We start from the raw sequence: 113,688 nt of genomic DNA on the forward strand, positions 1-113,688 counted from the left end.
ACCCCGCGGCGCTGTTAAAGCGGGGGGGGCCGGGGCCCCGGGCGGGCCCCCCCGGGGGTTTACCCCCCCCCCCCCGGCCCCCGCCCGGGCCCGGGCCGCCCCACGGCGACAGGCTCCCGGCGGGGTGGCCGGATGCCCGCACGGGCGGCCCATTGATCGACGGGGCGACGATGTCGATTGCGCCGACGGCGTCGAGGGCGCCCCGTTGCCCCAGGGGCCGGTACGGCGGCCCTCCGGTTCCGGTCTCCCGCCCCGCTCACCCCTGCGTTCAGCCGGGTACGTCCATGCGCTGTGTGCCGATCACCGACAACAGCCGTAGTGCCTCTTCCGCGGGGGAGCCGGGCTCGGCCGTGTAGATCACGACGCGCTGGTCCCGGTCGGTCAGGTCCAGGATGTCGCAGTTGACGGTGATGGGACCGATCACACGGTGGTGGAAGGTCTTGACCAGCATGGGCTCGGCCGACACCTCGTGCGCGGCCCACAGCCGGGCGAATTCCGCACTGCCGGCCAGCAGGTCCCGCACCAGTGCGGCCGTCGCACCGTCTTCGGGGTAGCGGGCGGAGGCGGCCCGCAGGTGCTGGACCGCGGCGCGCCCGAACGGCTCACGGTCGATGAGGCCGTACCACTGCCGCTCCTGCGGCGGTGGCGGGGCGTCACCGTCCGACCGCTCCACGAGGAAGGCGCGGCGGATGAGGTTGCGCTCGCGCCGGGGCAGGACGGAGAAGTCCTCCAGGAGGGCGGCCGCCAGGTGGTTGTGGGCGAGCACCTCGTAGGTCGCGGAGAGCACGAGCGCCGCCGCGTGCGGCAGCCGGTGCAACAGGTCCTGGATACTCGGCCGTACCTCGCGCGAGGGGCCCGGTGGCGGAGCGGGTGGGGCGCCGGCCAGGTGGTGGAGGTGGTTGCGCTCGGCGTCCGACAGACGCAGGGCGCGGGCCAGCCCGGACAGGACCTCGTGCGAGGGGCGCGGGGCGCGGGCCTGTTCCAGCCGCGCGTAGTACTCGGTCGAGATGAACGCCAGCTGTGCCACTTCCTCGCGGCGCAGCCCCGGGGTGCGGCGGCGCGGCCCGGCGGGAAGCCCCACGGCGGCAGGGGTGATCCGTTCGCGCCTGCTACGCAGGAACCCGGCCAGTTCTTGTCTGTCCATTCCTCCAGTGTGCGTTCGGCCGTCGTGCTGATCCAGGTACCGCCAGTGCCTGGATCAGCACGATGGCCGGACGCAGGCTGACTGCCATGAACGACTCACCCACCACCGACGTCCCCACGTCTGCCGCTGCGGGCCTGCTGGCCGGCAAGGTCGTCTTCGTCAGCGGTGCCGGTCGCGGCATCGGCGCCGCGGCGGCGCGGCTGTTCGCCCGCGAAGGCGCGAAGGTGCTGCTCGCGGCCCGCACGGAGACCCAGCTGAAGACGGTGACCCAGGAGATCCGGGCGGCGGGCGGCACCGCGGAGTACGTGGTGTGCGACCTGGCCGATCCGGCGAGCGTTCGCGCCGGCGTGAAACGCGCCCTGGAGGTGTACGGCCGACTCGACGCCGCTTTCAACAACGCGGGAGCAGGCCACCAGCCCGGCCCCTTGGACCGGACACCGGAGGCGGACTTCGATCATGTCTACCGGGTGAACCTCAAGGGCGTCTGGCTGGCCATGGCCGCCCAGGTCACCGCGATCCGGACCACCGCCGGCACGGGCGCCATCGTCAACACCTCCTCGGTCGGCAGCCTCGCGGGTAACCCCGCCCTGCCCGCCTACGGTGCGATGAAGCGGGCCGTCAACAGCCTCACCGAGTCCGCCGCCGTCACCTACGGACCCGAGGGCATCCGCGTCAACGCCATCGCCCCTGGCACCACCCTCACCGAGATGATCCAGGACTGGGAAGCACAGACCCCGGGCGTGATCGACCAGCTCACCGCGCACACCCCGCTGCGTCGCGCGGCCGAGCCCGGTGAGATCGCCGAGGCCGCCGCCTGGCTGCTGAGCGGCCGCGCCTCCTACGTCACCGGGGTGGTCCTCTCCGTCGACGGCGGCATGCAAGCCGCCTGAGCCGGCCCCGACCACCCCCCCGGACGGACGCCGGCCGACCCAGCACGCCTCCGGCCCAGGCGTCCACCGGGGCTCCATTTGTACGCACCTAAAACTCATACGCACCTAAAACTCGTACGCGCCTAAAACGTGCATATGCCTAGCTAGGCGAAGGGCCCTCATGAAGCGCACCATTGTGATGACCGGCGCGAGCCGCGGGATCGGCCGCGTCGCCGCGGAGCAGATCCTGCGCCGGTCATCGGACCTCCACCTCCTCGTCGTCGCCCGCGCGTCCTCCGGCGCACGGCTCGCCGCGGAACTCGCCACGGGCGGGCACACCGTCTCGCACGTCCCGGCGGACCTCGGCTCGCTGGACAGCGTGCGCCAGGCCGCCACCGAGATCCGCGACCGGCTCGACCGCGGTGTCCTGCCGCCACTGGGCGGCTTCGTGGGCAACGCCGGTATCCAGTACACCAACGCGCTCACCGAGGGGCCCGACGGGCTGGAAGCCACCTTCACGGTCAACGTGCTCGCCAACCACGTGTTCGTGCGCCTGCTCCAGGACCGCTTCGCCGCCCCCGCGCGGATCGTCATCACTGTCAGCGACACCCACTTCGGCGACTTCAAGCACAACATGGGCATGGTGCCCGGCCCGGCCTGGAAGTCCCCGGAGGTCCTCGCCCGCACGGGCGCCTTCCCCAAGCCGGGCACCACCGCCGCCGGGCGCACCGCGTACTCGACGAGCAAGCTGGCCGCCATCTACCTGGTCCACGAGTACGCGCGCCGCCTGCCGACCGGGATCGACGTCGTCGCCTACAACCCGGGCTTCGTCCCCGGCACCGGCCTCGCCCGAAACGCCGACCCCGTTTCCCGGTTCGCGATGCGGCGCATCATGCCGATGGTGGCCCTCACCCCCTTCGCCACCAGCCGCAACGCCGCAGGCCGCTACCTCGCCGACGTCGTCCTCGGCACGACCCAGGCACCGAGCGGCTCCTACGTCGACCGCAGCCATGTGGACCGTTCATCGGACGAGTCCTACGACCCGCAGCGCGAAAACGAACTCTGGGAGGCCGCCGAACGGCTCACCGCACGTGCACTCCACTCGTAGCCGCCCGTCATGGCTGCGAGGTGAAGCCTGAGGCAGCCGGAACCGAGGGTTGCCGTGAAGTCCTCGGTCCGGTCGAAGGCCCTGCGACCCTGCCGGGCTATTCGGCGGCGGCGAGGAGCCGAAGGCGGGCCAGAGTCTCGCGGACGACGTCCCGCAGGTCGCGGTCCTCAGTGGCGTCGACCCATTGGCTGAAGGCGACGCGGAACACGGCGCTGCCGGTCTCGGCGGCCAGGCCGGCTTCGATGGTGCCGACACCTCGCTGCCGCAGGGCGTCGGTCAGCGCGGCTGTCAGGGCCGCCTGCTTGATCAGCTCGCGTTCGCGGAGATCGGTGTTGGCCGCGATGACTGCCTGGCGTGCCCGTGCGCGATCACGGTCGTCGCCCGCGAGCCGGGCGACCGCGTCGAGCACGGCAGCCACGACGTCCAGCGCCGATGCCGTGGGCGGCGTCGTTTCCACGACGTCCTGTACCTGCTTCGCCAGGTCGGCCGAACCGTCGAAAAGCACCTCGCGTTTGTCGGCGAAGTACCGGAAGAAGGTGCGGGCGGTGACGCCGGCGCGCTGGGCGATGTCGACCACCATCGCCTGCTCGAAGCCGCGTTCCATGAACAGTTCCAGCGCGGCCTCACGAAGTCGCTCTCTGGCCCCAGGTTCCCACCGTCCCATGCCCCGAGTGTAGGTGAGGTCATCTGGTGACATGCCTCCGCCCGCCTGATGTCACTAGGTGACATCAGGGGTGCTAGGGTGATGTCACGAGATGACATCACTTGGGGAGGCAGTTGTGAAACGGATCCAGTACCACCAGTACGGCGGTCCCGACGTCATGCGGCTGGAGGAGTTCGAGCCCGCCCGGCCCGGCAGCGGTCAAGTCCTGGTCCGCGTGCGGGCCGCGGCAGCCAATCCGATGGACTGGGGGCTCCGCAACGGCGCCTTGAAGATGGCGACCGGGCGGACCTTCCCCCGCGGGCTGGGCCATGACTTCGCGGGCGTCGTCGAGGCGGTGGGACCGGGCGTCACCCGGCTCCGTGTCGGTGACGAAGTGCTCGGCGGAGCGTCGATCAAGGCGTCGGGGGCCTTCGGCGAGATGGTCGTCGCCGATGAGAAGGCGGTCGTCAAGAAGCCTGCGCGTCTCTCCTTCGAGGAGGCCGCCGCCCTTCCGACCGTCGGGCTCACCGCTTTCCAGGCCCTGACAAAGAAAGGCAAGCTACAGCCCGGGCAAACCGTGTTCATCAACGGCTGCCTCGGCGGAGTCGGCCGAGCCGCAGCTCAGATCGCCTTGGCACGCGGAGCCTCGGTGGGAGGCAGCTGCCGCGCCACCGCCGCGCAGGACGCCCGCAACCTCGGCATCGACCCGCTCGTCGAGTTCGGCTTCGACCCGGGGGCGCTCAGCGGCCGGTTCGACATCGTCCTCGACACCGCCCACACGCTGTCCGACAAAGGGGCGAAGCAGCTGCTCAAGCCGGGCGGGCGCATCGTCGGCCTCCGCCCCACGCCCGCAACGTTCGTGAAGGCCGCTCTGCCGGGCCCCTTCCGCGTCCTGGTCGCCCAGGCCGCGCCGGAGGATCTCGAGGAGGTCGCGCGCGCCGCCGGACAGGGCACCCTGCGGGTGCCGATCGCTCGCACGGTGCCGCTCACGCAGGCCATCGAGGCGCTCACCGAACTCGAGCGCGACGGCACACCCAAGGGCGGCAAGCTCATCATCACGACCGCCTGACGCTCACCGCCGGCCGACCTGGCGAACGATGTCCCGGCGCTCTCCGCTGCATTCGAGATGCACGACGCGGCCACCCGGGCGCGTCACACGCCGGCGGCCGGCCACCGGCTGAACGCACGGACGGCCCGACCGCCCGAACCGGGCCCCGGGTCATGCCAGGCCGGCCGCGATGGCGCGGCGGACGGCGTCGGCGCGGTCCAGGATGCCGGCTTTGGCGAACAGGTTGTTGATGTGGGTCTTGACCGTGGCCTCGCTGATGAAGAGTTTCTCGGCGATGGCCCGGTTGGGAAGGCCCTGGCCGATCAGGGTGAGCACCTCGCGTTCGCGGCGGGTGAGGTCCGCAGGGAGCGGCTGCGCGCCGGCCGTCGGGCGCGCGCGGACGGTGGCCAGGAGGCGGTTCTGCACCTCGTGGTCGAGTACGGACTGTCCCGCGGCGGCGGCCCGGATCGCGCGGAGGATGTCCTGGCGCCCCGCGTTCTTCGTCAGATAGCCGCGGGCGCCGGCGCTCAGGGCGGCCAGGATCGAGTCGTCGTCAGCGAATGTGGTCAGCACGACCACGGCCGTCCCCGGGTGTTCCTCGCTCAGCCGGCGGGTGGCCTCGGTACCGTCCATCACCGGCATGCGCAGGTCCATCAGGACGACGTCGACCGGTGCGGCGGCCACGGCGGCGAGCACCTCGGCACCGTCCGCGGCGGCGGCCACGACGTCGATGTCCTCGGCCATGTCGAGTACCGCGGCCAGGGGCTCGCGAACGGCGGCCTGGTCGTCGGCGACGATCACCTTCAGCGGGCGCTCGGTCGGCGGGTCCTGCGGGTTGCTTTGCTCCCGGGCCGGTTCGTTCGTCGTCATCCTCATCCTCGGATCACTGCCTCCACCTGCCAGCCGCCCCGGTCCGGTCCCTCGGTGAGCGGACCCGCGGTGAGGGTGCCGCCCAGCAGGGCGACGCGTTCGCGCATTCCTATCAGTCCCATGCCGCTGCCGACACCCGCGGTCGCCTCACCGGGCGCGGGCCCGTTGCGGACGGCAAGGCTGGTCGAGGCGGCGTCGAACGTCAGCTCCACCGCGATCTCGGCCCCGGGAGCGTGCCGGGCCGCGTTGGTCAGCGCCTCCTGCGCGATGCGCAGCACATTCTGGGTGACCTGTGCCGGCAGCTCTCGGGCGGCCCCGGTGACGGTGAGCACCTCGCGGTGGCCGGACGACTCGATCATGGCGGTCAGGCTTTCGAGCAGCGGAAGGGAGTCCTCGCGCAGCGCGTGCACGGTCCACTGGGCCTGCTTCAGGCTCTCCCTGACAAGGCTCTGCGCCTTGTTGTGCGTCGCGCGGACCTTTTCCAGGTCTCCGGTGTCCATCAGGGCGTCCGCCAGCTCCAAATGCATGTTGATCCCGGCCAGCGAGTGCGCCAGCACATCGTGGACGTCGCGGGCGATGCGGCCGCGTTCGGTGAGCACGGCCGTGCGCGCCTCGGCCCGTGCGGCCCGCTCGGCGGACTCGGCGGCCTGGAGCCTCGCCTCCACAGCCTGTTGCCTGTTGCGGCCCAGGATTCCGGCCACTACCGGGGTGCCGGTGCTGAGGCCGAAGGTCCAGGTGAGCACCTGGTGATCGGGGCCGACATAGAAGTAGAAGACAGCGCCGCACAGGAGGCTGGACAGGGCCGCGACCGCCAGGGCCGATCTGAGGGGGAGGCGGTAGCCGGCGTGGCCGACGAGGAAGTAGGCGAAGAGGTAGCCGGAGCCGCTGTCGCTCGCCTCGAGCAGGACGGCCGCCGCTACGACGCCGGCGGTCAGCCAGACCAGCGCGGCCCGGCGTGGGACGTCGGGCGGCAGGTGTCTGGCCAGCAGGGCGAGGGAGTTGACCACCAGCAGGGCGACCACAGCCAGGCCGCGGCCGCTGACGCCCACCGGCCGGACGGTGCTGACCGCGATGGCGATGATCAGCAGGGTGACGGCCCACTGGAGAGGGGCGTCGTGCCGGAGCACGCCCCGGGGGCCGGGTTCCCGCAAGGGGGCGCGCCCGGGGCCGGGGGGATTGTCGGAGACGGACACGGCGCGACGATAGCCCGTGTTCAGACGGTCCGGTCCGCGGCGACCGCCGCGCGCCGTGCGTCCACGGCCGGCTGCCGCTGTTCCCGGGTGGCCATGCGGCCGCGGAGGAATATGGTGCCCAGCCGTGTCACCACCTCGGTGAGTGCCATCAGCACGAACGCGGCCACCCACGCGTCCTGCGTGGTGATCTGGTGGGCCAGGCTGAAGCGGGCCACGTCGTCGACGCCGCCGTGGTCGACCCACAGCTGGAAGCCCATCCGCGCCCCCATGCCCAGCACCCACAGGGTCGCGGAGACCACACCCGCCTTGATGAAGAGATGCGTGCCGGCCCTGCGTATGCGGGTGTAGACGCCACCCGCGACGCCGAGAGCCGCGCCGACGGCGACGAGCACGCCGATCAGCACCAGGTCGTTGCCGGCCGTGGGCACGGTGTTCAGGTAGCTGTGCGCAACGAAGGCCACGATCCCCAGGGGGATCACGTACGACTTCGCGTCGAGGCGGCCCTCCCGCAACTGCCGGAAGACGACAAGGAGGAGAGCGATATCGGTGATCCAGTCAGTCGTTGTCATGCCTCAAGCCTGCTGACACGGGCCCGTACGCGCCTGGACCCAAGGGTGGAACTACGGGTGGAACTACGGGTGGAGTCCGGTCAGCCGGTGATCTCCCGGACTCACGAGAGCAGCAGTCGTTCCAGCAGGACGATGAGCGGCGGGAGCAGCCTGCTCATGGTGCCGGGAAAGTCCTACCGGCCCGCGGTCGGAGTCTCGGCGAATCGTTTCTTGTACGCCTTGACGAAGTGGCTGCTGTCGGTGAAGTGCCAGCGAGCGGCGATCTCGGACACCGTCAGGCGGGTCGAGATCAACTCCGCCCTGGCGCGTTCGAGGCGGCGTTCGCGCACGTACCCCATGACCGGCGACGTGCCCTCTTGCCCGAATGCGCGGTAGAGGGTGCGGACGGACACGTTCAGGGCCGCCGCGATCCCCCGGGGGTTGAGGTCGGGGTCGGCGAGCAGCCGGGTCTCGATGTGATCCATCGCCGCCCTGAGGAGCGCGGGTGCGAACTCCGCGTCGTCGATGACCTGGTCGTACATCAGTCCTCGGAACAGCTCCAGGGTCGCGTTGCGGGCGGCTCCCGCGGCGGCGGCACCGAGTCCGTCCGCCAGTTCCGCCCACAGACGTAGCTGGGCGAGCAGAAGAGCCGCGGCCGGGGAAGCCTGTTCTGCGGTGACCGCCCGCCTGTTCACCGGGAAGCGGATCTCGCTCGCGGGAAGGACCAGCGTGACCGCCCGGGTGCCCGGGGCGACCTCGAAGTCCCACGGCTCCTCGTTCCTTCGTATGCACAGCATTCCGGCCGCCGCGGTGGCTCGCCGGCCCCCCGTGGCGAAGCGCCACTCGCCGCTGAGCGTCACGCTCGTCACGATCCGGTCCTCCAGGTGCCCGCCCGGGCCCCCGGTGTTCCCCGCGACCGCGTCGCTGTACTGGTCCTCGAGGAAGAAGTCGAGCAGGTTCTGTTTCCAGATGCGAGCGCGGTACGTCCCCGTGTTGTGCCGCGGCAGCCGGATGGGCGGGGCCGGCACCTGCTCGCCGCCCTGGCGCCGCCACTCCCTGAGCAGCACCTGGTTCCGGTTCTCGTTCGCATACGGAACGGTGATGTCAAGCACGGGTGTGGAGGGGTCCCCGACCCGCCACGGGGACGCGCTGGCTTCGGTGCTCATCCAGATCAAGGTACTCCGCCCGGGGCACCACCCCCGGGCCAGGCCCGTGCGGCCAGGGGAGGCACGGAAGTACAACGCACGGGGCCAGCCGGTACAAGTCGCCGGCCGCCGGGCCCTGTGAGCATGAGTGGGCGACTCCCGCCTTCCCCGGGGAAGGCGGGTTGCGCCGGACCTTCGGGTCCTGGTTCCGACTGCCTGGGCGCCGATCCGTCCGTCCAGGTCCGTTCCACTCACCGACTGGAGTTTTCGGTGTCCGAATCCGTGGTGACTCTCTTCGAGAGTCTTGTCGGCGCTGAGCCGCCGCACGACGCACCCGTCCTGTTCGACACTGCGTGCGTGATGGGCGGGAGCATCGCGGGGCTCCTCGCGGCACGGGTGCTTTCCGACCGCGCGCGCGAGGTCGTCATCGTCGAACCCGACGACACGTCGGCGCAGGCCCAGTCGCGCTCCGGGGTGCCCCAGGACCAGCAGGTGCACACCCTGCTGCCGGCCGGCCGGCTGTGGATCGAGCGGTGGCTTCCCGGCGTCTCCCAGGAGGCGCAGGAGCGGGGCGCGTCGCTCGTGGGACCCGACAAGCAGTTCGTCGGCTACGACGACGTCCGGCAGGTGCCGGACGGTGTGGACCACCGTTTCCTCGCAGTCGGGCGTCCTCTCCTGGAGACTCTCGTCCGGGACCGGGTCACCGCGCTGCCCAACGTGTCGGTCCTGCGGGCGCGGGCGACGGGGTTGCGCTACGGCGACGGCGTCGTCACCGGCGTGCGCTTCGCCAAGGGCGAGACAGGCGACCAGGGAGAGCAGGCGGAGGGGATCCTCGCGGCGGACTTCGTCGTGGACGCGATGGGGCGCTCCAGCAGGCTGTCGAACTGGCTCAAGCAGGACGGTTACGACCAGCCCCGGCTCGAACGGCTGGAAGCCCCGGTCAACTACGCGACCGCCCTGTTCGAGCGCCCGGCGAAGTTCCCGGAGCTGGAAGTGGCGACCGTGCTGCAACTGTTCACCCCGCAGTACCCGTCGGGCGGAGTGTCCGTCGCGGCGGCGACCGCGATCGAAGGGCAGCAGTGGCTCGTCATGCTGATGGGCTACGGCGACAACCGGCCCGGCAGGACGATCGACGAGTTCCGCGCGCACTGCGCCGAACTGCCCCCGATCTTCAGCGACATCACCAGCGGAGACGTCACCCGAGATGTGGTGACGTACCACCAGGCGGAGAGCAGACGGCGCCTCTTCACCGAGGCCGGCCGCCTGCCGGCGCGCCTGGTCAGCATGGGCGACGCCGTGGCGTCCTTCAACCCGGTCTACGGCCAGGGCATGAGTTCCGCTGCTCTGCACGCCTCCTGCCTGGCCTCCTACCTCGACAGCGGCCCTGACCTCGACGAGGCGGCCACGGAGTTCTTCCGTCTGCAGCAGGTGGTCGTCGACGCGGCCTGGGCCGTGTCTGCGGGAGGTGACGCCGCCCGCATCGACGCCGAGAACGGTACCGAGGTGCCAGAGGAAGTGCGGCAGCAGCGCCGGGCCATGGAACAGATCGTCGGTGCCGCCCTCGTCGACGCGGATGTGTCAGGAGCATTCAACAATGTGTCCTACATGCTGCGTCACCCCATCACGCTGTTCGACCCGGCAATCCTGGAAAAGGCGGCAGCCGCCACCCGAGGAGCTGCGGCCCGGACGACCGTCACGGCGATCGACCGGTACATCGGTCTGTCGGACCGGGCGGTGCACGACGACTCGGCGATCGAGGAAATGCTGACGTTGTTCGCCCCCGACGCGACCGTGCGGTTCGGCCCGGAACCGGTCCGCGGCCGTGACGCCGTCGCCGCCTTCTACCGTGCCCACTTCGCCGCCTTCGCCGACTCCCGGCACTACTGGAACACCACGGTGCTCGACGACGGGACGCTGCGGGCCGAGTGGGCAGCCGCAGCCCGGACCAAGGACGGCAGACTCATGACCGTGGCCGGCGTGGAGCACGCGCGGGTCGACGACAACGGCCTCATCACCGACCTGCGCAACGAGTTCACCCGACTTCCCGGCTGAGATCCTGGGCACGCGTGGGGGCCGGAGCCGGCGACCAGGCCAACCGGCACCCGCGGAGTCGGCACGGCATCGCGAGAGGGCCCGCCGCTGCCCCATCCCGGCTCGTCGGGTCCAGGCGGGTCGGTGTGCCGCGCCGTGCCGGGGTGGGTCCGCCGCCGACGACGCCCACCCCGGCACGGCCTCGCCCCTCCGTGTCCGGTTGGAACCCGGCCGTGCGGTGCACGCCCGCGGCGCGGAGGCAAACGACCGCGCAGGGCCGTAACACCCACATTCCTTCCTTCTTTTCGGAGACCTGAATGCCATACGTGACAACCGGAGACGGCGTTCGTATCAACGTCGTCGAGAAAGGCCGACCGGACGGACGCCCCATCATCTTCGTCCACGGGCTCGGCAGTTCGTGCCAGGCGTGGGAAGGGGTGATGGCCGCCCCCGGACTCGCCGACCGTTACCGCTTGATAGCGTTCGATCTACGCGGCCATGGCCGCTCCGACACCGCTCTCGAACCTGAACTGCTCACGGCGGACACGCCGGCTGCCGGTGCGGAACTCTGGTCGCGCGACCTGGACGCGGTGATGGCCGGGACCGTCTCGCCGATCCTGGTCGGCTGGTCCTTCGGTGCCGGCGTCATCCAGTCCTGGCTCCAGACCCATGGCGGGCTCGGGCACACGGAAGCTGCCGTCCTCGCCTGCGCGCCCAACGTCATAGGTCCGGTACCGCTTGATGATCCGGCCGCAGGGCTCATCACACTCGAAGCGGTCCAAGCCCTTTCCGGAGCCGCACACGACGGCACGACCTTCGCCCGCCGCATCCTGGCAAACCACGCCGATGACACCTCCGCCGACACGGAGGCGATTGAGTGTGTCGCCGCCATCGCCGAGGCCACGCCGGCCGAATCGGTGGCCGCGGTACTGCGGTACGTCATCGACTTCCGGCCCTTCCTGTCCACGCTCAGCGCAACGGCACGCACGCGTATCACTTCCGTCATCGCTGACGGCGACCAGATCTTCAGCGAAACCGCCAGCCAAGCGGTCTGGGAACAGGTGGGGGTCCGTACCGTTCACGTTCCCGGCTCCGGCCACGCACTGCCCATCCGCGAGCCTGACCGCTTCGCGCAACTCCTGCTCGACATCCTCGAAACAGGCCACTGACGGCTCCAGCTGTGCTGTCCGGCCCAGCAGAAGGAGGAAGCGGTCCGGCGCGTGGAACTGTCCTCGTCCGAAACGGGCGAGGACGCCTGGGTCCAGGCGGTCGGGGTCCCCGTCGGCCCGTTGACGAAGGGCTGGTGGTGTCACCGCTCTTGTTGACGGAACCTTGGCGAACGTGCCGGAAGTTCAAGGGCGGTTGGGGTAGGAGCGTCAACGCCTCGTCGGCTGCGCGTCAGGGGTTCGTCAGGGAGGGTGAACGAGCTTGCCCCGGGCGTCCGGGCAGGTTTTGATGGGACGCATGCACCGCTCGACACGCCATCACGACCGCCCGCCGCATAGTCGGCCGCGGATCGTCGCTGTCGCGGTCGCCACCGCCGTCCGGTAGGACCGAGCTCCTTCCCGCCGGTCGTCGGCCGAACGCACGGGCCCGGTTCCGTTCACCGTCGTCCGTGTCGATTGTCCCTGCCCGTCCCCTGCCGTACTCGGCTCCGAGCGTGGGGGATGGGCGGTTCATCGCTTCACACCCTTGCCGCACCGGCGGCCCCGGAACGCCTGGCCTCGCGCCGTGTCGTCGCCGCACCCCGCGGGTGCCCTTCCACCCTGGATGAGTCATGCCCGAATCCGTCCTGTCCGCCCGTACCGCCCTCGTCACCGGCGCCTCCTCCGGCATCGGCTGGGAGACCGCCCGGTTGCTCGCCGGGCTGGGCGCCACCGTGCTCGTCCATGCGCGCACCACCGCCGAGGCGCAGGCCGCCGTCGAGCGCCTGGTTGACGCGGGTGCCCGTCGGGACCAACTCGTGGAGCTGGCGGCCGACTTCACCAAGCTGTCCGAGGTCGCGGTGCTGGCCGGCACGGTGGTCAAGCACTACCCGGCGCTGGACCTGCTGGTGAACAACGCCGCCGTGATGGCGCCCGAGCGCTGCACCCTCACCGACGACGGCAACGAAGTCTCCCTGCAGGTCAACTTCCTGGCCGCGCACCTGCTGGCGAAGCTGCTGCGCGCCCCGCTCTCGGCGGCGGGAGAAGCCCGGATCGTCAACGTCTCCTCCTCGCTGCACCGCACCGCCTCGATGAACTGGTCGGACCCTCACCGGGTGAAGAAGTACTCGCGGGTCGCCGCGTACGCGCAGTCGCAGCTCGCGCTCACCATGGCGACCGCCGAGATGGCCCCGGCCGGCTCCGGCATCACCGCCGTCAGCCTCAACCCGGGCCTGTGTGACACCGCGCTGTTGCCCCTGTACGGGCGGGTCGGCGCCCCGGCGGCGGAGGGCGCGGCGGCCGTCGTCCGGCTCTGCCTGCCCGGGACGGTCGTCGCCAACGGCGCTTACTTCGACGGCGGCGTCATCGCCCCGACCGCGCCGGCCGCCCAGGAGGAGCGATCGCTGAAGCGCCTGGCCAAGCTCGCCGATCAGCTGGTCGGCCAGGCCGTCTGAACCCCACCGATCCGACGATCACGAGAAAGAGCACGATGTCCAAGCGCGCCCGCAAGAAGAAGGCCCGGCGGAAGAAGAAGGCGAACCACGGCCGCAAGGCCGGGCAGAGCTGACCCCGTAGACCCACCCGGTGCCGCGTGCCACCGGCACCGGGTGAACTCGGAACATTTCGGGCCCTGTCTGGACCACCACCGGGCCGACTGCGCTCGCAGTCGGTCCGCAGGTGTCGTTGGTCGCGCAGTGCGCGGGTCGTGCGGTCGTCTCGCTGATACTGCTGGAACGGGCTCAGGGCCGGCTCGGTACCTGACATGGGACTCAGGCAGGTGGCCAACCGACCTCGCGTCGCTGCACGGTGCCGACACCGCGTCGCTGACGCCGTGTCGGCCGGCCCGGTTACACCTCGATGTGCGAGCCCATGATGACCGTGCGGTCGCGGGGGAGGCCGAAGTACTCGGCGGCGTCGGCGGTGATGTAGGAGGTGGCGACGAACAGCCGCTTGCGCCAGGGCGCCATGGTCGGTGCCTTCCCACGCCGGATTTCGATCTTCGACAGGAAGTAGGAGGTCTGGTCGAACCGGAGCCGGCCCTCGGTTTCGGCCGGGTCGAGTGTCGCCAGCGTGCTGGGCACGTCCGGTGTCTCCATGTAGCCGTACCGGGCGGTGACGTGGATGATCCCGTCCTCCGCGTACCCGAGGTCGTCGACCACGGTCCGCTGGTCCGCCGGGACCCGCGGCACGGGCTCGGTCTCGATGGACAGGATCACCACGTGGTCGTGCCGGACGTGGTTGTGCTCGACGTTGGCACGCATGGCCAGTGGGGTGGTCCGCTTGCCCCGGTTGAGGAAGACAGCGGTGCCGGGGACCCGGATCGCCGGCACCTGACCGCTGTGGAGCTGGTCGACGAACTCGCGCAGCGGGCCTTCGTGCCGCTCGCGCTCCGCGGTGACGATCCCGCGGCCGCGCTCCCAGGTGGTCATGACGGTGAACGCGGTGAGGCCGATCAGCAACGGCAGCCAAGCGCCGTGCAGGAGCTTGGTCGCGTTGGCCGCCACGAACAGCAGGTCCACCGTGAGCAGCACGGTCGCCCCGAGGGCGACCATCCACACCGGTGTGTGCCAGCGGGCCCGGGCGACGTAGAAGAACAGCAGGGTGGAGATGGTGATGGTTCCGGTGACCGCCATGCCGAACGCGAAGGCCAGGGCGGTGGAGCTGCGGAAGGCGAAGACCAGGGTGAGGACCGAGACCATCAGCAGCCAGTTGATCCAGGGGACGTAGATCTGCCCGATGGTGGACTCGGAGGTGTGGGCGATCCGCATCCGCGGCAGGTAGCCGAGCTGGGCGGCCTGGGAGGTGACGGAGTACGCGCCGGTGATCACCGCCTGGGAGGCGATCACGGTCGCCGCCGTGGCGAGCAGGACCATCGGCCACCGTCCCCACCCGGGCACGAGCAGGAAGAACGGGCTGCTGATGTTGGCCGGATCGGCGAGGATCAGCGCGCCCTGGCCGAGGTAGCTGAGGACGCAGGTGGGGAAGACGAGGAACAGCCAGCCGCGGGTGATCGACCGGCGGCCGAAGTGGCCCATGTCGGCGTAGAGCGCCTCGGCGCCGGTGACCGCGAGGACGACCGCGGCCAGGGCGAAGAAGGCGGTGCCGAAGTGGCCGGTCAGGAAGGTCAGGGCGTAACTCGGCGAGAGCGCCCGGAGGATCTGCGGGTGGTCGGCGATGCCGGATGCTCCGGATGCGCCGATGGCGAGGAACCAGGCGATCATCACGGGTCCGAACACCTGGCCCACTGCCGCGGTGCCTCGGCGTTGCAGCAGGAACAGCACCACGATGATCGTCGCGGTGAGCGGCACGACCGCGCTCTCCAGGGACGGCTCGACGACCTTGAGTCCCTCGATCGCGGACAGCACCGAGATCGCCGGGGTGATCATGCTGTCGCCGAAGAACAGTGACGCGCCGAAGATGCCGAGCGCGGCCAGCACGGCGGTGGTCCGGCGGCTCCGCTGTGCGGCGGACTGTCGCAGGAGGGTGATCAGCGCCATGATGCCGCCCTCGCCGTCGTTGTCGGCGCGCATCGCCAGCAGCACGTAGGTGACCAGGACGATGATCACCACTGACCAGAACACGAGCGATACCACCCCGTACACGTTCTGTGTGGTGACCGGGACGGGGTGCGGGTCGGCGGGGTTGAACACGGTCTGGAGGGTGTAGATCGGGCTGGTTCCGATGTCGCCGAAGACCACGCCGAGGGCCCCGACCACGAGTGCGAGGCCCGCCGTCCCCTGCGCGACCGGACGGTGTGCCTGCGGCGGCCGCGATGTGGAGCCGCGATCGGCCATGGTGGTCCTCCTCCGTGCGGGCTTTTCTACGCGGCCCTGCTGCGTTGGGGCGCACGATACCCATCCCGCACCCCGACCGGTCGAAGGTGTGCGCCGTTTCGTCTCATCGAGAACACGGCGGCTGATGGGAGGTCCGATTCCAAGCACCGTCGTCTACTGCCTCCCACGGGCCTCTCACGGATTGGGTGTTCGAGCCATGTCGTGGGGCGATTCCACGCGAGCGGACCTGTTGGTGAACCGGCGGCGCCGGACCACGGTTGGCGAATCTCCATGTCGTCACGGGAAGGGGCGGCGGCCTTGGCAGAGCTGCTCGGCGGCGATGTGAGGACGGGGCGGTCCGGGACTGAGTTGATTACACGCCGGGATCGCTTCGCGATCACACTCGACGGGCCGCAGTCCCTGGACTTCAGGATGGTCACAAGGGGGCGGCCAGCGGAGCACGTTTGTGTTGCGCGTCGCGTACTCGTCGGCGCCCACCACCCGCGAGGTCTGCGGCTGCGGATCGGGAAGCTCCTCGACCAGCCGCAGCACCGTGCTCCCGCTGACCGGCCCGGCTTGGGCACCAGCGCGTGCACCGGTGAGTGCGCGAACCTCTGGCCGCCGTACAAGGCAAGCGCGACCGACAGCCCGAACGGCCCCTACATGCTCGCCCGGCGCGACGACGGCACCATGCAGTGGTGCTACAACGGCAAGCCGCTGTACTTCTGCTCCAGCGATACCAACCCGGGGGACACCAAGGGCGACAACTACGGCGGGAAGTGGCACCTGGCCACACCGTAGCCGTGGCTGTGCCGGGCGGGGCCGCGCCTGAGGCAAAGGCCGCGGGAATTTGCCAGGGCCGTGGTGTCGAACCGGCAGGCCAGGGCTGGGAATCGGGGATCGACACCGGGGTGGCGGTGGGCCCGGCGGGCGACTCGCCGTTCGAGGGCTGGCAGCTCACCTCGCACGACTTCGTCCTCGCCGGACCGGAGGCATGACGCGAGAACCACCCACCAGGCCGACCGGCCGCAGACGCGAAAGGGCGGCTGGAGCACCAAGCTCTGGCGGTTCGACAGGTTGCCCCGGTTGTCATCTTGCCTGCCGCTTCTGCCGCCTGGGGGCAGGTCATCGGAGAGGGTGCACGGCTGGGGCGTGGTATGGCGGTCGGTCGCCGCGGATGCCGATTGTTCAGCACCCGCAGGGGGAGGCTGGTTGGGCCGGGGCCTGGTGATCGTCGGATGTCAGTGCGGTGGCGGGTCGGTCCCGAGGGCTTCGGCGAATGGGTCGTCGGACAGGTGCCAGTGGTCCATGCCGAGGGCGAGTTCGGAGTCGGTGAGCAGGCAGCTGTTCAGCCGGTCGTGGAGCGAGGGGGCATCGAGGTCGATGCCGGTGAAGGTCAGTTCGCAGCGGCGCTCGCCGTAGTAGGGGTGCCAGAGCAGCGCGGCGAGTGTGCGCCGTTCGGGCGACGCAGCGTGCCATGGCTTGCCGTCCTCTTCGGGCAGCCAGGTACCTGTGGTCTGGATGGCCAGGTGTTCGCCGGCCGACTCCCACCGGTGGATGGAGTGGGGCCGGTTGGCGATCCACAGGTGCCCGTGTCCGCGGATGACGCCTGGGCAGATATGTGCCAGTGCGTCGTGCAGGCGTTGTGCGTGCATGGGTCGGCGGGATGACCAGTGCGTGGTGCGGACGCCGAACTCCGGTGCGCGCGGCTGTCGGGGGGCGGGCAGCGGGCCGTGCCTGTTTCGTACGTCGTTGGGGTCGAAGTGGTTCTGGCCGATCAGTGCCGAGAGGTTGGGCGCCCAGAGGTCGCCGGTCAGCGGGTCGTGGCAGATGTGGGCCATGGAGTGGCACTCGGAGAGGTGGCGAACCAGGGCAACGGCGCGTGCGGAGGCGGCGGGATCAGTGTCGTGTGCGTTCGAGGTCACCACGGTCTTGGCACTCTCGAGGTGCCGGGCGGCGGTCTCGGCGACCGTGCGTCGGTCTGCGGGGCCGATGGCCAGTCCCCGGTCCAGGAGGCGCTCGCCGCAGCCGAGATCGTCCTCGAGCCGCGACAGGTCGACACCGGCCGCGATGGTGTCGATGCGCAGGTGGTCGGCGAGTGCCTGTCCCTGGATGTGGCCTTCCGCCACATCCAGGGCGACCAGGTCCGGCGCCATGCCCGGTGGCAGGGTGAGCAGCAGGTGTCGGTAGCGGGCGGTTCGCGCCAGTCGCAGCAGGACGGCGTGCAGAGCCGGCGGCAGCGCGCCGGGGGAGCACGGCCGCGCCGGCGTCAGCGTGCCGCCGCCGACCGGTCCGCAGCGCTCGTACACCTGCCAGGAGGCCGTACGGCCGTCGGAGCCGACCCGCACGGTGAGCACCGCGAGTCCCGGGATCTCGATGCGTGCCAGGTCGGCGGCGCAGTCCCGGACGCCGGTGGCGAGGCCGCCGAGCACGGTGACGGGCAGCGGGCGGGGCTCGCCCTGCGGGGCCAAACTCATTCCTCCTCGGTGCACCGGTCGAGTCGGTGTGTCAGCTCGTCGTGGCGGGCTTGGAGCCGGTGAGGCCGTAGCGGCGCTGGAAGCGCTCGACGCGGCCGGCGGTGTCCAGGACGCGGGCGTTGCCGGTGTAGAAGGGGTGGCTGGCGGAGGAGGTCTCGACGTCGATGACGGGGTAGGTGTTGCCGTCCTCCCACTCGATCGTGTTGGTACTGGTGGCGGTGGAGCGGGTGAGGAATGCGAGATCGCCGGCCTTGTCGCGGAAGACGACGGGGCGGTACTCGGGGTGGATGCCGGGCTTCATGGGGGGTCTTCTTTCTGGGGGTGGAGGGGGGGCGGCTGGGGTGTGGGTCAGCGCTCTTCGCGGAAGTCGACGTGCCGGCGGGCGATGGGGTCGTACTTGCGCAGGACCAGCCGGTCGGGGTCGTTGCGGCGGTTCTTGCGGGTCACGTAGGTGTAGCCGGTTCCTTCGGTGGAGCGGAGCTTGATGATCGGGCGCAGCTCGTTGCGGGCCATGGGTGTCCTTCCCGGAGTGTCGATGCGGGGGAGTCTCGCCCGCCACCATAGCGTAATGGTTTTCGTTTTCATCTGGTGCTAGTGTCGGCTCAACAACCGCGGCAGCGGCGGCATTCCCATGGGCCGGTCCCGTCTGCGGTCGCTGTCCTCATCGGCACGGAGTCGCCTTGTCCGCCCACTGCCAGCTCACCGGTCGCGAGCCCGGTTTCGGCAACGCCATCTCCCATTCGCACCGGCGCACCCGGCGCCGCTTCGACCCGAACATCCAGACCAAGCGCTCCTGGCTGCCGAGCGAGGGCCGGTTCGTCCGCCTGACGCTGAGTGCCAAGGGCATCAAGACCGTCGACAAGCTCGGCATCGAGAAGGCCGTCGCCGTCGTGCGCGCCCGCGGCGGGCGGGTCTGATGGCCAAGCGCAGCAAGATCGCCAAGAACGAACAGCGCCGGCTGGTCGTTGCCCGGTACGCCGAGCGCCGGGCCGAGCTCAAGCGCCTGATCGCCGCGCCCGCGGCCTCGCCCGAGGAACGACTCGCCGCGCAGGCCGAGTTGCAGCGCCAGCCGCGCGACGCCAGCGCCACCCGGGTCCGCAACCGCGATGCCATCGACGGCCGTCCGCGCGGCTACCTGCGGGCCTTCGGGCTCTCCCGCATCGGGGTGCGCAACCAGGCCCATGCCGGATTCCTGCCCGGCGTGCGCAAGGCCAGCTGGTAGCGCACCTCATGAACCGGTCGCGCCCCGTGCCGCGCGGACTCTCCCGGACTGCGCGGCCCGGGGCGCGACCCCCGACCTTCCCCCAGCCTTCGGCCGGGGGGGTGCCCCCAGCACCGGCCAACGCCGGTGCGGTGCCTGAGAAAGGAAGACCCGTGTCCCAACAGAGCCTGCTGCCCGTGGTGGTGGTCGCCGGCCTGCACGAGGCCGAGCGCCGTCAGGCCGTCCTGGAGCTGCTCGCCTCCTGCGAAGGTGCGGTGGTCCTGCACCACGACCTGACCGCGGCCGGCGAGGGCAGGGTGGACCGCAAGGCCTGGGACGCGTCCGGCCCGCTGGGCGAGGCCTGCGTGCCGCTGACCAACAACTGTCCGTGCTGCGCGCTGCAGGAGGACCTGCTGCCCGAGCTGCTGAAGATCGCCGACGCCGGGAGGCACCGCCTGGCGGTGGTGGAGCTGTGGGGTGGCAGCGACCCGCACCCGCTGGTCGAGGTGATAGCGGGCGGCGAGGCCGGCGACCGGTGCATGCACGAGGTGGTGGACGTGGTCGGCGTGGTCACGGCCGTCGACCCGCTGCGGGTCGTTGCGGAACTGTCGGTCTCGGACCAGCTCTTGGAGCATCGTCTGCACACCTGTGGCGACGACGACCGCACGGTGGCGGAGGCGCTCGCCCACCAGATCGAGTATGCCGACGTGCTGGCCCTCTCCCACGCCGAGCAGGCCGCCGGGACGGCGGAGTTGCACGCGGGTATCGCGATGCTGCGCCAGCTCCACCCGACCGCCCGTGCCGCGCTGCTGGGAACCGGAACGCTGGTTCGTGCGGCGCTCGGGGGATTCGACGTGGCGGCCGCTCGTGACCGGGTCAACCCGGCGCTGGCCCTGCTGCCGCAGGCTGCCGACGAGGCAGGCGTGGCCACGCTCGTGTGGGAGCGCCGCCGGCCACTGCACCCGGAACGGCTCTACGACGCGCTCGACCAGCTGGTCCCGGCCGCCCAGCGCAGCCGGGGGCGGTTCTGGCTCGCCAACCGGCCCGACCTGATGCTCGCGTGGGAGGCGGCGGGGGCCAACCTGGCGGTGGAGGAGTTCGGTCCGTGGCTGGCCACCCTGCCGGACGCGGCCTGGGAGCTCTACCCGCCCGCGCGGCGTGCCGCCGCGGCGCTCGACTGGGACGCCGTGCACGGCGACCGCGTGCAGCAACTGAGTTTCACCGCCGAAGGCTTGGACGTGGACGGGATCACCGAGCTGCTCGACCACTGTCTGCTCACCGACGCCGAACTCGCGGCCGGCGAGTCAGGTTGGAAGGCCCTGCCGGACGCCTTCGAGGAACTGCTCGATCCCCTCGTCGTCTGACGCGTAGGCAACTCTCACCAGAATCAGGGAAAGCTGTGATCAAGATCGCCCCCGCCCGCCGGCACCGCCGGGCACGCCCCAATCCTCCCCCAGCCTCCGGCAGGGGGTGCCCCCATCACGAAGCGCGGATCACGTACATCGACTACAAGGACACCGATCTCCTGCGGAAGTTCATCTCCGACCGCGGCAAGATCCGAAGCCGCAGGGTCACCCGGCTGACCGTGCAGCAGCAGCACGCCCGCGCCCGCGCCATCAAGAACGCCCGCGAGATGGCCCTGCTGCCGTACGTCTCCGGTGCCCCGACCGCCGTGAAGGCGGGCCGGTGAGCGGCCGCCTCCCGGTCACCGTGCTGTCCGGCTTCCTCGGCGCGGGCAAGACCACGCTGCTCAACCATCTGTTGAACAACCGCGAGGGCCTGCGGGTCGCGGTCATCGTCAACGACATGAGCGAGATCAACATCGACGCCGCCCTGGTCCGCGAGGGAGGCGGAGCGCTCTCCCGGACCGAGGAACGCCTGGTCGAGATGACCAACGGCTGCATCTGCTGCACCCTGCGCGACGACTTGCTGGAGGAGGTCGACCGCCTTGCCCGTGCCGGTCGCTTCGACTATCTGCTGATCGAGTCCAGCGGCATCTCCGAGCCGATGCCCGTCGCGGCCACCTTCGCGTTCGCCCGCGACGACGGCGCCACCCTCGGCGACGTGGCCCGCCTGGACACCATGGTCACCGTGGTGGACGCCGCGAACTTCCTGCCCGAGCTGCGCGGCGGCGACGAGCTGACCGCGCGCGGCCTCGACCAGTACGAGGACGACGAACGCACCGTCAGCGACCTGCTGATGGACCAGGTCGAATTCGCCGACGTGCTGGTCCTGAACAAGACCGACCTGGTCACGGCCGAGGAAGCCGACCGGCTCGCCGCCACGCTCGGCCGCCTCAACCCCGCCGCCCGGATCGTCCGAGCGAGGGCCGGCCGGGTCCCGCCCGCCGAACTCCTCGGCACCGGGCTCTTCGACCTGACGAAGGCCCAGGAGGCTCCGGGCTGGGTCGCCGAGCTCAACGGCGACCACGTGCCGGAGACCGAGGAGTACGGCATCACCAGTCTGGTCTTCCGCGCCCAACGACCCTTCCACCCCGGCCGGCTCTGGGAGTTGGTGAGCCGCCGGCTCGACGCGGGGGAGTTCGGCACCGTACTTCGCTCGAAGGGCTTCTTCTGGCTGGCCTCCCGACCGACCGTCACCGGCCTGTGGTCCCAAGCGGGCTCGGTCGCCCGCTTCGAGCCCTCCGGCATGCGCGCCACCGCGGGCCCGGTGACGAATCTGGCTGGGGTCACCGATGCCACGGCGCTGACCGGTCTCGGCGACGAACAGGTGCAGAGCGGCCAGGAGCTGGTCTTCATCGGCACCGGCCTGCGCACGGACGAGCTGCGCCTCGCACTCACCCGCTGCCTGCTGGACGGCGCCGAGCACGCGGCCGGGCCGCACGCCTGGACGGCATTCGACGACCCGTTCCCCGCGTGGGACGAGTACGAGCTCCAGCAGGACCACGAACACTCCCACGCGTAACCACCACCAACCGAGGAGGAACCCGCCATGGCCGTCCCCAAGCGCAAGATGTCCCGCAGCAACACCCGCCACCGTCGAGCCAACTGGAAGGCGACCACGCCCCAGCTGGTGCCGATCACCATCGACGGCCGCGAGCAGCTGGTGCCGCGCAACCTGGTCCGCGCCTACGAGCGTGGCCTGCTGACCCCCGAGCGCTGAGACGTCATGCCCAGGCCAGCACCCCCGCGCCAGGCAGCCCAGCTGACCGCGCTCAAGAACCACACCCGCCACCTCCTCGCCCTGAGTGACGAGGACATCGTCCTGATCAGGCAGCTCGACTGCACCGAGCCCGGCTGCCCGCCCGTCGAGACCGTCGTCGCCGTGCTCCCGCCCTCCGGCGGTACCCGGCGCTGGACGCTCCACCACCCCGTCGACGAGATCACGCCCGACCTGCTCGCAGCCGCCCTGGCGCAGCCCCCCACGACCTCCGAAGGAGAAGAGAAGTGACGGCCCCAGCCACCATCGCGGACACCGAGAACAGCGCGGACGAACCCCAGGACACCCGCGTCCCCGTCACCGTCCTGACCGGCTTCCTCGGCTCCGGCAAGACCACCCTGCTCAACCGGATCCTCACCGAGCAGCACGGGCTGCGGATCGCCGTGATCGAGAACGAGTTCGGCGAGGTCGGCGTCGACGACGCCCTCGTCCTCGACGCCGAAGAAGAGATCTTCGAGATGAACAACGGCTGCATCTGCTGCACCGTCCGCGGCGACCTGATCCGCATCCTCGCCGCGCTGATGCGCCGCCGCGACACGTTCGACCGCATCATCATCGAGACCACCGGCCTCGCCGACCCGGCCCCCGTCGCGCAGACCTTCTTCATGGACGACGAGATCGCCTCGCAGCTGCGCCTGGACGCCATCGTCACCCTGGTCGACGCCGCACACGTCCTGGACCACCTCGACGAGGTCAAACCCGAAGGGGTCGAGAACGAGGCCATCGAGCAGGTCGCCTTCGCCGACAAGATCATCCTCAACAAGACCGACCTGGTCAGCGAAGAACACCTGACCGAGGTCGCCGCCCGGATCCGCGCGATCAACACCCCGGTCGAGATCATCCGCGCCCAGCACGCCAAGATCGAGCTGGAGAAGGTCCTGGACGTCCACGCCTTCGACCTCGACCGGGTCCTGGAAGGCGACCCGGCCTTCCTCACCGAGACCGAGCACCAGCACGACACCACCGTCACCTCGGTCGGCATCGACCTGCCCGGTGACCTCGACCAGGAGCGCCTCAACCGCTGGCTCGGCCAACTGCTGCGCACCAAGGGCGCCGACATCTTCCGCTCCAAGGGCATCCTCGCCATCGCCGGATCCGAGCAGCAGTACGTCTTCCAGGGCGTCCACATGCTGCTGGAAGGCGAGAACGGCCGCCCGTGGCGGGACGGCGAGAGGCGCCGCAACCGCCTGGTCTTCATCGGCCGCAACCTCGACCGCGCCGCCCTCAACGAGGGCTTCGCCAACTGCCTCGCGACCAACTCCCTTGCAGCAGGCCGCGCATGACAACCACCATCACCGCCCCCACCTGGACCACCGTGGTCGACGACGCGCCGATCGCCGTCGCCACCGCCGCCGACCTGGTGGCGATCGCCGGCGCGGGCGGCACCGCCTGGATCCTGGAGGCCGCCACCGCAACCCCGGTCGGAACCGTCACACTGCCCGGCGGACTGCTCGCCGCCGCCTTCTCCCCGGACGCCGCCCACCTCGCACTGTCCGGTCCCGCCGGCCACGCGCTCTGGCGCCGCGCCGACGGGCGCGTCCTCGCCGAGCAGACGGGAGCCTGGTCCAGCGCCGTGCGGTGGGCCGGCCCCGACCGCGTGGCCGTCGCCTCCGGGCGCCGAGCCCTCGTCCTGGACACCGACGGCCGCCGGCAGTGGGCCACCGATCCCGCACCCAGCACCGTCACCGACCTCGCCTGGCTGCGCGAGGGCCGACGCCTCGCCAGCTCCGCCTACGGCGGCGTGCGCTGCCACGAACGGCACACCGACAAGCCGGTCGCCGAGTACAAGTACCTCGGCTCGCACCTCGCCATCGCGCTCAACCCCAACGGGCGCTGGATCTGCACCGGCAACCAGGACGCCAGCATCCACATCTGGCGCACCAGGGACGGCGACGACCTCACCATGCAGGGCTACCCCGAGAAGATCACCCGCCTCGCCTTCGACGACACCGGCCGCTGGCTCGCCTCCGACGGCGCCCCCGACATCACCGTCTGGGACTTCTCCGGCAAGGGCCCCGCGGGCACCAGCCCGCGCTCGCTGCGCGCCCACGAGACCATCACCGCCCTCGCCTGGCGCCCCGGCGGCTCAGCCGTCCTCGCCAGCGCGGGCGCCGAGGGCACCGTTGCCTTCTGGCACGCCGACTCCGGCCGCCCCGGCACCGGACAGCAGCCCGCATGGATGCGGGAACTGCCCGAACCGGTCACCGCGCTGGCCTGGGCCGACCCCCGCACCCTGGTGATCGCCGACTACGAGGGTCGGGTCGAGGCGTGGCCACTGCCGGACGGCCTGGCCCGATGACGAGGCGACCCGGCGGACGGCCCTGCACACTGGTCGTCTGCCGGGGCTGCTGCTGCGGCAGCCCCACCAAGCACCCCGACACCGACCACTGCGCTCAACTCGCCCGCCTGCAGACAGCCGCCGCCACCTCGCACGGCGGGCTGCTCGTGCGCACCACGGACTGCCTGGACGCCTGTGCGCAGTCGAACGTCATCGTGGTCCAGCCCTCCACCCGCGGCCGCGCCCAAGGCGGCCGACCGCTCTGGCTCGGCTGGGCACTCGACGACGACAGCCTCGACCTGATCACCGCGTACGCACTCGCCGGCGGCCCCGGTATCGCCGAACTCCCCGCCACCCTGGACCTCCAGCGCATCGCGCCGTCCCGCGCCGCCGGCCCGGCCCGCACCCGCCGGTGACGGCTGCCGGTTGCCCACCACCCGTCCGATCAGGCGGGCAACCCACCACTGCGCACGGAAGGAGGTGCCATGGGGCACGCACCCGACACCTTGGTCAGCGTTTAGTGAGGTGATTCCGCGGCCGCCTCCAAGTACCCGGTCCAGTGTGGCAAGCTCGCAACGCAGCATCGGAGCATCAAAAGAACTGATGGTGATCGTCTCCAGCGGGATTTCCCCAGATTTCCAGGACAATCCCTCCACTGCAACAGCCAATGGGATCCTTGTGGAGATCATCAGAATTCTAGCGCCTTGAACCAAGAGACTTGCCCATTCCTCGCCGGCGTCACGGTCCCAGTCGACTGCAGCCACCAATGACCGGGCTGCATCGCGAGAAACTCTCGCGACATCCTCCTCGGACCAAGAGATTTGATCGACTGCGAGTCGACCAATAATTGCCGTAATGTCGATCAAGACGCACCACCCGGACTGCCGTGAACTGCGTTTCTATTGTTTCGATATACATTAATCCAGCTCGTCGTCTCCCCGGTCCTCCCCACTACTCCAGCTGGCCCATTCTCGACGTACACCTTTGCCTTGTTCTCTACCCAAAGGTTGTGGGCGTCAGCAAAGGCCGCAGCGTCGAGAACGGCCTTCTCCGCGTCAACGCCAGTCAAGAAGACGCTCTTCCCAGGGCCCCCTGTAACGGGCAGATGTTTCGCCATCGCTTTCCATGCTCAGCTTGTCCCGCGAGGCCACCGGCTCGTTAGGATGCCGGGGTGTCCACTCGGCATCGGGCCAGGATCCGGGAACACCCGCGGCGCCGACGAATAGCCGACGCCGCTGCTGGACTTCCTAGCTGATCGCTACTTGTGCCGCTTCCACCACTCCCGCCACCAAGTGAGGCGGTGCGCAGACTGCTTGGGCAGTACAGCGCCGGCCACGATGCGGATGGCCACGGCGAGCGCAATGACGACGACAACCACCCCGGCGAGCCATGGCGGCGTGCTGTCGGGCAGGTTGATCTGAGGCATGAAGGTTCCCCGAGGAAGGGGGCATCTCGGCTAGGCGGCCAGGCTCCAGCCGGATCGGCGCCCCGGCTGACTGGCGGCCGGCAGGGGACTCGACCCCGGTCCTCGGGGGATCACGGGGGACCGGGTGCGTCGGCGCGTCGCGACGGATGCTGGCAGGACACAGAGCGAAACCTGCACTGCCTACGGCTCACAGTGAGCTGCTCTCAGCTGCTGCCCGAGGGAGTGCCGCAGGATCGGTTGGCTGCTCGTCGGTCAGGGCTCCGGTCGGGTCTCAGACCTCGCCGAGGGGGATGTCCGGGTTCGCCAGGCGGTCGGTGTCCACCACGCGCTGGGAGACGATCAGTTCGCGGATCGGGTCGGTGACGTCCCAGACGTTGACGTTCATCCCCGCGAGGACCCGGCCGCCGGAGAGCCAGAAGGCGATGAACTCGCGGGTGGCCGGGTCGCCGCGGAACACCACCTGCTCGTAGCCGCCCGGCTCGACGTAGCCGAGGTACTCCATCCCGAGGTCGTACTGGTCCGTGAAGAAGTACGGGACCCGGTCGTACACCGCGTCCGGGTGCCCGAGCATCGCGCGCGCGGCGGTCTGCGGCTGGTTGAGGGCGTTGGCCCAGTGCTCGACCCGGAGGTGGCGGTCGAACAGCGGGTGGTAGGCGTTGGCGACGTCACCGGCCGCGTACACGTTCGGGGCGGAGGTGCGCAGGTGCTGGTCGGTCTTGATGCCGTTGTCGACCTCCAGCCCGGCGGCCTCGGCCAGGCCGGTGGCGGGGGAGATGCCGATGCCGACCACCACCGCGTCGGCCGCCACCTCGCTGCCGTCGCCGAGCCGCACGCCGCTCACCGTGCCGTCGGCGCCGGTGAGTTCGGTCACCTGCACGCCGAAGCGCAGGTCCACGCCGTGGTCGCGGTGCAGGTCGGCGAAGACCTGGGCGACCTCCCGGCCGAGCACCCGCAGCAGCGGCAGCTCCAACGACTCCAGCACGGTGACCTCGGCGCCCGCCGTACGGGCCGCGGCGGCCACCTCCAGGCCGATCCAGCCGGCGCCGATCACCGCGATCCGGGCGCCCGGGCGCAGCGCGGCCTTGATCCGGTCGCTGTCCTCCACCCGGCGCAGGTAGAGCACGCCCTCCTGGTCCGCGCCGGGCACCGGCAGCCGGCGCGGCACCGAGCCGGTGGTCAGCAGCAGCTTGTCGTAGGCCACCTCGCCGTTGTCCGTGAGGGTGACGGTGCGGGCGGCCGGGTCGATCGCGGCCACCGCGGTGCCGAGGCGCAGGGTGATGTCGTGGTCGGCGTACCACTGCGGCGGGTGGACGTAGATCTTCTCCCGGCTGTCCTTGCCCAGCAGGTAGCCCTTGGACAGCGGCGGCCGCTCGTACGGGCGTTCGTGCTCCTCGCCGAGCAGGACGATGCCGCCCCGGTGTCCGGCCTCCCGCAGGGCCTCGGCGGCCTTGGCGCCGCCCAGGGAAGCTCCGACGATCACGATCGGCCGCTCGCTGCCCGCCATGCCCGACTCCTTGCGCTCCGTTGAATTGCGCTCCGTTGCAGATCCGTGGCCAGCCTGCCGCCGTCCGGGTGGTCTGTCGAGACCGCGCCGGGCGCGCCGCGCCGCGCTGACCCGTTCGAGTGAACGGCGCGGTCGGGGGCCCGGCTCAGTCGGTCATCGCATCCCTGACCAGCGCGGTGTCGGTGAACTGCTCGAAACGCACGATCCGGCCGCCGCGCACCGTGAAGTGGTGGGCCGTCCGGACCGAGAGCGGCTTTCCGGTGGCCTTGTGCACGGCCGTGTAGCGGGCCAGCACCACCACGTTCTCGCCGTCCACCACGTAGGTGTCGTCGTGCGCCGTCCAGTGGTCCCAGTCGGCGGCCAGGCGCTCCATGACGTTGGCGGTGACGCCCTTCGGGGTGCGGTAGGTGCCGGCCAGCGGGAAGCCCGCCATCTCGGTCCACTCGACGTCCTCGGCGAGGGTGCTGCGCAGCGCGGCCAGGTCGCCGCGGGCCGAGGCCAGGTACTGGCGGCGCACCACGTCGGCGGGGGCGGGGGACTCGGCGAAGCCGGCCACGTCCCTGGGGATCTCGATCACCGGGTGCTCACCCCCATGCCATCTCGCCCTTGGCGACCTTGGTGCCGATGTCGACCGCGATCCGCAGTCCCAGCCCGGGGAAGCGCCGCTCCAGCGCCTCCTTCGCGCCGGCCGCGTCGGTGTTGCGGCCCAGTTCGGTCTCGAAGGCGCGCAGGTAGGCGCGGGTGTGATCGATGGCGTTCAGGTCGGTGGGGGCGTCGGCGACCCGGTGGCCGGCCGCCACCCAGGTCGGGTGGAGCGCCTCCATGCCGTCCAACAGGTCGATCCAGGCGGCCCGTTGGGCGGCGGTCGGAGTGTCCGCCGTCCACACGTGCAGGCCCTCGAAAAGCAGCACCCCGCCGAGCACCGCGCGGTGGTGGTGCTGCCACAGGTAGTGCCGGTCGGGCAGGTGGAAGTCGGCGCCGCGCAGCTCGAACCGGTGCCCTTCGAAGACGACCTCGTCCCCGGGCAGCACCTCGGGCCGGACCAGCCGGGTCGGCAGCTCGGGACCCAGGTGCGCCCAGGCGCGCAGCTTCTCCTCGAAGGTCTCCTGGATGTGCTCCACGGTCGAGGCGGTGGCCAGGAAGCGGGCCCGGGGGAAGGCGTCCTGGACCTCCTGGGCGCCGAAGTAGAAGTCCGGGTCGCCGTGGCTGACGAACACGGTGGTCAGCCGCTTGCCCGTGGCCCGCACCCGCTCGACCAGCCGGCGCCCGTCGGAACGGGTGAACCCGGCGTCCACCAGCATGGCGTCGTTCGGGCCGGTGACCAGGACGGCGGTCTTGTTGAGCGAGCTGTCGGGGGAGTCGATGATCTCGAAGTCGAGAGCGCTCATGCTGGACATTCCTTCCTCGGGCCGGGCACGCCTCGTCGCCAGCATCGGCGGTGGGGGCCCGGTCCGCATCCGGAGTTCCGGCCCCGGCCCGTTGCGGACCGGCGGGTGCGGCCGACGGGGTGCTCGCCGCCGCGGGCTGTGACGGCACGCCGTTCGCGGATGGCCCCGCTCGCCGCCGCGGGCTGTGACGGCACGCCGTTCGCGGATGGCCCCGCTCGCCGCCGCGGGCTGTGTCGGCACGCCGTTCGCGGATGGCCCCGCGCGTGAGCGCCTGCACCGGTGAAGTGGCCGGAGGAGCCGACGACGGCGTCTCCGGCCACCGGTGTCGAGCGGCGTCAGTGCCGGGTCCAGAGGGTGAGGTCGCTGCTGGTGGCGACGGCGAGGGTGCGGCCGGTGGGGGAGAAGCCGGCGGCGCGGAACTCGGACCAGCAGGAGTGGAAGACGTGGTGCCAGGCCTCGCCGTGCTCGCCGGCCCAGGGGCCGGAGGTGAGCAGGACGCGGTGCTTCGGCCACTCCGGGGAGATCACCTCGATGCCCCAGCCGCCGTCGGCGCCGGTGTGGAGGCCGCCGCCCCACAGTCCGGCCACCCGGATCCGGACGTCGGCGACCGGGCCGATGCCGGGGCAGCAGAGGTCCGGGCCGTCCGGGTCCTCCTCCGGGTCGTAGTCGCGCTCCAGCTTCTCGCCCGTCACCGCGTCGAACAGGCCGTGCCCGGTGCTGGAGACGGTCAGCACCAGGTCGTGCCCGGTCTCCGGGTGGACGGCGAAGCCGATGCCTATCAGCCCGCCGACCGCGATCATGCCCCCGTCGACCGGCCGCCAGGGCGCCGGCGGGGCGATCACCTCGGTGGCGGAGACGACTCGGTCGTGGAGCTGTTGCTGGTACGGAGTCAGGGCCATGCGGATGATCATCCCATCCGGTGCGCACTACCCGGTCGGCCCCAGCCGCAGCACCGTCAGCGCCCCGGCCGCGGTGGTCACCGCGAGCGCCCCCCACAGCAGCCCGGGGCCGGAGGCCAGCAGTGCGGTCAGCACCGCCGGCGCCGCCGCGCGGCCGACTCCGGAGGACAGCTCCCAGCGGGCCAGCGCCCGCCCGAGCAGGTGCGGCGGGGCGGAGGCCGTGACCAGGGCCGTGCCCGAGCCGGTGTAGAGGATCTCGCCCAGCGTGTACGGCACGGCCACCGCGGCGACGCCCGCCGCCCCCGAGCCGCCGCCCAGCGAACCGGCCGCCCAGAAGCCCAGGTACGAGACGCTCAGCACCGCCCCGGCGGCCGCCAGTACGGCCCGTCGTGAGCGCTTCGCCAGCCGGAGCACGACGGCCAGCTGCAGCGCGATCACCAGCAGGGTGTTGCCCACGAACACGCCCGAGGACCAGGCCGCCGAGGTGTGCAGGTGGAGCACCAGCAGCGCGGGCAGCGCCACCTCCAGCACGTCGAAGCAGAACGCGTACGGCAGGTTGGCCAGGCTCAGCAGGGTGATCCGGCGCAGCGGCTCGCCCGTCGCCCCGGCGGCCGCGGCCTGTTCGACGGCCTTCTGCGGCGCCCGTACCCGCAGCGAGCCGACCAGCGCGGCGGCGACCAGGCAGGCCACGCCCGTCACCCCGGCCAGCAGCCGGATCCAGTCCGTCCCGCCGGCCACCGCGACGGTGGCCAGCAGCGCGCCCGCGCCCAGGCCCGCGTTGCGCACCGACTTGCCCGCCGCGAGCGCGGCGTCCCGCAGCCGGCCCTCGGTCAGGGTGCTCACCACGGCGGCGTGGGTGGTCGGCCAGGACTGGCTGCCGATGCCGAAGAGCACCGCCGCCGCGGTGAACAGCGGCAGCCCGTCGGCCGTCAGGAGGGTGAGCGCGCCGGCCGACCGGAGCACCAGGGTGACGGCGGCGGGCAGGGTACGGGCGCCGCTGTCGATCCAACGGCCGGTCAGCGGCACCACCAGCAGGCCCGCGACCATCCCGGCGGACAGCGCCAGGCCGACGGACCCGGCGTGCAGGTGCAGCACCCCGACGCCGTACAGCAACAGGAACGGGCGCAGCATGCCGCCGCCGACCGCGTCCACGGCGAGCGCCGCCGCGTAGCGGGGGCCGCCGGCGGCGGTCAGCAGGCTCAGCAGCGCGGACGGGCCGTTGCGGCCGGTGCCGATCGGCGGGGCGGGCGGCTCGCCGGTCCGGACGGCGGCATGGTCATGGACGGACTTCTCCTGGGTCACACTCATGGCCGGTACGGTCCGCCCGGGCGGGGGCCGGTGTCCCGTCGATTGACGATCGGCGTCAATCGACGGGAGGACAGCTGGGAGAGGGTGGCAGGATCGCCTCTCGTGAGTGAGCGGAGCGAACGAGCCGTCAAGAGGGGCGTGCGGGCGAATGCCCCTGCCGAGCGCAGCGAGGTGGGCGCATGAGTGTGACCCTGGACATCACCGGTCTGCCCGAGGAGCGGCTGCTCTTCAGCCCGTCCCCGCTCGCCGAGCTGAACGCCATGCTGCACGTGCTCTCCGAGCCCGCGCACCATCCGGCGCTGCACGGGTGGGCGGCCGGTACCACCGCCGCGATCCCGCCGGAGCTCGCCGAGCGGCTGCTGGAGGCCGACTTCCTGTGGCGCTCCTCGCGCGCCGACTTCCTCGTCCCCGGCCTGCCCGGCACCACCCTCACCGAGGAACTCGACGCCGTCGACCGGCTCGACGACGAGGTGTACGTCGCCTCCGCCCTGATCACCACGTGCGGCGCCTCCCGCTTCCCCCACCGGCTGGACTCCCCGCTCACCGACCCGGTCGCCAACGCGTGCGCCCGCGACCTGGCCCTCGCCCGGGGCCCCCGGCAGGCCGCCTTCGCCGAGCGGCTGCTCGCCGATCCGCCCGCGGTGCGGGTCCTGGTGCGGAAGATGCTGGAGGACTGCCGGTCCGCGTTCTTCGCCGACGCCTGGCAGCGGGTCCTGCCGGAGCTCGCCGCCGACGCCCGGCAGAAGACCGACCTGCTCGCGCGCCGCGGCCTCGCCGAGGCCGTCGGCGCGATGTCCCCCTCGGTGTCCCTGGACGAGCGCGACGGGCGGCGGCGGATCGTCATCGACAAGCTCCAGGACAGCACCGCCAACGCCGCCGAGCGGGGCGGCGTCACCTTCATCCCCACCGTCTTCGGCCGCCCCCACCTGCTGGCGGTGTACGCCCAGGGCTGGCGGCCGGTGCTCCAGTACCCCGTCGCCGAGGCGGGCCTGCCCGAGCCGGTCTCGCTCGCCCTGGTCCAGCAGCGGCTGGAGGCGCTCGCCCACCCGATCCGGCTGCGGCTGGCCCGCACCATCGCCCGTGGCCCGCACACCACCGGCGAACTCGCCACCGCCTGGCGGCTCAGCGCGCCCGAGGTGTCCCGCCACCTGGCCGTGCTGCGCAAGGCCGGACTGCTGGTCACCGAGCGGCGCGGGCGGTACATGCTCTACCGGCTGGACCTGGCCGGCAGCGCCCGGCTGGGCTCGGACTTCCTGGAGGCGGTGCTGCGTTGACCCGGGCCGCCGGGAACAGTGATCACCGGCGGGACGTTCGTCCGGTCATGACCGACGACGCCCCTGAGATCCTCCGCTACGCCGCCTTCGCGATCCGCCCCGAGGGCGGCAACCCGGCGGGCGTGGTGCTCGACGCCACCGGACTGACCGAGGAGCGGATGCTCGCGGTCGCCGCCGACATCGGGTACTCCGAGACCGCCTTCCTGACCCCCGGGGACGCCCCGGGCACCTACCGGGTGCGGTACTTCAGCCCGCTCACCGAGGTGCCGTTCTGCGGGCACGCGACGGTGGCCTCCGCCGTCGCGCTCGCCGACCGGATCGGCCCCGGGCGGTACGTGTTCGCCACCGCCGCCGGTGACGTCCCGGTCGAGGTCGAGCGCGGCGCCGACGGCCTGCGGGCGACGCTGACCAGCGTCGAGCCGAAGGTCGAGGACGTTCCGGCGGCGGACGTCGAGGAGGCGCTCGCGCTGCTCGGCTGGGCAGCCGCCGACCTGGACCCGGCGCTCCCGCCGCGGATCGCCTACGCCGGTGCCCGGCACCTGGTGCTCGCCGCGGGCACCCGGGCCCGACTGGCCCTGCTGGACTACGACTTCGACGGCCTGGCCGCCTTCATGCGCGCCCGCGACCTGGTCACCCTGCAGCTGGTCTGGCGCGAGGCCGCCGAGGTCTTCCACGTCCGCGACCCGTTCCCGGTCGGCGGCGTGGTCGAGGACCCGGCCACCGGCGCCGCCGCGGCGGCCTTCGGCGCCTACCTGCGCGAGCTGGGCGCGGTGGCTGCGCCCGCGGTGCTGACGCTGCACCAGGGCGAGGACCTCGGGCGCCCGGGCGTCCTGCGGGTCGAACTGCGCGCCGAGGACGCCCGGGTGCGGGTCTCCGGTACGGCGGTGGCGATCCCGTAGGGCCTGTCCGGCGGGCGGGGCCGTCCCCCCGCCCGCCGGAGCTCAGGACCGGGCGGCGAGCAGGGCGGCCAGGCCGTCCAGCCCCCGGTCGACGGTCGCCGGATCGACCTGGCTGACGGACAGCCGCAGCTGCCGCTCCCCGCCCGCGCCCGGGTAGAAGTGGGACATCGGCGTCCAGATCACCCCGTACCGCGAGGCGGAGAGTTCCAGCAGCGCGTCGTCCACCGTGCAGGGCACGGTGAGCACCAGGAAGAACCCGCCGCGCGGCTCGTTCCAGCTCACCCCGCCGCCGGACGGGAAGCGCCGGGCCAGCCCGTCCAGCACCAGCGCGAGGTTGCGCCGGTAGAGCGCGGCGACCTCGGTGTTGGCGGCCCGCAGGCTGAAGCCGTGTTCGAGCAGCGCCCCGCCGATCACGGCCTGGGCGATCGGCGAGGTGTTCACCGTGGTCATGCTCTTGACCATGCCGAGCAGGTCGGCCAGCAGCACGGTGCCGCCCGTGCCGTCGGCCACCAGCTGGTCCGCCACCACGTACCCGACCCGGGCGCCGGGGAGGGCCGTCTTGGCGAAGGACCCGAGGTGCACCACCCGCCGGCCGGTGTCCAGGGCCTTGAGCGAGGGCAGCCGCTCCTCGCCCGCGAACACGCAGTACGGGTTGTCCTCCAGGACCAGGAAGTCCTCCTCGGCGGCCAGCGCCAGCAGCTCCCGGCGCAGTTCCAGCGGCAGACTGGCGCCGCTCGGGTTGGCCACGTCCGGCACCAGGTAGAGCGCGCGCGGGCGCAGCCCCCCGGCCCGGGCGGCGGCGAGCTCGCGGCGCAGGTCGGCGAGGTCCAGCCCGTCCGGGCCGTCGGCCACCGGCCGCACCGGCAGGTCCGCCAGCAGGGCGGCGCCGGTCAGGCCGACGTACGTCGGCGAGACGGCCAGCACCACGTCCTCGGGGCCGCGGCGCAGGGCCCGCAGCACCAGGAACATCGCCTCCTGGCAGCCGACCGTCACCACGACCGACTCGGCGGGCACCTCGATGCCCTCGTCCACCGCGAGGTGGGCGGCGATCAGTTCGTGGATGATGCCCTTGGTCCGGCCGTACTGGAGCACCTGACGCCGGGCCGCCTCCTCGGAGAGGCCGCGCTCGGTGCGCAGGTGGTCGACGTAGCGGTCCAGGTGGCGGTGGACGGCGTCCAGCTCGAAGAACTGCTCGGCCGGGCGGCCGGCGGCGAAGGAGACCGCCTCCGGATAGCGGATGGAGATCTCGTTGAGCAGGTTCATCGAGGTCATCGCCGGGTCGGCGAGGGACGGGTGCAGCTCGGCCAACCGCAGGTCGGCGGGCCGCAGTTCGTGCGGTGGGGAGGCGAGGGTCACGGGGCACTCCAGGCGGGACAGGGCATCGGGGTGGTGCGCAGCTCGGCGGCGGCGGCCAGGTCGGCGCAGCCGGCCAGGCCGAGGGCGTGCCGCAGTTCGGCGGCCAGCAGCTCCAGCACCCGGGTGCAGCCCGGCTCGCCGGCGGCCGCCAGGCCCCAGATCAGCGGCCGTCCCAGCAGCACCCCGGACGCGCCGAGGGCCAGCGCGGTCAGCACGTCGGAACCGCCGCGCACCCCGCTGTCCAGCAGCACCTGGCAGTCCCGGCCGGCCAGCGCCTCGGCGACGGCGGGCAGCGCCGTCAGCGAGGGTACCGCCCGGTCGAGCTGGCGGCCGCCGTGGTTGGACACCACCACGGCCGCGGCGCCCAGTTCGGCGGCCCGCAGCGCGTCCGCCGGATCGAGCACCCCCTTGACCACCAGCGGCAGTTCGGTCCGCTCGCGCAGCCAGCCGAGGTCCGTCCAGGTGACGGCGGGGGAGAGCAGCTCGGCGGTGTGCGCGGCGACCGCCGAGACCTCGGCACTCGCCCGGTGCGCCCGCCCGGTGTCGCCGCCCTCCAGCAGCGCCGCGCGGACGTCGCCGGGCAGCGCGAAGGCGTTGCGGGCGTCCCGCAGCCGGCGGCCCATGTACGGCACGTCGGCGGTGACCACCAGGCACTCGCTGCCCGCCGCCGCGGCCGCCGCGACCAGGTCGAGCAGCCGGCCCCGGTCGCGCAGCCAGTACAGCTGGAACCAGAGCGTGGCGCCCGTGGCCGCCAGTTCCCCGAAGCCGACGCTGCTGAGGGTGCCGACGGTGAACGGCACCCCCGCGGCGGCCGCCGCCCGGGCCGAGGCGAGTTCGCCCTCCGGGTGGAACAGCCGGTGGTAGGCGACCGGCGCCACCGCGACCGGCAGGGCCGACCGGCTGCGCACCAGGGTCGCGGAGGTGTCGCAGGCGGACACGTCGGCCAGCACCCGGGGCACCACGGCCAGCCGGTCGAAGGCCGCCCGGTTGGCGGCGAGGGTGTGCTCCCGCTCGGCGCCGCCGGCCAGCCAGTCCCAGACCCCGGGCGGCAGGGCGGAGCGGGCGAGGTCGGCGAACTCGGCCACCGAGAGCGGCGGTTGACCGAGCGTGCCGGTTCCGGTCATCGGGCGACTTCGCTGGCGTTGCGCTGGAGTTCGACGGCCTCGTAGAGGGCGCGGATGTTGTTGCTGCCGAAGTTGCGGGCCCGGATGCGCTCGATCACCTCGAAGAAGAAGGTGCCGCGCGGGTGGCGGGAGCGGGTGAAGATCTGGAACAGCTGGCCGTCGTGGTCCTGGTCGACCAGCAGGTTGAGCTCGCGCAGCTGGTCGAGGGTGTGCCGCAGCGGGGTCAGCCGGGCGGGCAGGGCGTCGAAGTAGGCGGCCGGGGTGCGCAGGAAGGGCACTCCGCGCGCGGCCATCGTGGCGACGGAGTGGACGGCGTCCTGGGAGGAGAAGGCGACGTGCTGCACCCCGGCGCCGCCGTGGTCGGCGAGGAAGGAGGCGATCTGGCCGCCGGCGTCCGGGGTGAGCGGCTCGATCAGGGTGAGCGTGACGCTGTGGTCGGGGCTCTGCACGACCATCGAGTCCATGCCGAGCGCGCCGACCTCGATCCGCTCCTCGAAGATCATCCGGAAGCCGAAGACCTCGCAGTAGCGGCGGACGGTCCCGCGCAGCTCGCCGGAGGGGACGCAGACCGCGAAGTGGTCGACCGAGCGCAGGCCCACCGCGTCGGCCTCGCGGGTCGGGTCCTGGAGGGCCGGGACGGCGTCGGGCAGGCCGGGGATCCGGTCGGCGGGGACGTCCGGTCCCCGCTCGATCAGGGTGTGCACCACGTCGCCGAAGGCGCCGACCACGGCGGTCACACAGCCGTCCACGGCCTGCGGCGGGCGCAGCCCGTCGGCGCCCCGGCCGGTCAGCGTCCGGTAGGCGGCGGTGGCGTCCGGCACCCGCAGGGCCAGCGCGGCCACGCCGTCGTCGTGCCGGGCCAGGTAGTCGGTGGCCGGGTGACCGGCGGCCAGCGGCTGGGTGAGCAGCAGCCGGACGGCGGCCTGCCCGACCAGGGCCGAGACGCAGAGCTCGGCGCTCCCGCCGCGCTCGGTGGGCGGCACGAGCAGGTCGAAGCCGTACTCGGTGGTCAGCCGGGCGAGCTCGGCGGCGAGGTCGGCGACGTAGAACTCGACGTGGTCCAGCTGGAGTTCCAGGGGGAGCGGGGCGGTGTCGGGAGAGGAACGGTCGGGCATCTGAGGAGGCTCTCTCGTGAGGAGTGCGCGGAGCCCACTCCGGGCGGCGGCGCGGTGCGGCAGGGCCGCCGCCGGGTGGGCCGGTGGCGTGGTGCGAAAGGGCAGGTGGAAGGGAGCGCCGGACGCTAGGGGCGCGGGGCGGACTCGGCGGGCACTTCGGCGGCCACCTCGGTCGGTCCCTCCGCAGGGTCCTCGGCCGCCCCTGCGGCCGGTTCCGCGGCGAGTTGCTCGGCCGGCTCCTCCCCGTCCTCGTCGTCGTCCTCGATGACGGCGTCGGGCTTGCCGAGCAGGAACACGGCCGACAGGAGGGCACCGACCACCATGGCGGCGAGCACCGTCCGGAAGTCCAGGGCGGCCACCAGCCCGGCGCCGACGCCGATGGCGAGCGCCTGGGGGGCGGTGAGCGAGAGGTTGACGGCCGCCTGGGTGCGGCCCATCAGCTGCGGCGGGGTGAGGGACTGGGCGGCGGTGGCCAGGCCGACCACCCCGGCGGGCATGCCGGCCCCGGCGATCAGCAGGCCGGCCGACACCACCCACACCGAGGGCACCAGCAGCAGGACGGCGCCGAGCCCGAAGACCGCCGAGCCGAGCATGACGGTCCGCCGGGGGCCGAGCTTGCCGATCAGGATGCCGCCCAGCACCGAGCCGCCCAGCGCCCCGACGGCCTCCACCGTCTCCAGCACGCCCAGGAACTGCGGCGAGCGGTTCAGCCCGTGCTGGATCAGCGAGAACAGCACCGGCTGGAGGAAGCTGAGGACGGTCGCGGTGGCGGTGGTCGCGATCAGCAGCGGTAGCAGCGAGGCGGTGGTGCGCAGGTGCTGGAAGCCCGCCAGCACCTCGGTGCGCCAGTGCCGGCCGGACGGCTCCGGCGCCGCCTCCTTCACCCGCAGCGCGAGGAAGGCGAGCGCCGCCGCGACCAGGATGCCGATGTCGACCAGGGCGACGGCCCGGCCGCCGAGCCACCCGTACAGGCCGGAGCCGACCAGCGGCGCCACCAGGGTGGTGCCCGCGCGCATGGTCTGGGTGAACCCGACGGCCGCGCCGAAGTCCTGACGCTCCGTCAGGATGGTTCGCAGCATGGCGCTCTGGGCCGGGGTGAGGACGGCCCCGGCCAGCCCGTAGAGCACCGCTGTGGCGTAGATGATCCACAGGTGGCCGCGGCCGTCGACCAGCAGCAGCGGCGAAACCGCCACCGCCAGCGCGAGGTTGAGGGTGACCAGCAGCGGCCGGCGGCGGACCCGGTCGGCGACCAGGCCGCCGAGCGGCAGCAGCAGCATCGGGACGGCGTAGCAGAACATCACCAGACCGGCCGCCGAACTGCTCCCCGTCAGAACCTTGGCCCAGATGCCGAGGGCGATGAAGAGGGCGCTGTCCCCGAGGACGGACAGCGTCTGTCCCGCGATGTAGAGCCGGAATTCCGGCCGCGCCAGAAGTGGGTGCATGTCCTGTCCTTAGCTGCTGCGGTCCTGGTGAACGGTGGGTCTAGCGGGGCGCGGTGACGGCCCGGTGGGAGCGGGTGAAGGCTTCGATCACGGCGTCGTTGGCGTCCTTCTCGCCGACGGCGATCCGGATGCCCTGGCCCGGGTAGAAGCGGACGGCCACCCCGAGCCGCTCCAGTTCCTCCCGGACCGGCGTCTCGTCGCCGGGGGCGGACACCCAGAGGAAGTTGGTCAGGCTCGGCGGTACCGACCGGCCCAGGGCGAGCAGTTCGGCCCGCAGCCGCTCCCGCTCCCCGGCGATCTCGGCGATCCGCCGGTCCACCTCCTCCTGGGCCGCGACGGCGGCCAGCAGGCCCGCCTCCTGGAGCCGGTTCACCGCGTACGGCACCTGGTGGTCCCGCACGCGCTGCGCCACGGACTCCTCGGCGACGGCGTAGCCGATCCGCAGCGCGGCCAGGCCGTGCGACTTGGACAGGGTGCGCAGCACCACCAGGTTCGGCCACTCGGCGATCCGGGCGGGCACGTCCGGGGCCTCCCAGCCCCGGGCGAAGTCGATGTACGCCTCGTCCAGCAGGACCAGCGCGGTGGCCGGGACCAGGCGGAGGAAGTCGGTCAGCTCCGCCCAGGAGTAGACCGTGCCGGTCGGGTTGTGCGGGTTGCACAGCACGACGATCCGGGTGCGCCCGTCCAACCGCCCGGCCATCGCGGGCAGGTCGTGCCGGGCATCCGGGCCGAGCGGCACGGTCCGGGCCTCGGCGCCGGCGATCCGGCAGAACAGCGGGTACGCGTCGAAGCAGGGCGCCGAGTGCACCACGTTGTCGCCGGGGCGGACGACGGAGTGGAAGAGGTCCAGCGCCACGCCCGCCGAGCCGTGGCCGACCACGACCTGCGCGGCCGGGACGGCCTGCCAGTCGGCGATGAGCCCGGCGAAGCGCTCCGGGCGCAGGTCCGGGTAGCGGTTCAGGTCGGAGGCGGCGCCGGCCAGGGCGGTCAGCACGGACGGCAGCGGCGGGTACGGGTGCTCGTTCTGGGCCAGCAGGTGTCTGGCCCCGGAGGCGGCGGCCATCAGTCGGCCTGCAGGACGTAGAGCCAGGAGTGCGGGGTGGCCAGCGCCTCGACGCGGTCGATCCGCAGTCCGGCGTCGGCGAACAGCCGCTCGTAGGTCTCCTTGGTGTGCAGCGGCACGCCCATCATCGCGTGCGCCAGTTCGAAGCCGACCGAGAAGACCGGCATCGCGCTCTGCGACTCTCCCGGGCCGCGCAGCATGGTGTCGCCGAGCACGAAGGTGCGGGCCTTCGGGAAGGCCGCGCGCATCCGGGTGAAGATCGAGGAGCGGGTGGCCGGGTCGGCCAGCAGGTCGTGCAGCAGGAAGAAGCTCATCACGGTGTCGACCTCGGCCACCTCGGCGGCCTCGGCGTCGTTGTCGATCTGGGTGCCGAGCAGGCCCAGCACGTCGGCCCGGACGGCGGTGACCCGGTCCTGCATCCCGGCCGCGGCGATGTCGGCGCGGGCGATCTCGGTGGCCGGGCGGCTGATGTCGATGCCCAGGCCGCGGGAGCCCTCGCGCTGGGAGACCACCCGGCGCACCCGGGCGGAGGTGCCGCTGCCCAGGTCGGCGATGGTGCGGAAGTCGATGCCGGAGAGCACGTCGGTCAGCTGCGCGGCGAACAGCGACTGGTCGCACTGGGCGGAGCCGAGGGCGACCATCGCCTCGTCGCGGAAGACGTCCTCGTTGTAGCGGTGCGAGCCGGTGCTCAGGTGCCCGGCGCGGCCGAACACGTCGTGGTAGCCGCCGACGGCCCAGGTGAAGTAGCCGCGGGCGGAGGCGATCTCGATGCCCGCCTCGGTGGGCAGGAAGCCGGCGCCGTCGGCCTTGAGGTAGCCGTAGTCGGCGGCGGCGCGCAGCACGGCCTCGGTGCGGGCGGTGTCACCGGACGCGGCGGTGATCGCGGCGGCCGAGAGCGGCTCGCCGCGGCTGATCTGCTCCAGCACGCCGATCCGGTCCAGCGCGAAGATCACGTTGGCGGCGATGAAGCCGTTGTAGGCGTCGGTCGACGAGATCGGCGCCGGGGTGACGCCGCGCCAGGAGTCGGGGATGACGGCAGTCTGCATCGGTGGTGTCCATTCCTCGTGGTGGGCCGGGGTCACGGCCGCTTGGCGTGGTGGTGCGGGGGTGTCGCGGCGGTGCAGAGGGTTCAGGGGGTCCGGTGGCCGGGCCCGTGGTCCGGCGCCGGGCGGCGGAGGCGGTCGGCGAGCACCGGGCCGATGACCGCGAGCGCCTCCGCGCCGGTCATCGCGCCGTGGGTGCTCGGCACCTCGTGGATCTCCAACCGGCCGCCCACGTGGGCCCGCCAGGTCTCGGGGTCGGGGGCGTCGGCGGGGCGGTCCTTGGCGGCGACGAAGACCAGCGCGTCGCCGTCGTAGCCCGGCAGCGGGGCGTCGCCGGCCAGGGCGAGGTTGGCGAGGAACACCTCGACCACCCGGGCCACCCCGGCCCCGCTCAGCCCGGTCAGCGGGCCCTCGCCGTGGCGGACCAGCTCGGCGTAGCCGGCCTCGTCGGCGGGCCAGGCGGTGATCTCGCCGGCCGGCTGGCCGAGGGAGTCGAGGATCGCGGCGAGCAGCGCCGGGTCCCGCTCGGCCCGGTCGTCGCCCGTGAACTCGGCGTACTCGTCGAGCTCCGGGTAGCCGTCCAGCACCGCGAGCAGTTCGACCTGCTCGCCCTGCTGTCGTAGCAGCGCCGCCATCGCGTGGGCGACCGGGCCTCCGAAGGACCAGCCGAGCAGGGCGTACGGGCCCTCGGGCCGGACCGAGCGCAGCTCGGCCAGGTAGGTGCGGGCCATCCCGGCCAGGTCGGCCGGGTGGCGCGTCAGGTCGGCCAGCCCGGGCGCCTGGAGGCCGTAGATCGGCTGCTCGGCGTCCAGGTGGCGCAGCAGGCCGGTGTAGACCCAGCTGATCCCGGCCGCCGGGTGCACGCAGAACAGCGGGGGGCGGGAGCCGCGGGTGCGGATCGGCAGCAGCACCGGGAAGGCCTCCTCGGCGGCGGTGCCGTCCCGGGCCCCGGCGAGCAGTCCGGCCAGGCCCGCGACGGTCGGGGCCTGGAACAGCGCCCGGACGCCGAGGTCGTCCGTGCCGGTCAGCTCGCGCATTCCGGCGACCAGCCGGCCCGCCAGCAGGGAGTGGCCGCCCAGCTCGAAGAAGTTGTCGTCGATGCCGACCCGCTCCAGGCCGAGCACGTCGGCGAACAGCCCGCAGAGCACCTCCTCCAGCGGGGTGCGCGGCCCGCGGCCGCCGCCCGCGCGGCCCGGCTCGGGGGCGGGCAGCGCCCGCTCGTCGAGCTTGCCGTTCGGGGTCAGCGGCAGGCGCTCCAGCGGCACCAGGGCGGCGGGCAGCATGTGGTCCGGCAGTTCGGCGGCCAGCCCGGTGCGCAGCGCGTCCAGGTCGACCGGGCCACCGGCCGGGACCAGGTAGCCGACCAGGCGCTTCTCGCCCGGGGTGTCCTCGCGGACCACCACGGCGGCGGAGGCCACCTCCGGCCGGCGGCTGAGCGCCGAGCCGATCTCGCCGAGCTCGATCCGGAAGCCCCGGATCTTCACCTGGGCGTCGATCCGGCCCAGGTAGTCCAGCTCGCCGTCGGCCGTCCAGCGGGCCAGGTCGCCGGTGCGGTACATCCGGGTGCCGGGTGCGCCGTACGGGTCGGCGACGAAGCGTTCGGCGGTCAGGCCCGGGCGGCCCAGGTAGCCGCGGGCCAGGCCGGCGCCGGCGACGTACAGCTCGCCGGGCACCCCGGCGGGCACCGGGCGCAGCCGGGAGTCCAGCAGGTGGAGCCGCAGGTCCGGGATGCCCGTGCCGATCAGCGAACGGGACTGCCCGGCAGCCGTGCCGGCGTCCAGCGGGCGGTAGGAGACGTGCACGGTGGTCTCGGTGATGCCGTACATGTTGACCAGCACCGGGGCGTCCTCGGCGTGCCGCTCGTACCAGGGCGCCAGCCGGGCCAGGTCGAGCGCCTCGCCGCCGAAGACCACCCGCCGCAGGGCGAGCCGGGCGCCGAGCTCCGGCTCCTCCTGGTCGGCCTGCATCAACTGGTAGAAGGCGGAGGGGGTCTGGTTGAGGACGGTGACCCGTTCGCGGACCAGCAGTTCCAGGAAGTCCCGGGGCGAGCGGCTGGTCTCGAAGGGCACCACGACCAGGCTTCCGCCGTGCAGCAGCGCGCCCCACAGCTCCCAGACCGAGAAGTCGAAGGCGTAGGAGTGGAACAGCGTCCAGACGTCCTGCGGGCCAGGGGAGAACCAGTGGTCGGTGGCCGCGAACAGCCGGGCGACGTTGGCGTGGGGGATCACCACGCCCTTCGGGCGGCCGGTCGAGCCGGAGGTGTAGATGACGTACGCCGGGTGGTCCGGGCCGAGGTCGGGAGCGGGGGCTCCGGCGGCCGCACCGGCCAGCTCGGCGGCCGTCTCCGGGGTGTCGAGCAGCAGCAACGGCACGGCCGGGTCGGGCAGTCGGGTGGCGGCCCCGGTGGTGGTGAGCAGCAGCTCGGGAGCGGAGTCGCGCAGGGTGTAGGCGATCCGCTCGGCCGGGTAGTCCGGGTCGATCGGCACGTAGGCGCCACCCGCCTTGAGCACCGCCAGTACGGCGACGACCAGCTCCACCGAGCGCGGCAGGGCCAGTGCCACCAGGCGCTCGGGGCCCACGCCCCGGGCGGCGAGCAGCCGCGCCAGCCGGTTCGCCCGGGCGTCCAGCTCGGCGTAGCTGATCCGCTCGTCCCCGTGGACCACCGCGACGGCCTCCGGGGTGCGGGCCGCCTGGGCCGCGAACAGGGCCGGTACGGTGGGCAGTTCGCGGTCGTTCGGGTGGGTCCCGGGTCGGCTCCGGTGGTCCAGGATCAGCGCCCGCTCGGCCGGCGAGAGGATCTCCGCCTCGACGACCGGGCGGGCCGGCTCGGCCACCACGGCGGCGAGCAGCCGCTCGAAGCGTTCGCCGATCGCCACGACCGTCGCCGGGTCGAACAGCTCCTGGGCGAACTCGACCACCACGCCGATCCCGGCCGGTGCCCCGTCCGCGTCCAGCTGCTCGCTGAAGCCGAACGCCAGGTCGAACTTGGCGAGTTCGGCCGCCGACGGTTCGATGCGGGCGGGCAGGCCGCCGAACGAGGGGGTGACGGGCTCGCCGGTGCCGAAGGTCAGCATCACCTGGAACAGCGGGTGCCGGGCCGCCGAACGGGCCGGGTTGAGCACCTCGACCAGCCGCTCGAAGGGCACGTCCTGGTGCTCGAAGGCGTCCAGATCGGCCAGCCGCACCCGCTCCAGCAGCTGGTGGAAGCTCGGCTCGCCGGACAGGTCGACGCGCAGCACCAGGGTGTTGACGAAGAAGCCGATCAGCTCGTCGAGCGCCTCGTCGGTGCGGCCCGCGATCGGGGTGCCGAGCGGGATGTCCTCGCCCGCGCCCAGCCGGCTCAGGGTGGCCGCGAGGGCGGCCTGCACCACCATGAACACCGAGGAGCGGCTCGTCCTCGCCAACTCCGCCACCGCGCTGTGGAGTTCGGCGGAGATCAGGAACTCGACGGTGTCCCCCCGGTGGGTCGGGACCATCGGGCGCCTGCGGTCGTACGGGAGCGTCAGCTCCTCCGGGAGACCGGCCAGCGCCCGCTTCCAGTAGGTGAGTTGGGCGTGCTGGGCGCCGGCCGGATCGTCCTCAGCACCGAGCACCTCGCGCTGCCACAGGGCGTAGTCGGCGTACTGGACCGGCAGCGGCTGCCAGTCGGGGGCGGAGCCGGTGCGGCGGGCCCGGTAGGCGGTGTCGAGGTCGCGCAGCAGGGGCCCGACGGACCAGCCGTCGCTGACGATGTGGTGCATCAGCATCAGCAGCACGTGCTCCTCGGCGGGCAGCGAGAACAACCGGGCGCGGATCGGCAGCTCGGCGGCCAGCTCGAAGGTGTGGCGGCTCGCCTCGGCCAGGGCCTCCCGCAGCTCCTCCTCGTCGGCCACCGGGGTGTGCGGCAGCGCGAGTTCGGGTCTCTCGGTGATCAGCTGGTGGGGCCGGCCGTCGGTGGTCGGGAAGGTGGTGCGCAACACCTCGTGGCGGGTGACCACGTCGTTCAGGGCCGCGGCGAGGGCGGCGGTGTCGACCGCGCCGGAGAGGCGGAGCACGAACGGGGTGTTGTAGAGGGCGCTCGGGCCCTCGAACTGGTCGATGAACCACAGGCGTTGCTGGGCGTGCGAGAGCGGGATCCGCTCGGGGCGCTCCCTGGCCGTCAGCCGGGCGCGCGCCGGGGTGCGGGTGTCGCCGAGGTGCTCGGTCAGGGCGGCGACGGTGGGGTGGTCGAAGAGGGTGCGGATGGGGAGTTCGGTGCCGAGGGTGGTGCGGATGCGGCTGGCGAGTTTGGTGGCGAGGAGGGAGTGTCCGCCGAGGTCGAAGAAGTTGTCGTCGATGCTGACGGTGGGCAGTCCGAGGGTGTCGGCGAAGAGTGTGCAGAGGGTCTGTTCGGTGGCGGTGCGGGGTGCGCGGCCTTCGGGGGCTGCGGTGTGGTCGGGGGCGGGGAGGGCGCGGCGGTCGACCTTGCCGTTGGCGGTGACGGGCAGGGCGTCGAGGGTGACGATCGCCGCGGGGAGCATGTAGGCGGGGAGGCGGTCGGTGAGGAAGGACCGCAGTTCGCCTGGGGTGGCCTCGCCGGTGACGTAGGCGACCAGGCGCTTGTCGCCGGGCTGGTCCTCGCGGACCATCGCCACCGCGTGGCCCACCGCCGGGTGGGCGGCGAGCGCCGCCTCCACCTCCGCGGGCTCGATCCGGAAGCCGCGGATCTTGACCTGGTCGTCGGCCCGGCCGAGGAACTCCAGGACGCCGTCGGCGCTCCAGCGCACGATGTCGCCGGTGCGGTACATGCGCTCGCCCTTGCCGCCGAAGGGGCAGGCCACGAAGCGCTCGGCGGTCAGCGCCGGGCGGCCGACGTAGCCCCGGGCGAGGCCGTTGCCCGCGAGGTACAGCTCGCCGGGCACCCCGGCCGGGACGGGCCGGAGGGCGTCGTCCAGCACGTAGGCCCGGGTGTTGGCCAGCGGCCGGCCGATCGGCACCACGGCGGGGACCTGCCGGCCGGGCGACATGGTGAAGGTGGTCTTGATGGCCGTCGTCTCCGTCGGCGCGTAGACCGCGACCACGTCCGTCTCCGGGCACACCCGCAACAGCTGCCGCACGGCCTCCGGGGGTACCACGTCGCCGCCCGTCCACACCTGCCGGACGGCCCGGAACGCCTCCGGCGTCTCCTCGGCCATCAGCCGCAGCAGGCCCGAGGGCGCCTGCACCAGGGTGACGGCGTGCCGGGTGATGGTCGCGGCCAGGGCGGTCAGGTCGAGCTGCCCGGGGGCGGCCAGCACGATCCGCCCGCCGGTCACCAGTGGCGCCCAGACCTCGGTGGTGGAGGCGTCGAAGGCGGTGGGCGAGTGGAGCAGCACGCTCTTGTGGTGGCCCTGGTGGAAGTGCCGGTTGGCCAGCAGGTCGACCACGTTGCGGTGGGTGACCGCCACGCCCTTGGGGACGCCGGTCGAGCCCGAGGTGTACATCACGTAGAGGAGCTGGCCGGGGAGCGGGCGCCGGCCGGCCGGGGCGGCGTCGCGGGCCTCGGTGACGTCCAGCGGGACCGGTCCGTCGGCGGTGAGCACCGGGTGGTCGCGGTGGGCCGGGTCGACCAGCACCAGCCGCGCCCGGGTGTCGGCGAGGATGTGCCGCATCCGGTCCAGCGGGTAGCGGGTGTCCAGGGGGACGTAGGTGCCGCCGGCCTTGGTGACCGCGAGGATCGCCGTCACCAGGTCGGCCGAGCGGTCCATCAGGATCGCCACCGGCTCCTCCGCCGCCAGCCCGCGGTCCAGCAGGACGGCCGCCAACGACCCGGCCCGGGCGTTCAGTTCGGCGTAGCTCAGCTGTTCGGTGTCGGAGACCACGGCGACCGCCTCGGGAGTGGCGGCGGCCTGGGCCTCGAACAGCTCGGACAGCGTGGTGTCGGCGACGGGGGCCGCGGTGTCGTTCCAACCGGTGAGGAGCAGTCTCCGCTCGTCCGGGCCGAGGATCTCGATCCCGCCGACGGGCGCGTCCGGATCGGCGGCGACGGCCTCCAGCACGCGCAGCAGGCGCTCGGTCAGGGTGGCGACGGTGGCGTGGTCGAACAGGTCCGCCGCGTACTCGACGGCCGCCGCCACTCCGAGCGCCGACCCGTCCTCGCCGTGCTGCTCGGTGAAGTTGAAGTTCAGGTCGAAGTGCGCCAGCGACTCGCCCGCGCCCTCCAGGATGCCGCTGACCTCGTCCAGGGTGAGAATCGGCGCCGGGCCGCTGTTGACGGTCAGGACGGTCTGGAAGAGCGGGTGGCGTGCGGGGGTGCGGGTGGGGTTGAGCTGCTCGACGAGCCGTTCGAAGGGGAGATCCTGGTGCTCGAAGGCGTCCAGGTCGGTGCGGCGGACGCGCTCCAGCAGCTCGCGGAAGGTGGGGTTGCCGGTGGTGTCGGTGCGCAGGACGAGGGTGTTGACGAAGAAGCCGACCAGGTCGTCGAGGGCTTCGTCGGTGCGTCCGGCGGTCGGCGTGCCGAGCGGGAGGTCGGTGCCCGCGCCGAGGCGGGTGTACAGCGCGGCCACCGCGGCCTGCAGCACCATGAACAGGCTCGCTCGGCTGTCGGAGGCCAACGCGGTGAGGCGGACGTGCAGTTCGGCGTTCAGCCGGTACCCGACCGTCCCGCCGCGGTGGCTGGGGGTGGCGGGGCGCGGCCGGTCGTAGGGGAGCGCCAGCTCCTCCGGGAGGTCGGCCAGTGCCTCGCGCCAGTGGGCGAGTTGGGCGTGCTGGGCGCCGGCCGGGTCGTCCTCGGTGCCGAGCAGCTCGTGCTGCCACAGGGTGTAGTCGGCGTACTGGACGGGCAGCGGCTGCCAGTCGGGGGCGTTGCCGGTGCGGCGGGCCCGGTAGGCGGTGTCGAGGTCGCGCAGCAGGGGCGTGACGGACCAGCCGTCGCCCGCGATGTGGTGGAGCAGGACGACCAGGGCGTGCCGGTCGGTGCCGTCGTCCGTGCCGTGGGAGAACAGCGAGACCCGGATCGGCTGGTCTGCGTCGAGACGGAACACCTCGGCGGTGGCCTCGGCCACGGCGGCGTGCAGCTCCCGCTCGTCGGCCACCCGGCGGGTGCGCAGCACGGGCCGGGCGGTCTCGGTGATCAGCTGGTGGGGCCGGCCGTCGGTGGTCGGGAAGGTGGTGCGCAGCACCTCGTGGCGGGTGACGACGTCGTTCAGGGCCGCGGCGAGGGCGGCGGTGTCGACCTCGCCGGTGAGGTGGGCGACGAACGGGGTGTTGTAGAGGGCGCTCGGGCCCTCGAACTGGTCGATGAACCACAGGCGTTGCTGGGCCGGGGAGAGTGGGATACGGGCCGGCCTGGTGCGCCGCTGGAGCGCCGGGCGGGCCTGGGCGGTGGGCAGTGCGCCGGTCAGGGCGGCGACGGTGGGGTGGTCGAAGAGGGTGCGGATGGGGAGTTCGGTGCCGAGGGTGGTGCGGATGCGGCTGACGAGTTTGGTGGCGAGGAGGGAGTGTCCGCCGAGGTCGAAGAAGTTGTCGTCGATGCTGACGGCGGGCAGTCCGAGGGTGTCGGCGAAGAGCTCGCAGAGGGCTTGTTCGGTGGAGTTGCGGGGTGCGCGGCCTTCGGGGGCTGCGGTGTGGTCGGGGGCGGGGAGGGCGCGGCGGTCGACCTTGCCGTTGGCGGTGACGGGCAGGGTGTCGAGGACGACGACGGCGGAGGGGAGCATGTAGGCGGGGAGGCGGTCGGTGAGGAAGGAGCGCAGTTCGCCTGGGGTGGCCTCGCCGGTGACGTAGGCGACCAGGCGCTTGTCGCCGGGCTGGTCCTCGCGGACCAGGGCGAGGGCCTGGCCGACGCCGGGATGGGCGGTGAACGCGGCCTCGACCTCGGCGAGTTCGATGCGGAAGCCGCGGATCTTGACCTGGTCGTCGGCGCGGCCGAGGAACTCCAGGACGCCGTCGGTGCTCCAGCGCACGATGTCGCCGGTGCGGTACATCCGGCTCCCGGGCTCGCCGTAGGGGCAGGCCACGAAGCGCTCGGCGGTCAGGACCGGGCGGCCGACATAGCCCCGGGCGAGGCCGTTGCCGGCGAGGTACAGCTCGCCGGGCACCCCGGCCGGGACGGGCCGGAGGGTGTCGTCCAGCACATAGGCCCGGGTGTTGGGCAGGGGCCGGCCGATCGGGACGCTGGTGGGCACCTCGGCCGGGGTGGCCATGCGGTGACGGGTGGCGAAGGTGGTGGTCTCGGTGGGCCCGTAGCCGTCGACCACGGTGAGGCCGGGGCAGGCGGTCATCACACGGCGGACGGCGGCGGGGGAGACGACGTCACCACCGGTCCACACCTCGCGGAGGCCGGTGAAGACGCTCGGGTCCTCGGTGGCCATGACGTTGAACAGGCCGGCGGTGAGCCAGGCGGCGGTGACGCCGCCGTGCGTGATGGTGGTGGCGAGTTCGGTGACGCCGAGGCGGCCGGCGGGGGCGATGACGAGTCTGCCGCCGGAGAGCAGGGGTGCCCAGAGTTCGTAGGTGGAGGCGTCGAAGGCGGTCGGGGAGTGGACCAGGACGCGGTCGTGGGCGCCGGTGGTGAAGGTGCCGCCGAGGGCGAGGTCGACGACGGAGCGGTGGGTGACGCCGATGCCCTTGGGGGTGCCGGTGGACCCCGAGGTGTGCATCACGTATGCCAACTGTTCGGCGGAAACTACCAGTTCGAGGTTGTCGGCGGTCTCGTCGCCGACCGCGAGCGTGGTGAGGCCGGTCAGGGCGGGGTGGTCGCGGTCGGTGACGGCGATGGTGGCGCCCGCGTCGGCGAGGACGGCCCGCAGCCGCTCCTCGGGCTGGGCGTCGTCCAGCGGGACGTACGTGCCGTCGGCCTTGAGGATGGCCAGCAGGGCGATCACCAGAGCGGGGGAGCGCTCCAGCAGCACCCCCACCGGGGTCTCGGTGTCGACCCCCGACTCCAGCAGCTGTGCGGCCAATCCGTTGGCCCGGGCGTTGAGTTCGGCGTAGGTCAGCTCCTCGCCGCCGAAGACCAGGGCGACGGCGTCGGGCGTCGCGGCGGCCTGCGCCTCGAACAGCTCGGGCACCGCCGCCGACGGAAGCCTGGTGCCGGGACCGGCCCAGCCCGACAGCAGCTGCTCCCGCTCCGCCGCGCTCAGGATCTCGATCCCGCCGATCGGCGTGTCGGGGTCGGTGACGGCGGCGTCGAGGACGCGCAGCAGGCGCTCGGCGAGGGTGGCGACGGTGGCGTGGTCGAAGAGGTCCGCGGCGTACTCGATCGCGCCGGAGAGGCCGCCCGGGCCGCTCAGCTCGGTGAAGCCGAAGGAGAGGTCGAACTTGGCCACGCCGAGGTCGAATTCGAGCTCGGCGCAGGGGAGGTCGCCGAAGGCGTCCGGGGCCTTGGTCCGGCTCTCCAGGGCGATGACGGTCTGGAAGAGCGGGTGGCGGGCGGGGGTGCGGGTGGGGTTGAGCTGCTCGACGAGGCGTTCGAAGGGGAGGTCCTGGTGCTCGAAGGCGTCCAGGTCGGTGCGGCGGACGCGCTCCAGCAGCTCGCGGAAGGTGGGGTTGCCGGTGGTGTCGGTGCGCAGGACGAGGGTGTTGACGAAGAAGCCGACCAGGTCGTCGAGGGCTTCGTCGGTGCGTCCGGCGGTCGGGGTGCCGAGCGGGAGGTCGGTGCCCGCGCCGAGGCGGGTGTACAGCGTGGCCACCGCGGCCTGCAGCACCATGAACAGGCTCGCTCGGCTGTCGGAGGCCAACTCGGCGAGTCTGCGGTGCAGTGCGGAGCCGACGGTGAACTCGACCAGCTCGCCCCGGTGGGTGGGCGTCGCCGGGCGCGGACGGTCGTAGGGCAGCGCCAATTCCTCCGGGGCGTCGGCCAAGGCCTTCCGCCAGAAGTCGAGTTGCTGTCCGAGCAGGCTGTCCCGGTCGTCCTCGGCGCCGAGGAGTTCGCGCTGCCAGAGGGTGTAGTCGGCGTACTGGACGGGCAGTGGCCGCCAGTCCGGTGCGGCGCCGGCCGTGCGGGCCCGGTAGGCCTCGCCGAGGTCGCGGAAGAGCGGGGCGACGGACCAGCCGTCGCTGGCGATGTGGTGCATCAGCACCAGCAGCACGTGCTCCTCGGCGGACAGCGAGAACAGCGCGCAGCGGATGGGCAGTTCGACGGCCAGGTCGAAGGCGTCGCCGACGGCCCGGTCCAGCAGCCCGGCCAGTTCGGTCCGGTCGCCGACGGGGGTGACGGTGAGGTCGGGTCGAAGGCCTTCGGCGACCAGCTGGTGGGGTCGGCCGTCGGCGGTGGGGAAGAGGGTGCGCAGCACCTCGTGCCGGTCGACCAGGTCGCCGAGGGCCTCGGCCAGGGCCGCCGCGTCGACCTCGCCGGTCAGCCGGATCGCGAAGGGGGTGTTGTAGAGGGCGCTCGGTCCCTCGAACTGGTCGATGAACCACAGGCGTTGCTGGGCGTACGAGAGCGGGACGCGCTCAGGCCGCTCCCGGGCGACCAGGCCGGCGCGTACCGTGCCGCCCTCGCCGAGGTGCTGGGCCAGCCCCGCGACGGTGGGGCTGTCGAAGAGGGTGCGGATGGGGAGTTCGGTGCCGAGGGCGGTGCGGATGCGGCTGGCCAGCCGGGTGGCGAGGAGGGAGTGCCCGCCGAGGTCGAAGAAGTTGTCGTCGATGCTCGGCTCGGCCGTTCCGAGGACCTCGGCGAAGAGCTCGCACAGGGTCTGCTCGGTCGCGTTGCGGGGTGCCCGGCCGGTGGCGGTGGCGGAGTAGTCGGGGGCCGGGAGAGCACGCCGGTCGACCTTGCCGTTGGGGGTGACGGGCAGGGCGTCGAGGGTAACGACGGCGGTGGGGACCATGTAGGCCGGCAGTCGCCCGGCGACGAAGGCGCGCAGGTCGTCGAGCGCCGCCGTGCCGGTGACGTAGGCGACCAGGCGCTTGTCACCCGGCTGGTCCTGGCGGACGGTCGCGAAGGCCTGGCGGACGGCCGGGTGGGCGGCGAACGCGGACTCCACCTCGGCGAGTTCGATGCGGAAGCCGCGGACCTTGACCTGGTCGTCCGTTCGGCCGACGAACTCCAGTTCGCCCGTGGTGGTCCAGCGGACGAGGTCGCCGGTGCGGTACATCCGGCTTCCGGGTTCGCCGTAGGGGCAGGCGACGAAGCGCTCGGCGGTCAGGACCTGGCGGCCGACGTAGCCCCGGGCGAGGCCGTTGCCGGCGATGTACAGCTCGCCGGGGGCGCCGGCCGGGACGGGCCGGAGGGTGTCGTCCAGCACGTAGGCCCGGGTGTTGGGCAGGGGCCGGCCGATCGGGACGGCACCCGCGAGCTCGGCGGCGGCGGTCACGGGGTGATGGGTCGCGAAGGTGGTCGTCTCGGTGGGCCCGTAGCCGTTCACCACCCGCAGGCCCGGGCAGGTCCCCAGGACCCGTCGGACGGCGGCCGCGGAGACGATGTCGCCGCCCGTCCACACCTCGCGCAGCCCCGCGAAGGTCTGCGGGGCCTCGGCGGCCAGCACGTTGAACAGGCCGACCGTCAGCCAGGCGGCGGTGACGCCGCCGTGCGTGATGGCGGTGGCGAGTTCGGTGACGCCGAGGCGGCCGGCGGGGGCGATGATCAGGCGGCCGCCGGAGAGCAGGGGTGCCCAGAGTTCGTAGGTGGAGGCGTCGAAGGCGGTCGGGGAGTGGACCAGGACGCGGTCGTGGGCGCCGGTGGTGAAGGTGCCGCCGAGGGCGAGGTCGACGACGGAGCGGTGGGTGACGCCGATGCCCTTGGGGGTGCCGGTGGACCCCGAGGTGTGCATCACGTACGCCAACTGGTCGGCGGAAACGACCAGTTCGAGGTTGTCGGCGGTCTCGTCGCCGACGGCGAGCGTGGTGAGGCCGGTCAGGGCGGGGTGGTCGCGGTCGGTGACGGCGATGGTGGCGCCCGCGTCGGCGAGGACGGCCCGCAGGCGCTCCTCGGGCTGGGCGTCGTCGAGCGGCACGTACGTCCCGCCGGCCTTGAGCACCGCCAGGATCGCCACCACCAGGGCCGCCGACCGCTCCAGCAGCAGGGCGACGGGAGTCTCGCTGCCGACCCCCGCCTGGACCAGCCGCAGCGCCAAGCCGTTGGCCCGGGCGTTGAGTTCGGCGTACGTCAGTTCCTCGCCGTCGGAGATCAGCGCGACCGCCTCCGGCGTCGCGGCGGCCCGGGCCTCGAACAGCTCCGGCACCGCCCCCGACGGCAGCTCGGCGACGGGCCCGTGCCAGCCGGTCAGCAGCTGCTCCCGCTCCGCCGCGCTCAGGATGTCGAGGGTGCCGATCGGCGCGTCGGGGTCGGCGGCCGCCGCCCGCAGCACCCGCACCAGGCGCTCGCCCAGCGTGGCGGCGGTGGCGTGGTCGAACAGGTCGGCCGCGTACTCCACGGCTCCGCCCAGGCCGTTGGCGACGCCGTCGGCGTCGTGCTGCTCGACGAAGGCGAAGGACAGGTCGAACTTGGCCAGCCGCTGGTCGAGGCGGTGCTCGCGGCAGGTGAGTCCGGCGAAGTCGGAGGGGAGGTCCTCGTCGCTGTCCAGCGTCAGCATGGTCTGGAACAGCGGGTGGCGGGCCGGGGTGCGGGCCGGGTTGAGCTGCTCGACGATGCGCTCGAAGGGGAGGTCCTGGTGGTCGAAGGCGTCCAGGTCGAGCTGTCGGACGCGCTCCAGCAGCCGGCGGAAGCTCGGGTCGCCGGAGGTGTCGGTGCGCAGGACGAGGGTGTTGACGAAGAAGCCGACCAGGTCGTCGAGGCCCTCGTCGGTGCGCCCTGCCACGGCCGTGCCCAGCGGGAGGTCGGTGCCCGCGCCGAGCCGGGTGTACAGCGCGGCCACCGCGGCCTGCAGCACCATGAACAGGCTGGCGCGCTCCGTGGCCGCCAACTCCGTGAGCGCCGCGTGCAGTTCGGCGTCCAGGCTGAGGTCGGCGGCGCCGCCGCGACGACTGGGCGCGTTCGGGCGCGGCCGGTCGTACGGGAGGGCCAGCTCCTCGGGCGCCTCGGCCAGGACGCCCTGCCAGTGGGCGAGTTGGGTGGCGAGCACACTCTCCGGGTCGTCCTCGGCGCCGAGCACCTCCTGCTGCCACAGGGTGTAGTCGGCGTACTGGACGGGCAGCGGCTCCCACTGCGGCTCGGCACCGGCCCGGCGGGCCCGGTAGGCGGTGTCCAGGTCGCGGAAGAGCGGCGGGACGGACCAGGCGTCGCTGGCGATGTGGTGCATCAGCACCAGCAGTACGTGATCCTCGGCCGCGAGCGAGAACAGCGTGCAGCGGACAAGCAGTTCGGACGCGAGGTCGAAGACGTGCCGCACCGCCCGGTCCACCCCTGCGGTCAGCTCCCTCTCGTCGGCCACCGCCACGGTGGCCACCTCGAAGGACGCGACGGCCGGGTCGTCCGGCTCGGCGATCGCCTGCCGCGGCCGGCCGTCGGTGGCCGGGAAGGTGGTGCGCAGCACCTCGTGCCGGGCGAGCACGTCACGCAGGGCCAGGGTGAGGACGGCGGCGTCGATCTCGCCGGTCAGCCGCACGGCGAACGGGGTGTTGTAGAGCGCGCTCGGGCCTTCGAGCTGTTCGATGAACCACAGCCGCTGCTGCGCGAACGACAACGGGATCAAGGTCTGCCTCCGGCGGGTGACGTGCTGAGCGGGGACTTGGCGGTCGGGCCACCGGGGACGGCCGGTGGCGCGCGCGACCTACGACGGGCTGCCGGGCCTGCGCATCGGCCTGAGGGCGGGCCGGGCCTTGCGGGCCGCGGGCAGCGCGCCGGCCAGCTCGCCGACCGTGGGGTGGTCGAAGAGGGTGCGGATCGACATCTCGACGCCGAGGGCGGAGCGGATACGGCTGACCAGCTTGGTGGCGAGCAGCGAGTGCCCGCCCAGGTCGAAGAAGCCGTCGTCGATGCTGACCGTGGCCAGGCCGAGCACCTGGGCGAACAGTTCGCACAGGCTCTGCTCCCGGGCCGTCCGGGGTGCTCGGCCCTCCGGCGCGCCGGTGTGGTCGGGGGCGGGCAGGGCGCGGCGGTCGACCTTGCCGTTGGGGGTGACGGGCAGGGTGTCGAGGACGACGACGGCGGAGGGGAGCATGTAGGCGGGCAGGCGGTCGGCGACGAAGGACCGCAGTTCACCCGGGGTGACCTCGCCGGTGACGTAGGCGACCAGGCGCTTGTCGCCGGGCTGGTCCTCGCGGACCAGGGCGAGGGCCTGGCCGACGGCCGGGTGGGCGGTGAACGCGGCCTCGACCTCGGCGAGTTCGATGCGGAAGCCGCGGATCTTGACCTGGTCGTCGGCGCGGCCGAGGAACTCCAGGACGCCGTCGGTGCTCCAGCGCACGAGGTCGCCGGTGCGGTACATGCGCTCGCCCTTGCCGCCGAAGGGGCAGGCGACGAAGCGCTCGGCGGTGAGGTCCGGGCGCCCGACGTAGCCCCGGGCCAGTCCGGCGCCGGCGATGTACAGCTCGCCGGGCACCCCGGCCGGGACGGGCTGGAGGGCGTCGTCCAGCACGTACGTCCGGGTGTTGGCCATGGGGCGGCCGATCGGCACCACGTCCGGCACCGATCCGGCCGAGGGGAGCGGCAGTTGGGTGGCGCAGAGGGTGATCTCGGTCGGGCCGTAGAGCACCCGCGCCCCGATCCCCGGGACGGCCGCCAGCACCCGGCGGACGGCGGGCGCGGAGACCACGTCGCCGCCCGTCAGCACCTCGCGCACACCGTCGAAGACGTCCGGCTCCTCCTCCGCGATCACACGGAACAGCCCTGCGGTGACGTGCACATGGGTGAGCCGGTGGGCCCGGACCAGCCCGCGGATGGCGGCGGCGTCCAGGTCGCCCTGCGGCGCGACGACCACCTGGCCGCCGGAGAGCAGCGGCGCCCACAGCTCGTACGTCGAGGCGTCGAAGGCGTGCGGGGCGTGGAAGAGGACCCGCAGTCCGTCGGGGTGCTGCCAGCACGGGTCCGAGGCGAGCTGCACCACGTCCCGGTGGGTGATGGCGATGCCCTTGGGCTTTCCGGTGGAGCCGGAGGTGAACATCACGTAGGCGAGCTGCTCCGGGTGCGGCGTGGCACGGTGGGTGCGCCGGCGGCGCGGGCCGTCGAACCGGCCCTCGGTGAGTGCCAGGACGGGGCAGGGGCCGTCGGTGGCCAGCGGGTGGTCCTGGTGGGCGGGGTCGACCAGGACGAGCGCCGCACCGGTCTCGGCGGTGATCTGCCGCAGCCGCTCGGCCGGGTGCCGGTCGTCCAGCGGGACGTAGGTGCCGCCGGCCTTGGTGACCGCGAGGATCGCCGTCACCAGCTCGGCGGAGCGGTCCATCAGCAGGACCACCGGGGTGTCGGCGCCGACGCCGGCGTCGGCCAGGTGGGCGGCCAGGTGCTCGGCCCGGGAGTCCAGTTCGGCGTAGCTCAGGCGTTCCGTGCCGGAGACCAGGGCGACGGCGTCGGGGGCGGCGGCGGCCCGGGCCTCGAACAGCTCGGGCAGGGTGGCGTCCGGGACGGGCACGGCGGTGTCGTTCCAGCCGGTGAGCAGCTGCTCGCGCTCGGCCGGGGCGAGGACGTCGATGCCGCCGATCGGCGCGTCGGGGTCGGCCGCGACGGCGTTCAGCACCCGCAGCAGCCGTTCGGCGAGAGCGGTCGCGGTGGTGGCATCGAACAGGTCGGTCGCGTACTCGACGGCGACGGTCAGGCCGGCCCGGGGGCCGGGTCTCTGCTCGGTGAAGCGGAAGGACAGGTCGAACTTGGCCACGTCCAGTTCGAAGGGGTGCTCGGCGCAGGCCAGTTCGCCGAAGGCGGTGGGCACCGCGACGCGGCTCTCCAGGGCGACCAGGGTCTGGAAGAGCGGGTGGCGGCCGGGGGTGCGGGTCGGGTTGAGCTGCTCGACGATGCGCTCGAAGGGGACGTCCTGGTGGTCGAAGGCGTCCAGGTCGGTGCGCCGGACGCGCTCCAGCAGCTCGCGGAAGGTCGGGTTGCCGGAGGTGTCGGTGCGCAGCAGCAGGGTGTTGACGAAGAAGCCGACCAGGTCGTCCAGGGCGACGTCGCCGCGTCCCGCGACGGGGGTGCCGAGCGGCAGGTCGGTGCCGGCGCCGAGACGGGTGTAGAGGGTGGCGACCGCGGCCTGCAGGACCATGAACAGGCTGGCGTTCTGCGCACCGGCCAACTCGGTGAGCGTGGAGTGGAGTTCGGCGCCGAGGGTGGCTTCCACCAGGCCGCCCCGGTGGCTCGGCCGGGCCGGGCGCGGGCGGTCGTAGGGCAGCGCCAGCTCCTCCGGGGCGCCGGCCAGGGCCTGCTGCCAGTGGGCGAGCTGCCCGGTCAGCAGGGCGGTGGGCTGTTCCTGGGTGCCGAGCAGTTCGCGCTGCCAGAGGGCGTAGTCGGCGTACTGGACGGGCAGTGGCCGCCAGTCCGGTGCGGCGCCGGCCGTGCGAGCCCGGTAGGCGGCGGCGAGGTCGCGGAAGAGCGGGGCGACGGACCAGCCGTCGCCGGCGATGTGGTGCATCAGCACCAGCAGCACGTGCTCGTCGTGCGGCAGGGAGAACAGCGTGCAGCGGACGGGGAGTTCGGTCGCGAGGTCGAAGACCTGTCCGCCGGCCTCGGCCAGGGCGGTGCGTAGTTCCTCCTCGGTGGCCACCGGCACGGCCCGCACGGGAAGCCGGGGGGCCTCGGTGACCAGCTGGTGCGGCTGGCCGTCGGTGGTGGGGACGAGGGTGCGCAGCACCTCGTGCCGGGCCACCACGTCCCGTACCGCCTGCTCCAGGGCGGGGAGGTCGACGGCGCCGGTCAGCCGGACCGCGACGGGCGTGTTGTAGAGCGCGCTCGGTCCCTCGAACTGTTCGATGAACCACAGGCGTTGCTGCGCGGGGGAGAGCGGCACGAGTGCGGGCCGGTCGGCGGGCCGCAGGGCCGGGCGGGCCGGTCCGGAGGCGGGCAGCGCGGTGGCCAGGGCGGCCACGGTGGGGTGGTCGAAGAGGGTGCGGATCGGCAGCTCCGCCCCGAGGGCGGTGCGGATGCGGCTGACCAGTTTGGTGGCGAGGAGGGAGTGCCCGCCGAGGTCGAAGAAGCTGTCGTCGATGCTCACCTCGGGCAGCCCGAGGGCGTCGCCGAAGAGTCGGCACAGTTCCCGTTCGGTCTCGGTGCGCGGTGCACGGCCCTCGGTGCCGCTGTAGTCGGGGGCGGGCAGGGCGCGCCGGTCGACCTTGCCGTTGGGGGTGACGGGCAGGGTGTCGAGGACGACGACGGCGGCGGGGAGCATGTAGGCCGGCAGGCGCTCGGCGACGAAGGCGCGCAGGTCCTCGGCGGCGGCCTCGCCGGTGGCGTAGGCGACGAGGCGCTTGTCGCCCGGCCGGTCCTCGCGGACCACGGCCGCCACCTGGCCGACGGCCGGGTGGGCGGCGAACGCGGCCTCGACCTCGCCGAGTTCGATCCGGAAGCCGCGGACCTTGACCTGGTCGTCCGCTCGACCGACGAACTCCAGTTCGCCCGTGGTGGTCCAGCGGACGATGTCACCGGTGCGGTACATCCGGGCGCCGGGTTCGCCGTAGGGGCAGGCGACGAAGCGCTCGGCGGTCAGGGACGGCCGGCCGACGTAGCCCCGGGCCAGTCCGTCGCCCGCCAGGTACAGCTCGCCGGGGACGCCTGCGGGCACCGGGCGCAGCCCGGCGTCCAGCACGTACGCCCGCGTGTTGGGCAGCGGGCGGCCGATCGGCACCACGGCCGGCGGGACCTCGTCGGGGGAGGTCATCGATCGGCGGGTGGCGAAGGTCGTGGTCTCCGTGGGGCCGTAGACGTGTACCAGCCGCAGGCCCGGGCAGGTCTCCAGGACCCGGCGCATGGCGGCGGGCGAGGCGATGTCCCCGCCGGTCCAGACCTCTCGCATTCCGGCGAAGGACTGCGGGGCCTCGGTGGCCAGCAGGTTGAAGAGTCCGACCGTGACGAAGGCGCCCGAGACCTGCTGCCGGCCGAGCAGGTCCGCCAGCTCGGCGATGCCGAGTCGCCCGGGCGGGGCGATCACCAGGCGGCCGCCGGAGAGCAGCGGGGTCCAGAACTCGTAGGTGGAGGCGTCGAAGGCGGTCGGCGAGTGGACGGCCACGCGCGCGTGGCCGTCGGGGCTGAACGCCCCGCCGAGCGCGAGGTCGACGACGGAGCGGTGGGTGATGCCGATGCCCTTGGGCCTGCCGGTCGAGCCGGAGGTGTGCATGATGTACGCCAACTGGTTCATGGAAATGACCAGTTCGAGGTTGTCGGCGGTCTCGTCGCCGACCCTGAGGCTGGTCAGCCCGGCCAGGGCGGGGTGGTCGCGGTCGGTGAGCGCGACGGTGGCGCCCGCGTCGGCGAGGACGGCCCGCAGGCGCTCCTCGGGCTGGGCGTCGTCCAGCGGCACGTACGTGCCACCGGCCTTGAGCACCGCCAGCAGGGCGACCACCAGGGCGGGGGAGCGCTCCAGCAGCACCGCCACCGGCGTCTCGGTGCCCACCCCCGCCCGGACCAGCCGCAGCGCCAAGCCGTTGGCCCGGGCGTTGAGTTCGGAGTACGTCAGCTCCTCGCCGCCGGCGGCCACCGCGACCGCCTCCGGCGTCGCGGCGGCGCGGGCCTCGAACAGCTCCGGCACCGCCCCCGGCGGCAGCTCGGCGACGGGCCCGTGCCAGTCGGACAGCAGCTGCTCGCGCTCCTTCTCGGTCAGCACGTCGACGGCGGCGACGAGTTCGGCCGGGTCGGCGACGATCCGGCCGAGCAGGGCGAGGAAGCGGTCCAGCAGGGCGCGTGCCTCCGCGGGGCTGAAGGCGTCCGGCTGGTGGTCCAGGCGCAGCTGGAGGCCGTCGCCGGGGGTGAGGGCGAGCAGCAGCGGGTAGTGGGCGCTGTCGACGTCCTCGACCAGGGTGACGTGGGTGGCGCCGCTCGGGTCGGCCTGGTCCAGGGCGGACGGGTCCGGGTAGTTGCCGTACACCGTGACGGTGTCGAACAGGCTGCCCAGCCCGGCGAGTTGCTGGATCTCGGTGAGGCTGAGGTGCTGGTGGTCCAGCAGCGCGGACTGCTCGTGCTGCAGGCGCAGCAGCAGCTGCCCCCAGCTCTCGGCCGCGTCGAGGCTGACCCGCACCGGCACGGTGTTGATCAGCAGGCCCATCATCCGCTCGACGCCCGGCAGGTCGTGCGGCCGGCCGGAGACGGTGGTGCCGAAGAGCACGTCCTCCCGCCCGGTGAGCCGGGCCAGCAGCACACCCCAGGCGGCCTGGACGAGGGTGTTGAGGGTGACGCCGTAGCGGCGGGCGGTACGGCCGAGTGCCTCGGTGGCCTCGGGGGTGAGACCGGTGTGCAGGCGCAGCGGCAGCCGCGGGGTGGCGGGGGTGCGGCCCGCGGCGAGCAGGGTCGGCTCGTCCACTCCGGCGAGGGCCTCGGCCCAGGCGGTGCGGGCGGCGGCGCCGTCGCGCCGGATGATCCAGCGCAGGTACTCGCGGTAGGGGGCGGCCGGGGGCAGCGGCTGCCGGAAGTACAGGGCCCACAGCTCCTCGGCGAACAGCGGGGTGGACCAGCCGTCCAGCAGGATGTGGTGGGCGGCGGCGATCAGCCGGTGGCGGCCGGGGGCCAGGGTGAGCAGGGTGTAGCGCAGCAGCGGCGGCCGGGCGAGGTCGAAGCGGCGGCCGTACTCGGCGGCGGCGATCCGGTCGGCCTCGCCCGCCGGGTCGGGGTGGGCGGTCAGGTCGAGGACGGTGAAGGGCAGTTCGACCCGGTCCGGGACGGCCTGGACGGGCGGCCCGTCGGGGCGCTGGTGGAAGCCGGCCCTGAGGTTGGGCTGGCGCAGCAGCAGCGCCTCGGCGGCGGCGCGCAGCCGTTCGGCGTCGACGGGGCCGGTCAGGTCGAAGGTGCAGACGGAGGTGTAGACGTCGGCGCCGTCGGTGTCGTACGCGGCGTGGAAGGCCATGCCCTGCTGGAGCGGGGAGGTGGGCCAGACGTCCACCAGGGCGGCGGGGGCGTGGAGCGCGGTGAGCCGGTCGAGCTCCTCCTGGCCCAGGGCGACCAGCGGGAAGTCGGAGGGGGTGTGCCCGCCGGCGTCCGGCCGTTCGGCGTGCTCGGCGAGCGCGGCCAGCGCGGTGAACCAGGCCTCGGCGAGGGCGCGGACCCGCTCCTCGGTGAGCAGTTCACCTGCCCAGGACCACTGGGCGACCAGCAGCGGGCCCTGCGGGGTGTCGACGGTGGTGGCGTCCAGGCCCAGGACCCGGCCGAGCGCCAGGCCCGGGGCGGCGCCCTCGGTCATCGCCTCGGCCCCGGCGAGCACGTCCTCGGCGGTGACGCCCTCGGGCTGGAAGCGGCCCAGATAGTTGAACTCGACCTGCGGCTCGGCGTACCCGGCGAGCAGGTCGGTGGTGGCCGGGTTGAGGTGGCGCAGCAGCCCGTAGCCGATGCCGTTGTCCGGTACGGCGCGCAGCTGCTCCTTCACCCGCCCGAGGGCGCGGCCGAGTCCGGGGCCGGCGGCGGTGACCTCGGACCAGGGCAGTGCCCCGGAGGCGAGCCGTACGGGGTACACGGAGGTGAACCAGCCGGCGGTTCGGTGCAGGTCGACTCCGTCGACGACCTCCTCGCGGCCGTGCCCCTCCAGGCTGAGCAGCACCGCCCCGTCCGGCCCGGCCGGGTCGGCGCCGCGCCAGTGGCCGAGGGCGAGGGCCAGCGCGGTGAGCAGGACGTCGTTGACCTGGGCGTGGTAGGCGGCGGTGACCCGGGTGAGCAGCGCCTGGGTGGTGCCGGCGGGCAGCACCAGGCGCAGGGTGCCCTCGGTGGCGTAGGTGTCCCGGGCGGGGTCGAGGGGGCGGTCGCCGAGCAGCGGGTCCGGGGTGGCCAGGACGGCCTGCCAGAAGGGGAGTTCGGCGGCCCGGCGGTCGGTGCGGGCCTCGGCGGTGAGCCGCTGGGCCCAGCGGCGGAAGGAGGTGGGCACCGGCGGCAGCGCCGGCTCCCGGCCCTCGCGGACGGCGGCGAGCGCGGCGAGCAGGTCCTCCTCGACGATGCGCCAGGTGACGCCGTCCACCACCAGGTGGTGGATCACCAGCAGCAGCTGGGCGGGCCGTTGCGGACCGGCGTCGAAGCGGACGGCCTGGAGCATCCGGCCGTCCTCGGGGGAGAGGCGGTCGCGGGCGGCCCCGGTCTCGGCGCGCAGCGCCCGCGCGGTGGCCGGGCCGGCGGCGGTGCGCAGCAGGGACTCGGCGGGGACGGCGCCGGGGGCGGGGACGTGCAGGGTCCAGGGGCGCTCGGCGAGCGGGGAGGTACGGGCCCGGAGGACGTCGTGGTGGTCCAGCAGGGCCTGCAGGGCGGCGACCAGATCGGTGGTCGCCGTCCCGTCGGGGAGGGTGAGCAGGGTGGACTGGTAGAAGCTCTCCACGGCGCCGCGCTGCTCGGACAGCCAGTGCACGATGGGCGTCGGCGGCACCTCGCCCAGGCCGGCCCCCTCGGGCTCGGCCGCGACCGGGCCCTCCAGCGGGCGGGCGAGCCGGGCCAGCGCCTCGACGCTCGGGGCGTCGAAGACCGCGCGCGGGGTGAGCTGCAGCCCGGCGTGCCGGGCCCGGGAGACCAGCTGGATGGCCACGATGGAGTCGCCGCCGAGCTCGAAGAAGGACTCGGTGACGCCGACCCGGGGGATCCCCAGCACCTCGGCGAAGAGCCGGGCGAGAGTGTGCTCCAGCTCCCCGGCGGGGGCCCGGCCGCCCTCCTCGCCCGTGCCGAACACCGGCGCCGGCAGGGCGCGCTTGTCGACCTTGCCGTTGGGCGTGAGCGGCAGCCGGTCGAGCACCACGACGGTGGGCACCATGTGGTCGGGCAGCCGCTCGGCGCAGTGGGCGCGCAGCTCGGCCGGGTCCGCGGCGCCGACGGTGTAGCCGACCAGCCGGCGCTCGCCCGGGCGGTCCTCGCGCACCAGCACCACGGCCTGGCGCACCCCGGGGTGGGCGGAGAGGGTCTGCTCGATCTCGCCGGGCTCCACCCGGAAGCCGCGGATCTTCACCTGGTCGTCGGCCCGGCCGAGGAAGTCCAGCTGGCCGTCGGGCCGGTAACTGCCGAGGTCGCCGGTGCGGTACATCCGCTCCCCGGGCTCACCGAACGGGCAGGCGACGAAGCGGTCGGCAATCAGGCCGGGGCGGCCCACGTAGCCGCGGGCCAGGTGCGGGCCGGAGACGTACAGCTCGCCCACGCCGCCCGGCCCGACCGGTCGCAGCCGTTCGTCCAGCACGTGGACGCGCACGTCCTGGCAGGGGTGGCCGATCGGGGGCTGCTCGGCGCCGGTGAGCGGCTCGCTCATGGTGACGATGACGGTGGTCTCGGTAGGACCGTAGCTGTTGAGCATCAGGCGGTCGCGGCCGAGCCGGGCGGCCAGCTCGCGCGGGATGGCCTCACCGCCGCCGATCAGGGTGCGCAGGCTGGGCAGCGGGGTGTCCGGCAGGGTGGCGGCCATCGCGGTGGCGACGTCGGCGTGGGTGACGCCGTACCGGTCGATCAGGGCGGCCAGCGCGTCGCCGACCAGCTGGCTCTGCTCGCGGGGGAGAACGAGCGCGGCGCCGGTGGTCAGGGCCACCGCCAGGTCGGAGACGGAGACGTCGAAGCTGAGCGAGGCGGCCTGGAGCACCCGGCTGCCGGGGCCGACCCCGGTGGCGGCGACCTGGGTGCCGATCATGCTGGGCAGGCCGGTGTGGGTGACGGCCACGCCCTTGGGCACCCCGGTGGAGCCGGAGGTGTAGATGACGTACGCGGTGTTGCCGGCGCTCAGCGGCCGCACCCGCTCCTCGGCGGTGAACGGCGTGCCCGGCCGGCCGGCGAGCGCGGCGAGGTGCTCGGCGGAGTCGAGCAGCAGCCGGGGGGCGCCGGTGTCGGGCAGCCGCTCCGCGGTGGCGGCGGTGGTGAGCACCAGGGCGGCGCGGGAGTCGGTGAGCATGTGGCGCAGCCGCTCGGCCGGGTAGGCCGGGTCGGCGGGCAGCCAGGCCGCGCCGGTCTTGGCCACGGCGAGGATCGCGGCGACGGCCTCGGGGGACTTCGGCAGGGCGAGTGCGACGACGTCCTCGGTACCCAGGCCGCGGTCCGCGAGCACCCGGGCCAGCCGGTTGGCGCGGGCGTCCAGCTCGGCGTAGGTGAGGGTGGTGTCGTCCGCGTACAGCGCGGGGGCCTGCGGGGTGCGGGCGACCTGGGCGTCGACCAGGTCGGTGAGGGTCGGGCGCGGGTCGGGGCGGGCCGGGGCCCGGTCGGCCAGCCGGGTGGCCAGCGCGGACGGGGTAGGGGCGTCCAGCAGGAGCGGCAGCGGCACGCGGAAGCCGAGTTCGGCCCGCACCCGGGCCAGCAGCCGCACGGCGGCGGGCCGGTCACCGCCCAGCTCGAAGAAGCCCGCCGCGGGGTCGACCGACTCCCGGCCGAGCACCTCCGCGAACAGTCGACACAGCTCCTCGGCCGATGCCGGCCGCGGATCGGCTCTGTGCGTCTGCTGGTCCCCGGACATGTGCGTCTCTCCCTCGTTGCGGCTTGACCCGCGGGGCGGTCGGCCCGGTCGGCCCGGGGTGTCCGGGCAGCCGGCGGAGCGTGTTTTGGGGCGGTGCCGGTGGTGTGGTGCCGGTGGGGGCGCCGGGGCGGCGCCGCGGTCAGTGGCCGGACAGGTGGGCGACCAGGCTCTTCGGCCGCAGGTCCTGCCAGTGCTGCTCGACGTAGTCGACGCAGTCCTGGCGGGCGGCGGCGCCGAAGACCCGCTGCCAGCCGTCGGGCACCGGGCTGAAGACCGGCCACAGTGAGTGCTGGCCCTCGTCGTTGACCAGGACGAGGTACTCGGCCTCGGGGTCCTCGAACGGGTTCGCCATCGTCGGTTTCCTCTCTGTTCGGAGAATTACGAGGAGGGGGGAATTACGTCGGAGCGCGGTGAACGGATCAGGTCGACTTACCGTTACCGGGCTCAGTTTTTGACGTGTTCACGGCCCCCAGCCGGAGTCGTCCCCGTGCACGGCCGAGAGCCCGGCGGCAGCGGCGGACCGGTACGGTTCGGTGTGGCTCTGGAGGCCGACCGCGGCAACCAGCAGAACGGCCAGAATCCCGAGCATCTTGTGAATGCGAGCGGCAAGATCCGTCATGGCGAATTCCTTTTCCTGAGGCGGGCGGTGTGTGCGCTCCTCGCTGTGAACGAATCCTGCCGAGGCTCAAACTGGCGTGGAAGCTCTGGTTGTTATCGGGATCACGCAATGCGGGAACCGGAAGCGTGAACAGACTGTGTCAAAAACGGGCAGATCTGATGCAATGAGCACCTGGCTCTGTCAGATCAGTGGTGGGAGGCGAGGCACGCGCAGGCCCGGGCCACTGCCCGGAACGGGTCAGTGCCGGGAGCCCCGCCGCAGCTCCTCCCGCACGGTCGGCCAGTCCCCGGCCCACGGACGACCCGCCCCGGCCGGCGACTCCAGGGCCAGCGTGGCCAGGTAGACCCGCTTGAGCGCCGCCCGCTCGTCCCGCACCCGCCCCGCCGCCTGCTCGATCCGGCGCAACCGGGCGTGCAGCCGCTCCAGCGCGCCCCCGCCCGCGAGCACCCGCCGTGCCTCGGGGCCGAACCGGAATCCGGGCGCCAGCAACGGCCAGGCCGCCCGCCACACCCGGAACACCTCCCGGTGGCCCGGGCCCCACTCCCGCTCGGCCTGGCCCAGCCGCTCCAGTGCCACCGCCTCGGTCGGCGCCGTGCAGATCTCGCGCAGGGTCCGGGCCAGCCCGCTCCAGTCCTCGCCCGGCGCGTGCCGCAGCGCGGCGTGCAGCAGGTGGGCCACCGAGGTGTGCACCACCGTGCGCGGCCACGCCGCGGCCGCCGCCTCGACCAGCCCCGCCCCGGCGTCACCCACCAGCACCCAGACCTCGCGCACCCCGCGCTCGGCCAGCCCGGCCAGCACCTCCGGCCAGTGCTCCCCGTCCGAGGCCGGCCACAGGCCCAGCACCTCGCGCAGACCGTCGGCGGAGATCCCGAGCGCCAGGTGCACCAGCGGGCCGCCCGAGCGGCCGCTGCGCACCGAGTCGAGGAAGACCACCGGGTAGACCGGGTCCAGCGGGCGCCCGCGCCGGTCGGCGAGCTCGTCGAGCACCTGGTCGGTGATCACCGAGACGGTCTCCCGGCTGAGCTCCACGCCGTACACCTCGGCGAGGTGCGCCACCAGCTCGCCCGAGCTGAGTCCGCGCGCGGTGAGCGAGACCACCAGCCGGTCCAGGCCGGGCAGCCGGCGGGCCCGCGGCCGTACCGTACGGGGCGCGAAGCTGCCGTCGCGGTCGCGCGGCACCCGCACGTCCACCGGCCCGATCTCGGTGAGCAGCCGCCTGGCCCGCGCGCCGTTCGGGCCGTTGGGGCCACCGGGACGCCCGGCGACCGTACGGCCGTTGGCGCCGGTCGGGCTGTTGGTGCCGGCCCCGCGCAGGTGCTCCTGGAGTTCGAGCTCCAGGGCGCGCTCGATCAACTGCTTGGCGAGTGCCTGCAGCAGCCCGCCCTCGCCCAGCAGTTGCACCGCGCCGGAACCGACCTGCGCGGCGGCGGCCTCCGCGAGCTGCCGCACCAGCCGCTGGTCCACCAGCTCGGCCAGGTCCACGGTTGGGGGCTGCGGATCGGGATCAACTCGCAACAAGGGGGTGTCCTCCGTCCGTCGGCCGGCCAGTCCACCGGCCGTTCGCTCCGGCCGCCCTGACGGGTCGACACGTGCAATGCGGCGGCCATCCGCCCGTCACCGGAGCCGGGTACGGTCGTCCTCGCCGTCACCACCGTCGGACGCCGTTTCCGGGCATGCCCGGTTTCGCCGTGAACCGCTGATTTCCGCGCCTTCAGGGCGTACACTCGCGGCTGTCGTGGCCCGGGGGGGATGCGTCCGAACAGCAGGCAGGCACCATCCTGCCCTTTCGGATGCCTGGCTGTAGCCGGTGCGGGCATTCGTGAAAGCGCAATGCCGAAGCCGGAAGGATGCCCAGATGTGCGTATCCCAGGACACCTGCACGGAAAAGGGGACGCCCCAACTCTGTGACCGGGGTATCGAGTACTACCGGACCGCTCTCGCCGAGGGCGACGCCACCGGACAGGCCCCCGAGTGCCTGCTCAGCATGGGCCTGCTGCGCACCCTGCCCGGCGCCGGGCAGCGGCTCGCTCCCGTCCCGCCCGACCTCGCGGTCACCGGCCTGGCCCGGCCGCTCGAACTCGCCGTCCTGGCCCACCAGGAGCAACTGGCCGAACTCCGCACCGCCTTCACCGCCGCCGAGCAGGCCTACCGGGACGTGATGAGACAGGCCCAGCTCCCGATCCGCCTGCTGGCCGGCGAGGAGATCAACCCCGCGCTGGAGAAGGCCGTCGCCGCCTGCACCGAGGAGCTGCTCACCGCCCAGCCCGGCGGCGGCCGCGGCGCCGACCAGCTCGCCGACGCCCTCCCGCGCGACCTCGCCCTCGCCGAACGCGGAGTGCGCCAACGCACCCTCTACCAGCACACGGTGCGCTCGCACGGCCCGACGCTCGCCTACATCGAGCAGGTCACCGCCCGAGGCGCCCAGGTGCGCACCCTCAACGAGGTCTTCGACCGGGTCATCATCTGCGACCGCTCCACCGCCTTCATCCCGGCCGGCGCCAAGCGCGAGGCCGCCGCGGTGCTCATCCAGTTCCCACCGCTGGTCGAGTACCTGCTCAAGATCTACGAGTTGATGTGGGAACGCGCCGAGCCGGTCACCTATCTGGAGGGCCACCACCGCCCCCGGCTGCTCACCGACCGCACCCGCCGGAACGTGCTGCGGCTGATGGTCAACGGCTTCACCGACGAGGCCATCGCCTCCCGCCTGGGCATGAGCACCCGCACCGTGTCCAGCCACATCCAGAAGGCCAGCGAGCTCCTCGGCAGCCGCAGCCGCGGGCACCTCGGTTACATCATCGCGCGCGAGGGCGTGCTGGACGAACCGCTCGACGAACTCTGACGGAACGTCAGACAGGGGCTGCGGAACGGCCGGAAATTCGTTCGCGTCCCACGGGCCGGTCGGCGAAGCTGCCCGGATGCAGCGAGCGAACAGCCGGACCGTGACGGTCGATCTCACCCATGAGGACGAGTACTACGGGCAGTTGGGCCCGTTCGAGGCGGACCTCGGATGGTGGTCCTCGGTGGACGGCGTCGTCGCGCGGGCGACGGAACTGGCCGGAGTGCCGGTGCTGGTGACCAGGCTGGTCGACGGGCACAGCGAGGATCCGGGCCACGGCGGCCGGGTGCGCTACCACGCCGAGGCGCTCCGGCCGCCGACCGCCCTCGCACCCCGCCCGCTGGACGACGGGACGGCCGCCCTGCTGGCGCCCGCCGCCCGGCGCGCCGCCTGGGCCACGCCCGAGGGACTGCGCGAGGCGCTGGCCTGGGCGCGGACCCGACTCGCCGCCGCGGGACGACCGGCCGGGGCCGCGCGACAGATCCGCACCTGGAACCTGTCCGCCCTCTTCCGCCTCCCCACCGCCACCGGCACCGACGCCTGGCTGAAGACCACCAGCCCGCGGTTCAACGCGCGCGAGGGGGAGGTGATCGCGCTGCTCGGCGCGGCCGACCCCTCGCTCGTCCCGGCCGTCCTCGCCGCCGACCCGGCCCACGGCCGGCTGCTGCTCGACCACGTCCCCGGCGAGGACTGCTGGAGCCCGTCCGCCGGGACCGTCGCCGACGTCCTCCCGCGCTTCGTCGCCGCCCAGGCGGCCCTGGCCGGCCGCCCGGGCGCGCTCGCCGGCCTGCGCGACCGCACGCCCGCCGCGCTGCACACCCAGTTCACGGCGCTGCTGGACCGGCTCCCCGCCGAGACCGACCTGACGACCGGGGAACAGCAACGGCTGCGGGACTTCGCCGCCCGGCTGCCCGCGCTGCTGGACGAACTGGCCGCCTGCGGGCTCCCCGAGACGCTGCTGCACGGCGACTTCCACCCCGGGAACTGGCGCACCAACGACGGCAGCCCGGTCGTGGTCGACTACGCCGACGCCTGCCTCGGCCACCCCGCCCTGGACGGTCTGCGCCCCCGCGCCTACCTCACCCCGGACGCCTGGCAGCACGCCGCCGGGGTCTGGACGACGGCCTGGCGCGAGCACGCCCCCGGCTCGGACCCGCGCCGCGCCCTCGAACTCGCCGAGCCGCTGTACCACCTGTCCTACGCGCTGCGGTACCAGGAGTTCCTGGACCACATCGAGCCCAGCGAGCGTCCGTACCACGAGGGAGACCCGGCCGCCGAACTGCGCGCCGTTCTGGCGACGGACGTTTCGACCCGCTGAATGTGGGCAGCGGCTGGGCACCGAAGGACGAGGGAGGACCTGATGTCAACCGGGACCCTCATCGCGATCATCGTCCCCGTGGTGGTCGTACTGATCGTGGCCGCCGTGGTGCTGTGGTACGTGAACCGCCGCCGCCGGCTGCAACAGCGGTTCGGCCCGGAGTACGAGCGCGCCGTCCGCCGTACCGGCAGCCAGCGGGCCGCCGAGCGGGACCTGCGGGAGCGGGAACAGCGCCACGACCAGCTGGAGATCACGCCGCTGCCGGCGGACGCGAGACAGCGGTACGCCGAGGACTGGAAGCGGGTCCAGCAGGAGTTCGTCGACCAGCCGGGCGAAGCCGTCCAGCACGCCGACCGGCTGGTCACCCTGCTGATGCACGACCGCGGCTATCCCACCGAGGGCTACGAACAGCAGCTCCGGGACCTGTCCGTCGAGCACGGACGGACGCTTGAGCACTACCGTGCGGCCCACGCGACCAACGCCTCGGCCCGACGGGACGACGCCACCACCGAGGAACTCCGGGGCGCGATGGTGCACTACCGCGCGCTGTTCGCGGAGCTCCTGAACGGTGACGAGCCCCCGGGCCGGGACCGCGGAGCCGAAAGGAGATGACCGAGATGTCACACATGCACTTCGACCACAAGGGGCGGATGACCACCGAGAAGGCCGCCGCCACCGAGGAGGAACAGCGGACCGGGGCCGAGCAGGACGCCGGTGCGGTGTTCGGTTCCGAGGAGCAGGGGGACACCGGGCGCCGGGAGGAAGGGCAGCGGGCCGTCTTCCCGGGCGAGGCCACCGGCGGCAGCGCCGGTACGGCCGACAAGACCGACACGACCGGTACGACAGGTGCGACAGGTACGACCAGCACCGCTGACATCGCGGGCACGACCGGCAGCACCGAAACGACCGGCAGCACCGACACGGCGGACACGACGGACACGACCGGTACCACCGGATCGACCGAGGGCCGTGGCACGACCGGCACCACCGGCACCGGTGGCGGCCGCGACGAGGCAGGTGACCGCACGACCCGTGCCGAGGAGGGCGAGATGCCGGACCGGTCGGACGAGGGCCACGGCCCCGACCGCGAACCGCTGCTCCCGGACGCGGAGACCCAGGAGCTGCGGGAGCGCTGGCAGCAGGTGCAGACGGACTTCGTCGACGACCCCCGCGAGGCCGTCCACACCGCGGACGCCCTCGTCGCCGACCTCATGCAGCGACTGGCCGCGTCCTTCGCCGACCGCCGCAGCAGTCTCGAAGGCCAGTGGAACCGGGGTGACGAGGTCGAGACCGAGGAGCTGCGGGTCGCCCTCCAGCAGTACCGCACCTTCTTCAACCGTCTGTTGCAGAGCTGAGGGAGGAGGGCCCGAGTCCGCAGCCCAAGCGGCCCGCAGCACAAGCGGCCCGGGTGGAACCTACGCCGCCGAACCCGGTGCCGTCGCGGCTGGTGCCCGAGCTGCCGTTGCAGGAGCTGGAGTGCCTCTCCGTCCTGGTGCACCAGCTGCACCGGGGACGGACCGCAGAGCTGCTCGGCCTCCCGCAGGCCCGGTGCCGCCTGCCGCGGGGCGCGGCGGGCGGCACCGGGGCGGTCAGTCCGCCGGGGCGATCCGGTGGCCTCCGCGCGCCGAGTGGAGGGCCAGCGCCTCGACCGGGCAGTACTCCACCGCCTCGGCCAGCCCGTCCGTCAACTCCGCGCCCGTGTCGGCGTACCCGGCCACCGGCCGGGCCCGTCCGTCGGCGTCCAGGGCCAGCGAGTTGGGGGCGCTCAGGGCGCACATCCCGGAGCCGATGCAGCGGTCCCGGTCGACCCGGACCACCACCGGCTCCGTCTCGGCGGGGCCCGTCACCAGGTGACCCGCAGCGCGTTGGGACTGCGGGTGAGCAGCCCGCGCCGCCAGTCGATGTCCTCGACCGGGTCGGCCATCCGCAGCGAGGGCAGCCGGCGGGCGAGCCGGTGCAGGGCGAGTTCGAGTTCCATCCGGGCCAGCCAGGCTCCCAGGCAGTGGTGCGGTCCGGCGCCGAAGGTGAGCATCGGCGCGGCCAGCGGGGAGAAGAGTTCCGTGCGCAGGTCCCCGGTGAAGACCTCGGGGTCCTGGTTGGCGGAGCCGGTGTCGGCGGCGACGACGCTGCCGGCCGGGATGACCACCCCGCCGATCTCGACGTCCTCCACCGTGCGGCGCAACAGCCCGGGCATGTGCTCCGCGGCGTCGCCGAGCGGGACGGCCCGCAGGATCTGCTCGGTCGCGGCGGCCGCGCTGGCCTCGTCGGAGGCGAGCCGCCGCCAGGCCTCGTGGCCGTCCTGGAGCAGGTAGACCAGGGCGTTGCCGAGGCTGGTCATCGTGGTCTCGTGCCCGGCCACCACCAGGCCGATGACCAGCGCGGTCAGCTGGCCCTCGGTGATCGAGCCGTCCTCGGCGGCGGCCGCGAGCAGGCTGCTGACCAGGTCCTCGCCCGGGGCGGCGCGCCGTTCGGCGATCACCTCGGCGCCGAAGGCGGCGAACTCGGTCATCGCGGTGGCGATCGCCTCGGCGCTGTAGGCGGTGGTGGAGAGCGCGTGGTCGCTCCAGTGCGCGAGCCGCTTGCTGTCGAGGTTGTCCAGGCCCATCAGACGGCTGATCACCGCGACCGGCAGCGGCCGGGTGTAGGCGCCGACGATGTCGGCGGGGGAGCCCCGGTCGATCAGCTCGTCGATCAGCGACTCGACCACCGAGGCCACCCAGGGCTTCCAGCGGGCGATCGCGCGCGGGGTGAACGCCCGCTGCACGGTGCGGCGCAGCCGCTGGTGCTCGGTGCCGTCGATGTTCAGCATGCTCTGCGGGTCGTCCAGGATGTTCGGCGTGACCATGAGCGGCGGGGCGTCCGGCGCGTAGAGCGGGGCGCGCCCCAGGCGCGGGTCGGTCAGCACCTGGCGGACGTCGGCGTGCCGGCTCACCAGCCAGACCGGGGTGCCGGTGGGCAGCGCGGCGAGCCGGGGCGGGCCGGGGTCCAGGTGGCGCAGGCAGTGCAGCGGGGGGAGCGGGGCGGTGCCGGTGCCGGCACCGGTCGCACTGTTCTCGGTGGACATCCGTACTCCAGACTCCAGGGCAGGGGCCGCTGGGCGGCCCGACGGGGGGTGGATCCGGGGTGTGGTGCGGGGACGGGCGGTTCGGGCGGTGGCGGCTCGACCCAGGGCCGGCGGTGCGGGTGGTGCCGGGGCGGTGCGGTGGGGCCGGGGAAGCTGCCCGCGCGGGGGCACGGGCGGTGCGCGGGACGGCGCTGTGCGGCGCCGGATGGCGCGAAACGTGCGGAGGCGCACGGTCGGTGCGCGCCCGGCACGCGCGGCGCGCGGTGGCGTGCCGTCAGGTGGGACGGATGTGCTGAGCGTGGTCGCGTGGACCGTCTCAGCTACGACCGTACGTGGACGCCGGGGCGCCCGTCTGCGGCACTTCCAGCCAACGGCGGCGCTTTCCGGGCAGTTCGTAGCACGCTGACGGGCGCTCAGCGCCACCCGCGCGCCCCTCGCCGCCGGACCGCGCGGGGGCGGGCGCCGCGTCGGTGGCCGACCGGGCGGGCGCTACCCTTCGTGGGCAGTCTTTCAGTGGCGCTCCCCCAGTGCCCCTACAGTTCTCCTGCAGTCCTTCTGCAGTCGTTTGTCGCAGGTCACGCCGGTGCAGAGCCGCATCGGCACGACGGAGGTGGAATCGGATGGCCCAGCAGGTCAAGGCAGTCATCGCGCGTGCCAAGGGCGCGCCCGTGGAGGTGACCACGATCGTGGTGCCGGACCCGGGGCCGGGCGAGGCGGTGGTCCGGATCCAGGCCTGCGGCGTCTGCCACACGGACCTCCACTACCGCGAGGGCGGCATCAACGACGAGTTCCCGTTCCTGCTCGGCCACGAGGCCGCGGGCGTCGTGGAGTCGGTCGGCGAGGGCGTGACCGAGGTCGAGCCCGGCGACTTCGTCGTCCTCAACTGGCGCGCGGTGTGCGGCCAGTGCCGCGCCTGCAAGCGCGGCCGCCCGCAGTACTGCTTCAACACCCACAACGCCGAGCAGAAGATGACGCTGCTGGACGGCACCGAGCTGTCCCCGGCGCTGGGCATCGGCGCCTTCGCCGAGAAGACCCTGGTCGCGGCCGGCCAGTGCACCAAGGTCGACCCGGCCGCCGAGCCGGCCGTCGCCGGCCTGCTGGGCTGCGGCGTGATGGCCGGCCTCGGCGCCGCGATCAACACCGGCAACGTGGGCCGCGGCGACACCGTCGCCGTGATCGGCTGCGGCGGCGTCGGCGGGGCGGCCGTGATGGGCTCCCGGCTGGCCGGCGCGTCGAGGATCATCGCGGTGGACATCGACGACCGCAAGCTGGAGACGGCCCGCAGGCTCGGCGCGACCCACACCGTCAACTCCCGCACCACCGACCCGGTCGAGGCCATCCGCGAGCTGACCGGCGGCAACGGCGCGGACGTCGTGGTGGAGGCCGTCGGCCGCCCCGAGACGTACAAGCAGGCCTTCTACGCCCGCGACCTCGCCGGCACCGTCGTCCTGGTCGGCGTGCCGACCCCCGAGATGACGCTCGAACTCCCGCTGCTGGACGTCTTCGGCCGCGGCGGCGCGCTCAAGTCCTCCTGGTACGGCGACTGCCTGCCCTCCCGGGACTTCCCGATGCTGATCGACCTGCACCTCCAGGGCCGCCTGGACCTCGGCGCCTTCGTCACCGAGACCATCGAACTCGACGCGGTGGAGCAGGCCTTCGAGCGCATGCACCACGGCGACGTGCTCCGCTCGGTGGTGGTGTTCTGATGGCCGCCCGGATCGACCGGCTGGTCACCGCCGGGACCTTCGAACTCGACGGCGGCAGCTGGGAGGTGGAGAACAACGTCTGGATCGTCGGCGACGACGAGGAGGCGGTGGTGATCGACGCCGCGCACGACGCCGACGCCATCGAGGCCGCGCTCGGCGGGCGCCGGCTGCTGGCGATCGTCTCCACCCACGCCCACAACGACCACGTGGACGCCGCCCCGGCGCTGGCCGGGCGCACCGGAGCGCCGATCCTGCTGCACCCGGACGACCTCCCGCTGTGGAAGCTCACCCACCCCGAGCGGCTCCCGGACGGCGAACTCGCCGACGGCCAGCGGATCGCGGTGGCCGGCACCGAGCTGACCGTGCTGCACACCCCCGGCCACGCGCCCGGCGCGGTCTGCCTCTACGCGCCCGGGCTGGGCACGGTGTTCACCGGCGACACCCTGTTCCAGGGCGGTCCGGGCGCCACCGGCCGCTCGTTCTCGCACTTCCCGACCATCATCGACTCGATCCGGGAGCGACTGCTGTCCCTCCCGGCCGACACGGTGGTGCGCACCGGCCACGGCGACCCGACCACGATCGGTGCCGAGGCCCCGGCCCTGCCGGAGTGGATCGCCCGCGGCCACTGACGTCCCGAACCGGTACGGCCCCCGGGGAGTTGATCACTCCCCGGGGGCCGTACCATCGCGATCATGGCCCACGACCCGCGCGACCTCGACGACGCCTTCCTCGCCTTCTGGCGCGAGCGGCACATCTCCACCCTGACCACCAGCCGCCCGGACGGGACCCCGCACGTGGTGCCGGTCGGCGTCACCTTCGACCCGGCGACCGGCACGGCCCGGGTCATCACCAGCCGCACCAGCCGCAAGGCCCGCAACGTCGCGGCGGCCGGGCCCGAGGGTCTGCCGGTCGCGGTCTGCCAGGTCGACCGGGCCCGCTGGTCCACCCTGGAGGGCACCGCCGTCCTGCGCGACGAGCCCGCGCAGGTCGCGGACGCCGAGCGCCGCTACGCCGAGCGCTACCGCACCCCGCGGGAGAACCCGGACCGGGTGGTCATCGAGATCACCGTCCAGCGCGTCCTCGGCCGCGCCTGACGCTCCGCCCCGCCGCTCACCCGGCTGCGCCCGCTGCTCACTCGGCTCTGCGGCACTCCGCTCCGCCCGCTGCTCACTCCGCGAGCGCCGGGGCGATCCTGCGCAGCACCGACGGCCAGCCCTGCCCCATCCCCTGGTGGGCCTGCCGGCCCATCGGGGCGTCCAGGTCGAAGCCCGTGTGCTCCAGCAGCAGCCGGGTGCCGTGCCCCTCGGGCACCAGCCGCCAGGTGACGGTGGTGTCCAGGGTCCCGGCGGCGAAGCTGTAGCGGAGCAGCCGCTCCACCTCCACCTCGACCACCTCGCACGGCTGCTGCCCCCACGGCCCCATGTCCAGGGTGAACCGGTGCCCCACCACCGCCTTCACGTCCCCGGCGGCCCACCACCGCGCGTGCAGTTCCGGATGGGTCAGCGCCTCCCAGACCCGCGCCGGCGGGTACGGCAGGAACTCGTCGCAGTGGATCGCGGCCTTTTCGGTCATGACCTCTCCTCGTCCAGGAGCTCGCGCAGCGAACGCATCCGCGCCCGCCAGTAGTGCTCAAACGGGTGGAGCCACTCCTCGACCTCGGCCAGAGGGCCCGGCTCCAGGTGGTAGTACCGATGCCGCCCGCGCGGTTCCTCCCGCACCAGCCGGGCGTTCCGGAGCACCGCCAGGTGCTCGGACACGGCCGGCCGGCTGAGCTCGAACTCCCCGGCCAGGTCCCCGGCCGCCCGTGGCCCGGCCCGCAGGCTCTCCAACAGTTTCCGCCGCACGGGGTTGGCCAGCGCGCTGAAGACATCGACGTCCGCCATGGCTCCACCATGCGTCGGAGACTCCCGACATGTCAACTTCTTCCGACACGTAATGCCGGAGTGGAGGGGGTGGACAGGGCGAGCAGGACGCCCGCACCGAGGACGGCGAGGGCGGTCCGCGGCGGAGTGCGGCGCGGCAGGAGGTTGTGGTTGCCCCGACTGCGGTCAGACCTCTGGGCCGGAGCGGCCCGCGGGTCAGAAGGTGTAGCTCTCCAGGTGGTCGAGGCGCAGGAAGCGGGCGCCCGGGTCGGCCCGGTGGACGGCTGCTTCGAGCGCGGCGAGGCCGCCCCAGTCGCGGGCCGGTTCGGCGAGGGGGTGGTCGAAGTCGTCCCAGTGGGTGGGGACGACGTACGGCGGGTGGTCGAGGACGTCCAGGAGGCGGGGGACGTAGTCGGGGACGGACGCCCCGCCGGGCTGGAGGAGGAGGACGTCCGGGGCGAGGCCGGCGAGGTGGCGGGCGTCGTAGTTGGCGCCGCCGCTGTCGAGGATGCCCAGCCCGTCGCCGACGGTGATCAGGTAGGCGAGGGTGCCGCCCTCGACGAGGTCCGAGATGACGCGCGGGCGGGGCGGCGGCGAGCCGGGGCGGGTGCCGGGAAAGGGCACCTTGGAGCGGGGGCCGGTCATCGAGTGCAGCGAGTTGATGACCTGGATGGTGTAGCCGTCGAACTGCAGGTACTCGCCGCCGTGCACCACCGACAGCTGGTCCTCGGGCGCGCCCAGCGCGGTCAGCAGGTTGGCGTGGGTCTCGGTGCCGAGGACGGTCGCGCCGGTGCGGGCGGCGAGGTACGGCACGTCGGGCAGGTGGTCGTAGTGGCCGTGGGTCACCAGGATCTGGTCGGCGCGCAGCCGGAGGCCGTCGATGAGGGCGGTGTCGACGCTGAGCGGGGTGGCGGGGTCGGCGCCCTTCGGGGTGTACGTCCCGGTGCGGAAGCGGGTGATCCAGGGGTCGATCAGGATCGTGGTGGGCCGGTCGGGATCGCCGAAGGTGATCTCCCAGCCGTTGTTGCCCAGCCAGCGCAGCCGTACCCCGGCCGAGCCGGGCGGGCCGGGGCGGTTCCGTCGGCGGCCGGAGGGGCGGACACCGGCCGCCGCGGCGGCCTGGCCGGGGGCGGCCCCCGTCAGGGCGGTGGCGCCGGCGAGGGTCGCGGCACCGGTCGCGGAGGCGGTGAGCAGACGGCGGCGGGACAGGCGCTCGGCGGCGGACGCGTGTCGACGGGGGTTCAGGATCATCTCAACAGCCTTTCCGGGACGGTTCGTTCGGGGGCGGCAGCAGCCTCCCGGCGCGGCGGCGCCCGACCGCGCGGGCAGCCGGCGGCGGTCGGACGTGGGCGGGCAGCAGGCGGCCGTCGCTCGTGGACGGTCAGCCGAGGGCGGTGACGACGGCCTTGGTGGCCTCGGCGATCAGGGCGTCGTCGGAGGTGGCGCCGGCCTTGCCGCGGTCGGACAGCACGACGAGGACGATCGGGCTGCGCCCGCCGGGCGGCCAGGCGACGGCGACGTCGTTGCGGGTGCCGTACTCTCCGGTGCCGGTTTTGTCGCCGATCCTCCAGTCGGCGGGCACACCCGCGCGGATGAACCTGGCGCCGGTGGTGTTGCCGACCAGCCAGTCGGTGAGCAGTCGGCGCCGGTCCTCCGTCAGGACGTCGCCGAGGGCGTAGCGGCGCAGGTCGGCGGCGAACGCGCGGGGCGTGCTGGTGTCGCGGGGGTCGCCCGGGGTCGCCTCGTTCAGGGCGGGCTCGTTGCGGTTGACGTTGGTGGTCGGGTCGCCCAGCTCGCGCAGGGTCCGCTGGAGGGCTTCCGGGCCGCCGAGTTCGGTGAGGAGGAGGTTGGCGGCCGTGTTGTCGCTGTACTCGATGGCGGCGGCGGCCAGGTCACGCACCTTCATGCCGGTGTCCACGTGCTGGGAGGTGATCGGTGCCCAGGTCAGCACGGACTCCTGGCGGTAGCTGACCACCTTGTCCAGCTCCTGGTCGCTCGCCGTGCGCAGCAGGGCCCCGGTGAGCAGCGCCTTGATCGTGGAGGCGAAGGCGAAGCGCTCGTCGGGGCGGTGGGCGACCTCCCGGCCGCTGCCGGTGTCCACCGCGTACACGCCGAGGCGGGCGCCGAAGTGCTGTTCGAGGTCCTTGAAGGCCGCGTCGGTCGGGCCGGCGGAGGTCGTGGCGGCGGAGGTGGTGGCGGCGGTGGTCGCGACCGCCACCGGCGCGCCGGTGCCGCCGGAGGTGCCCTGACCGCAGCCGGCGGTCAGGGCCGCCGCGAGCAGGGCGACGGCGGGCAGCGCGGTACGGGGGTGGCGGAACGACGACGTCATCGGTGCTCTCCAGAGAGGCGTACGGGAAGGCCGCGTGGTCGGGCCTCGGCCTCACCTAAACAGGCCGTCAGGACTCCAGTCCAAGACCATGATGGTGAAGAGATCCATAAGGAACTGCCTATGATGGCTGGTCATGGACCTGCTGGGGCACCTCCGCCACTTCCGTGTCGTCGCCGAGGAACGGCATTTCGGTCGCGCCGCCGAGCGGCTGCGGATCGCCCAGCCCTCGCTCTCCCAGCGGATCCAGCGCCTGGAACGCGAACTCGGCGTCACCCTGTTCGACCGCGGTCCGCGCGGGGTCGTGCTCACCCCGGCGGGCCGGCTGCTGCTCGACGAGGCGGAGGAGGTGCTGGAGAGCTCCGCCCGCCTGCTCGCCGTCGCGGCCGACCTGCGCACCGGCCGGGCGGGCACCCTGCGCGCGGCCGTACCGCCCGACCTCGGGCCGGCGGCCCTGGCCGCGCTGCTCACCGGCTTCGAGAGCGCCTCCCCGGGCACCCGGCTCGACCTGCGGGAACTGCCGGTCGAGACCGCGGTGCGCGAACTCGCCCAGCACACGGTGGACGTCGCCGTCGTCCGCCACCCCTGCCCGGCCGCGGGCCTGGCCTTCGGCCCGGTGCTGCACCAGCCGCTGGGCGTGCTGCTGGCCGCCGACGGCCCGCACGCCGACCACCCGGAGCTGGCCGTGGCGGAGCTGACCGGGCGGCGCCTGGTGCTCTTCCCCCGCGTCACCGCCCCGGCGCTGTACGACGAGATGCTCACCACCCTGGCCCGGCACGGCTGCACCCCGGAGGCGGTCGTGGACCGGCCCGGCCCGGACGTCGCGGGCGCACTGGTGCTCACCGGCAGCGCCGTCGCCCTGGTGCCGCGTACCGTGGCGCCGCCCGGTACGGTCTGGCGTCCGCTCACCGGCACGCCGCTGACCTGGCGCACCTCCACCGCCTGGCCGGCCGGGCGCGACGGGCCCGCCGTCCGCGTGTTCGCCGAGGCCGCCCACCGGGCGCTGACCGAATCCGGCGGCCTGCTGCCCCAGCCGCCCAACCGCCCGCTCTTCCCCCGGCCCGCAATGGAGTTCCCGCTGTGACCAGCGACCGCACGAGCGCCGACCGTACGAGCGCCGACCGCACCGGCGGAGACCGTCCGAGAGAGGACACCTCCACCCGCCGCGACCCCGCCGGCACCCGCGCCGCGCGCGCCCGCATCGCCGCCGCCTTCGCCGAAGCCGGGGTCACCGGCCTGCTGCACGCCCGCGACCTCGACACCGGCGCCGAACTCGCCCTCGGCGCCGACACCCCGGTCAGCACCGCCAGCGTCCACAAGCTCTGCCTCCTGGTCACGCTGTACCGGGAGGCCGCCGCCGGACGGATCGACCTGACCCGGCAGGTGGACCTCCCCGCCCCCGGCCGCACCCCGGGAAGCACCGGCCTGTCGGTCATGCTCGACGCCGCCCGGCTCTCGCTGCGCGACCTGGCCTACCTGACCGTCGCGGTCAGCGACAACGCCGCCGCCGACGTGCTCTGGGACGAGATCGGCCTGGACACCGTCAACCGCACCATGGCCGAGCTGGGCCTGACCCGCACCGTCGCCGTCCACCCCCTGCGCGACCTGGTCGCCGCCCTCGCCGAGGACACCGGCCAGGACTCCCCGGTCGACCCCGCCGTCGTCGCCCGGCTCAGGGTCCTCGACCCGGCCTTCACCAATCGCAGCACCGCCCGTGAGATGACCGCCCTGCTCGCCGCCCTCTGGCGCGGCGACGCCTGCCCCGGCGAACCCGGCGCCGCGCTGCGCCGCCTGCTCGGCCTCCAGGTCTGGCCGCACCGGCTGGCCTCCGGCTTCCCCTTCGACGACGTCCGCCTCCACGGCAAGACCGGCACCCTGCCCACCCTGCGCCACGAGGTCGGCGTGGTCGAGTACCCCGACGGCGGCCGCTACGCCCTGGCCGTCTTCACCCGCGCCGCCGCCACCACCATGGCCCTCCCCGCCGCCGACGCCGCCATCGGCACCACCGCCCGCCTCGCCGTCGACGCCCTCCGGCTCATGGCGCGCTGAACGGGGGACGGGCCCCGGACGCCCCGGCCGGTACCTGCGGTGCCTGAGCCGTCACGTGGGTCGGGCCGCCGGTTCTAGGCTGGGCGGCATGGGTGTGCCGGTGACGGGGCTCGGCGGTACGGCTGCGGATGCGGTCGGCCTGGAGGTGCTGGTGCGCCGGCTGGCCGGGCGGGGCGTGGTGGTGCTCAGCGGGGCGGGGTTGTCGACGGAGTCGGGGATCCCGGACTACCGGGGGGAGACGGGCAGCCGACGGCGCGGGGTGCCGATGACGTACCAGGAGTTCGTGGGGAGCGAGGCGGCGCGGCGGCGGTACTGGGCGCGCAGCCACGTGGGGTGGCGGACGATCGAGGGGGCGGAGCCGAACGCCGGGCACCGGGCGGTGGAACAGCTGCGGCGGTCCGGGCACGTGGCGGCGGTGATCACCCAGAACGTGGACGGGCTGCACCGGGCGGCCGGGACGCGCGGGGCGGTGGAACTGCACGGCGGGCTGCACCGGGTGGTGTGCCTGGGGTGTCGGCGGACCGGTTCGCGCGCGGAGCTGGACCGGCGGCTGGAGGAGTTGAACGGCGGTTTCCGGGACGGCCGGGCGCGGGTCAATCCGGACGGTGACGCCGAGCTGCCGCAGGAGCTGGTGGACGGCTTCCGGGTCGCCCCCTGCGCGGCGTGCGGGGGAGTGCTCAAGCCGGACGTGGTGTTCTTCGGCGAGAGCGTGCCCCGGCCGAGGGTCCAGCGCTGCTTCGAACTCGTCGACGCCGCCCAGGCGTTGGTGGTGCTCGGCTCCTCGCTCACGGTCATGTCGGGGCTGCGCTTCGTCCGTCACGCGGCCCGCGCGGGCACGCCCGTGGTGATCGTCAACCAGGGCGCGACCCGCGGGGACGAGCTGGCCGAGGCCCGGGTCGCGCTGCCGCTGGGCGCGGTGCTGACCGAGGCGGCCCGGCGGGTCAGGGCCGACTGGCGAGGGTGTGCAGCGAGGCCTTGAGGGCGGCGACGAAGCGGTCCCGGGTGGCCTCGTCGACGAGGTCGAGGGAGAGGTACGGGTTGAGGTCCTCCAGCTCGACCAGGAGCAGTTCGCCCTCGGGGGTGCGGCAGGCGTCGACCCGCTGGATGCCGTGCTCGACGGTGTTCCAGGCGATGAAGCGCCGGGCGAACTCCAGGTCGGCGGCGGTCGGTTCGTACGGTTCGAGGCGCCAGCGCTGCTCCGGGTCGGGGGCGTGCAGGGCGTATTGGAAGGCGTCGTCCACGAAGTAGAACGAGACCTCGTAGGCGAACCGGATCAGCGGCTGGACCAGGACGTCCTCGTCGTACGGCACGGTGCCGAGCTGCTCGCGGGGGACGATCCGCAGACCGATCGAGTCGGCGCCGAGCTTCGGCTTGACGACGTACTCGGGGACGACGGGCAGCCGGGAGAGGTCCTCGGCCCGGTCGACGGTGGGGATGACCGGGTACCCGGCGGCGGTGAGGTCGAGCAGGTACTGCTTGCCGGCCATGTCGGCGCGCCCGGTCAGCCGGTTGTACACCCGGGCGCCGCTCTCCAGCGCCCGGTCGCGGAAATCCTGGTACGCGGCGCGGTAGTTGAGCACCGGGCCGCTGTTGCGGACCAGGACCACGTCGAAGGAGTCCAGCAGGGCGGCGGCGTCGAGCGGGTGGCACAGGGCCACGTCGAAGTCCTCGCGCAGCCGGGCGGAGAGCTCGATGTCCTCGTCGCAGTACCGGCGGCCCCGGGCCTGGTAGGCCAGGTCGGTGACGAGCAGGACGCGGGGCTGGGCTGCGGCAGGCATGGTTCTCCTGAAGATCATCCGATCGGCTCAGCCTACCTCGGGGTGCCCCACCCCCTGTGCCCTGCCCCCTGCCCCCTGCGCCCTGCCCCCTGTGCCCTATCTCGCGTCCCCGTGCCTCGCGTCCTGGCCCCGGCGGCCCTGGGCCGGCGGCCGCGCGTCATGGGGGCCGTGGGAGCTGTGCGGGGTGCGGTAGGCGCGCGGGGCCTCCGGGCAGTCCGCACGCCGCACCGGAGCCTCCGCTACCGGGATCCGCGGCAGGGCGTACGGGTGCTCGTCGCGCAGGTAGCCGATCAGGTGCTCGCGCAGTTGGCAGCGCAGCTCGAAGGCGTCGCTGCCGTTCGCCGCCGTGGCCAGCACTCGGACCACGATGGTGGTCGGGGTGGTGTCGACCACCTGGAGGGCGCTGCCCTGGCCGTCCCACAGCTCGCTCTTCGCCAGGTAGTCGTCGAACTCCTGCCGCAGCAGCCCGACCGGGGCGTGGTGGTCGAGGTGGAGCAGTGCGGTGCCGGTGATCCGACTGGAGCGGCGGGACCAGTTCTCGAACGGGCGGCCGACGAAGTACGACATCGGCATCACCAGCCGACGCTGGTCCCAGGTCTCTATCACCACGGCCGTCAGGGTGATCTCCTCGACCGTCCCCCACTCGCCGGCCACCACCACGACGTCGCCGATCCGGGCCAGGTCGCCGAAGGCCATCTGCACCCCGGCGAACACGTTGGCGAGCGTGCTCTGCGCCGCGACCCCCGCCACCACGCCGGCCAGCCCGGCGGAGGCCAGCAGGCTGGTACCGATGCCGCGCACCGCGGGGAAGGTCATCAGGACGGCACCGAGGGTGACGACCGCGACGACCGCCTGGCAGATCCGGCCGAGCAGACTGGCCTGGGTCCGGGCGCGGCCCGCCCAGGCGGGCTCGCGGCGGTACACGGCGAGCCGGGCGGCGCCGTCCACCAGGACCGCGACCAGGCGGGCGCACAGCCACCCGCCCGCTGTGATCGCGAGGATCACGGCCAGGTGCCGCAGTCCGTCGCGGACCTCGGACGGGGCGTTGATCCACGGCTGGGCGGCGGAGAGCAGGAGGCACCCGGTCAGCGCCAGAACCGGGCGGCGGCACCTGCGCAGCACCTCCGGGACCCCACCCGCGCCCCAGGGGGCCGCCAGCCGCCGCGCCAGCACCTGCACGGCCCGGTCCAGGCCGTAGGTGAACAGGGCGGTGGCGAGGCCGGCGACGGCGAGGCGGAGCAGGCTCCACCACATGCTCTGCGCTCCTTTCGGGTTCGTGACCGCCGGGGGAGGCGGTCCATCAGGGCTCGTCGGCCGGGCCGTTCAGCCGATCCGGTCGGCCGGCCCGGTCGGCCGGGCGGTTCGTTCGGGCCGTTCAGTCGGGCGGTTCCACCGGCTGCGGCCGACCCGGGAGCGGGGTGGCCGGTTCGGGGACCGGACCGGGCGCCGGCCGGGGCTCCGGCGGAGGGACGGGCGAGCCGGGCGGCGGCGGGGGGTCGGGCAGCAGGGGCGGGCCGGGTGCCGGCCTCGGGGGCGTCTCGGGCTCCGGCGCGGGAGACGGCAGGCCGGGCTGGGCGGGGGCGGTGGTCATGGTGAGGGCTCCTCTCGGTGGGGTGGAGTGTGTTCCGGCGGGTGCGGGATCAGGTGGAGTACGGGATCAGGCGGGGCACGCGGATCAGGCGGCCAGCAGGTCCTCCAGGCCCCGGTCCCAGTCGATCCGGGTGTGTTCCTGCCCGGGCGGGACGAGCTTGAGGGTGTCGGCCAGGAACCCCGCGACCGCCCCGGCGGGCACGGCGAGCAGGGCGACGCCCTCCCGCCCGGCGAGCGCGATCAGCAGGTTGCTGTCGTCGTAGGGCGTGACGTGGACGTCCCCCTCGCCGGAGGGCTCGTCCAGGCCGGCGATGAGCAGGTCGCGCGAGAGCGACCACACCGCCTCGGCCTGGTAGGACGTGAAGTCCAGCTCCACCGCGTGGGGTTCGGTGGCCCGGTAGGACCAGTCGACGGTCAGGTCCCGGCTGCGTTCGTCGCCGGTCATCAGCCGCATGGTGAGCCGGGTGGTGAGACATTCCATGGAAGGGTTCCCCTTTGTCCCGGGATTCGTCGGGCGGGGACGGCCGAGGCCGTTCCCGCCCGTTCGTCTGTGGAGCCGGTCTGTGGTGCCTGTCGCTCTGCCGTGCTGCGGTGCCTGTCGTGCTGGGTGCAGCCGTGCTGTCGTGCCGTGGTGCGGTTCGGGTCGTGCTGCGGTGCGGTCCGGTTCTCCCGGCGGGTCCTCCGGCTGCCCGGTCAGAGGATCCGGCCGCCGTAGAACCGGTCGTAGTAGGGCCCGAAGCGTTCGCGGGTGTCGTTCTCCTGGTCGGACCCGGCGTCGTCGAGGTCGGGGCTGTGCTTGATCTCGTCCTTGGAGCGGTCGACGTAGACCTTCTGCTCGCCGACTTCGATGCGGGTCACGGTGCCGGCCGGGAGCAGGACCCGCCGCCCGAAGATCCACGGCCCGGTGTCCACGACCAGGTACTGCTCGCCGACCTCCTCCGACAGCTTGTCGACCTTGCCGATCGCGCCGTCGGTGGCCTCGACGTGGAAGCCGACCAGGTCGGTGCCGGCCGTGTGCCCGGCGGCGGTGCGGAACTCCCATATGTTGTGGCGCTCGTGCATGACTGCCTCCGTTCGTCCGGGTGGGTCGTACGGGCTCGGCTGCCCCCGATGCCGCGGTCCATGCCCACGGATCCGCGATCCGTGAGCGGCCGGTCAGCCCGTGGGCGCTCCGCTGCTCCGCTCGACGTGGTGCTTGAAGTCGTTCAGGTCGTCGATGACCCGGCGGTCGACGAAGCCGAGCGCCTCGGCGAGGTGCGCCCAGAGCCCGTGCGGCTCGACCTCCAGCTGGAGCATCACCCGGGTGGTACGGTCGTCGACGTGGTGGAAGGTCACCACGCCGTTGTGCCGCACCGGGCCGCTGCCGCCGTCCCAGGCCACCCGCTCGCCCTCCACCACCTCGGTGGTCACGGCTTCGAACTCCCTCCGCCCGCCCGCGGTTTCGACCACCCAGCTGCTGCTGCCCCGGCCGGACACGTCGACGCTGACCACCCCGCGCATGAACTGCGGGAAGTCCTCGCAGTGCACCCAGTGCCGGTAGACCTCGCCGAGCGGCGCGGCTATCTCGACCGATTCCTCGATCCGTCCCATCGTCCCGTTCTCCCCTTCTCCTCCTCGGCCTTCCGGTCCTGTACGGGGTCCGGGTGCCCCGATCCCCGCCGGGCATGCACGACCCGCGACCGGTAGCGTACGGAGTGCGCCCGCCACTCCACGGTCCTGCCGTTCGTTCACGCAATCCTCACAATGCCGACCGGCATGCAACCGGGTTGGGCGGGTACCCGGGGACGGACCGTACGCCGAGGGGAAAGGACCGACATGGCCACGACCAGTGACGAACTCCTGCACCGGGTGACAGCCCCGGCCCCGGACGAGGCCCCGACGGTCGACGCGCCCGGCGCCGACCGCGCCGCCGTCCCCGGGCTCCCCGGGTTCTCCGGGCCCGCCAAGCACCCGGAGCTCCCGGAGCTCGCCGGCGTCGAGGATCCGAGGGAGGTCGCGCCCGGTGACGCCCGCGAGCTGACCAGGGTGCTGCTGGCCCGGCTGTCGACGCTGGAGGAGGGCACCGCCGAGTACTCGTACGTGCGGGCCACGCTCATCGAGCTCAACCTGTCCCTGGTCCGCTACGCGATCCGCCGGGTCGGCAACCGCCGGGAACCCGAGGAGGACCTGATACAGGTCGGTTCGCTCGGCCTGATCAAGGCGATCGACCGCTTCGACCCCGATCACGGCGCGGAGTTCGTCACCTTCGCGCTGCCGACCATCCTGGGCGAGATCCGCCGCCACTTCCGCGACGCCACCTGGGCCGTGCACGTGCCGCGCCGGCTGCAGGAACTGCGCATCACCCTGGCCAAGGCCCGCGACGCGCTGTTCCAGGACCTGGGCCGCTCGCCGACGGTGGCCGAGCTCGCCGAACACCTCGACCGGTCGGAGGAGGAGGTGATCGAGGGCCTCGCCGCCGCCAACGGCCACACCGCGGGCTCCCTGGACGCCCCCGGGACCGAGGGCGAGGAGGATCTCGGCCCGCTCGCCCAGCGCCTCGGCGAGGAGGACACGAGGTTCGACACGATCGAGAACCTGATCGTCCTCAAGCCGCTCGTCGCCGCCCTGCCGGAGCGGGACCGGCAGATCCTGTCCATGCGCTTCGGCGAGGAACTCACCCAGTCCCAGATCGGCGCCCGACTCGGACTGTCCCAGATGCACGTCTCCCGGCTCCTCAACCGCACGCTGACCAGCCTGCGGGCGGGCCTCACCGCCACCTGAGCCGGCCCCACGGTCACCAGGAGCAGACACGACGTCACGCACGCCACCCGCGGCCCGGCACGGCCTGGCCCTTCGCCGGGTGGCGTGCGTAGGCTCGTGGGGCACCCCCGTGGAGGGAACACGACGACGATGCCAGCCGAGAAGACGATGCCCGCAGAGAACGAGTCCGTGACCGCGCAGCCGACCACCGCACCCTCCGACCGCTTCGGGACGGGCGGCCCGTCCGGAGCCGCCCCGTCGGGGCTCGACCCGGCCGGGCCCGACCTGGCCGTGCGCACCTGGCACACCGACACCCGGGCCGCCGTCTGCACGCTGGCCGGCGACCTCGACATCGAGACCCTGGAACCGGCCCGCAGCACCCTCGACGACCTGGTGGAGCAGCATCCGCCACTGCTCGTCGTCGACCTCGCGGGCGTCGACTTCTGCGACTCCTCCGGCCTGAACCTGCTGCTGCAGACCAGGATGGCGGCCGCCTCGGCGGACGTGACGTTCCGGCTGGCGGCGCCCTCCCTCACCGTCCGACGGCTGCTGGAACTGACCTGCGCCGATACCGTGTTCTCGCTCCACCCGAGCGTGGACGCCGCGCTCGCCGCGCCCCGGTGAGTACCGCGACCGGGCGAAGACACGCATAATTCGGCAGTGGTCGGGAAACCGAGCACACGAAGCGGAACGACGAAGCGGACAACCGCGCCGGAACCGAAGGGGAACCCGCACATGACGACCAGCCGGGCAACCCTCGACGGCGACCGGCCGGGCACCGGCCCCACACTGCCGCCCGGCGGCCAGCGTCGGCGCCTGCACCTGGCCGGGCTGCCGAAGCCCGTCGCCCGCGCCCGCGCGTACACCGCGCAGGCGGTCGCCGACTGGTCGTGGCCGACCGGCGCCTCCGGCGGCGAGGACGACATCGTGCTGCTGGTCGCCGAACTCGTCGCCAACGCGATGCTGCACGCCGGAGGCCCCGTCGACCTCGTGCTCGACGCCTCCGAGACGCGCCTGCGGATCGAGGTCAGCGACCGTTCGACCGTCCTGCCCGAGCCGCGCCGCCCGCACCGTCCGGGCCTGCCCGGCGGGCACGGGCTGTTCATCGTCCAGAACGCCGCCACCCGCTGGGGAGCGCTGCCGCACGTCGACGGCAAGACGGTCTGGGCCGAGATCGACGCCCGGCCCCCGCACCCCGGTCACTGACCGTCGCCCCCGGCCCCGGTGAATTGACCTGCCGTCGCGTCAGGTAGCCGGTAGCATCTGCGAGTTCGATCTCGACGGCACGGGCAGGACATGGGGGCGGGGCCGTGGCAGGAACCATCACGTTGTGGGTGTTCGGACTGCTGTGCTTCGTGGTCGCCTTCGCGAAGGAGGCCGCGAGCGGGGCGGGGATCAGCCTGCCCGGTCCCAAGAGCGGGGGAGCCCGGGTCGGGGTGGTCGCGGTCGGGCTCCTGGCGCTCGTCCTGGGGACGGCGATCCTGCCGAAGGGCGGCACGCCCGCCCAACCGGCCGCGGGCGCCGCGGTCCCGACGCAGGGCGCTGCGGCGCCCGGCGCGGGCACGGCCGCGGCGACTGCCGCCGGCGGCGCCGGAACCGGCGGAACCGTCTCCACGGCTGCGCCCGCTCCGCCCGCGGCGTCGTCGCCGACCGGGCTCGCCGTGGTCTGGGCCGGTCAGGTCGGGATCCCCTTCGAGGGCGGCCTCGACTTCGACCTGACCCCGCCGGGGCGCCACCCCGGGTTCCCCCAGGGCATCTACGCGACCGGGTTCAGTGCCACCGAGGCCGTCCTGCGGGACGAGATCCAGATGGACCACGACACCTTCGGCCTCTGGACGGGCCAGGCGCCGCCCTCGGCGGCCGCCTGCGCGGACTGGGCCGCCGGGCACGCGGGCGACTCGGTGCACGTGAAGGTCGGGTCGCTGGTCTGCCTGAAGAGCCCGGGCGGCCGTACCGCGTTGATCAAGGTCGACTCCATCGACCCGGCGAACTACCAGGTGGAGGCCACGGTGACGCTCTGGGCGGCGGGCTGAGCCCGGGAGGGGCGGCGCGGTGTCCGGCGCGGTGCCCGGAGCCGCGTCAGGAGTGGTGCGGAAGGCCCAATGTCCGGCGGGCGTGCGGTGTGCTTTCCGGGTAGCGCCGGAGAGTTGACCTAGATTGCCCGAGCATGAGCGAAAATGTCGGAATCAGTCGTCGGTCCTTGCTCAAGGCGATCCCCACCGCAGTCCTCGTGGCGGCGTCCGACGGGATCCTCTCCCGGCGGTACGCCGCCGCGGCGTCCGCTCCCTTCCCGCAGCCGGCCGTCCGGACCGGGTGGCCGGCGCCCGGCACGCCGGGGGCGGTGCTGGAGGAGACGCTCGACGTGCGGTTCACGGACATCGTCGTCCCCGGCTACGGGACGGTCACCACCCGCACCTACAACGGGACGATCCCCGGACCGACCCTGCGGGTGCGCGCCGGGGACACCCTGCGGCTCACCCAGGTCAACGGCCTGCCGCCGAACGCGTCCCACAGCGGGGGCCACAACCGGCCGCACAACCTCAACAGCTTCAACCTCCACACCCACGGCCTGCACGTCTCCCCGTCCGGGCACGCCGACAACGTGCACCGCGAGTTCGCGCCGCGCACCGCCGACGAGGTCGAGGCGGGCGCCCCGGAGCCGCGGTACGTCACGACCGTCGACATCCCCGCCGACCACCCGGCCGGCACCTACTGGTACCACCCGCACCTGCACGGGGCCACCTCCGTCCAGCTCGTCGGCGGGATGGCCGGGGTCCTCGTCGTCGAGGGCGACGTCGACGAGGTGCCCGAGATCGCGGCCGCCGCCGACCTCGTCGTCTGCGTCAACGAGCTCAGGCTCAAGGACGGCAAGGTCCCCGAGTTCAGCTCCGGGAACGCGCTGGCCGCCGTCCCGGCGACGCTGACCGTCAACGGCCGGGTCAACCCCACCCTCACGCTGCGCCCGGGCGAGGTGCAGCGCTGGCGGCTGGTCTGCGCGACGGCGTTCACCGCGCTGCCGCTGCGGCTCACCGACGGGCAGCGGGACCTCACCTTCCACCAGATCGCCCTGGACGGCGTGACCTTCCCGGCCACGGTCGCCACCGACCGGCTGCGCCTGGCCATGGGCAACCGCGCCGACGTGCTGGTCCGTGGCGGCGACCCCGGCAGCTACGAACTGCGGGCCGACGGGGTGACCGCGCCGCTGATGACGGTCGAGGTGACCGGCCCGGCCGTCGAGCCACCGATGGACCTGCCGACCGCCCTGCCGGCCGGCAAGCCCTTCCTCGACGAGGACGACATCGACAACCCGGACGCCGACCGCGAGGTGGTCTTCCACGTCGACCCCGGAGTCTTCGGCGGGTCGTTCCCCAACGCGTTCCGCGTCCTCGGGAGCAACCCGACCCCCGCGGCCGACCCCGACGGCGACCTCACCCGGGACCAGGCGTACGGCCTGTTCGACCCCGACTACGTCAACCACACCCTGGAGCTGGACAGCGTCGAGCGGTGGACCGTGCGCACCGACGAGACCCACCCGGCCTTCAGTCACCCCTTCCACCTGCACACCAACCACGTGCAGGTCACCCACCGCAACGGCGAGCGGCTCGACCCGCCGGTCTGGCAGGACACCGTCGACCTGGCCGGCGGCAGGCCCGGCGACACCGTCACCTTCCTGGTCCGGTACGAGGACTTCACCGGCAGCACCGTCGCCCACTGCCACCAGCTCCAGCACGAGGACCTCGGGATGATGCAGACCGTCGACTACGTCGAACCGAGGCGGCCGGGCCGGCGGACGGACGGTCAGATGCCGACGTAGTTCTCGGCGAACCAGTTCTGGTAGGTGCGCGAGGTGCGCAGGGATTCCACGCGCGAGCGCCGCATGGCTTCATGGAAGAACGATTCCTCTCCCGCACCGACCGGGGCGTGCAGGAGCTGGATCATCCAGTGGGCGAACTCCTGCGCCCGCCATATGTGGTCGAGGCAGCGCCGGGAATACGCGTCGAGCGCCCGGGAGTCGCCGTGGGAGAGCTCGTCGATCAGGGCCTCGGCGAGCAGCTCGGCCTCCAGGACGGCGAGGTTGGCGCCCTTCGCGGCGGCGGGGGCCGGCAGGCTGGCGGCGTCCCCCGCCAGCAGCAGCGAGCCGTGCCGCAGTGGTTCGACCACGTCGGACTCCAGGTTGATGACGGAGCGTTGGACGATCCGGCCGTGGTGCAGCGGCCCGTGCTCGGCGGTGTACATCCGGTGGTCGAGCGCCGCCCAGATCCGCTCCTCGGACCAGGCGTCGCCCGGGAGGCCGCGCTCGTACTGGAGGTAGTAGCGGGTGATGTCGGCGGTGCGGGCCATGTGGCCGGCGAAGCCGTCCGGGTGCATCGCGTAGCCGACGGCGTCCAGGCTCGGGGGCGCCTCGGCGAGCAGGCCGAGCCAGGTGACGCCGTGGTCGCGATGGTGACGGAGGGTGCCCGCGGGCAGGGAGCGCCGGGCGGCGCCGTGGCGGCCGTCGCAGCCGGCCACGTACCGGGCCCGCCACCGGCCGGGGCGGCCGTCGGCCTGCCGGACCTCGACGGTGGGGCGGGGGCCGGCGGCCTCCTGCACGGTCCGCGCCTCGGTCTCGAAGCGGATCCGGCCGCCCGCGTCCAGGTAGTGGGTCAACAGGTCGCCGACCAGGTCCTGTTGGGGGTAGACGGTGTGCCGCTCGCCGCGGCCTAGGCTGCCGTAGTCGAGCCGGAAGCCGCCGTTCTCGGCGCGGAACTCGCAGGTGCCGTGCGGCTGCCCGCGCCGGTGCAGGCCGTCGGCCAGGCCGTGGCGCTCCAGCACCCGGACGGTGTTGGCGGCGAGGAAGCCGGCCCGGGCCCTGGTCCGGACGTGGGCGAGGTCGGCGCGTTCGAGGACGACGCAGTCGATCCCGGCGGCGTGGAGGAGGTTCCCGAGGGTGAGCCCGGCCGGTCCGGCGCCGAGGATGACGACGTCGGCGCAGTCCTGGGCTGTTCGATTCTTCTGACGATCAGTCACAGTACGGGGAGCTTAGCCACCTCCAGGGAAGGGCCGGAACAGCTCCGATCGGTGACACCGTGATGATCTCCGCCGGCGCTCTGCCTGTTCGAGGGGGTCGGACGGCGGGTGGGGTCCGTCCTCGGCCGGCTGCACGAAGCTGATCGGGGATGCGCACTGTTGCGCGGTACTGGCGGGCTGGACTATAAATCGATCAGCTTCACGCATGTTCGTGCAGTCTCGCGCAGGAGGACCTCATGGCCCACGTCGACGAAGAGATCGCCAGCCAACCCGACTGCTGGCAGCGCGCACTGGAACTCACCCCGCGGCACCTGCCCGAACCCGGCGAGCGGGCCGCCGTCATCGGCTGCGGCACCTCGCTCTACATCGCCCAGGCCTACGCGGCGCTGCGCGAATCCCTCGGACTGGGCGAGACCGACGCCTTCGCGGCCTCCGAGTTCCCGGCGGACCGCCGGTACGACCGGGTGGTCGCCCTCACCCGCTCCGGCACCACCACCGAGGTGCTCGACGCCCTCGCCCGGACCGGCACGACCGAGACCGTGGCCGTCACGGCCGACCCGCGCACCCCGGTCGGCGCCGCCGCGCGCCACCTGGTGGCGCTGGAGTTCGCCGACGAGAGGTCCGTCGTCCAGACCCGGTTCGCCACCACCGCGCTCGCCCTGCTGCGCGCCCACCTGGGCGCCGCACCGGCGGACCTGCCCGCGCAGGCCCGGGCTGCGCTCGACGCGCCGCTGCCCCGAGGTGCCCTGGAGGCCCGGCAGTTCACCTTCCTCGGGACGGGCTGGAGCAGCGGGGTGGCGAACGAGGCCGCGCTCAAGGTCCGGGAGGCCTCGGGGTCCTGGGCCGAGTCCTACCCGGCCATGGAGTACCGCCACGGCCCGATCAGCGTCAGCGGCCCGGAGAGCCTGGTGTGGTTCCTCGACACCCCGCCCACCGGCCTGCCCGAGCAGGCCGGGGCGACCGGCGCCGCCGTGAGCACCGCCCGGCTCGACCCGCTGGCCGAACTGGTCCGGGTCCAGCGGCTCGCCGTCGGCCTCGCCGTCCGTCGCGGGCTCGACCCCGACCGGCCGCGCCACCTCACCCGCTCGATCGTGCTGGACCAGCCGTGACCCGGCGCCGGCCCGCCGAGCGGGACGGCTCGTGATCCTCACCGTGACGCTCAACCCCGCGCTGGACCTCACCTACCGGCTGGCCGTGGTCCGCCCGCACGCCGGGAACCGGGTGCGGAACGTCCGGCAGCAGGCCGGGGGCAAGGGTGTCAACGTCGCCCGGGTGCTCACCGCGCTCGGCGAGGCCGCGGTCGTCACCGGCCTGGCGGGCGGCCCGAACGGCCAGGCCCTGCGGGCGGACCTCGCCGCGGCCGGGCTGCGCGACGAACTGGTCGAGGTGGCGGGGGAAACCCGCCGCACCGTCGCGGTGGCGGACGACCAGGACACCACCGTCTTCCTGGAGCCCGGACCGGAGGTCACGACGGCGGAGTGGCGGCGCTTCCTGGCGCACTACCGGCGGCTGCTGCGGGGCGCCTCGGCCGTCGTGCTCTCCGGCAGCCTGCCGCCCGGACTGCCCACCGACGCCTACCGGGCGCTGATCGACCTCGCCCGCTCCCACGGGGTGCCCGCCGTGCTGGACGCCGAGGGGCGGGCGCTGCTGCGGGCGCTGCCCGCGCGCCCGGCCGTGGTGAAGCCCAACGCCCACGAACTCGCCGCGGCCACCGGAACCGAGGACCCGGTCCGGGGCGTCGAGCGGCTGCGCGCCGCCGGGGCCGCGGCCGTGGTGGCCTCGCTCGGGCCGGACGGCCTGCTCGCCGCCACACCCGACGGCGCCTGGCGGGCCCGCCCACCCGAGCCGCTGCCCGGCAACCCGACCGGCGCGGGCGACTCGGCGGTCGCCGCCCTCGCCCTCGGCCTGGTCGGCGCGGAGCCCTGGCCCGAGCGGCTGCGGCAGGCCGCGGCCCTGTCCGCCGCCACCGTGCTCGCCCCGCAGGCCGGGCACTACGACGCCGACGCCTACCACCGGCTGCTCGACCTGGTCCTGGTCGAGCGGTCGGACCACCCTCAGCCGGCCCAGCCCCAAGGAGAACCGTGACCCTCGTCGGAACCGGAGAGATCGTCGCGTCCGCGCTGGGCAAGGGCCGCGGGGTCGGGGCGTTCAACGTCATCCAGCTGGAACACGCCGAGGCCATCGTCGCCGGGGCCGAGGCCGCCGGGGCGCCGGTGGTGCTGCAGATCAGTCAGAACGCGGTCCGCTACCACGGCGGCCTGACGCCGATCGGCAGCGCGACGCTGGCGGTGGCAACGGCCGCCGCCGTTCCGGTGGCCGTCCACCTGGACCACGCGAGCGAACGGCCGCTGGTGGAGCAGGCGCTCCGGCTGGGGTTCGGCTCGGTGATGTTCGACGCCTCGGCACTGCCGTACGAGGAGAACCTGCGCGCCACGACGGAGGTGGCCGCGCTGTGCCACGAGGCGGGCGTGTGGGTGGAGGCCGAACTCGGCGAGGTCGGCGGCAAGGACGGAGTGCACGCCCCCGGAGCCCGGACGGATCCGGAACAGGCCGCCGAGTTCGTCGGACGCACCGGCGTCGACGCGCTGGCCGTCGCCGTCGGCAGCTCGCACGCCATGCTGACCCGCACGGCTGCCCTGGACCTCGGGCTGATCGCCGCCCTGCGAGCGGCCGTCGCCGTGCCGCTCGTGCTGCACGGCTCCTCCGGCGTCCCGGAGACCACCCTGGCCGCGGCCGTCGCCCATGGCATGACGAAGATCAACATCGCCACCCACCTCAACAAGGCCTTCACCGAAGCGGTCCGCCACCACCTGACCACCGCCCCCACCCTGGTCGACCCCCGCACCTACCTCGGGGCCGCCCGCAACGCGGTCAGCCACGAAGTCAGCCGCCTCCTGGGCCTCCTGACCACCCCCCACGCCACGGCTGCCCCCTGAGGCCCTGGTCCGGTTCCGTCCGGTTCCGTCCGGTGCCGTCCGGGGCCGCTTCGGCGATGAGCGGTGCGCTGCGCGATCGTGCTTGTACATGTTCAAACGTGCAGGAGTTCAAGCATCCGTACGCAGGGAAACCACGGACCGCCGGGGGCGGGAGGGCAACGGCCGAGGAAGAGCCCGCAGTCACCGACCGTCGACGCGGGCTGAACTACACTCCGTCCATGCTCAAAGCTGATCGCGCAGCCAGGATCGTGTCGCACATCGCCGAGGCGGGGAGCGCGGACGTGCGCACGCTCTCCGAACTGCTCGGGGTGTCGGACGCGACCGTGCGCCGGGACCTGCAGGAACTGCAGGACCAGGGGCTGCTCCAGCGCACCCGCGGCGGTGCCGTGACGGGCGCGGTCAACCTGGAGATCCCGCTGCGGCACCGGGGCGACCAGCAGCAGGAGGAGAAGCGCCGGATCGCCCGGGCCGCCGCCGAACTGGTGCCGGAGGGCGCCGTGGTGGGCCTGACCGGCGGCACCACCACCACCGAGCTGGCCAGGGTGCTGGGCGAGCGCGGCAACGTCACCGTGGTCACCAACGCGGTCAACATCGCCGCCGAGCTGATCGTGCGCCCCGAGGTCCGGCTGGTCGTGATCGGCGGACTCGCCCGCTCGGCCAGCTACGAACTGGTCGGCCCGGCCGCCGAGCGGATGCTGGACCAGTACCACCTCGACCTCGCGTTCATCGGCGTGGACGGCCTGACCGTGCAGCAGGGCTGCACCACCCACGACGAGATGGAGGCACAGACCGATCGGGCCTTCCTGCGCAGCAGCGCCCACACGGTGGTGCTCGCCGACCGGACCAAGGTCGGCCGGGTCACCTTCGCCACCATCTGCCCGCTCAGCGACGTCCACGACCTGGTGACGGACTCCGGGCTCCCGGACGCCCAGGAGCACGCGATCACGGAGTGCGGAGTCAGGGTCCGGAGGGCCTGAACGCCCGGGGGAGAGCGGCGCGCGATCAAACGGATCGTCCCGACGATGATCGGTCGATGTCCGCCGTCGACCCGGGCTCAGACGAAGTTCTGGTCGATGAGCATCTGCAGCACGTTCACGTGGAGGTCCGGGAAGTCCATCGGGACGATGCCGTACCGCCCGCGCTGCCCGGTACGGGCGACCAGGTAGGGGTAGATGCTCCGGTCCATCAGGGTCTGCGAGCTGGTCCTGGGCCAGTAGCCGCCCGCGTAGCTGAGGAAGTTCACGAACATCCGCGGGTAGCCCGGGTTGAGGGCGGCCCTGTTGAACTGGGCGGTGATGTAGCGGCCCTTCCGGCCCAACGCGTCGGTGCCGCTGATCTGCCAGACGTCCTGGGTGTCGAACCAGTCGTTCTGGCCGCTGGACCAGTCGATCAGGCCCCCCGGGTTGGCGAAGTCCGCGAGCAGGACCACCTTTCCGCGGGCCGTGCCGAGGGTCGGCCAGCCGTAGAAGTGGAACAGGCCGCGGTACCCCAGGTCGTCCAGGTAGTGGTTGACCCGCCGCTGGAACTCCGGGTCGTCCAGGGCCTGGCCGCCCTCGCGCTCGTTCCTGAGGCGCATCAGGACGGTCTCGCCCGGGTGCGCGGCCAGGAAGGAGCGGCACTGGTCGAGCACGTCCTGGAGCCGGAGGTGCTGGTAGTTGTCGGCGTGGTAGATCCCCAGTTCGTCGGGCGCCCCCTCCAGGCCGTTGCAGCGGATGTCGAGGAAGCGGACGCCCTCCTGCAACTGCTGCGGGAGGCCCCAGTTCTGGGTGTGCGACCACTCGGTGCCGTACCAGGGGTTCTGGCAGCAGGAGTCGTGGGTGCCGGGGACGGTGAGGTCGAGCAGCGACAGGCTCCCGTCCAGTCGGCTCATCCAGCTGTCCGCCGGCAGCCCGCCCGGGGTGCTGGAGGAGGCCGCGGCCCACGCGGTGGCGGAGGAGGCCGGCCCGAACAGGCCCCCGACGGCGGCCGCTCCGCCCGCTCCGGCTCCCCACCTGAGAAGGTCACGACGTGCGATGCCCATGGCCCGGCTCCCTCCACACCGCGCACGGCCGCGCGGACTCGCCCCGACACTGGTCCAACGCGGCCGTCACGTCAACGGGTTCAGCGCGGGACCGGTCCCCGCTCGTCGTCCGGGCCGACCACCAGCCACCGGGCGGGCAGCTCGATCCGGTCGCCCTCCGGGGTGAACTCGGTGAGGGACAGCGGCATCTCGCCGGAGGCGAGGACGGTGAGACCGGCCGAGCGGAAGAGCTCCTCGAAGGCCGCGTCGGCGACCTGGGCGGGGGCGAGGCCGTGCTCGAAGACCGGGCGCAGCTTCGGGGGCGGCCCGGACGGCGCCTGCACCAGCTCCTTGAGGACGTCCTTGGCCGACTCGGTCGGCTCGACGACGAGGCCCCGGCCCCGCTCCCCGACCAGGGTGGCGACGGCCTCGGCGACCGGCCGGCGGTCGGCCGGTTCGCTCTGGTGGATCAGGCCGCGCACGTACACGTTGGCGTCGCCGAGGCGCTCGTGCAGGGCCCGGACGGCGGCCGGGTCGGTGGCGTCCAGCTGGGCGAACTCGGCCTGGCGCGAGGGGTCCTGACGCCGGGCGAGCCCGACGGCGGCCTCGGAGAGGTCGACGCCGAGGACGCGGCCGAAGCGCTGGGCGAGGAAGCGGGTCTGGGTGCCGTTGCCGCAGCCCAGGTCGACGACCGGCAGTTGGGGGTCGCTCAGGTGTGGGCCCAGGAGGGTGAGGTGGCGCTCCGCGGTGAGGGCCGGTTCCGTGTCCCAGATCACCGCGCCCGGCGCGTCGGGCGCATCGCGCCAGAAGCCCTCCCAGGCGTCGCGGTACCGACTCGTCACGCTCATGGCGGGGCCTCCGTCCGTTCACGGCACGACTTCGTCACGCACCGTGTCGGGTCCGTGTCTACCGGTCACGGGCCCGGGTGGGCAAGGAACCGGGCCCGCCGGGGCGGGAGGCGGAGCGGGGTGCGCCCATCGCCCCGAGCACCGGGCTGTCCAGCGGGCTGGACGCGAGGCGCTCCAGCACCAGCGCGAACGCGGCGCGCAGCCCGTGGCCCCGGCGGCGTGAGCCGGGGGCGACGGAGTGGAACGCGGTGACGACGGACATGCGGCTCACCTCCGGAGAGACCTGCGGACCTGCAGGTGGATTCCCCAGCCTGCACCGCTTCGCCCACGTCCGGTGCCGGATTGACGGGCCGCTGACGCGCCGCTGACAGGCTCCTGACGGCCGGTGGGCGGCGGACCTGTGGGCAGCAGACCCGTAGGCTCGGGCACGGTGGGCTCGGGCGCGGGCGTCCTCGTACCGGTGGGCTTCAGACCCGGTGCGCGGCGACGTAGCGGGCCGGATCCTGGCGGAACTCGCCGTGCCAGCGCCGGAGGCACTGCTCGGCGAAGGTGCGGCCGGTGGAGACGATCTCGTCCAGCGGGTCCAGGTAGCCGGGAACGTGGGGCGGTTCGAGGCCCGCCGCGACGCGCGCCTCCAGGCCGGCCCGGGCGAGGCGGAGCAGTTCGGCGGCCAGCGGACGGACGGGATCGCCGCCCAGCCGGGTGTCGAGGCCGAGGACGGGCAGTTCGGCGAGTGCGGCCCGGTGCTGCGCCACGGTGTGGTGGCCGAGCAGCTTCCAGGCGGCGGCGCGGGATTCGGGGTGGTAGGTGAGGCCGGTCCACAGGGCGGGGACGGCGGCGATGGACGGGTACGGCGGGCCGTCCGAGCCGCGCAGTTCCAGGGTGTTGCGGACCCGGACGTGGGTCCAGAGCTGGTCGAGGTGGGCGGCCCAGTGCGCGGGCGTGGGGCGGGACCCGTCGCCGTAGCCGTACCGGAGGAGGTCGGCGAAGGGGCGGTCGGGCGCCGGGTGGTAGCGGCCGTCCGGAGTGCGGTAGTGGATCAGTGGGATGCCGAGGGCCCAGTCGATCACGTCGTCCACGCCGACGTCCGGACGCAGCGCGGGCGGGAGCACGCCGCCCCGGCGCGGGTCCATCCGCAGCCACGCCCAGCTGCGGTGGGACAGCAGACCTTCCGAACACCCCTCCTGGATCGGGGAGTTGACGAGCAGGGCGGCCACCACCGGCGCGGCGGCCATCTGGGTCCGCAGTTTCTCGGTGAAGTCCCCGGGCGAGAGGTAGTCCAGCGTGACCTGGGTGGAGAGGGACAGCGCCATGATGTACCGCGCCCGGTCGCCCGCCGCGCCCAGACCGGCGAAGTAGTCCCGCATGATGGCGCCCCTGGTCATCGGCACCCACTGCACGTCGGCCAGCCGGTCGAAGGGGACGTTGCCGCCGGGCACCAGGGCGAGGCCGAACCGGCCCACCAGGTCGGCGAGTTGCTCCAAAGCGGTGCGCATGTCGTGCACCGCCTCGGCCACGCTCGGGACGGGTACCGAGGAGTATTCGAGCTGGCCGCCGTGCTCCAGGGTGATCTGGCTGCCGTCCGGGCGCAGCACGCCGGTCAGCCGTCCGGCGTCCTCCTGGCGCTCGCCGCCCCAGCGGGCCAGTACCGCTTCCAGCACGGCCAGCACGCCGCGGTCCCCGAAGTAGCGGGCGGCCAGTCCGGTGGCGGGGTCGAGCAGGCCGCACTCGACCTCGACGCCGACCTGCTCGCTGCGGGCGGGCCGGAACGGGACGCGCAGGTCGTCGCGGGTGAGTTCCCGGTCGGTCACGCGGTGCCCACCCGGGAGGCGATCCGGGGGTGGCCGGCCCGGTCGAGCACGGCCTCCACCGCGTCGAGGGCGGAGCGGGCCGCGCCCTGGCACCAGGCGTGGGCGCCGGACAGGTGCTCGCCGGCGAAGAAGATCCGCGGGTCCTCGGCCGGGTGCGGTGAGCCGAGCACCGCCAGGTAGCGGGTGTGCTCGCCGGGCGTCAGGTGGGCGAAGGCGCCGCCGCCCATGCCGGTCTGGACGTCCCAGTCGCAGTGCAGGATGTCGTCCACGTCGGCGGAGATGCCGGGGTGGAGCCGTTCCAGGCAGTCCAGGACCAGGGCGTCGCGGTCCGCCGGCGGCAGCGCGGCGAAGCGCCGGGCGTTCGCTCCCCACTGGTAGGCGCCGAGCAGGGCGGTCGGCTCGGCCGAGCGCAGCGGATCGCGGGCGGCCCAGCGGTGGTCGGCGCTGCCGTTGACGCCGTCGGTGACCGGCATCGCGTTGTCCGACGGGTACCAGCACTGCTGGATCGGCAGGTCGGTGAAGCTCCCGCCGCCGTGGATGCCGTCCTCCAGCTCCCAGCGGCGGCGGGTGAGGTGGAGGACGGTCTTGCTGCTGCTGGCGTAGCTGATGCCGCGCACGGCGTGCCGCTGGGCGTGGGGCAGGCCCGGGCTGACGGTGATCTGGTCGAGCGCGGGGGCCGGGACGCAGCACACCACGTAGTCGGCGCGGTCCTCCAGCGGGGCCCCGAGCCGCTTGCCGTGGATCCGGACGCCGTCCGTGGTGAGCGCCAGTTCGTCGATCCGGCTGGACAGCCGGAGGGTGTCGGGGCGCAGGGCCCGGACGAAGGCGTGGATCAGCGCCTCCAGCCCGTTCACCAGCTCGACCTGCCCTTCGTGGAACAGGCCGAAGTAGTCGACCAGGACCTCCAGCAGGGAGGACTGCTCGTAGTGGGCGAGCCCGCTGGCGTGGCCGATGAGGTCCCAGGCGTCCTGCGACAGGTGCTCGTGGACGAACTGCCACAGGGACACCGAGGCCGCCCGTTCCAGCGCCGGGTCGTCCCAGTGGCCGGCCAGGGTGTGCTCCTGCTGCTCGACGGTGAGGGCGCGCCACACCGGGCCGAGGAGGCGGTCCAGTACCGGCGTCGGGGCCTGCCGTTCGTCCGGGCGCAGCGCGTACGCGGGGTAGAGGGCGGCGACGTCGCGCACCCGCACCCGGCGGCCGCGCAGGTGGTAGTAGGCGCGCGGGTTGGCGTTGACGAAGGGGCGGGTCTCCAGGCGGAACCGGGAGACGTAGTGCAGCACGCAGTGGTGGTTGCCGGGGATGCGCATGGCGCCGAGGTCGATGTGGGTGCCGTCCCAGAAGTGGTGGGTGCGCACCCGTCCGCCCGGGCGGTTGGACCGCTCGTAGACCACGACGTCGAAGCCGCGCCGCTCCAGCTCGTACGCGCAGACCAGGCCGGCGATCCCCGCCCCGATGACGGCGACCCGTCCGCGGGCGCCGCCCACCGGGTTCAGCAGGGAAGGCGGGAACGCAAAGCTCGTATCGAACATCGACACCGCACCCCTCTGACGACCGGACTTCCGCCTCAGCCTGGTCCAGGCCTGGTTCGTGTGCCACTCGGCAGCGCCGACGCGGGTGACGGGGCGGACCCGACTCCGCAGGGCCAAATGTGCTACTCAGGCGGGCCGGTCGGGGGCAGACGCTTCCGGCCGGCCGTCGCCGTTCTCATGACGGGCGGGCAGAATGCGGTCCGGCCCCGGCGGGCGGCGGACGGAACGACCGCCTCCGTCGCGGTGATCGGCGGCTTCCGGCCGTACCCGTACCGACGGGTGACGGCCGCTGGGCTGCGGCTGAACCCCGCTCGACGGGAGCCACGTTGAGCGGGACGGAAACGGACGGGGGAGGAACACGGGATGGATGCGGACGGCCCGGAGGTGCGCGCGTACATCGCTGCGCTGGTGCGGATGGGCGCCCCGGAGGTGCCGGGGGCGCCGGGGCCGCCCGGACTGGCCGTGCCGGCGGGCACCGCGGCCGGGGTGACGGCCGTCGCCCGGCGGCTGGCGCTGAGCGCGCTGCCGGACCGGCAGCGGCGGCCGGATCCGACCCCGGGGCTGCTGGCCGTGGCCAGGAAACTGGTGGTGGACGTGCACCCCTCCGCACCTGGGTGGACCGTGGCCGAGCGGGAACGGCTCGCGGGATGGGTCGCGGTGCTGATCGACCACCGGGGCGAGGACGGCGTCCAGGAACTGCTCCGTGAGCTGGCCCGGGAGCCCGACGGGGACTGAGCGGCGGCACCCGGCGGCGGGCCCGATGCCCGCAGGTCGGGGCGTTGGCGGATCGTTGGCCGGTCCTTGGCGGCGCCCGGCAGGCTGGTCCCGACCGCCACGGGGGATGTACGGCGGAAGCCCTGCCATGTGCCCTTGCCCGACCTGAGAGGTAGCGCGTGTCGAAGCCATCCGCCGCCCGTCCCGCACCCGTCGCCCAGCCGCCCGCGGACCCCCCGGCCGCCACCGCGGCGACCCCCGAGCCGGCCCCGGCCCGGCCGACCCTCGACCCCGACACCCTGGCCGAGATCCACCGGCTGCACGGCGGCTACCTGCTGCGCGCCCTGATGCGCACCACCGGCGGTGACCGCGGCAAGGCCGAGGACATCCTCCAGGAGACCCTGCTGCGCGCCTGGCAGCACCCGGAGGCCCTGGCCGCCGGCCCCGAGCAGGCCCGCCCCTGGCTGTTCACCGTCGCCCGGCGGATAGCCATCGACCACTACCGGATGGCCGCCGCCCGCGCCAAGGAGGTGATCGGCGAGCCGGTCGAGGACCGGCCGCTCGCCGACGACCCGTACGAGCAGGTGGTGGTCGCCCGGGACATCGCGCTGGCGCTGCGGCGGGTACAGAAGCACCACCGCGAGGTGCTGGTCGAACTGCACCTGAAGGACCGCTCGGTGGTGGAGGCCTCGGCCCGGCTGGGGGTGCCGCCGGGCACGGTCAAATCCCGGAACTTCTACGCGGTACGGGCCCTGCGGCCGGTCCTGGCGGCGGAGCACGGGTACGCCCCGGTCACCAGTTGAGCGCGCGCCGGGGGATCCGCCTCACGGGGAGCGCAGGCTGAGCGAGGCCTCCAGGCCCGTGGTGAACTCGCTGCGGTAGCCCGCCAGCCGGTCGTGCCGGCGGAAGCGCTCCAGCGCCGACGCCAGCCGCGCCCGCACCTGTGGTGCGCGGCCCCGGGCCACCAGGTGGGCCGCGTAGGACTGCTCGGTGACGGCGTGCAGGTAGAGCAGGCCCGCCTCCTCGCAGGCGGCCAGCAGCCGGTGCCACGCGAGGTCGGCCGCCTCGTCCCGAGCCGTCGGCGGCAGCGCCTGGGCCTCGGTCAGCAGCGACCACAGGTGCACCTGGGTGACCGGATGGGGCGGCAGCAGTTCCCTGGCCTCCCGGGAGCGCTGCTGGGCGCCCGCCGGATCACCGGTCGCCAGATTCACCCAGCCCTGGTGCACCAGGGCGTCGGCCTGCCGCTGGCGGCTGCCGGACGCCACGGCCAGCGCCACCGCCTCGGCCGCCAGCCGCCGCGCCTCGGCGGAATCCCCGAGCATCGCGGTGACCAGGCCCAGGGTGGCCAGGGACCGGACCCGCGCGGAGTCGGCGGCGGGCCCCTCGGCGGACTCGGCGGCGGCCACCCCCTTCCGGGCGGCCTCCGCCGACTCGTGACGGCGCTCCAGGGCGACCAGCGCCTGCGCCCGGCAGTTGTGCAGGAAGGCCTCCGCGACCGGGTCGGCGCAGCGCTCGGCCGCCGCCAGGCCGACGTCGGCCCGGGCCAGCCAGTCGGTGAAGCGGCTGGCGCCGTAGTAGAGCGAGCCGGTGGTCAGGGCGAGCCGCCAGGCCCGGTCGGGGTGGCTGACGGCGGCTGCGTCGATCAGCGCCCGGACGGCGGGCTCCTCGGCGCGGAACCAGTCCAGCGCGGTGCGGATGTCCACCACGGGCGGCAGGGGCCGCGGCGGCCGGGCGGGGCCGCCGGGCCGCTCCTGGTCCGCGTGCTCCTGGTCCGCGTGCTCCTGGCCGGGGTCGAGGTAGCTGCCGCAGCGCTGGAGGGCGGCCTGGTAGTGGTCCAGCAGACGCAGGAGGGCGTGCTCCCGGTGCTGTCCGGACGCTGCGGACCGCTCGGCGAGCAGGTCGACGCTGAACAGCCGGACCAGGTCGGAGCGGTGGTAGCGGCCGGGGGAGGCGCCGGTGAGCAGGTGATGGGAGGCCAGCTCGGCGAGTGCCCGGTGGGCGGTCGCGGTGTCGGAGCCGAGCAGCGCGGCGGCGGCGTGGCTGTCCGCCTCGTGGCCGGGGTGGAGGGCGAGCAGGGGGAGGAGTTCCGCGGCCGGAGCGGTGAGTTGATGGACCGTCAGGCGCAGTTGCTGTCGCAGTCCGGTGTGCGCGTCCAGCTCCAGGGCGGCCAGCCTGGTCCGCTCGTCGGCGAGTTCGGCGGCCAGCTCCCCGATCGTCCAGCTCGGGTGGGCGGTCAGCCGCGCGGCCGCGATCCGCAGGGCGAGCGGCAACTGCTCGCAGCGGCGGACGAGTTCGGACGCCGCCTCCGGCTCGGCGCGCAGGCGTTCGGGGGTCAGCAGGTGCTCCAGCAGGCCGAGGGCGTCGTCCTCGGGCAGCGCGGCCAGCCGTAGCAGGGCCGCGTCCTCGGTGGCGACCAGCTTCTCCAGCGGGCCGCGCGCGGTGATCACGGCGGCGCAGCCCGACCCCTCCGGCAGCAGGCCGGTGAGCTGGTCGGCGTCGGCGGCGTCGTCCAGGACCACCAGCAGACGGCGGCCCTTGGTGTGCTCCCGGTAGAGCGCGGCCCGGTCGGCCGGGTCGGCGGGGACGGCGTCGTCCGGGACGCCCAGGGCGCGCAGGAAGCGGCCGAGGACGGCCCCGGGCTCGGCGGGCCCGGCCGGGTCCAGCCCGCGCAGGTCCGCGTACAGCCGGCCGTCCGGGAAGCGGTCGGCGGCCCGGTGGGCCCAGGCGGTGACCAGGGCGCTCTTGCCGATGCCGGCCGGGCCGACCACCAGGGCGGGCCCGTCGGTGGCCCGGTCGGGGGCGCAGGCGCGGTCCAGCCACTGGGTCTCGGCGGTGCGGCCGATCAGTTCCACGCGCCGGCGGGGGAGTTGCTGAGGGGGCTGATGGCGCGGCCGGGCGACCGGGGGAGCGGCGGCGGGCCCGGCGGTGCGGACGGCACCGGGGACGGCGGAGGGTGCCTCCGCGTTGTCGTCCGCCAGCACCTCGGCGAACGCGGCCCGCAGCGCCGGGCCAGGGCGGATGCCCAGCTCACGGTCCAGCCGCAGCCGCGCCCGGTGGTAGGTGTTCAGCGCGTCCGCGGGCCGTCCGGCCTGGTGCAGGCAGCGCATCAGCAGCGCCACCAGCTCCTCGCGCAGCCCGTCCCGCCGGACGCTCTGCTCCAGCACCGCCACCGCCGCCGCGCCCGTGCCCTGGCGCAGCCGCAGCCCGGCCCAGCGGAGCAGCGCGGCGGTGGAGGACTGCATCAGGGTCTCCACGGTGGCGGCCCTCGACGGGGTGTCCGGCAGGTCGGCCAGGGCCTCGCCGCGCCACAGCTGCAGCGCCTCCTCCAGCAGGGCGATCGCCGCGTCGCCGTCACCGCGGTCGGCGCGCTCGCCCGCCCGCTCGGCGAGCGCCGTGAACCGCAGCGCGTCCACCTCCTCGGCCGGCCCGCTCAGCAGGTAGCCACCGGGACGGGTGTGCAGCTCGAACGGGGAGTCGGCGAGCACCTTGCGCAGCGCCGCGACGTGCCCCTGCACCGCCGCCCGGGCGCTGGCCGGGGGCCGCTCGCCCCACAGCAGTTCGCAGAACTGGTCCACGGTGACGACCTGGCCCAGCCGCAGCGCCGGCAACGCCAGGACAGCCCGCCGCTGCGCCCCCGCCAGCGTGGCGAGCCCGCCCGCGGCGACCTCCAGCTCCACCGGCCCGAGCAGCCGAATCCGCACCCGTACCCCCACCTCACCGCACCCGAGACCGGACGGCGGCCGCCGGGGTGGAGCAGTGTAGTGCGCACAGGTGTCCGGTCCGCATCCGAACGCTCGCAGCCGACGGGGCCGCCACGGGTAGAGAGCCCCGGGGGGTGGCAGATGGTTGCCTCCCGAAACCGGATCGTCCCCCCCGGCCCCGAGCAGCGCAGCCCCGGAGGCCGGGGCGGGATCGGTCACGGGCCGACCGCAGGGGCGTGGTCCGACAGGGGGGTGCGGGAGGGGTGCGGCGGGCCGGTAGCGTGCGGGCATGGACGAGACTCTCGGGAGACACGTGAACGCCCGGTTCGAGCGGCTGGCCCAGCGGGTCCGCGACGAACTCGCCGCCGCCGGACTGCCGGTGGTGGCCCAGGGCCTGGACGACGAGCTGGCCGTCGGTGCGGCGGTGCGGGTCAGCAGCTGGAACCAGCACTTCGGCGAGGACCCGGAGGTGCTGGTGAGCTGGCACACGAGCCCCCGGCTGCGGAGCAAGGCGACGGCGGACCTGCGGCAGTACGGGGAGCCGACGCCGGCCGTCGTTCTGGGGGGTGAGGTCCACCGGGCGATGTCCGCCGCGGTGGTCGCCATCCTGACGGCGGCCGGCTTCACCGTCCGGGGCTCGGGGAACGACTACGCGCCGTTCGACGTACTGGTCGTGGCGGGACCGGACTTCAGGACGCCGCCGGTCTGGTCCGAGTCGGCGCAGGGCCCGCACCGCACGGAGGGCGAGCCCGCGAAGTGAACCGGCCCGGTCCGGTCCGGCGTACTGTCCCACGACGGGAGGGAAGGGGGAGCATGGACATCGAGCTGCTCGGGCCGATGGTGGTCCGGCGGGAGGACGGCACGGTGGCCACGCCCTCGGCGCCCAAACGGCGCGCGCTGCTGGGGGCGCTGGCGGCACGGCTGAACCGGCCGGTGGGCGCCGAGGAGCTGATCGAGCTGGTCTGGAACGGCGCCGCGCCGCCGACCGCGCGGGCGGCGCTGCAGGGCCATGTCGCGGCGCTGCGGCAGCAGTTGGACGACCCCCGGCTGGTGCTGGGCACCCGGGGCGGCGGGTACGTCCTGGAGGGCGACGCGGACCGGGTGGACCTGGTGCGCTTCGAGACGCTCTGCGGCCGGGCAGGGCTGCTGCTGCCCGAGGCGGCGGCCCGGCCGGGCCCGGACGACCCGGCCGTTCCGCTGCTGCGCGAGGCCCTCGACCTGTGGCGCGGCCCCGCGCTCGCCGACTGCGGGTCCGCCCTGCTGCGCGAGCGCACCCTCCCGTACCTGACCGACCTGCGGCTGCGCGCCCTGGACCGGCTGGCGCAGGGCCTGGTGCTGGCCGGTCGCGGCGGCGAGCTGCTGGCCGAGCTGACCGAGGCCGCGGACGCGCACCCGAGCCGGCAGCCGCTGGCCGCCCGGCTTGTCGAGTGCCTGGAGCAGGCCGGGCGCGGGCTGGAGGCCCGGGAGCGGTACGAGCAGGCGGTGGCCCGGCTGTCCGGCCCGCCGGGGCCGGAACTGCGGCAGGCGGGCGCGCAGTTGGCGCGGCACACTCCGCCGGACCGCCGCTTCGTCGGCCGCACCGCCGAACTCGCCCGGCTGCACGAGGCGTTGGCCGTCGCCGCCCGGACCGCCCGGCCGATCCTGGTCACCGGCCCGGCCGGAGTGGGCAAGACCGGCCTGGTCCAGCACTGGGCGGCGCAGCGCTTCCCCGAGGGCGTGCTGCAGGCGGACCTGCGCGGCTCCGACCCGGCCGGCCCGCGCCGGCCCGCCGAGGTCCTGGCGGGCTTCCTCACCGACCTCGGCGTCGCGCCGGAGGCCGTCCCCGCCGGGCTGGAGGAGCGGGCGGCCCGCTACCGCGGCCTCCTCGCCGACCGCCGGATCCTGATCCTGCTGGACGACGCCGCCTCGTACCGGCAGCTCGCCCCGCTGCTGCCCGACCGGCCCGCCGCGACCAGCACCGCGCTGGGCCCGGTCGCCGTCGTCACCAGCCGCGACCGGCTGCGCGAACTGCTGCTCCACGAGGACGCCCTGGTGCTCCCGCTCGGCCCGCTGGACGCCGAGGACGCCCGGGACCTGCTCGCCCGCGGGCTCGGCCCGGACCGCCCGGCCGACGACCCGGAGACGGCCGCCGAGCTGGCCGACCTCGCCGAGCGCTGCGACCGGCTGCCGCTCGCCCTCCGGCTGGCCGCCACCCGGCTGGCCGCCCGCCCGGACTGGTCCCCGGGCGACCTCACCGCCGAACTCGCCGACGAGCAGACCGGCCTCGCCGCCCTGGCCGGGTCCGGCGCCGCGCGCGGCCCGATCGGCGTCGGCGCCGCCCTGGACCGCACCTACCGGACCCTGCCGCCCGCCGCCGCCCGGCTGTTCACCCTGCTCGGGCTGCACCCCGGCGCGGAGATCGACACCGACACCGCCGCCGCGCTCGCCGACCTGCGACCGGCCACGGCCCGCGCCCTGCTGACCGCGCTCGACGCCGTCCACCTGCTGGCCGAGACCACCCCGGGCCGCTACACCCGGCGCGAACTGGTCCGCCGCTACGCCGCCGGACAGGCCGCCGCGCTGGACTGCGAGGAGCGCTTCGGCGCCCTCGACCGGCTGATCGCCCACTACCTGGAGCTCACCGCCCCGTGGGCGGGCGAGGGCGGCGAGGGGGCCGAGGCCGGAAGACCCCCGGAGGCCTGGTTCCGCCGGGAGGAGAGCGCCCTGCGCGCCGTGGTGCTCTGCGCCGAGCAGTACGGGCGCACCCGCGCCGCCTGGCAACTCGCCCACCGGATCAGCCTGCTGTACGAGCGTTCGGAGGAGCGGTCGGGCGGGCCCGGCAGCCGGGACCTGGCCCACTGGCGGACCGTCGCCGAGATCGGACTGCGCGCCGCGCACGCCGACCGGGACGATGCCGCCCTCGCCCGGCTGAGCACCGACCTCGCCGTCCTGCACGTCCGCCGGGCGGCCCACCGCACCGCCCTGGAGCACCTGGACACGGCGGTCGCCGCCGCCGACCGGACCGGGGGAGCGGTGCTGCGCCACCACTGCCGCAGCCGGGTGGCCGCCGCACTGGTGCGGGCCGGTCAGTACGACCGGGCGGTGCCGCTGCTCACCGACCTGGTGGCCGCCGCCCGGACCCCGGCCGCCGAGCATCTGCTGGTGCGCGCCCTCACCGAGCTCGCCGACGCCCTGGTGCTGGTCGGCGCCCCGGACCGGGCGCTCGCCCACGCGGACGAGGCGGTCCGCACGGCCACGGCCCGCACCGACGGGGCCGGTACGGCCACCGCCCGCACCGACAGGACCCGCACCGACAGGGCCCGTACCGACAGGACCCGCACCGACAGGGCCGGTACGGCCACCGCCCGTACGGAGACCACCCCCACCGCCGGTCGTCGCCCGGACGGGGCCGAGGCGGTGCTCGCCACCCACAGCCGGGCCCGCGCCCTGCACGCCCTCGGCCGCCGGGAGGCCGCGCTGTCCTCGGCCCGGCTCGCCGTCGCGCTCGGCCGCACCGTCGGCGACACCGCCGTGGAGGCGCGCTCGCACAGGCTGCTCGCCGACCTGCTCTTCGAGCTGGGCCGCAGCGTGGAGGCGGCGGAGGCCAGAGGGCAGGAACGGGCGCTGACGGCGGCGGTGCACTGACGGCGAGCACCGCGCAGTGCGCAACTGCCTCCCGCGCCGGTGGAACAGGCGGAACTACCGGCGGTTCCGGCACGCGGAACCACCCCCCGCTCCGCCCACGTCCCCGGTATCCCCGCAGGCAGAGGGCGGGTGTGCGCGTCAATTCCGCCGAGGCATACTTCTGCCTGAGGGGAACTGCCCGGCACGGTGACCGGCAGAACTGCGGAAGTACCGAACCATGGGCGGGGACATGACGGTGGCGAACGGGACCGGGGAGTTCGGCCACCTGCTGGCCGGGCACCGGATGGCGGCGGGCCTGACCCAGGAGGACCTGGCCGCCGGCGCGGGCGTCAGCCTGCGGGCCCTCGGGGACATGGAGCGCGGCCGCACCCGGGGGCCGCAGCGGCGCACCGTCCGGGCCCTGGCCGCCGCCCTGGGCCTGGACGGCGCACAGACCGCCGCGCTGGAGGGGGCCGCGCAGTCCGGCCGGCCCCGGGGCGTGCGGACTGCGCCGCAGGGGCGGTCCACCCGGCCCGCCGTACCGGCCGCGGCCCCGGCCGCGCCCGTGGCGGAACCGGCGGCGCCCGCACCGGCAGCGCCCGCACCGCAGGCGCAGTCCGCACCGGCAGCGCCCGCACCGCCAGTGCAGTCCGCACCGGCAGCGCCGTCCATGCCGCCCGTGCCGGACGTCGCCGCGGAGCCCGCGCCCCCCGGCGCGCTCGCCCTGCCGCGCGACCTCGCCGACTTCACCGCCCGCGAGCAGGCCCTCGCCGAACTCGCCGCCCTCACCGCCGACGAGCACCCCGCCCACCCCCGCGTGGTGCTGATCAGCGGTCAGCCGGGGCTCGGCAAGACCGCCTTCGCCCTGCACGCCGCCCACACGCTGGCCCCGGCCTTCCCGGACGGTCAGCTCTCGCTCGACCTCGGCGGCATGGCCGCCACCCCGCTGCCCGCCCGCGAGGCGCTCGGCCAGGTGCTGCGCGCCCTCGGCGTGGCGGACGGCGCGGTGCCCGCCGGGACGGAGGAGCGGGCCGGCCTGTTCCGCGCCCTGGTCCGCGACCGCCGGCTGGTCCTGGTGCTGGACAACGCCGCCGACGAGGCCCAGGTGCGCCCGCTGCTGCCCGGCTCCGGGCCGGCCGTGACCATCGTGACCAGCCGTCAGGCCCTGCCCGGTCTGGAGGCGGTGCACCGGCTGCGGCTGGACGTGCTCTCGCCGGCCGAGGCGTCCGCGCTGCTGGCCCGGATCGCCGGGCCCGAACGGGTCGAGGCCGCCCCGGACGCGGCCGCCGAACTGGCCCGGCTCTGCGGCTACCTGCCGCTCGCGCTGCGGATCGCCGGGCAGCGGCTGGTCGCCCGCCCGCAGCAGCCGGTGGCCCAGCTGGCCCGCCAGCTCGCCGCCGAGGAGACCCGTCTGGACCTGCTGGAGAGCGGGGACCTGGCCGTCCGCCCGGCCTTCGAACTCTCCTACCGCCGACTGCCCGCCGAATCCCGCCTGGTGCTGCGCCGCTGCGCGCTGACCGCGGGGGCGGACTTCACCGCGGCCGTGCTGGCCCGCTACGCCGGGCTGTCGGCCGCGCGCACCGAACTCGTGCTGGAGCAGCTGGTCGACGCCGGCCTGGTGCAGCCGGCCGCCCCGGAGCGCTACCGGCTGCACGACCTGGTGCGGCTGTACGCGGGCGAGCGGCTGGCCGCCGACGAGACGGCCGAAGCCGTCGCCGACGCCCGTATCCGGGCCGGGAGTTGGCTGCTGCGCGAGGCGGCGGCCCACGGCCTGCGGTTCGACCCGGACCACGCCGCGACCGACGGCGCCGCGACCGACGGCGCCGCGACCGGGCACGCCGCGACCGACGGCGCCGTGCCCGCCGGGGACGGCGCGTTCCCGCTCACCGAGGCCGCGCGCTGGCTGGAGGAGGAGCACCCGGAGTGGCTGGCCGCGCTGTACCGGGCGCAGCGGGAGGGCCGCCACCGGGAGGTGATCGACACCGCCGAGGCCATGCACTGGTTCTCCGACCGCCTGGTCAGCTGGGACCTCTGGGGCGAGGTGTTCCAGCTGTCGGTGGACGCGGCCCGCGCGAGCGGCGACCGGCAGGCCGAGGCCGTGCACGTGAACTACCTGGCCTGGACGTACGTCACCTGTCTGCACCGCTACCAGCGGGGCATCGAACTCGCTGCCGAAGGACTGGAGTTGGCCCGCGCCGTGGGCGACCACGAGCAGCAGGGATGGGCGCTCACCTACCTCGGCACCGGGCTGCGTCAGCTCCAGCGCTACCAGGAGGCCGGCGAGAGCTACCAGCGGGCGGCGGACGCCTTCGCCGAGGTCGGCAACCGGGCGGCGATGATCGGCCGGCTGGTCACCCTGCGCGGCGCCGCGACCTGCCTGCGCCACCTGGGCCGGGCCGAGGAGGCGCAGGACTCCCGCCGCCGGGCGCTGGCCCGCGCCCTGGAGCTGGTGGAGCGCTGGTCCTCGCCGCTGATGCACCTGATGGCCGCCGTGACGGCGCACGAACTCGGCCAGGACCGGGCGGCGTTGAAGCGCTGGCCGGCCGCCGAGAAGGCCTACCGGCAGGCGCTGGTCCACTACGAGGCGATCGGGCGTCCGGACAGCATGACCAAGACGCTGACCGAGCTCGGCACCGCGCTGATCGAGCAGGGCCGCGCCGACGAGGCCCGGGAGATCCTCACCGAGGCGCTCACCGATCTGAGCGCGGACGGACGGCGCGGCCGGGGCCCCGTGTAGCGGACCCCGGCCGCGGCGCCGAGGTTCGGCGGCGCCGAGGTTCAGATCCGGGTGTCCTCCACTACGGGCAGCCACCGGTCGCCCTGGTCACCCTGCTTGCCCTGGCCGTCCTGGCCGTTCTGGCCGTTCTGGCCGTCCCGCGCGGACGGCGTGAAGGCCGTTCGCGGCGCGGCCGCCGGCTTCTTCCCGCAGAAGGCCGGCTCCAGCGCGTTCATCAGCCCCTGGGTGACGGACCCGTTGTTGGAGGCGTTGGCGAAGACCACCACCGAGCGGTGCCCGTCCGGGGTGGTGAAGGACTGGGTCTGGTAGCCCTGGACGATGCCGCCGTGCCCGTACACGTCCCCGCAGGACAGCGAGATGCGGCGCAGCCCCAGCCCGTAGGAGATCTTGGCGGTCGGGGTGGCCAGCGCGGCCTCCATCTGGCGCAGCGAGTCGTCCGAGACCAGTCCGCCGGAGCTGCCGGCCATCAGGGCGGTGAGGAAGGTGTCCAGGTCCTCGGCCGTGGAGATGACCGCCCCGGCGCTCCACACCCAGGAGCCGGTCTGTTCGGTGGAGTCCAGCAGCGGCTTGCCGCGGTCGTCGTTGGTGAGGTAGCCGGTGACGTGGGCGCCCTGGATCCGCTGGTCGGGGACGACGAAGGAGGTCTTCGTGAGGCCGAGCGGCTCGATGATCCGGTCGCGCAGCACGTCCGCGTACGGGCGGCCGGTGAGGTGCTCGACGGCGAGGCCCATCAGCACGAAGTCGGTGTTGGAGTAGGAGTAGCGGCTGCCCGGCGCGTACTGCTGGCCGTGCCTGACGGACATCGCGACCAGGTCGGCCGGGGCGTACACCTTGGTGCGGATGCGGGCCTCGAAGGCGGAGGTGGTCTCCTCGCCGGGCTGCTCCAGCAGGTCGTCGGTGTGGTCGTAGATGCCGGCCCGGTGCTCCATCACCTGACGGCCGGTCATGATCCAGCCGTCCGGGAGGGTGCCGGCCGGGAGGTAGTCGCGCAGCGGCTTGTCGAGGTCGATCCGGCCCTCCTGTGCCAGCTGCATCACGAGAACGGCGGCGAACATCTTGCTGTTGCTGCCGACCCGGAACCTCCACGCGGAGTTCATCGGGGTCCCGTCCAGGTTCGCCCTTCCGACGGTCAGCGAGCGGGTCCGCTCGTCGTCGCCGTGGTCGCGGATCACCGCGAAGGCGCCCGGGGCGCCCGCGCCCGTGGCGGCCTGGAGTGCGCTCAGCACCCCGGCGGTGTCGGGAGTCGGCAGGGTCGCGCCGTCCCGGCCGGCGGCCAGGGCGGGGGCGGTTCCGGACGCCGCCAGGACGGCAGCGGCGGCGGCCACCGCGAGCGGACGCAGAAGGCTGGTCTTCGCCATGTTCCTCGGCTCTCTCGTGGGCTGACGCGGTGTCGGATCGCGTCGATCGATGATCACTATCACCGGTTCGGGCACCTGGTCGCAATGTGAACCGGTTCGACCGCTTCGTCCGTTCTCGGGTGGGTTTGCCGGGCGCACCGTTCGTTTTCCGGGCCGGGGGCAAGGTTTTACCTCCCGTCGTCTACCCGCGTTGACCGCGCCGCCCCCATGCTGTTCGGGCGCTCGCTCCGCCGTCCGGTGCCGCCCGCACCGGACCTCTCCCCGGCGACACCCCCCACCGACCATGGAGTCCCCATGCCCCTGGCCACCCTCGCGCGCCGTGCCGGCGCCCTGCTGCTCGCCGGTGCCGGCCTGATATCCGCCACCGGCACCGCCCACGCGACCGGCACCTACACCGCCGTGGTGTTCCCCGACCAGAGCCACACGGTGGTCTACGACCTGATCAACTCGGCCACCAGGACCGTCGACGTCACCATGTACGAGCTGCGCGACACCACGGCGGTCAACGACCTGATCGCCCGCCAGCGGGCCGGCGTCAGGGTGCGGGTCATCCTGGACGGCCGGCACACCTCGGTCAACGGCTCCGCCTACAACGCGCTGAAGGCGGCGGGCGTCGGCGTGACGTACTCCTCCTCGGCGTTCGTCTACACCCACCAGAAGACCGTCACCGTGGACGGCGCCACGTCCCTGATCCTGACCGGGAACCTGGACGCCACCTACTACTCCAGCAGCCGCGACTACGGCGTCGTCGACACCGACGCCAACGACGTCAAGGCGATCGAGCAGGTCTTCGCCGCCGACTACGCCAAGACCTCGATCACCCCCTCCGACGGCGACAACCTGGTCTGGTCGCCCACCGACTCGCAGGACCGACTGCTGGCGCTGATCAACGGCGCGCAGACCTCCCTGGACGTCGAGGAGCTGGAGTTCGGCGACCAGGCCCTGGTCGACGCGATCGCCGCGGCCGCCGGCCGCGGCGTCACCGTGCGGGTCGTCGGCATGGACCCCGGCTCGTACGGCTCCTCCTTCGACGAGGTCACCGCGGCCGGCGCCAAGGTGGTCACCTACTCCTCGACCACCGGCCTGTACGTCCACGCCAAGGCCATCGTCGCCGACCACGGCACGTCCACCGCCAAGGTGTTCGCCGGCTCGGAGAACTTCTCCGACAACTCGCTGAACAACAACCGCGAGCTGGGCCTGATCGTGTCCGACTCCGGGGTGCTCAACACGATCGAGTCGACCTTCGCCACCGACTTCGCCAACGGCGCGCCCTACTAGGCCGTCCGGCGGATCCCGCCGGACGGGTTCCGGCCCGTCGGCGGGAGCACGACAGTCCGTCACCCTCCCGTTCCCGGGCAGCCCGCGGGGCCGCCCGCCCACCCGAGGACCTGTCATGACCTCGTCCGCGAAGCCCGTGCACGACTCCCCCCGCCCCCGATCCCGCCGCACCGCGACCGCGCTCGGCTCGGCCGTCGCGCTGGTCGCCGCCTCCGCCGGGCTGTGGGCGGCCACCGCCACCAGCGCGCAGGCGGCCGGACTGCCCACGCCCGACCACATCATCGTCGTGGTGATGGAAAACCACGCCTACAGCCAGATCATCGGCAGCAGCAGCGCGCCGTACCTCAACAACACCCTGAAGGCGGGCGGCGCCAACCTCACCCAGTCCTTCGCCATCACCCACCCCAGCGAGCCGAACTACTACGCGCT

The 113,688-nt window shown here is 73.8% G+C and carries 92 protein-coding genes and 2 pseudogenes (1 of these 94 running past the window's edge); 46 read left to right on the plus strand and 48 right to left on the minus strand.

Features of this window, described 5'->3' with window-relative positions:
• Positions 1-268: 268 nt before the first annotated feature.
• Positions 269-1,144 (minus strand): helix-turn-helix transcriptional regulator, encoded by an 876-nt coding sequence (locus ACZ6Z8_RS17630; RefSeq protein WP_465610688.1) that lies wholly within the window; start codon positions 1,142-1,144, stop codon positions 269-271.
• Positions 1,145-1,230: 86 nt separating this feature from the next.
• Here ACZ6Z8_RS17630 and ACZ6Z8_RS17635 point away from each other — a divergent pair, with 86 nt between their 5' ends.
• A complete protein-coding gene (locus ACZ6Z8_RS17635) occupies positions 1,231-2,034 on the plus strand; it encodes an SDR family NAD(P)-dependent oxidoreductase (RefSeq protein ID WP_465610690.1) in 804 nt (267 codons plus the stop codon).
• A gap of 160 nt (positions 2,035-2,194) precedes the next feature.
• Positions 2,195-3,121 (plus strand): SDR family NAD(P)-dependent oxidoreductase, encoded by a 927-nt coding sequence (locus ACZ6Z8_RS17640; protein ID WP_465610692.1) that lies wholly within the window; start codon positions 2,195-2,197, stop codon positions 3,119-3,121.
• A gap of 97 nt (positions 3,122-3,218) precedes the next feature.
• Here ACZ6Z8_RS17640 and ACZ6Z8_RS17645 read toward each other — a convergent pair whose 3' ends face one another.
• A complete protein-coding gene (locus ACZ6Z8_RS17645; protein WP_465610694.1) occupies positions 3,219-3,818 on the minus strand; it encodes a TetR family transcriptional regulator in 600 nt (199 codons plus the stop codon).
• Positions 3,819-3,900: 82 nt separating this feature from the next.
• On the opposite strand from ACZ6Z8_RS17645, the gene ACZ6Z8_RS17650 reads away from it, so the two are divergent.
• The gene (locus tag ACZ6Z8_RS17650; protein ID WP_465610696.1) at positions 3,901-4,833 is read left to right on the plus strand and encodes an NADP-dependent oxidoreductase; all 933 of its coding nucleotides are present in this window, start codon (positions 3,901-3,903) and stop codon (positions 4,831-4,833) included.
• 150 nt (positions 4,834-4,983) lie between these two features.
• Here ACZ6Z8_RS17650 and ACZ6Z8_RS17655 read toward each other — a convergent pair whose 3' ends face one another.
• The 4 genes from ACZ6Z8_RS17655 to ACZ6Z8_RS17670 all read right to left on the minus strand — a co-directional run bounded on the left by ACZ6Z8_RS17655 (position 4,984) and on the right by ACZ6Z8_RS17670 (position 8,589).
• Positions 4,984-5,682, minus strand: a complete 699-nt coding sequence (locus ACZ6Z8_RS17655; protein WP_465610698.1) for a response regulator — start codon at positions 5,680-5,682, stop codon at positions 4,984-4,986.
• 2 nt (positions 5,683-5,684) lie between these two features.
• Positions 5,685-6,833: a sensor histidine kinase gene (locus ACZ6Z8_RS17660; protein WP_465611125.1), complete on the minus strand. Its 1,149-nt coding sequence runs from the start codon at positions 6,831-6,833 to the stop codon at positions 5,685-5,687.
• A gap of 62 nt (positions 6,834-6,895) precedes the next feature.
• Positions 6,896-7,444 (minus strand): hypothetical protein, encoded by a 549-nt coding sequence (locus tag ACZ6Z8_RS17665; protein WP_465610700.1) that lies wholly within the window; start codon positions 7,442-7,444, stop codon positions 6,896-6,898.
• 173 nt (positions 7,445-7,617) lie between these two features.
• Positions 7,618-8,589: a helix-turn-helix domain-containing protein gene (locus ACZ6Z8_RS17670; protein ID WP_465610702.1), complete on the minus strand. Its 972-nt coding sequence runs from the start codon at positions 8,587-8,589 to the stop codon at positions 7,618-7,620.
• 249 nt (positions 8,590-8,838) lie between these two features.
• Here ACZ6Z8_RS17670 and ACZ6Z8_RS17675 point away from each other — a divergent pair, with 249 nt between their 5' ends.
• From ACZ6Z8_RS17675 to ACZ6Z8_RS17690, 4 genes are all read left to right on the plus strand, one after another.
• Positions 8,839-10,620: a nuclear transport factor 2 family protein gene (locus ACZ6Z8_RS17675; protein WP_465610704.1), complete on the plus strand. Its 1,782-nt coding sequence runs from the start codon at positions 8,839-8,841 to the stop codon at positions 10,618-10,620.
• Positions 10,621-10,925: 305 nt separating this feature from the next.
• Entirely contained in the window at positions 10,926-11,768 is an 843-nt protein-coding gene (locus ACZ6Z8_RS17680; RefSeq protein WP_465610706.1) for an alpha/beta fold hydrolase, read from the plus strand.
• 608 nt (positions 11,769-12,376) lie between these two features.
• The gene (locus ACZ6Z8_RS17685) at positions 12,377-13,198 is read left to right on the plus strand and encodes an SDR family NAD(P)-dependent oxidoreductase (protein WP_465610708.1); all 822 of its coding nucleotides are present in this window, start codon (positions 12,377-12,379) and stop codon (positions 13,196-13,198) included.
• Positions 13,199-13,233: 35 nt separating this feature from the next.
• A complete protein-coding gene (locus tag ACZ6Z8_RS17690; RefSeq protein WP_391732224.1) occupies positions 13,234-13,311 on the plus strand; it encodes a 50S ribosomal protein bL37 in 78 nt (25 codons plus the stop codon).
• Between the two features lie 280 nt (positions 13,312-13,591).
• Here ACZ6Z8_RS17690 and ACZ6Z8_RS17695 read toward each other — a convergent pair whose 3' ends face one another.
• Positions 13,592-15,538, minus strand: coding sequence for a potassium transporter Kup (locus ACZ6Z8_RS17695; protein ID WP_465610710.1), 1,947 nt, complete (start codon positions 15,536-15,538; stop codon positions 13,592-13,594).
• A gap of 555 nt (positions 15,539-16,093) precedes the next feature.
• Here ACZ6Z8_RS17695 and ACZ6Z8_RS17700 point away from each other — a divergent pair.
• Entirely contained in the window at positions 16,094-16,318 is a 225-nt protein-coding gene (locus ACZ6Z8_RS17700; protein WP_465610712.1) for a COG4315 family predicted lipoprotein, read from the plus strand.
• Positions 16,319-16,758: 440 nt separating this feature from the next.
• On the opposite strand, the gene ACZ6Z8_RS17705 is transcribed toward ACZ6Z8_RS17700, so the two are convergent.
• Genes ACZ6Z8_RS17705 through rpmG form a run of 3 tightly spaced genes read right to left on the minus strand, consistent with a single transcriptional unit; the run spans position 16,759 to position 18,507 of the window.
• On the minus strand, positions 16,759-17,994 hold the full coding sequence (locus ACZ6Z8_RS17705; RefSeq protein ID WP_465610714.1) for a GTP-binding protein: 1,236 nt from the start codon (positions 17,992-17,994) through the stop codon (positions 16,759-16,761).
• 31 nt (positions 17,995-18,025) lie between these two features.
• Positions 18,026-18,295 (minus strand): type B 50S ribosomal protein L31, encoded by a 270-nt coding sequence (locus ACZ6Z8_RS17710; protein ID WP_465610716.1) that lies wholly within the window; start codon positions 18,293-18,295, stop codon positions 18,026-18,028.
• Between the two features lie 47 nt (positions 18,296-18,342).
• The gene (gene rpmG / locus ACZ6Z8_RS17715) at positions 18,343-18,507 is read right to left on the minus strand and encodes a 50S ribosomal protein L33 (protein ID WP_465610718.1); all 165 of its coding nucleotides are present in this window, start codon (positions 18,505-18,507) and stop codon (positions 18,343-18,345) included.
• A 167-nt stretch (positions 18,508-18,674) separates the two neighbouring features.
• Between rpmG and rpmB the strand changes: the two genes are divergently transcribed.
• The 10 genes from rpmB (at position 18,675) to ACZ6Z8_RS17765 (ending at position 25,069) form a co-directional block, all read left to right on the plus strand.
• Positions 18,675-18,911 carry a 50S ribosomal protein L28 gene (gene rpmB / locus ACZ6Z8_RS17720; protein WP_465610720.1) on the plus strand — a complete coding sequence of 79 codons (237 nt, stop codon included), beginning with the start codon at positions 18,675-18,677 and terminating at the stop codon, positions 18,909-18,911.
• On the plus strand, positions 18,911-19,216 hold the full coding sequence (gene rpsN, locus ACZ6Z8_RS17725; protein WP_465610722.1) for a 30S ribosomal protein S14: 306 nt from the start codon (positions 18,911-18,913) through the stop codon (positions 19,214-19,216). The genes rpmB and rpsN overlap by 1 nt, the downstream gene beginning before the upstream one ends.
• Before the next feature lie 152 nt (positions 19,217-19,368).
• A complete protein-coding gene (locus tag ACZ6Z8_RS17730) occupies positions 19,369-20,559 on the plus strand; it encodes a CobW family GTP-binding protein (protein WP_465610724.1) in 1,191 nt (396 codons plus the stop codon).
• Between the two features lie 44 nt (positions 20,560-20,603).
• A complete protein-coding gene (gene rpsR / locus ACZ6Z8_RS17735) occupies positions 20,604-20,885 on the plus strand; it encodes a 30S ribosomal protein S18 (protein WP_465611127.1) in 282 nt (93 codons plus the stop codon).
• A complete protein-coding gene (locus ACZ6Z8_RS17740) occupies positions 20,882-22,120 on the plus strand; it encodes a GTP-binding protein (protein WP_465610726.1) in 1,239 nt (412 codons plus the stop codon). Before rpsR ends, ACZ6Z8_RS17740 begins: the two co-directional genes overlap by 4 nt.
• A gap of 27 nt (positions 22,121-22,147) precedes the next feature.
• Positions 22,148-22,318 (plus strand): 50S ribosomal protein L32, encoded by a 171-nt coding sequence (rpmF, locus tag ACZ6Z8_RS17745; RefSeq protein WP_465610728.1) that lies wholly within the window; start codon positions 22,148-22,150, stop codon positions 22,316-22,318.
• 6 nt (positions 22,319-22,324) lie between these two features.
• A complete protein-coding gene (locus ACZ6Z8_RS17750; RefSeq protein WP_465610730.1) occupies positions 22,325-22,606 on the plus strand; it encodes a hypothetical protein in 282 nt (93 codons plus the stop codon).
• Positions 22,603-23,658: a CobW family GTP-binding protein gene (locus tag ACZ6Z8_RS17755; RefSeq protein WP_465610732.1), complete on the plus strand. Its 1,056-nt coding sequence runs from the start codon at positions 22,603-22,605 to the stop codon at positions 23,656-23,658. Before ACZ6Z8_RS17750 ends, ACZ6Z8_RS17755 begins: the two co-directional genes overlap by 4 nt.
• On the plus strand, positions 23,655-24,674 hold the full coding sequence (locus ACZ6Z8_RS17760; protein ID WP_465610734.1) for a WD40 repeat domain-containing protein: 1,020 nt from the start codon (positions 23,655-23,657) through the stop codon (positions 24,672-24,674). Before ACZ6Z8_RS17755 ends, ACZ6Z8_RS17760 begins: the two co-directional genes overlap by 4 nt.
• A complete protein-coding gene (locus ACZ6Z8_RS17765) occupies positions 24,671-25,069 on the plus strand; it encodes a (2Fe-2S) ferredoxin domain-containing protein (protein ID WP_465610736.1) in 399 nt (132 codons plus the stop codon). The genes ACZ6Z8_RS17760 and ACZ6Z8_RS17765 overlap by 4 nt, the downstream gene beginning before the upstream one ends.
• Positions 25,070-25,911: 842 nt before the next feature.
• Here the strand turns inward: ACZ6Z8_RS17765 and ACZ6Z8_RS17770 are convergent.
• The 6 genes from ACZ6Z8_RS17770 to ACZ6Z8_RS17795 form a co-directional block, all read right to left on the minus strand.
• Entirely contained in the window at positions 25,912-26,079 is a 168-nt protein-coding gene (locus tag ACZ6Z8_RS17770; RefSeq protein ID WP_465610738.1) for a hypothetical protein, read from the minus strand.
• A gap of 271 nt (positions 26,080-26,350) precedes the next feature.
• Entirely contained in the window at positions 26,351-27,583 is a 1,233-nt protein-coding gene (locus tag ACZ6Z8_RS17775; protein WP_465610740.1) for an NAD(P)/FAD-dependent oxidoreductase, read from the minus strand.
• Positions 27,584-27,728: 145 nt separating this feature from the next.
• Positions 27,729-28,139, minus strand: coding sequence for a nuclear transport factor 2 family protein (locus ACZ6Z8_RS17780; protein ID WP_465611129.1), 411 nt, complete (start codon positions 28,137-28,139; stop codon positions 27,729-27,731).
• Between the two features lie 28 nt (positions 28,140-28,167).
• On the minus strand, positions 28,168-28,971 hold the full coding sequence (locus ACZ6Z8_RS17785) for an MBL fold metallo-hydrolase (protein WP_465610742.1): 804 nt from the start codon (positions 28,969-28,971) through the stop codon (positions 28,168-28,170).
• A gap of 335 nt (positions 28,972-29,306) precedes the next feature.
• Positions 29,307-29,870, minus strand: coding sequence for a hypothetical protein (locus ACZ6Z8_RS17790; protein ID WP_465610744.1), 564 nt, complete (start codon positions 29,868-29,870; stop codon positions 29,307-29,309).
• A gap of 27 nt (positions 29,871-29,897) precedes the next feature.
• Positions 29,898-31,178, minus strand: coding sequence for an MFS transporter (locus ACZ6Z8_RS17795; protein ID WP_465610746.1), 1,281 nt, complete (start codon positions 31,176-31,178; stop codon positions 29,898-29,900).
• A gap of 179 nt (positions 31,179-31,357) precedes the next feature.
• Here ACZ6Z8_RS17795 and ACZ6Z8_RS17800 point away from each other — a divergent pair, with 179 nt between their 5' ends.
• Both ACZ6Z8_RS17800 and ACZ6Z8_RS17805 read left to right on the plus strand, forming a co-directional pair.
• Complete coding sequence (locus ACZ6Z8_RS17800) at positions 31,358-32,452, plus strand: DUF5937 family protein (protein ID WP_465610748.1); 1,095 nt, start codon at positions 31,358-31,360, stop codon at positions 32,450-32,452.
• A gap of 47 nt (positions 32,453-32,499) precedes the next feature.
• The gene (locus tag ACZ6Z8_RS17805; RefSeq protein ID WP_465610750.1) at positions 32,500-33,351 is read left to right on the plus strand and encodes a PhzF family phenazine biosynthesis protein; all 852 of its coding nucleotides are present in this window, start codon (positions 32,500-32,502) and stop codon (positions 33,349-33,351) included.
• A 42-nt stretch (positions 33,352-33,393) separates the two neighbouring features.
• Here the strand turns inward: ACZ6Z8_RS17805 and ACZ6Z8_RS17810 are convergent, their stop codons facing one another.
• From ACZ6Z8_RS17810 to ACZ6Z8_RS17870, 13 genes and pseudogenes are all read right to left on the minus strand, one after another.
• Complete coding sequence (locus tag ACZ6Z8_RS17810; RefSeq protein ID WP_465611131.1) at positions 33,394-34,623, minus strand: aminotransferase class I/II-fold pyridoxal phosphate-dependent enzyme; 1,230 nt, start codon at positions 34,621-34,623, stop codon at positions 33,394-33,396.
• Positions 34,624-34,703: 80 nt separating this feature from the next.
• Complete coding sequence (locus tag ACZ6Z8_RS17815) at positions 34,704-35,831, minus strand: alpha-hydroxy acid oxidase (protein WP_465610752.1); 1,128 nt, start codon at positions 35,829-35,831, stop codon at positions 34,704-34,706.
• Positions 35,828-36,946, minus strand: coding sequence for a 4-hydroxyphenylpyruvate dioxygenase (gene hppD / locus ACZ6Z8_RS17820; protein WP_465610754.1), 1,119 nt, complete (start codon positions 36,944-36,946; stop codon positions 35,828-35,830). The genes ACZ6Z8_RS17815 and hppD overlap by 4 nt, the downstream gene beginning before the upstream one ends.
• A 125-nt stretch (positions 36,947-37,071) precedes the next feature.
• Complete coding sequence (locus tag ACZ6Z8_RS17825) at positions 37,072-38,388, minus strand: MFS transporter (RefSeq protein WP_465610756.1); 1,317 nt, start codon at positions 38,386-38,388, stop codon at positions 37,072-37,074.
• Between the two features lie 40 nt (positions 38,389-38,428).
• Positions 38,429-39,451 carry a pyridoxal phosphate-dependent aminotransferase gene (locus ACZ6Z8_RS17830; RefSeq protein ID WP_465610757.1) on the minus strand — a complete coding sequence of 341 codons (1,023 nt, stop codon included), beginning with the start codon at positions 39,449-39,451 and terminating at the stop codon, positions 38,429-38,431.
• A complete protein-coding gene (locus tag ACZ6Z8_RS17835; RefSeq protein WP_465610759.1) occupies positions 39,451-40,497 on the minus strand; it encodes an SAM-dependent methyltransferase in 1,047 nt (348 codons plus the stop codon). Before ACZ6Z8_RS17835 ends, ACZ6Z8_RS17830 begins: the two co-directional genes overlap by 1 nt.
• 83 nt (positions 40,498-40,580) lie before the next feature.
• Positions 40,581-46,445 carry an amino acid adenylation domain-containing protein gene (locus tag ACZ6Z8_RS17840; RefSeq protein WP_465611133.1) on the minus strand — a complete coding sequence of 1,955 codons (5,865 nt, stop codon included), beginning with the start codon at positions 46,443-46,445 and terminating at the stop codon, positions 40,581-40,583.
• Positions 46,419-52,613: pseudogene (locus ACZ6Z8_RS17845) on the minus strand (amino acid adenylation domain-containing protein); the annotation flags it as partial. The pseudogene ACZ6Z8_RS17845 and the gene ACZ6Z8_RS17840, both read right to left, overlap by 27 nt.
• A 54-nt stretch (positions 52,614-52,667) precedes the next feature.
• Positions 52,668-54,023: pseudogene (locus ACZ6Z8_RS17850) on the minus strand (condensation domain-containing protein); the annotation flags it as partial.
• 78 nt (positions 54,024-54,101) lie between these two features.
• Complete coding sequence (locus ACZ6Z8_RS17855) at positions 54,102-63,851, minus strand: amino acid adenylation domain-containing protein (protein ID WP_465610761.1); 9,750 nt, start codon at positions 63,849-63,851, stop codon at positions 54,102-54,104.
• Between the two features lie 139 nt (positions 63,852-63,990).
• On the minus strand, positions 63,991-64,203 hold the full coding sequence (locus ACZ6Z8_RS17860) for an MbtH family protein (protein WP_030280678.1): 213 nt from the start codon (positions 64,201-64,203) through the stop codon (positions 63,991-63,993).
• A gap of 108 nt (positions 64,204-64,311) precedes the next feature.
• Positions 64,312-64,470 (minus strand): hypothetical protein, encoded by a 159-nt coding sequence (locus ACZ6Z8_RS17865; RefSeq protein WP_465610763.1) that lies wholly within the window; start codon positions 64,468-64,470, stop codon positions 64,312-64,314.
• Positions 64,471-64,707: 237 nt separating this feature from the next.
• Positions 64,708-65,952, minus strand: coding sequence for an IS256 family transposase (locus ACZ6Z8_RS17870; protein ID WP_465611135.1), 1,245 nt, complete (start codon positions 65,950-65,952; stop codon positions 64,708-64,710).
• A gap of 373 nt (positions 65,953-66,325) precedes the next feature.
• Here ACZ6Z8_RS17870 and ACZ6Z8_RS17875 point away from each other — a divergent pair, with 373 nt between their 5' ends.
• The 4 genes from ACZ6Z8_RS17875 (at position 66,326) to ACZ6Z8_RS17890 (ending at position 69,979) form a co-directional block, all read left to right on the plus strand.
• A complete protein-coding gene (locus ACZ6Z8_RS17875) occupies positions 66,326-67,309 on the plus strand; it encodes a helix-turn-helix transcriptional regulator (RefSeq protein ID WP_465610765.1) in 984 nt (327 codons plus the stop codon).
• Between the two features lie 76 nt (positions 67,310-67,385).
• Complete coding sequence (locus ACZ6Z8_RS17880) at positions 67,386-68,624, plus strand: phosphotransferase family protein (protein ID WP_465610767.1); 1,239 nt, start codon at positions 67,386-67,388, stop codon at positions 68,622-68,624.
• A gap of 42 nt (positions 68,625-68,666) precedes the next feature.
• Entirely contained in the window at positions 68,667-69,236 is a 570-nt protein-coding gene (locus tag ACZ6Z8_RS17885; protein WP_465610769.1) for a hypothetical protein, read from the plus strand.
• Positions 69,233-69,979, plus strand: coding sequence for a hypothetical protein (locus ACZ6Z8_RS17890; RefSeq protein ID WP_465610771.1), 747 nt, complete (start codon positions 69,233-69,235; stop codon positions 69,977-69,979). Before ACZ6Z8_RS17885 ends, ACZ6Z8_RS17890 begins: the two co-directional genes overlap by 4 nt.
• Positions 69,980-70,213: 234 nt before the next feature.
• On the opposite strand, the gene ACZ6Z8_RS17895 is transcribed toward ACZ6Z8_RS17890, so the two are convergent.
• Entirely contained in the window at positions 70,214-70,471 is a 258-nt protein-coding gene (locus tag ACZ6Z8_RS17895) for a ferredoxin (RefSeq protein WP_465610773.1), read from the minus strand.
• Positions 70,468-71,688: a cytochrome P450 gene (locus ACZ6Z8_RS17900; protein ID WP_465610775.1), complete on the minus strand. Its 1,221-nt coding sequence runs from the start codon at positions 71,686-71,688 to the stop codon at positions 70,468-70,470. Before ACZ6Z8_RS17900 ends, ACZ6Z8_RS17895 begins: the two co-directional genes overlap by 4 nt.
• A 620-nt stretch (positions 71,689-72,308) precedes the next feature.
• Here ACZ6Z8_RS17900 and ACZ6Z8_RS17905 point away from each other — a divergent pair.
• From ACZ6Z8_RS17905 to ACZ6Z8_RS17915, 3 genes are all read left to right on the plus strand, one after another.
• Entirely contained in the window at positions 72,309-73,394 is a 1,086-nt protein-coding gene (locus tag ACZ6Z8_RS17905) for an S-(hydroxymethyl)mycothiol dehydrogenase (RefSeq protein WP_465610777.1), read from the plus strand.
• A complete protein-coding gene (locus ACZ6Z8_RS17910) occupies positions 73,394-74,023 on the plus strand; it encodes an MBL fold metallo-hydrolase (RefSeq protein ID WP_465610778.1) in 630 nt (209 codons plus the stop codon). Before ACZ6Z8_RS17905 ends, ACZ6Z8_RS17910 begins: the two co-directional genes overlap by 1 nt.
• A gap of 63 nt (positions 74,024-74,086) precedes the next feature.
• Entirely contained in the window at positions 74,087-74,488 is a 402-nt protein-coding gene (locus ACZ6Z8_RS17915; protein WP_402821917.1) for a pyridoxamine 5'-phosphate oxidase family protein, read from the plus strand.
• Positions 74,489-74,561: 73 nt separating this feature from the next.
• Here the strand turns inward: ACZ6Z8_RS17915 and ACZ6Z8_RS17920 are convergent, their stop codons facing one another.
• From ACZ6Z8_RS17920 to bla, 4 genes are all read right to left on the minus strand, one after another.
• Positions 74,562-74,966, minus strand: coding sequence for an SRPBCC family protein (locus tag ACZ6Z8_RS17920; RefSeq protein ID WP_465610779.1), 405 nt, complete (start codon positions 74,964-74,966; stop codon positions 74,562-74,564).
• Positions 74,963-75,277, minus strand: coding sequence for an ArsR/SmtB family transcription factor (locus ACZ6Z8_RS17925; RefSeq protein WP_465610781.1), 315 nt, complete (start codon positions 75,275-75,277; stop codon positions 74,963-74,965). The genes ACZ6Z8_RS17920 and ACZ6Z8_RS17925 overlap by 4 nt, the downstream gene beginning before the upstream one ends.
• A gap of 195 nt (positions 75,278-75,472) precedes the next feature.
• Entirely contained in the window at positions 75,473-76,507 is a 1,035-nt protein-coding gene (locus ACZ6Z8_RS17930; protein ID WP_465610783.1) for an MBL fold metallo-hydrolase, read from the minus strand.
• Positions 76,508-76,637: 130 nt separating this feature from the next.
• Complete coding sequence (gene bla / locus ACZ6Z8_RS17935; protein WP_465610784.1) at positions 76,638-77,585, minus strand: class A beta-lactamase; 948 nt, start codon at positions 77,583-77,585, stop codon at positions 76,638-76,640.
• Between the two features lie 133 nt (positions 77,586-77,718).
• Between bla and ACZ6Z8_RS17940 the strand changes: the two genes are divergently transcribed.
• The 3 genes from ACZ6Z8_RS17940 to ACZ6Z8_RS17950 all read left to right on the plus strand — a co-directional run bounded on the left by ACZ6Z8_RS17940 (position 77,719) and on the right by ACZ6Z8_RS17950 (position 80,610).
• Positions 77,719-78,666 (plus strand): LysR family transcriptional regulator, encoded by a 948-nt coding sequence (locus ACZ6Z8_RS17940; RefSeq protein ID WP_465610786.1) that lies wholly within the window; start codon positions 77,719-77,721, stop codon positions 78,664-78,666.
• Between the two features lie 116 nt (positions 78,667-78,782).
• Positions 78,783-79,631 (plus strand): serine hydrolase, encoded by an 849-nt coding sequence (locus ACZ6Z8_RS17945; protein ID WP_465611137.1) that lies wholly within the window; start codon positions 78,783-78,785, stop codon positions 79,629-79,631.
• A gap of 88 nt (positions 79,632-79,719) precedes the next feature.
• The gene (locus ACZ6Z8_RS17950) at positions 79,720-80,610 is read left to right on the plus strand and encodes an NAD-dependent protein deacetylase (RefSeq protein WP_465610788.1); all 891 of its coding nucleotides are present in this window, start codon (positions 79,720-79,722) and stop codon (positions 80,608-80,610) included.
• Here the strand turns inward: ACZ6Z8_RS17950 and ACZ6Z8_RS17955 are convergent.
• The 5 genes from ACZ6Z8_RS17955 to ACZ6Z8_RS17975 form a co-directional block, all read right to left on the minus strand.
• Positions 80,573-81,409 carry an ATP-grasp domain-containing protein gene (locus ACZ6Z8_RS17955; protein ID WP_465610790.1) on the minus strand — a complete coding sequence of 279 codons (837 nt, stop codon included), beginning with the start codon at positions 81,407-81,409 and terminating at the stop codon, positions 80,573-80,575. The genes ACZ6Z8_RS17950 and ACZ6Z8_RS17955 overlap by 38 nt on opposite strands.
• Before the next feature lie 96 nt (positions 81,410-81,505).
• Positions 81,506-82,663 carry a mechanosensitive ion channel family protein gene (locus ACZ6Z8_RS17960; protein WP_465610792.1) on the minus strand — a complete coding sequence of 386 codons (1,158 nt, stop codon included), beginning with the start codon at positions 82,661-82,663 and terminating at the stop codon, positions 81,506-81,508.
• Positions 82,664-83,084: 421 nt separating this feature from the next.
• Positions 83,085-83,480: an SsgA family sporulation/cell division regulator gene (locus ACZ6Z8_RS17965; protein ID WP_465610794.1), complete on the minus strand. Its 396-nt coding sequence runs from the start codon at positions 83,478-83,480 to the stop codon at positions 83,085-83,087.
• Positions 83,481-83,692: 212 nt separating this feature from the next.
• Positions 83,693-84,061, minus strand: a complete 369-nt coding sequence (locus ACZ6Z8_RS17970) for a PRC-barrel domain-containing protein (RefSeq protein ID WP_465610796.1) — start codon at positions 84,059-84,061, stop codon at positions 83,693-83,695.
• A 93-nt stretch (positions 84,062-84,154) separates the two neighbouring features.
• On the minus strand, positions 84,155-84,589 hold the full coding sequence (locus tag ACZ6Z8_RS17975) for an SRPBCC family protein (protein ID WP_465610798.1): 435 nt from the start codon (positions 84,587-84,589) through the stop codon (positions 84,155-84,157).
• A 225-nt stretch (positions 84,590-84,814) separates the two neighbouring features.
• Between ACZ6Z8_RS17975 and ACZ6Z8_RS17980 the strand changes: the two genes are divergently transcribed.
• From ACZ6Z8_RS17980 to ACZ6Z8_RS18000, 5 genes are all read left to right on the plus strand, one after another.
• Positions 84,815-85,759 carry an RNA polymerase sigma factor SigF gene (locus tag ACZ6Z8_RS17980; RefSeq protein ID WP_465610800.1) on the plus strand — a complete coding sequence of 315 codons (945 nt, stop codon included), beginning with the start codon at positions 84,815-84,817 and terminating at the stop codon, positions 85,757-85,759.
• A gap of 129 nt (positions 85,760-85,888) precedes the next feature.
• Positions 85,889-86,362, plus strand: coding sequence for an STAS domain-containing protein (locus tag ACZ6Z8_RS17985; RefSeq protein ID WP_465610802.1), 474 nt, complete (start codon positions 85,889-85,891; stop codon positions 86,360-86,362).
• Positions 86,363-86,473: 111 nt separating this feature from the next.
• A complete protein-coding gene (locus ACZ6Z8_RS17990; RefSeq protein WP_465610804.1) occupies positions 86,474-86,944 on the plus strand; it encodes an ATP-binding protein in 471 nt (156 codons plus the stop codon).
• A gap of 104 nt (positions 86,945-87,048) precedes the next feature.
• Entirely contained in the window at positions 87,049-87,771 is a 723-nt protein-coding gene (locus ACZ6Z8_RS17995) for a hypothetical protein (protein WP_465610806.1), read from the plus strand.
• A gap of 134 nt (positions 87,772-87,905) precedes the next feature.
• Positions 87,906-89,552, plus strand: a complete 1,647-nt coding sequence (locus ACZ6Z8_RS18000; protein WP_465610808.1) for a multicopper oxidase family protein — start codon at positions 87,906-87,908, stop codon at positions 89,550-89,552.
• Here ACZ6Z8_RS18000 and ACZ6Z8_RS18005 read toward each other — a convergent pair.
• The gene (locus tag ACZ6Z8_RS18005) at positions 89,537-90,745 is read right to left on the minus strand and encodes a 4-hydroxybenzoate 3-monooxygenase (RefSeq protein WP_465610810.1); all 1,209 of its coding nucleotides are present in this window, start codon (positions 90,743-90,745) and stop codon (positions 89,537-89,539) included. The genes ACZ6Z8_RS18000 and ACZ6Z8_RS18005 overlap by 16 nt on opposite strands.
• A 236-nt stretch (positions 90,746-90,981) precedes the next feature.
• Between ACZ6Z8_RS18005 and ACZ6Z8_RS18010 the strand changes: the two genes are divergently transcribed.
• The 4 genes from ACZ6Z8_RS18010 (at position 90,982) to ACZ6Z8_RS18025 (ending at position 94,658) form a co-directional block, all read left to right on the plus strand.
• Positions 90,982-91,854 (plus strand): SIS domain-containing protein, encoded by an 873-nt coding sequence (locus tag ACZ6Z8_RS18010; RefSeq protein WP_465610812.1) that lies wholly within the window; start codon positions 90,982-90,984, stop codon positions 91,852-91,854.
• A gap of 31 nt (positions 91,855-91,885) precedes the next feature.
• Positions 91,886-92,830 (plus strand): 1-phosphofructokinase family hexose kinase, encoded by a 945-nt coding sequence (locus ACZ6Z8_RS18015; protein WP_465610814.1) that lies wholly within the window; start codon positions 91,886-91,888, stop codon positions 92,828-92,830.
• A complete protein-coding gene (locus ACZ6Z8_RS18020) occupies positions 92,827-93,681 on the plus strand; it encodes a class II fructose-bisphosphate aldolase (protein ID WP_465610816.1) in 855 nt (284 codons plus the stop codon). Before ACZ6Z8_RS18015 ends, ACZ6Z8_RS18020 begins: the two co-directional genes overlap by 4 nt.
• A gap of 218 nt (positions 93,682-93,899) precedes the next feature.
• Positions 93,900-94,658 (plus strand): DeoR/GlpR family DNA-binding transcription regulator, encoded by a 759-nt coding sequence (locus tag ACZ6Z8_RS18025; protein WP_402821975.1) that lies wholly within the window; start codon positions 93,900-93,902, stop codon positions 94,656-94,658.
• Between the two features lie 77 nt (positions 94,659-94,735).
• Here ACZ6Z8_RS18025 and ACZ6Z8_RS18030 read toward each other — a convergent pair whose 3' ends face one another.
• The 5 genes from ACZ6Z8_RS18030 to ACZ6Z8_RS18050 all read right to left on the minus strand — a co-directional run bounded on the left by ACZ6Z8_RS18030 (position 94,736) and on the right by ACZ6Z8_RS18050 (position 99,868).
• Complete coding sequence (locus ACZ6Z8_RS18030; RefSeq protein ID WP_465610818.1) at positions 94,736-95,701, minus strand: phosphatidylinositol-specific phospholipase C; 966 nt, start codon at positions 95,699-95,701, stop codon at positions 94,736-94,738.
• 80 nt (positions 95,702-95,781) lie between these two features.
• Positions 95,782-96,528, minus strand: coding sequence for a class I SAM-dependent methyltransferase (locus ACZ6Z8_RS18035; protein ID WP_465610820.1), 747 nt, complete (start codon positions 96,526-96,528; stop codon positions 95,782-95,784).
• Between the two features lie 58 nt (positions 96,529-96,586).
• Positions 96,587-96,790 (minus strand): hypothetical protein, encoded by a 204-nt coding sequence (locus ACZ6Z8_RS18040; protein WP_465610822.1) that lies wholly within the window; start codon positions 96,788-96,790, stop codon positions 96,587-96,589.
• 205 nt (positions 96,791-96,995) lie between these two features.
• Entirely contained in the window at positions 96,996-98,339 is a 1,344-nt protein-coding gene (locus ACZ6Z8_RS18045) for a glutamate-cysteine ligase family protein (protein WP_465610824.1), read from the minus strand.
• The gene (locus ACZ6Z8_RS18050; protein ID WP_465610826.1) at positions 98,336-99,868 is read right to left on the minus strand and encodes a flavin monoamine oxidase family protein; all 1,533 of its coding nucleotides are present in this window, start codon (positions 99,866-99,868) and stop codon (positions 98,336-98,338) included. The genes ACZ6Z8_RS18045 and ACZ6Z8_RS18050 overlap by 4 nt, the downstream gene beginning before the upstream one ends.
• 363 nt (positions 99,869-100,231) lie before the next feature.
• Between ACZ6Z8_RS18050 and ACZ6Z8_RS18055 the strand changes: the two genes are divergently transcribed.
• Positions 100,232-100,603 (plus strand): hypothetical protein, encoded by a 372-nt coding sequence (locus ACZ6Z8_RS18055; protein ID WP_465610828.1) that lies wholly within the window; start codon positions 100,232-100,234, stop codon positions 100,601-100,603.
• A gap of 158 nt (positions 100,604-100,761) precedes the next feature.
• On the plus strand, positions 100,762-101,385 hold the full coding sequence (locus ACZ6Z8_RS18060) for a sigma-70 family RNA polymerase sigma factor (protein ID WP_465610830.1): 624 nt from the start codon (positions 100,762-100,764) through the stop codon (positions 101,383-101,385).
• 21 nt (positions 101,386-101,406) lie between these two features.
• Here ACZ6Z8_RS18060 and ACZ6Z8_RS18065 read toward each other — a convergent pair whose 3' ends face one another.
• Positions 101,407-104,283 carry an AfsR/SARP family transcriptional regulator gene (locus ACZ6Z8_RS18065; RefSeq protein WP_465610832.1) on the minus strand — a complete coding sequence of 959 codons (2,877 nt, stop codon included), beginning with the start codon at positions 104,281-104,283 and terminating at the stop codon, positions 101,407-101,409.
• Between the two features lie 289 nt (positions 104,284-104,572).
• On the opposite strand from ACZ6Z8_RS18065, the gene ACZ6Z8_RS18070 reads away from it, so the two are divergent.
• From ACZ6Z8_RS18070 to ACZ6Z8_RS18080, 3 genes are all read left to right on the plus strand, one after another.
• Positions 104,573-105,043 (plus strand): hypothetical protein, encoded by a 471-nt coding sequence (locus ACZ6Z8_RS18070; protein ID WP_465610834.1) that lies wholly within the window; start codon positions 104,573-104,575, stop codon positions 105,041-105,043.
• 53 nt (positions 105,044-105,096) lie between these two features.
• Positions 105,097-107,907, plus strand: a complete 2,811-nt coding sequence (locus ACZ6Z8_RS18075) for an AfsR/SARP family transcriptional regulator (protein WP_465610836.1) — start codon at positions 105,097-105,099, stop codon at positions 107,905-107,907.
• A gap of 229 nt (positions 107,908-108,136) precedes the next feature.
• The gene (locus ACZ6Z8_RS18080; protein ID WP_465610838.1) at positions 108,137-110,623 is read left to right on the plus strand and encodes an ATP-binding protein; all 2,487 of its coding nucleotides are present in this window, start codon (positions 108,137-108,139) and stop codon (positions 110,621-110,623) included.
• 41 nt (positions 110,624-110,664) lie between these two features.
• On the opposite strand, the gene ACZ6Z8_RS18085 is transcribed toward ACZ6Z8_RS18080, so the two are convergent.
• Positions 110,665-111,981 carry a serine hydrolase domain-containing protein gene (locus ACZ6Z8_RS18085; RefSeq protein WP_465610840.1) on the minus strand — a complete coding sequence of 439 codons (1,317 nt, stop codon included), beginning with the start codon at positions 111,979-111,981 and terminating at the stop codon, positions 110,665-110,667.
• A gap of 294 nt (positions 111,982-112,275) precedes the next feature.
• Here ACZ6Z8_RS18085 and ACZ6Z8_RS18090 point away from each other — a divergent pair, with 294 nt between their 5' ends.
• Together ACZ6Z8_RS18090 and ACZ6Z8_RS18095 are read left to right on the plus strand one after the other, a co-directional pair.
• A complete protein-coding gene (locus tag ACZ6Z8_RS18090; RefSeq protein WP_465610842.1) occupies positions 112,276-113,259 on the plus strand; it encodes a phospholipase D-like domain-containing protein in 984 nt (327 codons plus the stop codon).
• Between the two features lie 115 nt (positions 113,260-113,374).
• Positions 113,375-113,688 carry the start of an alkaline phosphatase family protein gene (locus ACZ6Z8_RS18095; RefSeq protein WP_465610844.1) on the plus strand. It continues 595 nt past the right edge of the window, so 314 of the gene's 909 nt are visible here — the first part of the coding sequence; it begins with the start codon at positions 113,375-113,377; the stop codon falls past the right edge of the window.

Source organism: Kitasatospora sp. NPDC101108 (assembly GCF_055584725.1).

Excerpts from the sequence above, each read along its gene's own strand:
- ACZ6Z8_RS17630 (WP_465610688.1), bottom strand. The coding sequence starts at position 1,144 with ATGGACAGACAAGAACTGGCCGGGTTCCTGCGTAGCAGGCGCGAACGG.
- ACZ6Z8_RS17635 (WP_465610690.1), top strand. The coding sequence starts at position 1,231 with ATGAACGACTCACCCACCACCGACGTCCCCACGTCTGCCGCTGCGGGC.
- ACZ6Z8_RS17640 (WP_465610692.1), top strand. The coding sequence starts at position 2,195 with ATGAAGCGCACCATTGTGATGACCGGCGCGAGCCGCGGGATCGGCCGC.
- ACZ6Z8_RS17645 (WP_465610694.1), bottom strand. The coding sequence starts at position 3,818 with ATGTCACCAGATGACCTCACCTACACTCGGGGCATGGGACGGTGGGAA.
- ACZ6Z8_RS17655 (WP_465610698.1), bottom strand. The coding sequence starts at position 5,682 with ATGACGACGAACGAACCGGCCCGGGAGCAAAGCAACCCGCAGGACCCG.
- ACZ6Z8_RS17665 (WP_465610700.1), bottom strand. The coding sequence starts at position 7,444 with ATGACAACGACTGACTGGATCACCGATATCGCTCTCCTCCTTGTCGTC.
- ACZ6Z8_RS17670 (WP_465610702.1), bottom strand. The coding sequence starts at position 8,589 with ATGAGCACCGAAGCCAGCGCGTCCCCGTGGCGGGTCGGGGACCCCTCC.
- ACZ6Z8_RS17685 (WP_465610708.1), top strand. The coding sequence starts at position 12,377 with ATGCCCGAATCCGTCCTGTCCGCCCGTACCGCCCTCGTCACCGGCGCC.
- ACZ6Z8_RS17690 (WP_391732224.1), top strand. The coding sequence starts at position 13,234 with ATGTCCAAGCGCGCCCGCAAGAAGAAGGCCCGGCGGAAGAAGAAGGCG.
- ACZ6Z8_RS17695 (WP_465610710.1), bottom strand. The coding sequence starts at position 15,538 with ATGGCCGATCGCGGCTCCACATCGCGGCCGCCGCAGGCACACCGTCCG.
- ACZ6Z8_RS17705 (WP_465610714.1), bottom strand. The coding sequence starts at position 17,994 with ATGAGTTTGGCCCCGCAGGGCGAGCCCCGCCCGCTGCCCGTCACCGTG.
- ACZ6Z8_RS17710 (WP_465610716.1), bottom strand. The coding sequence starts at position 18,295 with ATGAAGCCCGGCATCCACCCCGAGTACCGCCCCGTCGTCTTCCGCGAC.
- rpmG (WP_465610718.1), bottom strand. The coding sequence starts at position 18,507 with ATGGCCCGCAACGAGCTGCGCCCGATCATCAAGCTCCGCTCCACCGAA.
- rpsN (WP_465610722.1), top strand. The coding sequence starts at position 18,911 with ATGGCCAAGCGCAGCAAGATCGCCAAGAACGAACAGCGCCGGCTGGTC.
- rpmF (WP_465610728.1), top strand. The coding sequence starts at position 22,148 with ATGGCCGTCCCCAAGCGCAAGATGTCCCGCAGCAACACCCGCCACCGT.
- ACZ6Z8_RS17750 (WP_465610730.1), top strand. The coding sequence starts at position 22,325 with ATGCCCAGGCCAGCACCCCCGCGCCAGGCAGCCCAGCTGACCGCGCTC.
- ACZ6Z8_RS17760 (WP_465610734.1), top strand. The coding sequence starts at position 23,655 with ATGACAACCACCATCACCGCCCCCACCTGGACCACCGTGGTCGACGAC.
- ACZ6Z8_RS17765 (WP_465610736.1), top strand. The coding sequence starts at position 24,671 with ATGACGAGGCGACCCGGCGGACGGCCCTGCACACTGGTCGTCTGCCGG.
- ACZ6Z8_RS17770 (WP_465610738.1), bottom strand. The coding sequence starts at position 26,079 with ATGCCTCAGATCAACCTGCCCGACAGCACGCCGCCATGGCTCGCCGGG.
- ACZ6Z8_RS17775 (WP_465610740.1), bottom strand. The coding sequence starts at position 27,583 with ATGGCGGGCAGCGAGCGGCCGATCGTGATCGTCGGAGCTTCCCTGGGC.
- ACZ6Z8_RS17785 (WP_465610742.1), bottom strand. The coding sequence starts at position 28,971 with ATGAGCGCTCTCGACTTCGAGATCATCGACTCCCCCGACAGCTCGCTC.
- ACZ6Z8_RS17790 (WP_465610744.1), bottom strand. The coding sequence starts at position 29,870 with ATGGCCCTGACTCCGTACCAGCAACAGCTCCACGACCGAGTCGTCTCC.
- ACZ6Z8_RS17795 (WP_465610746.1), bottom strand. The coding sequence starts at position 31,178 with ATGAGTGTGACCCAGGAGAAGTCCGTCCATGACCATGCCGCCGTCCGG.
- ACZ6Z8_RS17800 (WP_465610748.1), top strand. The coding sequence starts at position 31,358 with ATGAGTGTGACCCTGGACATCACCGGTCTGCCCGAGGAGCGGCTGCTC.
- ACZ6Z8_RS17805 (WP_465610750.1), top strand. The coding sequence starts at position 32,500 with ATGACCGACGACGCCCCTGAGATCCTCCGCTACGCCGCCTTCGCGATC.
- ACZ6Z8_RS17810 (WP_465611131.1), bottom strand. The coding sequence starts at position 34,623 with ATGACCTCGATGAACCTGCTCAACGAGATCTCCATCCGCTATCCGGAG.
- ACZ6Z8_RS17815 (WP_465610752.1), bottom strand. The coding sequence starts at position 35,831 with ATGACCGGAACCGGCACGCTCGGTCAACCGCCGCTCTCGGTGGCCGAG.
- hppD (WP_465610754.1), bottom strand. The coding sequence starts at position 36,946 with ATGCCCGACCGTTCCTCTCCCGACACCGCCCCGCTCCCCCTGGAACTC.
- ACZ6Z8_RS17825 (WP_465610756.1), bottom strand. The coding sequence starts at position 38,388 with ATGCACCCACTTCTGGCGCGGCCGGAATTCCGGCTCTACATCGCGGGA.
- ACZ6Z8_RS17830 (WP_465610757.1), bottom strand. The coding sequence starts at position 39,451 with ATGGCCGCCGCCTCCGGGGCCAGACACCTGCTGGCCCAGAACGAGCAC.
- ACZ6Z8_RS17835 (WP_465610759.1), bottom strand. The coding sequence starts at position 40,497 with ATGCAGACTGCCGTCATCCCCGACTCCTGGCGCGGCGTCACCCCGGCG.
- ACZ6Z8_RS17855 (WP_465610761.1), bottom strand. The coding sequence starts at position 63,851 with ATGTCCGGGGACCAGCAGACGCACAGAGCCGATCCGCGGCCGGCATCG.
- ACZ6Z8_RS17860 (WP_030280678.1), bottom strand. The coding sequence starts at position 64,203 with ATGGCGAACCCGTTCGAGGACCCCGAGGCCGAGTACCTCGTCCTGGTC.
- ACZ6Z8_RS17865 (WP_465610763.1), bottom strand. The coding sequence starts at position 64,470 with ATGACGGATCTTGCCGCTCGCATTCACAAGATGCTCGGGATTCTGGCC.
- ACZ6Z8_RS17875 (WP_465610765.1), top strand. The coding sequence starts at position 66,326 with ATGTGCGTATCCCAGGACACCTGCACGGAAAAGGGGACGCCCCAACTC.
- ACZ6Z8_RS17880 (WP_465610767.1), top strand. The coding sequence starts at position 67,386 with ATGCAGCGAGCGAACAGCCGGACCGTGACGGTCGATCTCACCCATGAG.
- ACZ6Z8_RS17885 (WP_465610769.1), top strand. The coding sequence starts at position 68,667 with ATGTCAACCGGGACCCTCATCGCGATCATCGTCCCCGTGGTGGTCGTA.
- ACZ6Z8_RS17890 (WP_465610771.1), top strand. The coding sequence starts at position 69,233 with ATGACCGAGATGTCACACATGCACTTCGACCACAAGGGGCGGATGACC.
- ACZ6Z8_RS17900 (WP_465610775.1), bottom strand. The coding sequence starts at position 71,688 with ATGTCCACCGAGAACAGTGCGACCGGTGCCGGCACCGGCACCGCCCCG.
- ACZ6Z8_RS17905 (WP_465610777.1), top strand. The coding sequence starts at position 72,309 with ATGGCCCAGCAGGTCAAGGCAGTCATCGCGCGTGCCAAGGGCGCGCCC.
- ACZ6Z8_RS17910 (WP_465610778.1), top strand. The coding sequence starts at position 73,394 with ATGGCCGCCCGGATCGACCGGCTGGTCACCGCCGGGACCTTCGAACTC.
- ACZ6Z8_RS17915 (WP_402821917.1), top strand. The coding sequence starts at position 74,087 with ATGGCCCACGACCCGCGCGACCTCGACGACGCCTTCCTCGCCTTCTGG.
- ACZ6Z8_RS17920 (WP_465610779.1), bottom strand. The coding sequence starts at position 74,966 with ATGACCGAAAAGGCCGCGATCCACTGCGACGAGTTCCTGCCGTACCCG.
- ACZ6Z8_RS17925 (WP_465610781.1), bottom strand. The coding sequence starts at position 75,277 with ATGGCGGACGTCGATGTCTTCAGCGCGCTGGCCAACCCCGTGCGGCGG.
- ACZ6Z8_RS17930 (WP_465610783.1), bottom strand. The coding sequence starts at position 76,507 with ATGATCCTGAACCCCCGTCGACACGCGTCCGCCGCCGAGCGCCTGTCC.
- bla (WP_465610784.1), bottom strand. The coding sequence starts at position 77,585 with ATGACGTCGTCGTTCCGCCACCCCCGTACCGCGCTGCCCGCCGTCGCC.
- ACZ6Z8_RS17940 (WP_465610786.1), top strand. The coding sequence starts at position 77,719 with ATGGACCTGCTGGGGCACCTCCGCCACTTCCGTGTCGTCGCCGAGGAA.
- ACZ6Z8_RS17950 (WP_465610788.1), top strand. The coding sequence starts at position 79,720 with ATGGGTGTGCCGGTGACGGGGCTCGGCGGTACGGCTGCGGATGCGGTC.
- ACZ6Z8_RS17955 (WP_465610790.1), bottom strand. The coding sequence starts at position 81,409 with ATGCCTGCCGCAGCCCAGCCCCGCGTCCTGCTCGTCACCGACCTGGCC.
- ACZ6Z8_RS17960 (WP_465610792.1), bottom strand. The coding sequence starts at position 82,663 with ATGTGGTGGAGCCTGCTCCGCCTCGCCGTCGCCGGCCTCGCCACCGCC.
- ACZ6Z8_RS17965 (WP_465610794.1), bottom strand. The coding sequence starts at position 83,480 with ATGGAATGTCTCACCACCCGGCTCACCATGCGGCTGATGACCGGCGAC.
- ACZ6Z8_RS17970 (WP_465610796.1), bottom strand. The coding sequence starts at position 84,061 with ATGCACGAGCGCCACAACATATGGGAGTTCCGCACCGCCGCCGGGCAC.
- ACZ6Z8_RS17975 (WP_465610798.1), bottom strand. The coding sequence starts at position 84,589 with ATGGGACGGATCGAGGAATCGGTCGAGATAGCCGCGCCGCTCGGCGAG.
- ACZ6Z8_RS17980 (WP_465610800.1), top strand. The coding sequence starts at position 84,815 with ATGGCCACGACCAGTGACGAACTCCTGCACCGGGTGACAGCCCCGGCC.
- ACZ6Z8_RS17985 (WP_465610802.1), top strand. The coding sequence starts at position 85,889 with ATGCCAGCCGAGAAGACGATGCCCGCAGAGAACGAGTCCGTGACCGCG.
- ACZ6Z8_RS17990 (WP_465610804.1), top strand. The coding sequence starts at position 86,474 with ATGACGACCAGCCGGGCAACCCTCGACGGCGACCGGCCGGGCACCGGC.
- ACZ6Z8_RS18000 (WP_465610808.1), top strand. The coding sequence starts at position 87,906 with ATGAGCGAAAATGTCGGAATCAGTCGTCGGTCCTTGCTCAAGGCGATC.
- ACZ6Z8_RS18010 (WP_465610812.1), top strand. The coding sequence starts at position 90,982 with ATGGCCCACGTCGACGAAGAGATCGCCAGCCAACCCGACTGCTGGCAG.
- ACZ6Z8_RS18025 (WP_402821975.1), top strand. The coding sequence starts at position 93,900 with ATGCTCAAAGCTGATCGCGCAGCCAGGATCGTGTCGCACATCGCCGAG.
- ACZ6Z8_RS18030 (WP_465610818.1), bottom strand. The coding sequence starts at position 95,701 with ATGGGCATCGCACGTCGTGACCTTCTCAGGTGGGGAGCCGGAGCGGGC.
- ACZ6Z8_RS18035 (WP_465610820.1), bottom strand. The coding sequence starts at position 96,528 with ATGAGCGTGACGAGTCGGTACCGCGACGCCTGGGAGGGCTTCTGGCGC.
- ACZ6Z8_RS18040 (WP_465610822.1), bottom strand. The coding sequence starts at position 96,790 with ATGTCCGTCGTCACCGCGTTCCACTCCGTCGCCCCCGGCTCACGCCGC.
- ACZ6Z8_RS18050 (WP_465610826.1), bottom strand. The coding sequence starts at position 99,868 with ATGTTCGATACGAGCTTTGCGTTCCCGCCTTCCCTGCTGAACCCGGTG.
- ACZ6Z8_RS18055 (WP_465610828.1), top strand. The coding sequence starts at position 100,232 with ATGGATGCGGACGGCCCGGAGGTGCGCGCGTACATCGCTGCGCTGGTG.
- ACZ6Z8_RS18070 (WP_465610834.1), top strand. The coding sequence starts at position 104,573 with ATGGACGAGACTCTCGGGAGACACGTGAACGCCCGGTTCGAGCGGCTG.
- ACZ6Z8_RS18075 (WP_465610836.1), top strand. The coding sequence starts at position 105,097 with ATGGACATCGAGCTGCTCGGGCCGATGGTGGTCCGGCGGGAGGACGGC.
- ACZ6Z8_RS18080 (WP_465610838.1), top strand. The coding sequence starts at position 108,137 with ATGACGGTGGCGAACGGGACCGGGGAGTTCGGCCACCTGCTGGCCGGG.
- ACZ6Z8_RS18085 (WP_465610840.1), bottom strand. The coding sequence starts at position 111,981 with ATGGCGAAGACCAGCCTTCTGCGTCCGCTCGCGGTGGCCGCCGCCGCT.
- ACZ6Z8_RS18090 (WP_465610842.1), top strand. The coding sequence starts at position 112,276 with ATGCCCCTGGCCACCCTCGCGCGCCGTGCCGGCGCCCTGCTGCTCGCC.